The organism is Microbispora sp. CA-135349, from assembly GCF_050947365.1.
GTDB lineage: Bacteria > Actinomycetota > Actinomycetes > Streptosporangiales > Streptosporangiaceae > Microbispora.
Genome location: NZ_CP192001.1, coordinates 4,998,158 through 5,111,363, shown reverse-complemented (window position 1 = coordinate 5,111,363; position 113,206 = coordinate 4,998,158). Strand labels below are relative to the sequence as shown.

At 72.0% G+C, this 113,206-nt stretch carries 100 protein-coding genes (2 of these 100 cut by a window edge); 58 read left to right on the top strand and 42 right to left on the bottom strand.

Annotated elements, in window-relative coordinates:
- From ACQPZZ_RS23615 to ACQPZZ_RS23595, 5 genes are all read left to right on the top strand, one after another.
- Window positions 1-92: the 3' portion of a hypothetical protein gene (locus ACQPZZ_RS23615; protein WP_432922059.1), read on the top strand. Its footprint begins 58 nt before the window's first position; 92 of the gene's 150 nt are visible here — the last part of the coding sequence; the start codon falls outside the window, past its left edge; it ends in the stop codon at window positions 90-92.
- A 115-nt stretch (window positions 93-207) separates the two neighbouring features.
- Window positions 208-525 (top strand): Sec-independent protein translocase subunit TatA, encoded by a 318-nt coding sequence (gene tatA, locus ACQPZZ_RS23610; protein WP_432922056.1) that lies wholly within the window; start codon window positions 208-210, stop codon window positions 523-525.
- Between the two features lie 34 nt (window positions 526-559).
- Window positions 560-1,426, top strand: a complete 867-nt coding sequence (gene tatC / locus ACQPZZ_RS23605; RefSeq protein WP_432922053.1) for a twin-arginine translocase subunit TatC — start codon at window positions 560-562, stop codon at window positions 1,424-1,426.
- A gap of 48 nt (window positions 1,427-1,474) precedes the next feature.
- Window positions 1,475-2,368: a diacylglycerol/lipid kinase family protein gene (locus tag ACQPZZ_RS23600; protein WP_432922050.1), complete on the top strand. Its 894-nt coding sequence runs from the start codon at window positions 1,475-1,477 to the stop codon at window positions 2,366-2,368.
- Between the two features lie 79 nt (window positions 2,369-2,447).
- Window positions 2,448-5,165: a DEAD/DEAH box helicase gene (locus ACQPZZ_RS23595; protein WP_432922047.1), complete on the top strand. Its 2,718-nt coding sequence runs from the start codon at window positions 2,448-2,450 to the stop codon at window positions 5,163-5,165.
- A gap of 130 nt (window positions 5,166-5,295) precedes the next feature.
- Here the strand turns inward: ACQPZZ_RS23595 and ACQPZZ_RS23590 are convergent, their stop codons facing one another.
- On the bottom strand, window positions 5,296-6,723 hold the full coding sequence (locus tag ACQPZZ_RS23590) for an RNB domain-containing ribonuclease (protein WP_432922044.1): 1,428 nt from the start codon (window positions 6,721-6,723) through the stop codon (window positions 5,296-5,298).
- Between the two features lie 118 nt (window positions 6,724-6,841).
- On the opposite strand from ACQPZZ_RS23590, the gene ACQPZZ_RS23585 reads away from it, so the two are divergent.
- Window positions 6,842-7,696, top strand: a complete 855-nt coding sequence (locus tag ACQPZZ_RS23585; protein WP_432922041.1) for a helix-turn-helix transcriptional regulator — start codon at window positions 6,842-6,844, stop codon at window positions 7,694-7,696.
- Window positions 7,697-7,724: 28 nt separating this feature from the next.
- Here the strand turns inward: ACQPZZ_RS23585 and ACQPZZ_RS23580 are convergent, their stop codons facing one another.
- The gene (locus ACQPZZ_RS23580; protein WP_432934502.1) at window positions 7,725-8,630 is read right to left on the bottom strand and encodes a 5'-3' exonuclease; all 906 of its coding nucleotides are present in this window, start codon (window positions 8,628-8,630) and stop codon (window positions 7,725-7,727) included.
- Between the two features lie 25 nt (window positions 8,631-8,655).
- Window positions 8,656-9,552, bottom strand: a complete 897-nt coding sequence (locus ACQPZZ_RS23575; protein ID WP_432922039.1) for a PP2C family protein-serine/threonine phosphatase — start codon at window positions 9,550-9,552, stop codon at window positions 8,656-8,658.
- Window positions 9,553-9,769: 217 nt separating this feature from the next.
- Here ACQPZZ_RS23575 and ACQPZZ_RS23570 point away from each other — a divergent pair, with 217 nt between their 5' ends.
- From ACQPZZ_RS23570 to ACQPZZ_RS23540, 7 genes are all read left to right on the top strand, one after another.
- Complete coding sequence (locus ACQPZZ_RS23570; RefSeq protein WP_432934500.1) at window positions 9,770-10,888, top strand: M24 family metallopeptidase; 1,119 nt, start codon at window positions 9,770-9,772, stop codon at window positions 10,886-10,888.
- Window positions 10,889-10,954: 66 nt separating this feature from the next.
- Window positions 10,955-12,742: a tetratricopeptide repeat protein gene (locus tag ACQPZZ_RS23565; RefSeq protein ID WP_432922036.1), complete on the top strand. Its 1,788-nt coding sequence runs from the start codon at window positions 10,955-10,957 to the stop codon at window positions 12,740-12,742.
- Between the two features lie 64 nt (window positions 12,743-12,806).
- Entirely contained in the window at window positions 12,807-13,766 is a 960-nt protein-coding gene (locus ACQPZZ_RS23560) for an STM4015 family protein (RefSeq protein WP_432922033.1), read from the top strand.
- On the top strand, window positions 13,763-14,812 hold the full coding sequence (locus ACQPZZ_RS23555; protein WP_432922031.1) for an STM4014 family protein: 1,050 nt from the start codon (window positions 13,763-13,765) through the stop codon (window positions 14,810-14,812). The genes ACQPZZ_RS23560 and ACQPZZ_RS23555 overlap by 4 nt, the downstream gene beginning before the upstream one ends.
- Window positions 14,809-15,600 (top strand): STM4013/SEN3800 family hydrolase, encoded by a 792-nt coding sequence (locus ACQPZZ_RS23550; RefSeq protein ID WP_432934498.1) that lies wholly within the window; start codon window positions 14,809-14,811, stop codon window positions 15,598-15,600. The genes ACQPZZ_RS23555 and ACQPZZ_RS23550 overlap by 4 nt, the downstream gene beginning before the upstream one ends.
- Complete coding sequence (locus ACQPZZ_RS23545) at window positions 15,597-16,865, top strand: STM4012 family radical SAM protein (protein ID WP_432922029.1); 1,269 nt, start codon at window positions 15,597-15,599, stop codon at window positions 16,863-16,865. The genes ACQPZZ_RS23550 and ACQPZZ_RS23545 overlap by 4 nt, the downstream gene beginning before the upstream one ends.
- Window positions 16,859-17,710 carry an STM4011 family radical SAM protein gene (locus ACQPZZ_RS23540; protein ID WP_432922028.1) on the top strand — a complete coding sequence of 284 codons (852 nt, stop codon included), beginning with the start codon at window positions 16,859-16,861 and terminating at the stop codon, window positions 17,708-17,710. Before ACQPZZ_RS23545 ends, ACQPZZ_RS23540 begins: the two co-directional genes overlap by 7 nt.
- On the opposite strand, the gene ACQPZZ_RS23535 is transcribed toward ACQPZZ_RS23540, so the two are convergent.
- Together ACQPZZ_RS23535 and ACQPZZ_RS23530 are read right to left on the bottom strand one after the other, a co-directional pair.
- Window positions 17,686-18,735, bottom strand: coding sequence for a DUF6745 domain-containing protein (locus ACQPZZ_RS23535; protein WP_432922026.1), 1,050 nt, complete (start codon window positions 18,733-18,735; stop codon window positions 17,686-17,688). The genes ACQPZZ_RS23540 and ACQPZZ_RS23535 overlap by 25 nt on opposite strands.
- Window positions 18,735-19,031, bottom strand: coding sequence for a hypothetical protein (locus ACQPZZ_RS23530; protein WP_432922024.1), 297 nt, complete (start codon window positions 19,029-19,031; stop codon window positions 18,735-18,737). Before ACQPZZ_RS23530 ends, ACQPZZ_RS23535 begins: the two co-directional genes overlap by 1 nt.
- A 120-nt stretch (window positions 19,032-19,151) precedes the next feature.
- Between ACQPZZ_RS23530 and ACQPZZ_RS23525 the strand changes: the two genes are divergently transcribed.
- From ACQPZZ_RS23525 to ACQPZZ_RS23505, 5 genes are all read left to right on the top strand, one after another.
- On the top strand, window positions 19,152-19,625 hold the full coding sequence (locus ACQPZZ_RS23525; protein WP_363641408.1) for an Lrp/AsnC family transcriptional regulator: 474 nt from the start codon (window positions 19,152-19,154) through the stop codon (window positions 19,623-19,625).
- A 159-nt stretch (window positions 19,626-19,784) separates the two neighbouring features.
- Window positions 19,785-22,022, top strand: a complete 2,238-nt coding sequence (locus tag ACQPZZ_RS23520) for a HelD family protein (RefSeq protein WP_432922019.1) — start codon at window positions 19,785-19,787, stop codon at window positions 22,020-22,022.
- Window positions 22,023-22,488: 466 nt separating this feature from the next.
- Window positions 22,489-24,045, top strand: coding sequence for an apolipoprotein N-acyltransferase (gene lnt / locus ACQPZZ_RS23515; RefSeq protein ID WP_432922016.1), 1,557 nt, complete (start codon window positions 22,489-22,491; stop codon window positions 24,043-24,045).
- Entirely contained in the window at window positions 24,045-24,788 is a 744-nt protein-coding gene (locus ACQPZZ_RS23510; RefSeq protein WP_432922013.1) for a polyprenol monophosphomannose synthase, read from the top strand. The genes lnt and ACQPZZ_RS23510 overlap by 1 nt, the downstream gene beginning before the upstream one ends.
- Window positions 24,789-24,865: 77 nt before the next feature.
- Window positions 24,866-25,432: an FxsA family protein gene (locus tag ACQPZZ_RS23505; protein ID WP_432922010.1), complete on the top strand. Its 567-nt coding sequence runs from the start codon at window positions 24,866-24,868 to the stop codon at window positions 25,430-25,432.
- A 179-nt stretch (window positions 25,433-25,611) separates the two neighbouring features.
- Here the strand turns inward: ACQPZZ_RS23505 and ACQPZZ_RS23500 are convergent, their stop codons facing one another.
- Window positions 25,612-26,376: a PRC-barrel domain-containing protein gene (locus ACQPZZ_RS23500; protein WP_432922007.1), complete on the bottom strand. Its 765-nt coding sequence runs from the start codon at window positions 26,374-26,376 to the stop codon at window positions 25,612-25,614.
- 571 nt (window positions 26,377-26,947) lie between these two features.
- Here ACQPZZ_RS23500 and ACQPZZ_RS23495 point away from each other — a divergent pair.
- A complete protein-coding gene (locus tag ACQPZZ_RS23495; RefSeq protein ID WP_432922004.1) occupies window positions 26,948-29,968 on the top strand; it encodes a DUF222 domain-containing protein in 3,021 nt (1,006 codons plus the stop codon).
- Between the two features lie 75 nt (window positions 29,969-30,043).
- On the opposite strand, the gene ACQPZZ_RS23490 is transcribed toward ACQPZZ_RS23495, so the two are convergent.
- Window positions 30,044-30,745, bottom strand: a complete 702-nt coding sequence (locus tag ACQPZZ_RS23490; RefSeq protein WP_363648152.1) for a CBS domain-containing protein — start codon at window positions 30,743-30,745, stop codon at window positions 30,044-30,046.
- A 219-nt stretch (window positions 30,746-30,964) separates the two neighbouring features.
- Here ACQPZZ_RS23490 and ACQPZZ_RS23485 point away from each other — a divergent pair, with 219 nt between their 5' ends.
- The 3 genes from ACQPZZ_RS23485 to ACQPZZ_RS23475 all read left to right on the top strand — a co-directional run bounded on the left by ACQPZZ_RS23485 (window position 30,965) and on the right by ACQPZZ_RS23475 (window position 33,306).
- The gene (locus tag ACQPZZ_RS23485; protein ID WP_432922001.1) at window positions 30,965-31,624 is read left to right on the top strand and encodes a CBS domain-containing protein; all 660 of its coding nucleotides are present in this window, start codon (window positions 30,965-30,967) and stop codon (window positions 31,622-31,624) included.
- Between the two features lie 23 nt (window positions 31,625-31,647).
- Window positions 31,648-32,634: an Acg family FMN-binding oxidoreductase gene (locus ACQPZZ_RS23480; protein WP_432921998.1), complete on the top strand. Its 987-nt coding sequence runs from the start codon at window positions 31,648-31,650 to the stop codon at window positions 32,632-32,634.
- A gap of 75 nt (window positions 32,635-32,709) precedes the next feature.
- Window positions 32,710-33,306, top strand: a complete 597-nt coding sequence (locus ACQPZZ_RS23475) for an Rv1733c family protein (protein ID WP_432921995.1) — start codon at window positions 32,710-32,712, stop codon at window positions 33,304-33,306.
- Between the two features lie 22 nt (window positions 33,307-33,328).
- Here ACQPZZ_RS23475 and ACQPZZ_RS23470 read toward each other — a convergent pair whose 3' ends face one another.
- Both ACQPZZ_RS23470 and ACQPZZ_RS23465 read right to left on the bottom strand, forming a co-directional pair.
- Window positions 33,329-33,706: a hypothetical protein gene (locus tag ACQPZZ_RS23470; protein ID WP_432921992.1), complete on the bottom strand. Its 378-nt coding sequence runs from the start codon at window positions 33,704-33,706 to the stop codon at window positions 33,329-33,331.
- 223 nt (window positions 33,707-33,929) lie between these two features.
- Entirely contained in the window at window positions 33,930-34,571 is a 642-nt protein-coding gene (locus ACQPZZ_RS23465; RefSeq protein WP_432921989.1) for a response regulator transcription factor, read from the bottom strand.
- A 99-nt stretch (window positions 34,572-34,670) separates the two neighbouring features.
- On the opposite strand from ACQPZZ_RS23465, the gene ACQPZZ_RS23460 reads away from it, so the two are divergent.
- On the top strand, window positions 34,671-35,666 hold the full coding sequence (locus ACQPZZ_RS23460; RefSeq protein WP_432921986.1) for a lactonase family protein: 996 nt from the start codon (window positions 34,671-34,673) through the stop codon (window positions 35,664-35,666).
- Here ACQPZZ_RS23460 and ACQPZZ_RS23455 read toward each other — a convergent pair.
- The 3 genes from ACQPZZ_RS23455 to ACQPZZ_RS23445 form a co-directional block, all read right to left on the bottom strand.
- On the bottom strand, window positions 35,656-36,507 hold the full coding sequence (locus ACQPZZ_RS23455; RefSeq protein ID WP_432921983.1) for an SAM-dependent methyltransferase: 852 nt from the start codon (window positions 36,505-36,507) through the stop codon (window positions 35,656-35,658). The genes ACQPZZ_RS23460 and ACQPZZ_RS23455 overlap by 11 nt on opposite strands.
- Before the next feature lie 23 nt (window positions 36,508-36,530).
- Entirely contained in the window at window positions 36,531-37,346 is an 816-nt protein-coding gene (locus tag ACQPZZ_RS23450) for a DUF4253 domain-containing protein (protein WP_432921980.1), read from the bottom strand.
- 69 nt (window positions 37,347-37,415) lie between these two features.
- Window positions 37,416-38,387, bottom strand: coding sequence for a helix-turn-helix transcriptional regulator (locus ACQPZZ_RS23445; protein ID WP_363647384.1), 972 nt, complete (start codon window positions 38,385-38,387; stop codon window positions 37,416-37,418).
- A 136-nt stretch (window positions 38,388-38,523) separates the two neighbouring features.
- On the opposite strand from ACQPZZ_RS23445, the gene ACQPZZ_RS23440 reads away from it, so the two are divergent.
- From ACQPZZ_RS23440 to ACQPZZ_RS23425, 4 genes are all read left to right on the top strand, one after another.
- Window positions 38,524-40,128: a peptide ABC transporter substrate-binding protein gene (locus ACQPZZ_RS23440; RefSeq protein WP_432921976.1), complete on the top strand. Its 1,605-nt coding sequence runs from the start codon at window positions 38,524-38,526 to the stop codon at window positions 40,126-40,128.
- Between the two features lie 7 nt (window positions 40,129-40,135).
- A complete protein-coding gene (locus ACQPZZ_RS23435) occupies window positions 40,136-41,065 on the top strand; it encodes an ABC transporter permease (protein ID WP_432921973.1) in 930 nt (309 codons plus the stop codon).
- The gene (locus ACQPZZ_RS23430) at window positions 41,052-41,891 is read left to right on the top strand and encodes an ABC transporter permease (protein WP_363647390.1); all 840 of its coding nucleotides are present in this window, start codon (window positions 41,052-41,054) and stop codon (window positions 41,889-41,891) included. Before ACQPZZ_RS23435 ends, ACQPZZ_RS23430 begins: the two co-directional genes overlap by 14 nt.
- Window positions 41,892-41,952: 61 nt before the next feature.
- Complete coding sequence (locus ACQPZZ_RS23425; RefSeq protein WP_432921970.1) at window positions 41,953-43,218, top strand: hypothetical protein; 1,266 nt, start codon at window positions 41,953-41,955, stop codon at window positions 43,216-43,218.
- Window positions 43,219-43,241: 23 nt separating this feature from the next.
- On the opposite strand, the gene ACQPZZ_RS23420 is transcribed toward ACQPZZ_RS23425, so the two are convergent.
- The 4 genes from ACQPZZ_RS23420 to ACQPZZ_RS23405 form a co-directional block, all read right to left on the bottom strand.
- Window positions 43,242-44,519, bottom strand: coding sequence for a M20/M25/M40 family metallo-hydrolase (locus tag ACQPZZ_RS23420; protein WP_432921967.1), 1,278 nt, complete (start codon window positions 44,517-44,519; stop codon window positions 43,242-43,244).
- Entirely contained in the window at window positions 44,512-46,365 is a 1,854-nt protein-coding gene (locus ACQPZZ_RS23415; protein WP_432921960.1) for a S9 family peptidase, read from the bottom strand. The genes ACQPZZ_RS23420 and ACQPZZ_RS23415 overlap by 8 nt, the downstream gene beginning before the upstream one ends.
- Window positions 46,362-47,501, bottom strand: coding sequence for a C39 family peptidase (locus ACQPZZ_RS23410; RefSeq protein ID WP_432921957.1), 1,140 nt, complete (start codon window positions 47,499-47,501; stop codon window positions 46,362-46,364). Before ACQPZZ_RS23410 ends, ACQPZZ_RS23415 begins: the two co-directional genes overlap by 4 nt.
- Before the next feature lie 100 nt (window positions 47,502-47,601).
- The gene (locus tag ACQPZZ_RS23405) at window positions 47,602-48,732 is read right to left on the bottom strand and encodes a DUF5925 domain-containing protein (protein WP_432921954.1); all 1,131 of its coding nucleotides are present in this window, start codon (window positions 48,730-48,732) and stop codon (window positions 47,602-47,604) included.
- 157 nt (window positions 48,733-48,889) lie between these two features.
- Between ACQPZZ_RS23405 and ACQPZZ_RS23400 the strand changes: the two genes are divergently transcribed.
- The 5 genes from ACQPZZ_RS23400 to ACQPZZ_RS23380 all read left to right on the top strand — a co-directional run bounded on the left by ACQPZZ_RS23400 (window position 48,890) and on the right by ACQPZZ_RS23380 (window position 56,819).
- Window positions 48,890-49,657: a peptidoglycan recognition protein family protein gene (locus tag ACQPZZ_RS23400; protein ID WP_432921951.1), complete on the top strand. Its 768-nt coding sequence runs from the start codon at window positions 48,890-48,892 to the stop codon at window positions 49,655-49,657.
- A 76-nt stretch (window positions 49,658-49,733) separates the two neighbouring features.
- Window positions 49,734-51,581 (top strand): methylmalonyl-CoA mutase subunit beta, encoded by a 1,848-nt coding sequence (locus tag ACQPZZ_RS23395; protein ID WP_432921948.1) that lies wholly within the window; start codon window positions 49,734-49,736, stop codon window positions 51,579-51,581.
- Entirely contained in the window at window positions 51,578-53,719 is a 2,142-nt protein-coding gene (scpA, locus tag ACQPZZ_RS23390) for a methylmalonyl-CoA mutase (protein ID WP_432921945.1), read from the top strand. The genes ACQPZZ_RS23395 and scpA overlap by 4 nt, the downstream gene beginning before the upstream one ends.
- Window positions 53,719-54,708 carry a methylmalonyl Co-A mutase-associated GTPase MeaB gene (meaB, locus tag ACQPZZ_RS23385; RefSeq protein WP_432934496.1) on the top strand — a complete coding sequence of 330 codons (990 nt, stop codon included), beginning with the start codon at window positions 53,719-53,721 and terminating at the stop codon, window positions 54,706-54,708. The genes scpA and meaB overlap by 1 nt, the downstream gene beginning before the upstream one ends.
- A gap of 98 nt (window positions 54,709-54,806) precedes the next feature.
- Window positions 54,807-56,819: a CehA/McbA family metallohydrolase gene (locus ACQPZZ_RS23380; RefSeq protein WP_432921942.1), complete on the top strand. Its 2,013-nt coding sequence runs from the start codon at window positions 54,807-54,809 to the stop codon at window positions 56,817-56,819.
- Between the two features lie 14 nt (window positions 56,820-56,833).
- Here the strand turns inward: ACQPZZ_RS23380 and ACQPZZ_RS23375 are convergent, their stop codons facing one another.
- From ACQPZZ_RS23375 to efeU, 9 genes are all read right to left on the bottom strand, one after another.
- The gene (locus ACQPZZ_RS23375) at window positions 56,834-57,454 is read right to left on the bottom strand and encodes a hypothetical protein (RefSeq protein ID WP_432921939.1); all 621 of its coding nucleotides are present in this window, start codon (window positions 57,452-57,454) and stop codon (window positions 56,834-56,836) included.
- Complete coding sequence (locus ACQPZZ_RS23370) at window positions 57,441-59,012, bottom strand: VWA domain-containing protein (RefSeq protein WP_432921936.1); 1,572 nt, start codon at window positions 59,010-59,012, stop codon at window positions 57,441-57,443. The genes ACQPZZ_RS23375 and ACQPZZ_RS23370 overlap by 14 nt, the downstream gene beginning before the upstream one ends.
- Window positions 59,009-60,172: a toxic anion resistance protein gene (locus ACQPZZ_RS23365; RefSeq protein ID WP_432921933.1), complete on the bottom strand. Its 1,164-nt coding sequence runs from the start codon at window positions 60,170-60,172 to the stop codon at window positions 59,009-59,011. Before ACQPZZ_RS23365 ends, ACQPZZ_RS23370 begins: the two co-directional genes overlap by 4 nt.
- A gap of 68 nt (window positions 60,173-60,240) precedes the next feature.
- A complete protein-coding gene (locus ACQPZZ_RS23360; protein ID WP_432921930.1) occupies window positions 60,241-61,350 on the bottom strand; it encodes a hypothetical protein in 1,110 nt (369 codons plus the stop codon).
- 179 nt (window positions 61,351-61,529) lie between these two features.
- Complete coding sequence (locus ACQPZZ_RS23355) at window positions 61,530-62,729, bottom strand: MFS transporter (protein WP_432921927.1); 1,200 nt, start codon at window positions 62,727-62,729, stop codon at window positions 61,530-61,532.
- Between the two features lie 27 nt (window positions 62,730-62,756).
- On the bottom strand, window positions 62,757-63,233 hold the full coding sequence (locus ACQPZZ_RS23350) for an RrF2 family transcriptional regulator (RefSeq protein WP_363647430.1): 477 nt from the start codon (window positions 63,231-63,233) through the stop codon (window positions 62,757-62,759).
- Between the two features lie 44 nt (window positions 63,234-63,277).
- Window positions 63,278-64,549: an iron uptake transporter deferrochelatase/peroxidase subunit gene (gene efeB / locus ACQPZZ_RS23345; RefSeq protein ID WP_432921923.1), complete on the bottom strand. Its 1,272-nt coding sequence runs from the start codon at window positions 64,547-64,549 to the stop codon at window positions 63,278-63,280.
- Window positions 64,546-65,688, bottom strand: coding sequence for an iron uptake system protein EfeO (efeO, locus tag ACQPZZ_RS23340; protein ID WP_432921920.1), 1,143 nt, complete (start codon window positions 65,686-65,688; stop codon window positions 64,546-64,548). The genes efeB and efeO overlap by 4 nt, the downstream gene beginning before the upstream one ends.
- 17 nt (window positions 65,689-65,705) lie before the next feature.
- Complete coding sequence (efeU, locus tag ACQPZZ_RS23335; protein ID WP_432921917.1) at window positions 65,706-66,548, bottom strand: iron uptake transporter permease EfeU; 843 nt, start codon at window positions 66,546-66,548, stop codon at window positions 65,706-65,708.
- A gap of 411 nt (window positions 66,549-66,959) precedes the next feature.
- Between efeU and ACQPZZ_RS23330 the strand changes: the two genes are divergently transcribed.
- Window positions 66,960-68,543, top strand: coding sequence for an ABC-F family ATP-binding cassette domain-containing protein (locus ACQPZZ_RS23330; RefSeq protein ID WP_432921914.1), 1,584 nt, complete (start codon window positions 66,960-66,962; stop codon window positions 68,541-68,543).
- A gap of 52 nt (window positions 68,544-68,595) precedes the next feature.
- Here the strand turns inward: ACQPZZ_RS23330 and ACQPZZ_RS23325 are convergent, their stop codons facing one another.
- Complete coding sequence (locus ACQPZZ_RS23325) at window positions 68,596-68,856, bottom strand: zf-TFIIB domain-containing protein (protein ID WP_432921911.1); 261 nt, start codon at window positions 68,854-68,856, stop codon at window positions 68,596-68,598.
- 18 nt (window positions 68,857-68,874) lie between these two features.
- Window positions 68,875-69,720: a phosphotransferase family protein gene (locus tag ACQPZZ_RS23320; RefSeq protein WP_432921908.1), complete on the bottom strand. Its 846-nt coding sequence runs from the start codon at window positions 69,718-69,720 to the stop codon at window positions 68,875-68,877.
- A gap of 23 nt (window positions 69,721-69,743) precedes the next feature.
- Here ACQPZZ_RS23320 and ACQPZZ_RS23315 point away from each other — a divergent pair, with 23 nt between their 5' ends.
- On the top strand, window positions 69,744-70,637 hold the full coding sequence (locus ACQPZZ_RS23315) for a TIGR03619 family F420-dependent LLM class oxidoreductase (protein WP_432921905.1): 894 nt from the start codon (window positions 69,744-69,746) through the stop codon (window positions 70,635-70,637).
- 10 nt (window positions 70,638-70,647) lie between these two features.
- On the opposite strand, the gene ACQPZZ_RS23310 is transcribed toward ACQPZZ_RS23315, so the two are convergent.
- Window positions 70,648-71,094 carry a hemerythrin domain-containing protein gene (locus ACQPZZ_RS23310; protein WP_432921902.1) on the bottom strand — a complete coding sequence of 149 codons (447 nt, stop codon included), beginning with the start codon at window positions 71,092-71,094 and terminating at the stop codon, window positions 70,648-70,650.
- The gene (locus ACQPZZ_RS23305; protein WP_432921899.1) at window positions 71,091-72,443 is read right to left on the bottom strand and encodes an MFS transporter; all 1,353 of its coding nucleotides are present in this window, start codon (window positions 72,441-72,443) and stop codon (window positions 71,091-71,093) included. Before ACQPZZ_RS23305 ends, ACQPZZ_RS23310 begins: the two co-directional genes overlap by 4 nt.
- Window positions 72,444-72,465: 22 nt before the next feature.
- Here ACQPZZ_RS23305 and ACQPZZ_RS23300 point away from each other — a divergent pair, with 22 nt between their 5' ends.
- On the top strand, window positions 72,466-73,128 hold the full coding sequence (locus ACQPZZ_RS23300) for a TetR/AcrR family transcriptional regulator (RefSeq protein WP_432921896.1): 663 nt from the start codon (window positions 72,466-72,468) through the stop codon (window positions 73,126-73,128).
- Window positions 73,129-73,132: 4 nt separating this feature from the next.
- Here the strand turns inward: ACQPZZ_RS23300 and ACQPZZ_RS23295 are convergent, their stop codons facing one another.
- Window positions 73,133-74,179 (bottom strand): LLM class flavin-dependent oxidoreductase, encoded by a 1,047-nt coding sequence (locus tag ACQPZZ_RS23295; RefSeq protein ID WP_432921893.1) that lies wholly within the window; start codon window positions 74,177-74,179, stop codon window positions 73,133-73,135.
- 169 nt (window positions 74,180-74,348) lie between these two features.
- Here ACQPZZ_RS23295 and ACQPZZ_RS23290 point away from each other — a divergent pair, with 169 nt between their 5' ends.
- Together ACQPZZ_RS23290 and ACQPZZ_RS23285 are read left to right on the top strand one after the other, a co-directional pair.
- A complete protein-coding gene (locus ACQPZZ_RS23290) occupies window positions 74,349-75,128 on the top strand; it encodes an HAD-IIA family hydrolase (protein WP_363645284.1) in 780 nt (259 codons plus the stop codon).
- Between the two features lie 56 nt (window positions 75,129-75,184).
- Complete coding sequence (locus ACQPZZ_RS23285) at window positions 75,185-75,820, top strand: hypothetical protein (protein ID WP_432921890.1); 636 nt, start codon at window positions 75,185-75,187, stop codon at window positions 75,818-75,820.
- Here ACQPZZ_RS23285 and ACQPZZ_RS23280 read toward each other — a convergent pair.
- Window positions 75,817-77,028 carry a PucR family transcriptional regulator gene (locus tag ACQPZZ_RS23280; RefSeq protein WP_432921887.1) on the bottom strand — a complete coding sequence of 404 codons (1,212 nt, stop codon included), beginning with the start codon at window positions 77,026-77,028 and terminating at the stop codon, window positions 75,817-75,819. The genes ACQPZZ_RS23285 and ACQPZZ_RS23280 overlap by 4 nt on opposite strands.
- 121 nt (window positions 77,029-77,149) lie before the next feature.
- Here ACQPZZ_RS23280 and ACQPZZ_RS23275 point away from each other — a divergent pair, with 121 nt between their 5' ends.
- The 6 genes from ACQPZZ_RS23275 to ACQPZZ_RS23250 are packed head-to-tail and all read left to right on the top strand — an operon-like array spanning window position 77,150 to window position 83,055.
- Window positions 77,150-77,716: an urease subunit gamma gene (locus ACQPZZ_RS23275; protein WP_363645278.1), complete on the top strand. Its 567-nt coding sequence runs from the start codon at window positions 77,150-77,152 to the stop codon at window positions 77,714-77,716.
- A gap of 5 nt (window positions 77,717-77,721) precedes the next feature.
- Window positions 77,722-79,383, top strand: coding sequence for an urease subunit alpha (locus ACQPZZ_RS23270; RefSeq protein ID WP_432934494.1), 1,662 nt, complete (start codon window positions 77,722-77,724; stop codon window positions 79,381-79,383).
- 19 nt (window positions 79,384-79,402) lie between these two features.
- Window positions 79,403-80,692 (top strand): MFS transporter, encoded by a 1,290-nt coding sequence (locus ACQPZZ_RS23265; RefSeq protein WP_432921884.1) that lies wholly within the window; start codon window positions 79,403-79,405, stop codon window positions 80,690-80,692.
- 21 nt (window positions 80,693-80,713) lie between these two features.
- Window positions 80,714-82,348, top strand: coding sequence for an amidohydrolase (locus tag ACQPZZ_RS23260; RefSeq protein WP_432921881.1), 1,635 nt, complete (start codon window positions 80,714-80,716; stop codon window positions 82,346-82,348).
- 27 nt (window positions 82,349-82,375) lie between these two features.
- The gene (locus ACQPZZ_RS23255; RefSeq protein ID WP_432921878.1) at window positions 82,376-82,609 is read left to right on the top strand and encodes a hypothetical protein; all 234 of its coding nucleotides are present in this window, start codon (window positions 82,376-82,378) and stop codon (window positions 82,607-82,609) included.
- Window positions 82,606-83,055 (top strand): hypothetical protein, encoded by a 450-nt coding sequence (locus tag ACQPZZ_RS23250; RefSeq protein WP_432921875.1) that lies wholly within the window; start codon window positions 82,606-82,608, stop codon window positions 83,053-83,055. Before ACQPZZ_RS23255 ends, ACQPZZ_RS23250 begins: the two co-directional genes overlap by 4 nt.
- Before the next feature lies 1 nt (window position 83,056).
- Here the strand turns inward: ACQPZZ_RS23250 and arfB are convergent, their stop codons facing one another.
- Window positions 83,057-83,479 (bottom strand): alternative ribosome rescue aminoacyl-tRNA hydrolase ArfB, encoded by a 423-nt coding sequence (gene arfB / locus ACQPZZ_RS23245; RefSeq protein WP_432921872.1) that lies wholly within the window; start codon window positions 83,477-83,479, stop codon window positions 83,057-83,059.
- 155 nt (window positions 83,480-83,634) lie between these two features.
- On the opposite strand from arfB, the gene ACQPZZ_RS23240 reads away from it, so the two are divergent.
- Both ACQPZZ_RS23240 and ACQPZZ_RS23235 read left to right on the top strand, forming a co-directional pair.
- Window positions 83,635-84,468, top strand: a complete 834-nt coding sequence (locus ACQPZZ_RS23240; protein WP_432921869.1) for a hypothetical protein — start codon at window positions 83,635-83,637, stop codon at window positions 84,466-84,468.
- 30 nt (window positions 84,469-84,498) lie between these two features.
- A complete protein-coding gene (locus ACQPZZ_RS23235; RefSeq protein WP_432921866.1) occupies window positions 84,499-85,077 on the top strand; it encodes an HAD-IA family hydrolase in 579 nt (192 codons plus the stop codon).
- A 347-nt stretch (window positions 85,078-85,424) separates the two neighbouring features.
- Here the strand turns inward: ACQPZZ_RS23235 and ACQPZZ_RS23230 are convergent, their stop codons facing one another.
- On the bottom strand, window positions 85,425-86,888 hold the full coding sequence (locus ACQPZZ_RS23230; protein WP_432921863.1) for an MFS transporter: 1,464 nt from the start codon (window positions 86,886-86,888) through the stop codon (window positions 85,425-85,427).
- A 143-nt stretch (window positions 86,889-87,031) separates the two neighbouring features.
- On the opposite strand from ACQPZZ_RS23230, the gene lon reads away from it, so the two are divergent.
- From lon to ACQPZZ_RS23195, 7 genes are all read left to right on the top strand, one after another.
- Window positions 87,032-89,392 carry an endopeptidase La gene (gene lon / locus ACQPZZ_RS23225; protein WP_363645260.1) on the top strand — a complete coding sequence of 787 codons (2,361 nt, stop codon included), beginning with the start codon at window positions 87,032-87,034 and terminating at the stop codon, window positions 89,390-89,392.
- A gap of 262 nt (window positions 89,393-89,654) precedes the next feature.
- Window positions 89,655-90,599 (top strand): methionine ABC transporter ATP-binding protein, encoded by a 945-nt coding sequence (locus ACQPZZ_RS23220; protein ID WP_432921859.1) that lies wholly within the window; start codon window positions 89,655-89,657, stop codon window positions 90,597-90,599.
- Window positions 90,596-91,252 carry a methionine ABC transporter permease gene (locus tag ACQPZZ_RS23215; protein WP_363645256.1) on the top strand — a complete coding sequence of 219 codons (657 nt, stop codon included), beginning with the start codon at window positions 90,596-90,598 and terminating at the stop codon, window positions 91,250-91,252. Before ACQPZZ_RS23220 ends, ACQPZZ_RS23215 begins: the two co-directional genes overlap by 4 nt.
- A 22-nt stretch (window positions 91,253-91,274) precedes the next feature.
- Entirely contained in the window at window positions 91,275-92,108 is an 834-nt protein-coding gene (locus tag ACQPZZ_RS23210) for a MetQ/NlpA family ABC transporter substrate-binding protein (RefSeq protein ID WP_432921855.1), read from the top strand.
- Between the two features lie 76 nt (window positions 92,109-92,184).
- Window positions 92,185-93,324: a Fic family protein gene (locus tag ACQPZZ_RS23205; protein WP_432921852.1), complete on the top strand. Its 1,140-nt coding sequence runs from the start codon at window positions 92,185-92,187 to the stop codon at window positions 93,322-93,324.
- Between the two features lie 59 nt (window positions 93,325-93,383).
- Window positions 93,384-94,919: an acyl-CoA synthetase gene (locus ACQPZZ_RS23200; protein WP_432921849.1), complete on the top strand. Its 1,536-nt coding sequence runs from the start codon at window positions 93,384-93,386 to the stop codon at window positions 94,917-94,919.
- Between the two features lie 134 nt (window positions 94,920-95,053).
- Window positions 95,054-96,358, top strand: coding sequence for a S1C family serine protease (locus ACQPZZ_RS23195; protein WP_432921846.1), 1,305 nt, complete (start codon window positions 95,054-95,056; stop codon window positions 96,356-96,358).
- Between the two features lie 84 nt (window positions 96,359-96,442).
- Here ACQPZZ_RS23195 and cydC read toward each other — a convergent pair whose 3' ends face one another.
- Genes cydC through ACQPZZ_RS23175 form a run of 4 tightly spaced genes read right to left on the bottom strand, consistent with a single transcriptional unit; the run spans window position 96,443 to window position 101,824 of the window.
- Window positions 96,443-98,191 (bottom strand): thiol reductant ABC exporter subunit CydC, encoded by a 1,749-nt coding sequence (gene cydC, locus ACQPZZ_RS23190; protein WP_432921843.1) that lies wholly within the window; start codon window positions 98,189-98,191, stop codon window positions 96,443-96,445.
- Entirely contained in the window at window positions 98,188-99,867 is a 1,680-nt protein-coding gene (gene cydD, locus ACQPZZ_RS23185; protein WP_432921840.1) for a thiol reductant ABC exporter subunit CydD, read from the bottom strand. The genes cydC and cydD overlap by 4 nt, the downstream gene beginning before the upstream one ends.
- Window positions 99,868-99,877: 10 nt before the next feature.
- Complete coding sequence (locus ACQPZZ_RS23180) at window positions 99,878-100,624, bottom strand: cytochrome d ubiquinol oxidase subunit II (RefSeq protein ID WP_432921837.1); 747 nt, start codon at window positions 100,622-100,624, stop codon at window positions 99,878-99,880.
- A 12-nt stretch (window positions 100,625-100,636) separates the two neighbouring features.
- Entirely contained in the window at window positions 100,637-101,824 is a 1,188-nt protein-coding gene (locus tag ACQPZZ_RS23175; protein ID WP_432921834.1) for a cytochrome ubiquinol oxidase subunit I, read from the bottom strand.
- Window positions 101,825-101,908: 84 nt separating this feature from the next.
- On the opposite strand from ACQPZZ_RS23175, the gene ACQPZZ_RS23170 reads away from it, so the two are divergent.
- Window positions 101,909-102,232: a PadR family transcriptional regulator gene (locus ACQPZZ_RS23170; protein ID WP_363645238.1), complete on the top strand. Its 324-nt coding sequence runs from the start codon at window positions 101,909-101,911 to the stop codon at window positions 102,230-102,232.
- Here the strand turns inward: ACQPZZ_RS23170 and ACQPZZ_RS23165 are convergent.
- Window positions 102,192-102,923: a permease prefix domain 1-containing protein gene (locus ACQPZZ_RS23165; protein ID WP_432921831.1), complete on the bottom strand. Its 732-nt coding sequence runs from the start codon at window positions 102,921-102,923 to the stop codon at window positions 102,192-102,194. The two genes, ACQPZZ_RS23170 and ACQPZZ_RS23165, sit on opposite strands and share 41 nt — an antisense overlap.
- A 356-nt stretch (window positions 102,924-103,279) precedes the next feature.
- Here ACQPZZ_RS23165 and ACQPZZ_RS23160 point away from each other — a divergent pair, with 356 nt between their 5' ends.
- The 3 genes from ACQPZZ_RS23160 to ACQPZZ_RS23150 all read left to right on the top strand — a co-directional run bounded on the left by ACQPZZ_RS23160 (window position 103,280) and on the right by ACQPZZ_RS23150 (window position 107,311).
- Window positions 103,280-103,750: a universal stress protein gene (locus ACQPZZ_RS23160; RefSeq protein ID WP_432921828.1), complete on the top strand. Its 471-nt coding sequence runs from the start codon at window positions 103,280-103,282 to the stop codon at window positions 103,748-103,750.
- 81 nt (window positions 103,751-103,831) lie between these two features.
- Window positions 103,832-104,701, top strand: coding sequence for a universal stress protein (locus ACQPZZ_RS23155; RefSeq protein WP_432921825.1), 870 nt, complete (start codon window positions 103,832-103,834; stop codon window positions 104,699-104,701).
- Window positions 104,702-104,851: 150 nt separating this feature from the next.
- Window positions 104,852-107,311 (top strand): ExeM/NucH family extracellular endonuclease, encoded by a 2,460-nt coding sequence (locus tag ACQPZZ_RS23150; protein WP_432921822.1) that lies wholly within the window; start codon window positions 104,852-104,854, stop codon window positions 107,309-107,311.
- 49 nt (window positions 107,312-107,360) lie between these two features.
- Here the strand turns inward: ACQPZZ_RS23150 and ctaD are convergent, their stop codons facing one another.
- On the bottom strand, window positions 107,361-109,046 hold the full coding sequence (gene ctaD / locus ACQPZZ_RS23145) for an aa3-type cytochrome oxidase subunit I (RefSeq protein WP_432921819.1): 1,686 nt from the start codon (window positions 109,044-109,046) through the stop codon (window positions 107,361-107,363).
- A gap of 122 nt (window positions 109,047-109,168) precedes the next feature.
- Between ctaD and trxA the strand changes: the two genes are divergently transcribed.
- On the top strand, window positions 109,169-109,534 hold the full coding sequence (gene trxA / locus ACQPZZ_RS23140; RefSeq protein ID WP_363645226.1) for a thioredoxin: 366 nt from the start codon (window positions 109,169-109,171) through the stop codon (window positions 109,532-109,534).
- A gap of 214 nt (window positions 109,535-109,748) precedes the next feature.
- Here the strand turns inward: trxA and ACQPZZ_RS23135 are convergent, their stop codons facing one another.
- Together ACQPZZ_RS23135 and ACQPZZ_RS23130 are read right to left on the bottom strand one after the other, a co-directional pair.
- Window positions 109,749-111,098 (bottom strand): class II 3-deoxy-7-phosphoheptulonate synthase, encoded by a 1,350-nt coding sequence (locus ACQPZZ_RS23135; protein ID WP_432921816.1) that lies wholly within the window; start codon window positions 111,096-111,098, stop codon window positions 109,749-109,751.
- Between the two features lie 11 nt (window positions 111,099-111,109).
- Window positions 111,110-112,357 (bottom strand): FAD-dependent oxidoreductase, encoded by a 1,248-nt coding sequence (locus ACQPZZ_RS23130; RefSeq protein ID WP_432921813.1) that lies wholly within the window; start codon window positions 112,355-112,357, stop codon window positions 111,110-111,112.
- Window positions 112,358-112,476: 119 nt separating this feature from the next.
- Between ACQPZZ_RS23130 and ACQPZZ_RS23125 the strand changes: the two genes are divergently transcribed.
- Window positions 112,477-112,644, top strand: coding sequence for a hypothetical protein (locus tag ACQPZZ_RS23125; protein ID WP_363645220.1), 168 nt, complete (start codon window positions 112,477-112,479; stop codon window positions 112,642-112,644).
- Window positions 112,645-112,646: 2 nt separating this feature from the next.
- Here ACQPZZ_RS23125 and ACQPZZ_RS23120 read toward each other — a convergent pair whose 3' ends face one another.
- A protein-coding gene (locus ACQPZZ_RS23120) for a phosphotransferase family protein (RefSeq protein WP_432921809.1) crosses the window boundary here: on the bottom strand, window positions 112,647-113,206 show its 3' portion. It continues 445 nt past the right edge of the window; only the last 560 of its 1,005 coding nucleotides appear in the window; its start codon lies beyond the right edge, outside the window; its stop codon occupies window positions 112,647-112,649.

Sequence of the window (113,206 nt, the reverse complement as noted above, 5' to 3'; positions counted from 1 at the left end):
TCGCGTGGCCGGCCGCCCGGGTGCTCGCCGCGGCGCGGGACCTGCAGGCCGAGGTCGAGCGGGCCAGAGGACGGCTCAGGCTGCCCGAATAGAGGAACTTTGCCCCAAATTGATGCGATTTTGAAGCTCTCAGACAGGTGAACTTTGGCGTGAGGTGCGCGTACGATCGGGGGGTAGTACTCACGGCCCTCGCGGTAAGGACACGACATGCCCAACCTCGGACCCATGGAATGGATCCTGATCCTCCTGGTTCTGATCCTTCTCTTCGGCGCCAAGAAGCTCCCGGACACCGCGAGAGCGCTGGGGCAGTCGCTGCGCATGTTCAAGAAGGAAACCAGCAAGATGAGCGAGGAGGACGAGGCGCGGCAGACGGTCAAGGCCGAGCCCGTCGCTCCGCCGGCGGCGCAGATCCCGCCGGCCACCCCGTCCGTCGAGGAGCGGCTGCGTGCGCTGGAGGAGGAGAACCGGAAGCTGCGGGAGAGCCAGCAGCCGGTGAGCTCGCAGAACGAGCAGCGCTCCAACTAGGCGCCGCACCCCCACTGACTTCAGGACGAGCTAGATGGCCCTGCTGAAACGGTCGACCCCCGCCACGGCGGACGACGGGCGGATGACGCTCATGGAGCACATCCGCGAGCTGCGCAACCGGCTGATCAAGGCCATTTTGGCGGTGGTCGTCGGGACCGCCGTCGGGTTCATCTACTTCGAGCCCATCTGGAACTTCCTCAAGCAGCCGTACTGCCGGCTGCCGCAGGCGCACCAGATCAACAAGGATCAGTGCACGCTCGTCGTGAACGGAGTCTTCGACTCCTTCTTCGTGAACCTCAAGGTCGCCGTCATTTTCGGCGTGGTGGTCTCGGCCGTGTTCTGGATCTACCAGCTCTGGGCGTTCGTGACCCCGGGCCTGTACCAGAACGAGCGCCGCTACACCATGGCGTTCCTCGGGCTTTCGGTCCCGCTGTTCACCGCGGGCTCGGCCCTCGCCTACGTCACGATGGACAAGGGCCTGTCCCTGCTGCTCGGCTTCGCGCCCGAGGGCACGCTGACGCTGGTGAGCATCAACGAGTACCTCAGCTTCGCGCTCGCGATGCTGATCATCTTCGGTGTCTCCTTCCTGATGCCGTTGCTGCTCGTGTTCCTCAACGTCATCGGGGTGCTCCGGTTCAAGACGGTGTCCAAGCACACCCGCATGGTCGTGTTCCTGATGTTCGTCTTCGCGGCCGTCGCGACGCCGAGCCAGGACCCCATCACCATGCTGGCCCTGGCGCTTCCCATGGTCGCTCTGTTCTTTGTCGCGGAGGCGTTCATGTACTTCCACGACAAGAAGCGCGACGAAGCCGACGCGGCGCACGCGAAGGCCATCGAGGAGGAGCTCGACGGGCCGTCCGCCGCGGAGGGCACGGCGGACTCGCTCGACGCGAGGGACTGACCGAATCTCCCTCTGGTGTCGCCTCATGGGCGGCGGTAGGTTCCGCATGTGGCCGATGAGATCGTCGTCCTGGTGAACCCCGCCGCCCGCGGCGGCCGCACGCTGCGCCTGCTCGACCCGGTGCTCCGGCGGCTGCGGGCGGGCGGCCGTCCGGTTTCCGTGATCGTCGGGACCTCGGCGGCGGACGCCCTCGGCCGGGCCCGGGAGGCGGTCGCCGCCGGCCCCGCCGCGCTGGTCGCCTACGGCGGCGACGGCCTGGTGCACCTCGCCGTGCAGGCCGTGGCGGGAACGGCCGTGCCGCTCGGGATCGTGCCGGCCGGGACCGGCAACGACTTCGCCGGCGCCCTCGGCATCCCGCGCGCAGACCTCCTCGCCGCCGCGGACGTCGTCGCCGGCGGGGCGTCGCGGGTCGTGGACGCCGGCAGGATCGGGGCGGGCGGGGACAGGAAAGACGAATGGTTCGCCGGAGTCCTCGCCTGCGGGTTCGACTCCCGCGTCAACGAGCGGGCCAACGGCATGACCCGGCCGCCCGGAATGGGGAAGTATCTGGTCGCGCTCGTACGCGAGCTGAGCTCCTTCGCGCCGATCCCGTTCCGGATCACCCTCGACGGGGAGGCGGTGGAGCGCGAGGCGATGCTGGTGGCCGTGGCCAACACCCGGTCGTACGGCGCGGGGATGCGCATATGCCCGGACGCCCGGCCCGACGACGGCCTGTTCGACGTGCTCGTGCTCGGGGCGATGCCCATGGGCGAGTTCCTGCGCACGTTCCCCCGTGTCTACCGGGGCGGACACACCCGTCACCCGGCCGTGACCCTGCGGCGGGCCCGGCGGGTGGTGATCGAGGCCCCGGACGTGATCGCCTACGCCGACGGCGAGCGGGTCGGCCCGGTCCCGCTGACCTGCGCCGTCGAGCCGGGAGCGCTGCGGGTTCTGACGCCCTGATCTACGACGTAAAGGCGGTCGCGCTAAAGGATCACCGATGACGGACGCCCGGAATCCCGTTATCGGTAGGGTTGACGGTATGAGTACGCCAGCGGAACGCTATGCCGCCTTCCGTGAGGGGCAGTCCGGGACAGGACCCGCTCTCGCCTCGTTCCGCGAGCTTTACGACTTCGAGCTCGACGAGTTCCAGATCGACGCCTGTCAGGCGCTGGAAGCCGGGGACGGCGTGCTGGTGGCCGCGCCGACCGGGTCGGGCAAGACCGTGGTGGGGGAGTTCGCCGTCCACCTGGCCCTGCAGCAGGGCCGTAAGTGCTTCTACACCACGCCGATCAAGGCCTTGTCCAACCAGAAGTACAACGACCTGGTCAGGCGGTACGGCGCGGGCAAGGTCGGCCTCCTGACCGGCGACAACAGCGTCAACGGCGAGGCCCCGATCGTGGTCATGACCACCGAGGTCCTGCGCAACATGCTGTACGCCGGCTCGAACACGCTGACCGGCCTCGCGTACGTGGTGATGGACGAGGTCCACTACCTGGCCGACCGGTTCCGCGGCGCGGTCTGGGAAGAGGTCATCATCCACCTGCCGGAGTCGGTGCGGGTGGTGGCCCTCTCGGCCACGGTCAGCAACGCCGAGGAGTTCGGCGAGTGGCTGGGCGAGGTGCGCGGCGACACCACGGTCATCGTGGACGAGCACCGGCCGGTCCCGCTGTGGCAGCACATGCTGGTCGGCAACAGGATGTACGACCTGTTCGTCGACGAGGGCGACGACACCCTGCGGGTCAACCCGTCCCTCATGCGGATCGCCCGCGACGAGATGCGGCTGGCCCAGGCCCGGGGCAGGCGCGGCTACTCGCGGCCGGGCCGGGGCACGACGCCGAGCCGGTCGGACGTCATCGAGAAGCTCGACGCCGAGGGGCTGCTGCCCGCGATCACCTTCATCTTCTCCAGGAACGGCTGCGACGCCGCCGTCATGCAGTGCCTCTACTCGGGGCTGCGCCTCACCACCGAGGCCGAGAGCCACGAGATCCGCCAGATCGTGGACGAGCGGACCGCGCACCTGCCGGACGAGGACCTCGCGGTGCTCGGCTACCTCGAATGGCGCGACTGCCTCGAGCGCGGCCTGGCCGCCCACCACGCGGGCATGCTGCCGGCGTTCAAGGAGGTCGTGGAGGAGCTGTTCACCAAGGGCCTGGTGAAGGCGGTCTTCGCGACCGAGACGCTGGCGCTCGGCATCAACATGCCGGCCAGGTCCGTGGTGATCGAGAAGCTCGACAAGTGGAACGGCGAGACCCACGCCGACCTGACCCCGGGGGAGTACACCCAGCTCACCGGCCGGGCGGGGCGGCGCGGCATCGACGTCGAGGGCCACGCGGTGGTGGTCTGGCAGCCGGGGATGGATCCCCTGTCCGTCGCCGGTCTCGCCGGCACCCGCACCTATCCGCTGCGCTCCAGCTTCAAGCCGTCGTACAACATGGCGGTCAATCTCGTCGGGCAGGTCGGCAGGGAGCGGGCGCGGACCCTGCTGGAGGACTCCTTCGCCCAGTTCCAGGCCGACCGCGCCGTGGTCGGCCTGGCCCGCCAGCTGCGCAAGGCCGAGCAGGCCCTGGAGGGCTACGCCGAGGCCATGACGTGCCACCTCGGCGACTTCGAGGAGTACGCGGCGATGCGCAGGCGGCTGTCGGACCGCGAGGCCGAGCTGTCGCGCCAGCGGGGGGCGGCCCGACGCGCCCAGGCCGTGCAGTCCCTGGAGGTGCTCAAGCCCGGCGACGTCATCCGGGTGCCGGGCGGGCGTCGTGCCGGCATCGCGGTCGTGCTCGACCCGGGCGTGAACGGCCGGGGGCACGAGGGGCCCGCGCCGCTGGTGCTGACCATCGGTAAGCAGGTCAAGCGCCTGTCGGCGGCCGACTTCCCGGTGCCGGTCGAGCCGGTCGACACGATCAGGATTCCGAAGGGCTTCAACCCGCGCTCGCCGAAGGAACGGGCCAACCTCGTCTCGACCGTGCACGCGAAGCTGGGCGACCGCGACCTCGGCAAGCCGCCGCGGGCGCGCGACCACGCCGCGGAGGACGAGGAGATCACGCGCCTGCGGCGGGAGCTGCGCCAGCACCCCTGCCACGGCTGCGACGAGCGCGAGGACCACGCTCGCTGGGCCGAGCGTTACCACAAGCTGCTGCGGGAGACCGAGGGGCTGCGCCGCCGGGTCGAGGGGCGCTCCCACGTCATCGCCAGGACCTTCGACCGCGTCTGCGGGGTGCTCGACCAGCTCGGCTACCTGAACGGCGAGACGGTCACGGAACAGGGCCGCAGGCTGGCCTCGCTTTACACCGAGCTGGACCTGCTCACGGCCGAGTGCCTGCGCGCCGGTGTGTGGAACCGCCTCGACCCCGCCGAGCTGGCCGCGTGCGTGTCGTCGCTGGTGTACGAGTCGCGGCAGGCCGACGACGTCCGCAGCCCCAAGATCCCGGCCGGCGCCACGCGTGACGCGCTCGCGGAGATGGTGCGCCTGTGGGGCGAGCTGGAGGGCATCGAGGAGGACCACGGCCTGTCGTTCGTCCGCGAGCCCGACGTGGGCTTCGCCTGGGCGGCCTTCCGCTGGGCCAAGGGCCACAGCCTCGACGCCGTGCTGACCGACTGTGATCTCGCGGCGGGCGACTTCGTCCGCTGGGTCAAGCAGCTGCTCGACCTGCTCGGCCAGCTCAGGGACGCCGCACCGAAGGGGAGCAAGGTCGCCGAGAACGCCGCCAAGGCCGTCGACGCCATGCGCCGCGGGGTCGTCGCCTACTCCTCCGTCAGCTGAGATCCGGGAAGCGTGACCAGGCATCGCCGCCGCCCACGCGGCGGACATGACGGTCATCGACGTGTGGCCGCTCACCCGCCGGTAGCGGCTTGGGCGCCTGAGTCCGCCGCAGGGCCGCCGTGGCGGCCGGTCAGGCAGCGGTGAAGCGGACCTCGCGGGTCTGGGGGTCGGCGCGCGTGAGCCGTACGGGGATGCGTTCGCCGAGCGGCAGGCGGTCGCCGTCGCAGCGGGCGATCACGGCGGGCTCGGTGACCTGCACCTGCCCGCCCGGCTTGCCGTCGGCGACGTCGACGACCACCGCGTCGAAGACCTCGCCGATCCGGGGCCGCAGCACGGCCGCCTCGACCAGGTCCACGCAGGCCCGCTCCACCGCGCCCGCCCGCCTGCCGCCCGAGGCCATCTGCTCCGGCAGTTCGGGCAGCGCCCGCCTGACCTCCTCGGGGACCTGCTCGTCCGCGGACACGGCCAGGCAGACCTCGGTGCCGTACCGGTCGACCAGCCGCCGCAGCGGCGCGGTGACGTGCGCGTACGGCGCGGCCATGGCGGCGTGCAGCGCCTGGCCGGGAGCGGCACCGTCGAAGGCGACGTAGGCCGCGCCGCGCAGCAGCACCGTGGACTCGTGCAGGAAGGCGGCATGGCCGGGGATCTTGGGGTCGAGCCCGTGCACGACCTCGGCGTAGGACGCGCCGCCGGGCCAGGGCACCCCGAGCGCGGCGGCGACCCTGCGGACCTTGCCGACGTCCTCCGGGCCCGCTTCGGGGAGGACCCGCAGCACGCCCACGCCCGCCTCCAGCATCATCCGGGCCGCCGCCATCCCCGTGAGCAGGGAGATCTGTGCGTTCCAGGCCTCGCAGGGGTGGTCCGTGCGGAACTCCACCCGATAGCCGCCGTTCCCGTCGGGGACCACCTGCTGCTCCGGGGCCGGCAGCGACAGCCCGCCCCTGGCCCGCTCCCGCTCCAGCCGCAGCGGCCCCACCTCGGCGAGCAGCGCGATCGTCCCCTCCGCCCGGCCGGTGTCCACGGCCGCCTGGACGGTCTCGTAGTCGAGCCGCTCGCGGCTGCGCACCAGGGCCCTGCGCAGTTCCACCGCCTCGATCTCGCCGTCGGCAGCGAGATCGAGCCGCCACAGCGCCGCGGGGCGGGTCCGCCCGGGCAGCAGGCTGGCCGCGCCCTCCGACAGGACCGGCGGGTGCAGCGGCACCCGGCCGTCGGCCATGTAGACGGTCTCGGCGCGGATCCTCGCCTCGCCGTCGATCGCCCCGCCGGGCCGGACGAACGCCGCGACGTCGGCGATGGCGTACCAGACGCGGTAACCCGGCCCGCGCCGCTCGATGCACAGCGCCTGGTCGAGGTCCATCGAGCCGGGCGGGTCGATGGTCACCAGCGGGAGATCCGTCCGGTCCTCCGTGGGCAGCGCGGGGGCGGCCGCCGCGCGCTCCGCCTCCTCCTGCACAGGGGCGGGGAAGCCGTCCGGCAGGTCGAAGTCCTTGCGGATGCGGGCGAACCCGTCGCGGAGCCCGTCCGCGGTGTCCCGGAGGCGGATCGTCGTGTACGGCACGCGATCAACTTACCCGAGTCAGGATTTTTCGGACGTCCACCGGGATCTCCCTCTTGTCTAGGATCGGCTCTCCCGGCGTGCGCGAAGCAGGAAGGGGCCGGGGCGGAGGATGGGTGACATGACGATGGACCGCGCCAGGCTGGCGGACTTCCTCCGCCGTTCCCGCGAGCGTCTGCGGCCGCAGGAGGCAGGCCTGCCCGCAGGACCGCGGCGCCGCACGCCCGGCCTGCGCCGTGAGGAGCTGGCCCAGCTGGCCGGGGTGTCGGCCGACTACGTGATGCGGATCGAGCAGGCGCGCGGCTCCCAGCCGTCGGTCCAGTTGCTGAGCGCCCTCGCCCGGGCGCTGCGGTTGACCGAGGACGAGCGCGATCACCTCTACCTGCTGGCGGGCCACCGCCCGCCGGCGGGGACGCGAGCCGGAGACCACGTCAGGCCCGCCCTGCTCTATCTCCTCGACCGGCTGGGCGACACGCCGGCCCAGCTGCTCACCGACCTCGGCGACCTGCTCGCCCAGAACGCCCTGGCCGAGGCGCTGTTCGGGTGCGTGTGCACCGTCGAGGAACCGGACCGGAACATCGTGTGGCGCTGGTTCACCGACCCGTCCGTGCGCGAGCCGTACCCCGCCGAGGAACACGACCGCCTCAGCCGCATGCACGTCGCGGACCTGCGTGCCGCCGCGACAGGCCGCGGCTACGATCGGCCCTCGAGCGCCCTGATCGACCGGCTCGGGGCGGCGAGTGAGGAGTTCGCCGCCATCTGGGAGCGGCACGAGGTCGCGGTGCGCCGCGCCAGCCGGATGCGTGTCGCGCACCCGTCTGTCGGGCCTATCGAGTTCGACTACGAGACGCTGCAGACGCAGGCCGCGGACCAGCGTCTGCGTCTCTTCACGCCGCCGCCGGGATCCAGGAGCGCCGAGGCTCTCGAACTCCTCCGTGCCGTCGGCCCGCAGACCGCCCACCGCAGTCACCGCTGAGGACCTCCCGCACGGGGGAGGCCCGCGCTCAGGACAGCGCGGCGAGCAGGCGGTTCAGCGGGCTGTCGAGGCCGTACTTCTCCGACAGCGCGACCAGCCGCTCGGGGTCGCGCGGCGCGGCGGGCAGGGTGATGTCGACGTCCGGGACCGGGACGTCGCGGGCCACCCGGACCACGGCGGGGGCGACCTCCAGGTAGTCGCGGGCGGCGGCGAGCTTGTTGCGCGCGCCCGCGGGGAAGCCGTCGGCGCCGCCCCCGTCCACCGCACCGTCCAGCGCGGCCAGCAACGCGGCCAGGGACCCGAAGCGCGTGATGAGGGCCGCCGCCGTCTTGTCCCCGATGCCGGCGACGCCGGGCAGGCCGTCGCTCGGGTCGCCGCGCAGCGTCGCGAAGTCGGCGTACGCCCGGCCCGGAATGCCGTACTTCTCCCGGACAAACGCCTCGTCGATGACCTGAAGGTTACGAATGCCTCGTACTGTGTAAAGCGCCCGGCAGGGCTTCTCGTCGTCGACGAGCTGGAACAGGTCGCGGTCGCCCGTGACGATGTCCACGGCCGTGGCCGAGGCGGTCGCGTAGGTGCCGATCACGTCGTCGGCCTCGTACCCGGCGACGCCGACGCGGGCGATGCCGAGCGCGTCCAGGACCTCCTCGATGACCGGGACCTGCGGGGCCAGCGTGTCCGGCACCTCCTCCTCCTCGTCGCCGCTCGCCACCCGGTGCGCCTTGTAGGACGGGATCGCGGCCACCCGGAACGCCGGCCGCCAGTCGGCGTCCATGCAGGCCACCAGCTGGGCGGGCTGGTGCTGCCGGACCAGGGTGGCGATCATGTCGAGAAGGCCGCGCACCGCGTTGACCGGCATGCCGTCCGGCGAGGTCACCGACTCCGGGATCCCGTAGAAGGCGCGGAAGTACAGCGACGGGGTGTCGAGAAGCATCTGCACCCTGCCATTGTCATGCCTGTCAGGGGTGCCGCGGACCCTCTCCGGTGACCGCGACGGCCAGCAGGCACGTGTCGTCCTCGGGGTTGGGGCCGCCGATCGCCTCCAGCAGGCGGTCGAGGCCCGTGTCGAGGTCCGCGCCGCGCTCGCCGAGGCCGGTCGACACGGCCGCCTCCACGATGAGGGACACCCCCGCGCCGATGTCGCGGGAGCGGCGCTCGACCAGGCCGTCGGTGAACATCAGCAGCAGGTCGCCGGGCTCGAGCCGGACGTCGGCCACTCCGTACGGCAGGCCCGGCATCGCCCCGAGCACGACCCCCCGGGGCGCCCCGAGCTGGCGCGCGCCCCCGCGACGCACCAGGATCGGGGCGGGGTGGCCCGCCTGTGCCCACGTGAAAAGGCGGGTCACCGGGTCGAAGTGGCCGCATACGGCGGTCGCCGTGGTGTCGTCCAGCCGGGTGAGGACCAGAGAGTTCAGCCAGGTCAGCAGCATGCCGGGGGATGCCCCGGTCATGCTCAGGCCGAGCAGCGCGTGCCGCAGCTGCGCCATCTCGGCGATCGCGGGCAGGCCGTGCCCCGACACGTCGCCCACCGCGAGGAACATGCGCCCGTCGGGCAGCGGAGCCGCGTCGTACCAGTCGCCCCCGAGGCTCGACGCCCGGCCCGCAGGGACGTACCGGACCGCGATCCTGGCGTGGGGCAGCTCGATCGACGCGCCGGGTTCGGGAAGGATCGCCTCCCGCAACGCCAATGCGACGCGGCGCTCCTCGGCCGCCCGCTCGCGGCGCCCCGTCCACCGCCGTCCGCCGATGTTCTGCACAGTGAGGGTGCCGACGGGGGCGGCGCCGGGGGTCACGTCCGGGTCGCGGTCGTCCGCGGGGGGAAGGGCGGGCCTTGTGCCGCCCACTACGCCGGCCATCTGTCTCGCTCTCGATGCCGCTCTTGCATTGCCGTTCGGACGTTCTGTGATCGCCCTGACGCGGAGCGTAGCAGTCCTGCATCACTGGGGGGTCGGTTTTCTTCCTTCGCGTGGAATAAGCCAAAGCCCCACGAGGCTCGCCCGCGTGGCGCGTGTGGTAGAAGCCCTGCGTGTCTCGCCGGCGCCGCCGCTCGTTACATTAGGTCGCGTGACGACGATGTCCCCGGAGCCTTCCGACCTGTACCCGACGACCCGTCCCGCCGCCGTACGCGAGGCCATCGGCCGCGCCGGCCTCGACGCGCTGCTGCTGACGCCGGGCCCGGACCTGCGCTACGTGACCGGCTACGACGCCCTGCCTCTGGAACGCCTCACCTGTCTCGTCGTGCCGGCGTCCGGCGAGCCGTTCCTGATGGTGCCGCGCCTGGAACTGCCGGCGGCCGAGCACTCGCCCGCCTCCCGGCTCGGCATCGAGTTCGTCGCGTGGGACGAGACCGACGACCCGTTCGCCGAGGTGGCCCGCCGTCTGGGCCCGGTCGCCCGGGTCGGGCTCGCCGACCGGATGTGGGCGCTGCAGTCGCTGCGGTTCCGCGCGGTCATGCCCGGAGCCGAGCAGGTGCTGGCCGGGAGCGTCCTGCGCGAGCTGCGGATGCGCAAGTCGCCGGCCGAGGCCGCGGCGCTCGCGGAGGCGGGAGCGGCCATCGACGCGGTGCACAGTCTGGTGCCCCGGTTGCTCAAGGCCGGTCGTACCGAGCGCGAGGTCGGCAAGGACATCGCGGAGGCGATCCTCGACGCGGGGCACGCCCGGGTCGACTTCGTGATCGTCGGGTCCGGACCGAACGGCGCCAGCCCGCACGCCGAGCTGACCGACCGGGTGATCCGGCCCGGCGAGCCCGTCGTCGTGGACATCGGCGGCGTCATGCCGAGCGGCTACTGCTCGGACTCCACCCGGACGTACTGCGTGGGCGAGCCGCCGGCGGAGTTCACGGCCTACTACGAGGTGCTCAAGCGCGCCCAGGAGGCCGCCTGCGCCCACGTCAGGCCCGGTGTGAGCTGCGAGTCGGTGGACGCCGCCGCCCGCGAAGTGATCGCGGAGGCGGGGTACGGCGAGTACTTCGTCCACCGGACCGGACACGGCATCGGCCTGGAGACGCACGAGGAGCCGTACATCGTCGCGGGCAACACCGAGGAGATGGCGCCCGGGTTCGCCTTCTCCGTCGAGCCGGGCATCTACCTGCCCGGACGGCACGGCGCCCGGATCGAGGACATCGTCGTGTGCGGCGAGACCGCCGGAGAGCGGATGAACAACACCACCAGGGACCTGGTCGTGATCGGCTGATCCTCGCGACCGTGCTCTCCGCGGCCCTGGCAGAGTGATGATCACAACTGCCGTATCGGAGGACGTATGACGCACGAGGGCATGGGCGGAGACATCGGCGAGGGCATGGACGATCCCCGCGCCCAGGCCGAGGGCGAGGTCAGCATGGCGCGCCTGGCCCTGGCGGACGGGGAGACCGGGCACGCCGCCGCGCACGTCGCGGCGGCGCTGGCCTGCGATCCCGCCCTGCCCGAGGCCCACGAGACGCTGGCGCGGCTGCTGGCCGGGCCGGGCGGCGGGCCGGACCTGTTTCCCCTGGAGGAGCCGGTCTTCCTCGGCACCGCGCTGGCCCGCGCCCACGCACTGGCCGCGCGAGGCGAGCACGTGCCCGCGCTGCGCCTGCTGATCTCGGTGCAGCGGCACGAGCCGGGCGGACGCTGGGCCCACGTGCCGTGGGTGCTCGACCCCGAGCTGCCCGGGCGGATCCCGCCCGGCGAACTGGGCTCACTCGTCTCGCTGCTGGCCTCCGGGCTGCCCGGCACGGTGCCGGAGGACGGCCGCGAGGCGCTGCTGCCGTACGTCGCCCTGGTGCGGGGCGCGCTGCGCGCGCACCCGGACGTCGCGGCGCTGCTCTGGCCGGCCTCGCTCCTCCTGCGCCGGGTGGGGGACGCCGAGGAGGCGGTGGAGCTGGCCGCCCGCTCCTACGCGCTGGCGCCGTCCTTCCAGGCCGCCCTGGCCGAGGGATACGCGTACCGCGACCTGCGCCGGTGGCCCGAGGCCGAGCGGGCCATGGTGCGGGCGCTCGAGCACGACCCCGCGAACCTCGCGTTGTACACCGACATCGGCGAGATGCTGCACGACAGCGGCCGCCCGGAGGAGGGCCTGGAGTGGGTGGAGCGCGCGCTGCGGCGCGAGCCCCGGCACGCGAACGCCTATCCGACGGCCTGCGGAATGCGTTTCGAACGGGACGGGGACGTCCGGCACCTGGTGGAGCTGGCCGATCACCTGCGCGACGACCCCGGCAACGAGCACGGTGACGCGGTCCTCGGCGAGCACTGCGCGCTGCGTCTCTGGCTGGGACGCGTCCCCGGCCCGACGGAGTCGGTGATCGACGTGCTCTACCAGCTGGTGGAGCAGGAGGAGGTCCCGGCCGGCGGCGAGCTCACCGTCTCCGCCCCCGAACCGCCGAGCGCGCTGCTCGCCTTCTCCCTGGTCGTGCCCGGCTTCGAGGTGACCATCGACGGCGCGCCGGAGCCCGACGCGCGGCTGACCGTGCCGGAGGTGTACGGCCACGGCCCGGTGCGGAGCGTGGCACGCCGGGTGTGGCGCTACGAGGGCATGACGGCCGTGGCCGCCGTTCCGCCGCCGTCTCGCGAGGCGCTGGAGGCCGTCGCCGCCGTCGCGACGCTGCGCTGGCCGCACCTGCCGGCCGCCTACGACCACGCCGTACGCCTGTCGGGCCTGTCCCTCGGTGACCTGCTCGGCGTGCTCGTCCACCCGCCGCTGTCGCCGTACGGCGAGCCCGCGGCCGTGCCGCTGTGGATCAGGCAGGTCCAGGCGTGGGCCTGCCTCGGCATCGCCCACCACCGGGCCGGCCAGGCGTGGGCGGAGTCCGAGCGCAGGAGCGTGCTGGCCGACCTGGCGTACGGGCCGGAGGACTGGGTGACCGAGGCCGCCCTGCTGGGGATGATCGCCACTGCCTGGATGGACCCGGACGCCCGCGACGACGTGGCCGGACTGGTGGCCTGGCGCTACCTGGCCGCCGTGGAGGCGTCGAAGACGAGGCCCGTGACGATCCTCGGCTCACTCGCCGCCCTCGTGTCGGCGACTCCCGGCATGCACCCAGACGTACGGGCGCTGGCCGCGGAGGCGTGATCGCGGAATTGTCGCCGGGGTCTGGTAGGACGGACCCGCCGGTTCCCCCAGCCAAGGACATTCCATGATCCCGTACGACACCTACTTCGGCTACCAGCACCGCTACGAGGACAGCTACGCCGGGCTGCCGATCGTCGAAATCGCTCCGGAGGAGCAGGAGATCGCCGACCCGGCTTCGGTGGCGGTGCGGATCAGCTCGGGCTGGGACGACTACGAGATCGAGGAGGCGTTCGACGCGCTGCTGGCGCGTGTCGACACGGCCAAGGTCCCGGCACTGGTGATCGGGGGCTGGGGGAACTGCTACGAGACTTCGTCGGAGCAGATCGTCGGCCTGCTCGCGGACAACGCCGCCTGGTTTCCCGGGCTCCGTTCGCTCTTCGTCGGCGCGATCAGCTCCGACGAGGCGGAGATCTCCTGGATCCAGCAGTCGGACGTGACTTCGCTGCTGGAGGCGTTCCCGCGGCTGGAGCGGCTGGAGGTGCGTGGCGGCACTGGACTGGGGCTCCGTCCTGTGCGGCACGAGTCGCTGCGCATGCTGCGGTTCGAGACCGGCGGGCTGCCCGCGAAGGTCGTGCGTGCGATCGGAGCGTGCGACCTGCCCGCCCTGGAGCACCTGGACCTGTGGCTCGGGATCCAGGAATACGGCGGAGACGCCACGGTCGCCGACCTGGCGCCGATCCTGTCCGGGGATCGGCTGCCGACGTTGCGCCACCTCGGCCTGCAGGACAGCGAGATCCAGGACGAGATCGCGGCGGCCGTGGCCTCCGCGCCGGTCGTCGCCCGGCTGGAGTCCCTCGCCCTGTCGATGGGCATGCTCACCGACGCCGGAGCCGAGGCCCTGCTCGGCGGGCAGCCGCTGACCCACCTGAACAGGCTCGACCTGCACCACCACTTCCTCACCGACGCGATGGTCGCCCGGGTGACCGAGGCGCTGCCGGGCGTCGAGGTCGACCTGTCGGAACAGGAGAAGGCCAGGGACCATGGGGACGGGGACGTCTGGCGCTACGTGGCGGTAGGCGAGTGACGCCCCATCTGGCCGTCGTCGGGGTGCCCGGCGACCGGCGGGTCACGATGTTCCGCGACGCCGTCGTCGCCCGGGGGCTGCCGGAACCGCTGGTGGTCCCGTGGCGTGACGTGCTGACCGGCGGCGAGATCGGCCTGCCGCCGGGGACGCTCGTGCGGATCGACTCGCCGGGCGAGGACGCCGAGATCGACGCGCTGCTGCGCGGAACGGGGGACCCAACCCGGGTCGGCGGGGGCGCGGCCTGGTACGCCGCCTTCACGGCGGGGCTGCGGAGGATCGCCGCACTCCCCGGTGTCCGCCTGCTGGGGGACGCCGAGGAGATCGCGGTGATGTTCGACAAACGCCGCTGTCACGCCCGGCTGTCCGCGGCCGGGGTGCCGGTGCCGCCCGCCTTCGCGGCCGGCTCGTACGGCGAGCTGCGCGAGCGGATGGCGGAGCGGGGCTGGGCCCGCGTGTTCGTCAAGCCCGCCCACGGCTCGTCGGCCTCCGGGGTGGTCGCCTTCCAGGCCCACGCGGGCCGGGTCAAGGCGGTCACCTCGGCGGCGTGGATCGGCGGCACGCTGTGCAACTCGCTGCGGGTCCGCACCTATGAGGACGAGGCCGACGTGAAGGCGCTGGTCGAGACGCTCGCCCCCGACGGGCTGCATGTGGAGCGGTGGTTTCCGAAGGCGTCGGCGGGCGGCAGGACGTTCGACCTGCGCGTCGTGACCGTGGCCGGGATCCCGGCCCACGCGGTGATGCGCACGAGCACGACGCCGATCACCAACCTGCATCTCGGCGGCCTGCGGGGCGACCTCGGCGTGGTCAGGGCCCGGCCCGGCCTGTGGGAGCGGGTGCTCGACGTGGCCGCCCGGACCGCCGCGTGCTTCCCGGGAAGCCTGACCGCCGGCGTCGACCTCATGGTCGGGGCCGACCGGCGGTCGGTGGCCGTGGCGGAGGTCAACGCGTTCGGCGACCTCCTGCCCGGCCTGGGCGACCTGGCGGGCAACGGCAGGGACACCTACGCCGAGCAGGTGGAGGCGATCCTGGACCGGCCGTGGACATGAACGAGGTCGTGGGGACCCACGACATCCTCCTGGTCACGCTCGACACGCTCCGCTACGACGTCGCGGCCGAGCTGGCCGACGCCGGGCGGCTGCCCCACCTGCTGCCCGGCGGCCGGAGGTGGGAGCGGCGGCACAGCCCCGGCAGCTTCACCTACGCCGCGCACGCCGCGATCTTCGCGGGGTTCCTGCCCACGCCGGTCACACCGGGGCCGCACCCGCGCCCGTTCGCCGCGACCTTCCCCGGCAGCGAGACGACCGGGGCGGGCACCTGGGTGTTCGACGCGCCCGACCTGCCCACCGGGCTCGCCCGCGCCGGCTACCACACGGTGTGCATCGGCGGAGTGGGGTTCTTCAACAAGCTGACTCCGCTGGGCTCGGCGCTGCCCGGGCTGTTCGCGGAGAGCCACTGGGAGCCGGAGTTCGGGGTGACCGGCCCTCATTCGCTGGAACGGCAGATCGACCGCGCAGAGGAGGTGCTGGCCCGGCGGGACCGGCCGGTCTTCCTGTTCGTCAACGTGTCGGCGCTGCACCAGCCCAACCACTTCTACCTGCCCGGCGCCACCGGGGACGGCCCGGACACCCATGCCGCCGCGCTCGAATACGTCGACCGGCACATCGGCAGGCTGTACGCGCTGATGCGCCGGCCCTGCCTCGTCATCGTCTGCTCCGACCACGGCACGGCGTACGGCGAGGACGGGCACGTCGGGCACCGCGTCGGCCACGAGGTCGTCTGGACGGTGCCCTACGCCGAGTTCATCCTGGCAAATCCCGATGGGGAGCACGATTGACGCCTTACGAGGGCTACGTCTACGCCTACCCGCACAAGACCGCCTACCGGCCGCTCGATCCGCGCCCGGCCCTGAGCGAGGTCTGGGCGGGGGAACGGGCGGGCGCGCTGTACGTCCACATCCCGTTCTGCGAGATGCGGTGCGGGTTCTGCAACCTGTTCACCCGCACCGGCGCTCCGGAGGGCCTCATCGGCGCCTACCTGGACGCCCTGGAACGGCAGGCGCGAGCCGTGCGGGCCGCCCTGGACGAGCCGCGCTTCACGACGGCCGCCTTCGGCGGCGGCACGCCCACCTATCTGGACGCCCGGGAGCTGACCCGCCTGTTCGACCTCACCGAGCAGGCGATGGGCGTCGACCTGCGGGAGATCCCGCTGTCGGTGGAGACCTCCCCGGCCACCGCCACGCCCGACCGGCTGGCCGTGCTGGCCGAGCGGGGCGCGAGCCGGATCTCGATCGGCGTGCAGAGCTTCGTGGACGCCGAGGCCCGCGCGGCCGTACGGCCGCAGAAGCGCGCGGAGGTGGACGCCGCGCTCGACGCGATCCGCGCGTCGGGCAGCGCGGCCCTCAACATCGACCTGATCTACGGCATCGACGGGCAGACGCCGGACTCCTGGCACTACTCGCTGGACGCCGCGCTGACGTGGAAGCCGGAGGAGCTGTACCTCTACCCGCTGTACGTCCGGCCGCTCACCGGGCTCGGAAAGCAGGGCCGTGCCTGGGACGACCAGCGGATGGAGCTGTACCGCCAGGGCCGCGACCACCTGCTCGACGCGGGGTACGAACAGGTGTCCATGCGGATGTTCCGGCTGCCCGGCCCGGACGCCGCCACGGACTACTGCTGCCAGACCGACGGCATGGCCGGCCTCGGCTGCGGAGCCAGGTCCTACACGAGCACGCTGCACCACTCCTTCGAGTACGCGGTCGGGGCCCGGCACGTGCGGGCGATCATCGACGACTACGTGCGGCGCGACGACTTCGGCGTGGCCAACGTGGGGTTCGCGCTGGACGAGGAGGAGCGCAGGAGACGGCACCTCATCCAGTCGCTGCTGCGGACCGAGGGACTGTCGCGGGACCTCTACCGGTCCAGGTTCGGCACCGACGTGCTCGACGACTTCCCCCTGCTCGACCGGTTCCCGGGCTGGCTGACGGCGGACGCGTCCGCCGTGCGCCCGACCCCCGACGGGCTCGCCCACTCCGACGCCATCGGCCCCGCGCTGTTCTCGCCGCGGGTGAGGGCGCTCATGGAGGGATACGCCGCGTGCTGACCATCCTCTATCGGGGACCGCTGGCGAGCTGCGACTACGACTGCGGCTACTGCCCGTTCGCCAAGCGCAGGGACACCCCGCAGCAGCTGCGCGCCGACCGGGCCGCCCTGGAGCGGTTCACGGCGTGGGTGGCGGCCCAGGACGCCGAGATCTCGGTGCTGTTCACCCCGTGGGGTGAGGGGCTGGTGCGGTCCTGGTACCGCGAGGCGCTGGTGCGGCTGTCCTGGCTGGACAACGTGCGGCGGGTGGCGATCCAGACGAACCTGAGCTGCCGCACCGGCTGGCTGGCGGAGGCGTCGGACCGGGCGGCGCTGTGGGTGACCTACCACCCCACGCAGGTGCCCTACGAGCGGTTCCTGCCCAAGGTCCGCTCGCTGCCCGTACGGCACAGCGTCGGGATCGTCGGCGATCCCGCGCATCTGGCCGACGCCCGCAGGCTCCGGGCGGACCTGCCGCCCGAGACCTACCTGTGGGTCAACGCGCAGGAGGGCCGGGTCTACAGCGACGCCGAGGCCGCGGACTGGACGGCCGTCGACCCGTTGTTCGGCCACAGCAGGCACGCGCACCGCAGCCTGGGCCTGCCGTGCCGCACCGGGGACAGCGTGATCTCGGTGGACGGCGACGGGACGGTCAGGCGCTGCCACTTCGTGCCGGAGGTGCTGGGCAACCTCTACGACGGCTCGTACCGGCCCGCCCTGCGGCCCCGCGCGTGCCCGCTGCCCGTCTGCGACTGCCACATCGGGTACGTCCACCTGGAGCCACTCGGCCTCTACGACGTCTTCCTCGGCGGGGTCCTGGAACGCATCCCGGCCGCGTGGGGTCAGGTCTCCCGCTCGGGGTGGTAGTCCTCCTCACGCACGCCGAAGGTCCACGCCACCCCCTGGCGTGCCCTGGTCACCCACGGCGGGACCCGCAGGAAGTAGGTGCGCCGGGTGCCGTCCGGCTCGGGCGTCGAGTTGACCACCTCGACCATCACCACCGGCTCGTCGCCCGGCAGGTCGATCCGCCACAGGACGCCGGTCTCGTCCGAGTGCCGCGGCCGGGCGCCCGACTCGGCGAGGTAGCGGTCGAGGCCGAAGTGCTCCAGCATGACCCGGCGCAGCTCGGCGTTCTCCTCCGCGCGGATGCGCTCGGGGGTGAGCGCGGCCATGGTCGCGCCGAACCCCGCGGGGACCGGCATCCCGTGCCAGGCGTTCAGCGTGAAGCCGTCGGCGTACGACAGGGCCGGGCCTTCGGCCCTGTGCAGCCGCCCCGCGTCGTCCAGGTGCAGCTCCACCGGACGGTCGGTGACGATCGCGACCCGCTCGTACGGCCACCACCAGCCCGCGTGCCGCGCGACCCGCTTCAGCCCCTCCATGCACTCGAAGGCCGACAGCCAGGGCGCGTCGTGCTGGCCGAGCACCGCGTCGAGCGTCGCCTGGCGCAGCACGTCTCCGCCGAGGTCGCCGATGGCCCTGCGGATCTCGGTGACCAGCCGGTCGACGCGCGGCCACAGCAGCCCGCCCGTCTCCTCCCACAACCGGGCCCAGCCGGCGGGCCCGGCCTCGGCGCTCGCCTCAGCCCTGGCGCTCTCCCAGGGCACGGTGCGGACCTCGTACCGCACCGAGACCCCGGGGTCGATGCCGTCGAGGGCCCGCAGCCGCCCGAAGCCGACCTCCTCCATCGCCGCCCGGACCTCGTCGGTGCCGAGCAGCCACACCGCCGCGATCGCCCCGGCGGCGGGGGAGGCCAGCCGTACGATCACCTCCGGCTCGCGCAGGCCCGCCTCGCGGTAGGCCAGCCGCACCCCCGCCTGCGCCTCGTCGTGGTCTCCCACACCGGTCCCGAAGGCCACCTGCTCCCAGGCCAGGGTCTCCATCAGCCGGCCCATCAGTCGGCCACCGTCCGGAACGAGCCGGGCACGTACTCCCGCTGGCGGATCACCCGGAACCAGCCCTTCGGCAGCGGGATCGGGTCGTGCTCCTCGTGGACGAGGCGTCCTCCCGAGGGCAGGTGCAGGAACCCCGGATACAGCGTTCCCGGGCCCGGGATCGCGTGGCAGTGCCCGGTCGCCTCGCCCTCCGCCAGCACCAGCCTCCCGCGCGGGTCGCGCGGCACCGGCCGCAGCCCGCGCGGCACCGACTCCTCCGTCACGGGCACGATCAACACGTCTCCCTGTCGATACATCAGTCGACCTCCGGTCTCGGCGATGGTCGCAAGCTAGCCAGGCCCACTGACATTCCTGCGAAGTCGGCAATTCGGTGGCTTCGGGACGAGACACTCTCCGGCGGCGCTACCGTTGCTGGCGTGGAGGAGATCGATCGCCGAATCGTCACCCTGCTGGCGACTGACGGCCGGATGAGCTTCACCGATCTGGCCAAGGAGACCGGGCTGTCGGTCTCCGCCGTGCACCAGCGGGTACGCAGGCTGGAAAAGCGCGGTGTCATCCGCGGATACGCCGCTCTCGTGGACTACGACGAGATCGGTCTTCCGATGACGGCGTTCGTCTCGATCAAGCCGATCGACCCCTCCGCGCCCGACGACGCGCCGGAACGGCTCAGTCATCTGACCGCCATCGAGGCGTGCCACAGCGTCGCCGGTGATGAAAGTTACATCCTCAAGGTCCGCGTCGCCTCCCCGCTCGCACTGGAGGAGCTCCTCCAGCAGATCCGCGCCTCGGCCAACGTCAGCACGCGCACGACCGTCGTTCTCAGCACGCCCTACGACTACCGCTCCCCAGTGATCGAGAAGGAGCCGGAAGCGGACGCCGCCGAGGGCTGAGCACCACCTGACGCCGAGCCGGGCGAGCCGCTGCGCGGCGGCCGGCTTGGACAGGCCGGGCCCCGAGATCCATCTGTGACCGCACCTGTGACCACATGGGTGATCGGGCGGCGCCCGATGCGGGACAAGAGCCCGACGGCACGTAGAATCTGGCGGCCTATGCCAGAGTCTTCGCCGGGTGAGCTGGCCCGGGAGCAGAAGTACGTCGCCGCGCTGTACGAGCGCCTCGACGTGCTGCGGAAGCGCACGCGCGGGCAGCTCGACGCCGTGCTGGCCCAGGGGGCCTCGGGAACCCATCAGAACCGCTCGGAGCGCGACTCCTTCGCCGGCATGTACGCCCAGCGCCTGGCCCGCCTGTGGGCCGTGGAGAACGGCCTGTGCTTCGGCCGGCTCGATCACGCCGAGGGCGAGCGGCTGTACATCGGCCGCATCGGCCTGTCGGACGATGACCAGCAACGGCTTCTGATCGACTGGCGGGCCCCGGTGGCGCAGCCGTTCTACCGGGCCACCCCGGCCGCCCCGATGGGCGTCACCCGGCGGCGCCACCTGCACACGCGGGGCCGCAGGGTCACCGCGATCGACGACGACCTGCTCGACTTCGACAGCCTCACCGACGCCGACCGGGCCTCACTCAACGGCGAGGCGGCCCTGCTGGCGGCGCTCGGCGAGAAGCGCACCGGTCGCATGCGCGACATCGTGGCGACCATCCAGGCCGAGCAGGACAAGATCATCCGAAGCGACCTGAACGGCGTGCTCGTCGTCCAGGGCGGTCCGGGCACGGGTAAGACCGTGGTGGCCCTGCATCGCGCGGCCTACCTCCTCTACACCTACCGTGAGCGGCTGGAACGCAGGGGCGTGCTGATCCTCGGGCCCAACCCCACCTTCCTGCGCTATATCGAGCAGGTGCTGCCGTCGCTCGGCGAGACCGACGTGCTGCTGTCCACCGTGGGCGAGCTGTACCCGGGCGTCACCGCGTCGCGGGAGGATCCGCCGGAGGCCGCCGCGGTCAAGGGCCGGATCGCGATGGCCGACGTGATCGCGCGGGCCGTACGCGACCGCCAGCGGATGCCGCGCACGCCCGTGGAGATCAAGCTCGACAAGTTCACGCTGAAGCTCGACCGGCAGACGCTGGAGGCGGCCCGGTCGAAGGCCGGCCGCTCGCGCCGTCCGCACAACCAGGCCAGGGCCGTCTTCATCCGGCACCTGCTGACCGTGCTCACCCGGCAGGCGGCCCGCCACCTGGGCCGCGGCGCGCTGGACGACGCCGACTTCGCCGACCTGCGTGAGGACCTGCGCACCGAGGAGCCGGTGCGGGTGGCGCTCAACCGGCTGTGGCCGTACCTGACGCCGCAGCAGCTGCTGATCGGCCTGTTCACGGATCACGATCGGATGGCCGCGGCGGGGCTGGGCGAACGGGAGCGCGGCGTGCTGCTGCGCGAGCCGCCCAGAGCGGGGGAGAACTGGTGGAGCGTGGCCGACGTGCCGCTGCTCGACGAGGCCGCCGACCTGCTGGGCGACATCGACGAGGGCGTGCTGCGGGCGGCGCGCCGGGCCGAGCAGGAACGCGAGGAGCGCATCGCCTACGCCCGGGAGGTGCTGGAACTGACCGGCCTCGCCGACATCATGGACGCCGAGCGCTTCGCCGAACGGCAGCAGGCCGAGGAGACCTATCTCACCACGGCCGAGCGGGCCGCCAGGGACCGCACGTGGGCCTTCGGGCACGTGATCGTGGACGAGGCCCAGGAGCTGTCCGAGATGGCCTGGCGGATGGTCATGCGGCGCATCCCGGGCCGATCCATGACGATCGTCGGCGACATCGCGCAGACGGGTTCCGCCGCGGGGGCGGCGAGCTGGGCGCGTGTCCTCGATCCGTACGTCGCGGGCCGCTGGCGTGAGGAGCACCTCAGCGTCAACTACCGCACCCCGGCGGAGCTGATGGAGATCGCCGCCCGCGTGCTCGAACTGGTCGGCCCCGGCCTGAAGGCACCGGAGTCGGTGCGGGAGACCGGTGAGCGGCCGTGGGCCCTGCGGGTCGCCTCCGTCGCGGAGGCGGGCCCGGTGGTCGCTTCGGAAGTCGTGGAGGAGGGCCGCCTCGTGGTCATCGCCCCGGCGGGGACGATCGAAGAGATCGGGGAGATCGTCGGGGCCGCCGTGCCCGGCGCGGCCACCGGGCCGGGCCCTGCCGCCCTGGACGCGCCGGTGGCGGTGCTGTCGGTGACCGAGGCCAAGGGGCTGGAGTTCGACTCGGTGATCGTGGTCGAGCCGGGCAGGATCCTCCGTGAGTCGCCGCGGGGGCCGAGCGACCTCTACGTCGCCCTCACCCGGGCCACCAGCCGCCTCGGCGTCGTCCACACGGAGGAGCTGCCCGACGTCTTGAACGGCCTGAAACGGCGCTGAACGGGCTACCGCTCCCACCTGCGGAAACGTGGTATTTCCGCTGATCGGGACGCGGTTGACATCTGCGCTGAGGTCGGTAGTTTGCTGCGCAGTCCAGCACGGGACTGACCGGTTGGCCGCTCTATGGCGCCGCCGACCTCTGCGTCGATGACGGAGCGTGACACCGTCAGCACACCAGGCGCAGGGCGGCGTCCCGCCGAGGCGGGGCACCCCAGCCGGCCGGGGGGTTGGACCCAGGAGGGGCCCGGGCACCCAGTAGACAACGGAGCTCCGCGCCCGCCGCCGACGGGACGGAACCGGTCCGAAGGGCCGCCCGGGCCCCCTTCCCTTCTCACCCGCGTGATCGCCTTTGCGCGCCACCCGTAGAGTGGCGGAGACGGTTTGGCGGCTTGCGCCGCTGTCTGCGACTCTCACCTGTGATGATGTCGTGCGTCAGAACCAGCGATACGCGAGGAGAAACTGTCCCGTGGCATTGAAGACGGCACAGGACGCGGAGCCGGCCGCCGTCGCGGCGCCCGGGCCGCGGGTGCCGGGCGCGCTGATCCGCCTCGTCGCCTCCGTCGCGGGGGGCCTGGTGCTCTACCTCGCCTTCCCGCCCCTCGGCTGGTGGTTCTGCGCCCCGGTGGGCCTGTCGCTGCTCGCCCTCGCGATCCGCGGCACCCGGGTGCGGCGGGCCGCCTGGCTCGGGTACGCCGGTGGGCTGGCGTTCCTCCTGCCGACGCTGGCCTGGGTCCGCCCGATCGGGGACGACGCCTGGCTGGCCCTGGCAGGCGTCGAGAGCCTGTTCTGGGCGGCGCTGGCCTGTGTCGCCGTCCTCGTCATGCGGCTGCGCCTGTGGCCGCTCTGGGTGGCCTGCCTGTGGGTGGTGCAGGAATGGGCCCGGGGACTGTTCCCCGTCGGGGGCTTCCCCTGGGCGCGGCTGGCCTTCAGCCAGGGGGAGTCGCCGTACACCGGCTTCGCCGCGCTGGGCGGCGCCCCGCTTGTAAGTTTCACGGTCGCGCTCACGGGGATGCTGCTCGCCGCGCTGGTCACCCGGCGTCCGCCGAGATGGCGGGCCGACCGGGTGGTTGCCGGAACGCTCCTCGCCGCGATAGCCGTACCGGTGCTGGGGCTGGTCGTGCCCCGGCCCGGCGACGAGGGCAGGACAGTGCGGATCGGTGTCATCCAGGGGAACGTCCCTGGGCGGGGAATGTACTTCCTCGGCGACGAGCCCGCCGTCGTGCTGCGCAACCACGCCGACGAGACGCACCGGATGGCCGAGGCCGTGCGCGCCGGGAAGCTCCAGCGGCCCGACATCGTGGTGTGGCCGGAGAACTCGACCGACATCGACCCCTACAGCAGCGCGTTCGCCCGCCAGACGATCGACTCCGCCGTGAAGGACATCGGCGTGCCCGTCCTCGTCGGCGCGGTGGTCAAGATCGGCACCGATAAGCGGGCCACCCGCGGTGTGGTCTGGGACCCGGTCACCGGCCCCGGCGCGTACTACGACAAGCGGCGGCTCGTGCCCTTCGGCGAGTACACGCCCATGAAGGATCTGTTCCTCGCGCTGTCGTCGCGGGCCAACCTGGTCGGCCGCCAGTCGGTCGCGGGCAACAAGCCGGGAGCGCTGCGGATGGGGCCGGTGACGATCGGCACCGTCGAGTGCTACGAGGTGGCGTTCGACAGCACGGTGCGCGAGACCGTGCTGGCGGGCGGCACCCCGCTGGTCGTGCAGACCAACAACGCGAGCTACGCGCTCACCAACCTGCCGCCGCAGCAGCTCGCGATGTCGCAGCTGCGGGCGGTGGAGTTCAACCGGGCGGTCGTCACCGCGGCGACCACGGGCATCTCGGCGTACGTCGCGCCGGACGGCCGGGTCGGCTGGCACACCGGCGAGCTGGTGGCGGGGATGAACGTCGTGGATGTCCCGGTCAGGACGAAGAACACGGTGGCGGCCGAGGTAGGTGCGCTGCCGGAGTGGGTTTTGATACTCATGGGAGCCGGAGCGACGGTGGCGGCCATCTCTGGGCGGAGGAAGAGCTGATGGAGCAGACCCCGGGACGGGTGCTGGTGATCGTTCCGACGTACAACGAGCGCGAGAACCTGCCGATGATCACGCGCAGGCTTCGGGAGGCGTTGCCCGACGTCCACCTGCTCGTCGCCGACGACAACAGCCCCGACGGCACCGGCAGGATCGCCGACGAGCTGGCCGAGGCGGACGACCACGTCCACGTCCTCCACCGGACGAGCAAGCAGGGGCTGGGCGCGGCCTACATCGCCGGGTTCCGCTGGGGCCTGGCCGAGGGCTACGACGTGCTGGTGGAGATGGACGCCGACGGCTCCCACCAGCCGGAGGAGCTGCACAAGCTGCTCGACGCGGTGGGCCACGGCGCCGATCTGGCCATCGGCTCCCGCTGGATCCCCGGCGGCAAGACCGTCAACTGGCCGTTCTCGCGTGAGCTGCTCTCGCGGGGCGCCAACACCTACGTCCGCCTGGTGCTCGGCATCCCGGTGTCCGACGCCACGGCGGGCTTCCGGGCCTACCGCGCGGCCACCCTGGAGAAGATCGGGCTGGACGACGTCGAGTCGCAGGGCTACTGCTTCCAGGTGGACCTCACGCTCCGCACGGTGCGGCAGGGCCTGCGGGTGGTCGAGAAGCCGATCACCTTCGTCGAGCGCACCGTGGGCACCAGCAAGATGAGCCGGAAGATCATCCTTGAGGCCTTCTGGCGCGTGGCCGTCTGGGGCGTCACCGGGTACGCCGACCGGTTTCGCCCAAGGCGATAGGCGCGATCCACAGGAACCCCAGCGACCGCGTGAGCGTTGACGCAGACGTACGACTGCCGGGGTGAGTGGGGCAAGACATGGTGCGGATCGGGCTGTTCCTCGGGTTCCTCCTGGTTCCCGTCCTGGAGATCTGGTTTCTGATCCGGGTCGGGTCCGTGATCGGCGGGTGGGAGACGGTCGCCCTGCTCATCGCCGACAGCGTCCTCGGTGCCTGGCTGGTGCGCCGCGAAGGGCGGCGGGCATGGGCGGCGCTGCGCACGGCCATCGAGTCGGGGCGCATGCCCGACAAGGAACTCATCGACGGGGCCATGATCGTCGCCGGCGGTGCTCTTCTGCTGACCCCCGGCTTCCTGAGCGACGTGTTCGGATTCTTCGCGATCCTGCCGTTCACCCGGCCGATCGCCCGGCGCTGGCTGTCGTGGTTCCTCGGCCGCCGCGTGCGCTCACTGGCCGCCCGCTCGCCGTACGCGCCGCTCTTCGACCGTACGGCAGGGTTCGGGGGGGCAGGGTTCGGCGGGGCAGGGTTCGGCGGGGCAGGGTTCGGCGGAGCGGGCGTCGACGGCGTGGACGGCGTCGGCGGGACCTCCGGTGCGGGCCGCGGCCGCGTGGTGCACGGCGAGGTCATCGACGACGACAAGCACTGAGCCGCCGTCTCGTTCTCGTTCTCCTTCGCCTTCCGGGTCGCCTTATGCGGCCGCCTTCCGGGTTCGCCTTCCGGGTTCGCCTTCCGGGTTCCGTCGTGCGTCCGTCTGCCGGGCACGCCGTTGCCCCGGCGGCGGAGGCACACCGGGGCAACGGGGCTGGTGACGAGCGGTGCCCCGAGTTACAGCCGCTCGTCCGGGTCGGGCACGTCCCGGCGGCGGACGCCCTGATCACGCGCCTCCGGATCGGTCACGAACCGGTCGCCTGACCGCGTCACCGGGTGGCCCGTGCCGAACCGTTCCTGCGACCGGGCCGCCGGATCCTCGGTTCCGTATCGCTCGCTCGACGAAACCGAGGGGTCTCCCCGGCCGAACAGCTCCCCGGACCGTGTCTCCGGGTCCCGCGGCGCCAGAGGCTCGCCCGGGCGCGTACCGGGGATGTCGGCGTCCAGCCGATCCATGGAACTGAGCGCGGGGTCGTCGGTGCCGTACCGCTCCCCGCCGCGGGTCACGGCGTAGTCGGCAGGATCGCCGATCCCGGTCTCCAGGCGTTCGCGTTCGTGCCGGCCACCGCTGGCGGCCCACCCGGTGAGGCTGTCGGGCTGGTTGGCACGCTCCCAGGCGGCGTCCCAGCCCATGTCGTAGTGACGGTACAGCTCACGCTCCTGTTCGGCGGACAGGTGTCCGTCGGCGTCCAGGTCCACGTCAGGCGCGTTCTTGACGTGCTCCTTGGCGTACGGGACCTCGACATGACCGGCCGTCAGGTTCGCGTCGTGGAGCGGGACGAAGGTCTCCTTGGTGTGGAGAAGTCCAGTCTTGACGCAGAGCCACTTCGGCCGTCCTGTCGCATCGTCCAGGAATACCTGCGCGACCTCGCCGATCTTGTCGCCGTTGAGGTCGTGGACCGGGTTGTCGAGCACCATGGGGATCTGCTCGTGAGTGATCACGTGCTTCTCCTTGTCTCTCGCTTGGTCGGTCTCTTACTTCGCTACCGCCGACGGGAGAGCGGAAACCACCTTTTCCGGAAATCACCCCTGCCGTGCCGATGTGGCTGGGCCGGTCGCCTCGGCATCGTCGCAGGTGATAGCTCGCATCGCGGCGTTCGCCACCCGCAGCGAAAATTTTGTGATCCGGCCCGGCCGGGGTCCTCCGGTCCGTTCGGCGGAGGCGAGTGGCGAACGCCGCCAGGCTCGGAGGGCTGGACAAGTGAGACCTCCTGCGGGAGCGCCGTGCCTTCTCGGCATGCGCGAAGTCGGTGAGCTCTCGAGGTCCGTCGCGCCGCCGGGTCGTCGGCCCCCGGACTGTCGGGCCGGTGGGCCGCCGGGTCGTGCGACGGCCTGCCGGCCCCGCCGACGACCCGGGGTGCGGAAGCCGCCGAGTGAACGCGGTGAATTGAAGGCTTATAGCACTAATTGCGTTTCCGCCTGTGACTCCATGTAATTCGGCTCCGCGCTTGAGTGGGGCGATTGGTGCGTGGGAGAATTCATACAGGCGTTCGAATGAATGTGAGGGGGTGTCATGGAGTCGCCGATTCTCGATCCTGGCCGCCCTCGTCGTTCGGATAGAGCCGACGGCGACTGGTGGGACCGCTTGACCGCCGATTCCCCTTTGTGTTCGTCCGAAGGCTCCCTTGCCCGCGACGACTCCCTTGGCGGCTGGTTTCCTATTGTCGAACCGGGAATACGGCGGTCCGGCAGCACATTCGACGGCCCGCCCGATGACGCCCCAGCCGACGACAGCGCGGCCGATGTGGCGAACAACCCGGCCGGTGACCGCGCCCCCGGTAGCGGTTTGAACGGTGCCGCCACCGTAAGCGCCTCCGTAAGTGCCGCTACGGACGTCGCTGGCAGGGGCAGCGGCACGGATACCGGCGGGCTGGATGCTGTCCGGGCCGGTGCGGCGGGTGCGGCGGGTGCGGCCGGTGCGGCTGGTGGGGCTGGCGCTGCTGAGGATGGCGGCTGTGTTGTTGATGGCGGGCCTGCGGCCACTGTCGTTGGTGCCCCTGGCGCGGGTGGTGCCAGTTCCGGTGCCGGAAGTGCTGGTGCCGCCGGTCCTGCCAGGGCTGGCGCGGCAGATGCCGCCGGTCCTGTTGGCGACGATTCCGGGGCCGCTTCCGCGGCTGGTTTCAGTGGTGCCGCGGGTCCCGATGGCGCTGGTGCCGCCGGTAGCGGTGGTGCCGGGGTTGGTTCGGCTGGTTCGGCTGGTGCCGGGTCTGCCGGGTCTGTCGGGGATGTCGGTGGTGGTGCGGGTCGGGGCCGGGGCCGGTCGTCGGGGGTCCGGTCGTCGTGGGTGTTGGTGGCCTCGTTGCGGGAGTCGGCGCAGGCGTTGGCGCTGGCTCCGGTTGCGGACGATGCCGGCGTCTGCCTGGCCGAGGCAGAGGACCTGTTGTTCGTGCGGGATCGGATCACGTCGGCGTTGGCGGATCGGGTGGGGCGGGTGCATCGGGCGGGGCAGGCTAGGCAGCATGGGCATGCCTCGACCCGCAGTTGGTTGCGTACCGCGGGTGGGTTGAGTGTGGCGGGGGCGGGCCGGCTGCTGACGTTGGGCGTGCAGTTGGCGCGGTTGCCGCGGGTGCGGGAGGCGTTTGCGGGCGGGGGGTTGTCGGCGGGGGTGGTGGAGGCCATCTGTATGGCTACCGAGCATCTGACCGGTGAGCAGGTGGGGCTGGCTGAGCCGATTTTGTTGGAGTTGGCGGGCCGGGCGGGGCCGGCGGAGGTGGCCAGGGCGGGCCGGTATCTGCGGGCGGTGCTGGACCCTGATGGGGACGAGCGTGATGAGCGGGCCGATTACGGGCGGCGGTTTCTGCGGGTTCGTCCGGGTAAGGGGGGTGGGCTGGAGGGGGAGTTTTATCTGCCTCGTGAGGCGGCCGCCCGGTTGCGGGCGTTGCTGGATGCCTATGCCCGGCCCCGGGCGGAGGGTGATGACCGGCCGCTGCGGGTACGTCAGGCCGATGCGTTGATCGCGTTGCTGGAGCAGAAGATCGTCGCTGAGCTTCTGGTACTGGTCAACGCCGAGTCCCTCCCCGCCGACCCGGTCACCGACACCGCCACCGACACCGCCACCGACCCCGCAGCCCCCGCCCCGGTCCCCGACCAGAGCGACCAGGGCGACCAGGGCGACCAGGACGACCAGCCCGAGGACGCTGGCGCCAGCAACACCGAGGATCTCGGCAGCCGCCCGGACACTCAGGACGCCGAAGACACCGCAGACGCCGACAACGTCCTGGGCCCCGAGGGCGGCCGGAACGCGGAGAAGGCCGGGGAGACCGGCAGCGTGGACGACGCCGCTGACGCGGATGACGCGAGTGGCGCGGATGACGCCGGTGGCGTTGACGTCGTTGACGCTGCCGGCCGGGGTGATGACCTTTGCGATCGCACGGAGACTACCGAGCCCGCCGCCCCCGAGCTTGCAGAGCCCGAGCCTGCCGCCCCTGAGTCGGCCGCCCCTGAGTCGGCCGCTTTCGAGCTCATCAAGCCAGTCGAGTCCGTGGGACCCGCCGGGCTCATCGAGCCCGCCGAGGAGGCGGTGTGCTCTGCCTCCGGCGAGGCCGAAGGAACGGACGCGGTCGCTCCGGGTGCCGGTGCCGCTGGACTCGGTGACGCGGCCGAATACGCGCAGTCGGAGGGCAACGAGCCGGAAAGCAAGCAGCAGGAAGGGACACAGCCCGAGGGGACGCAGTCGGAGGAGGCTCGGCCGGAGAAGGCGCGGTCGAGCGAGCCCCAGCAGAGCAAGCCACGACAGCGCGAGTCACAGCAGAGCGAGTCACAGCAGAGCGAGTCACGACAGCGTGAGTCACAGCAGAGCGAGTCACGGTCGGGTAGGTCGCGCTGGGATGAGTGGCAACCGCCGGATCCTCCTGCGTGGGGCGCTTCTGCCCGTCACGCCCACGCCGGGCCTCGGCCCGCGGGGGGATCCCGGCATGGGCTGGGCACACCCGACGCCCACGGCGACGTGCGCGGCGGGCAGCACTCCCATGACCCGGGCTCCCATGACCCGGGCCCTCATAAGCCGGGCCCTCATAAGCCGGGCGCAGGGCCGGTGCCAGGGCCGGGGGCAGACTCGGAGCAAGGGCCGGCGACAGGGCTGGGTCCGGGGGCAAAAACATGGCCGGGGGCGTTGCTGGGCAGGGCGCCGGGGTTGCTGCTGGCCACGGGGCAGGTGCTGCCGGTCTCCGGCGTGCACCGCCTGGCCCGCACCTCCACCCTGGTACGCCTGGTCATGGACGCCGACGGGCAGGTCCTCGACATGGGCCGAAAAGTCAGGCTGGCCACCCCGGCCCAGCGGCGGGCGGTCTTCGCCCGCTACGCCACCTGCTGGATCGACGGCTGCCCCCTGCCCGCGACCATGTGCCAGATCGACCACGCCGACAACTGGAGCACCGGCGGGCTCACGGACCTGAAGCTGCTCGGCCCGGCCTGCCAGTTCCACAACCGCGACCGCTACCAGCACCCCGAGCGCTACACCCGCCGCACAACCGGCAAAGACCGCTGGGCCTTCACCTACCACCACCCCACCAAAACGCGGTGGTCACGGGCATGAGCCCGGACGTGAGCCGCCGCAGGCTGGGGAGCGGCCCGGCGGCACATCGGAGCGCCCCGGCCGTTCTTGGGGCGATCAGGCCTCTTCCCAGGGGCCGACGTCGTCCTCCTTCCACTCCAGACGGTCAACGACGCCGATCACGCCGTTGGTCCGCTCGACCATCCGCGTGAGCACCCGCGACTGCGAGCGGCGCTCCAGGGCGCCGGTGAGCGTCACGACGCCTTCCGACACCGACACCTCGACGCCCGACAGATCGGCCCACAGGCAGTTGCCGATGATGTCCTCGCGTACCTCACGGGCGATGTCGGCGTCCGCGCGGGCGAGGACCTTGAGCAGGTCGTGGCGGCTGATGATGCCCACGAGCACGCCCTCGTCGTCCACGACGGGCAGGCGTTTGACCCCGTGCCGATTCATCAGGCGCGCGGCGCTGACCACGCTCGTGTACGGACGGGTGGTGACCGCGGGGGCGGACATGAGTTCGGCGGCGGTCACCCCACGCGCTCGCTCCTGGCTCCTGCCGGCGCCGTGTCCCACGGCCTCGCGCAGGCGGGCGCGGAGCGGCGGCCGGTAGCCCTCGCGGTAGAACTGCTCGCGGAACTCCTCCTTGCGCAGCAGGTCGGCCTCGGAGACCACGCCGACGACGTGGCCCTCGCCGTCGACGACGGGCACCGCGCTGACCTCGTGTGCGATGAGCACCTCGGCCACGTCCCTGAACGGCGTGCTGCCGTTGACGGAGGCGACCTCGCTGGTCATGACGTCCCGCACCTTCATGTGCATGATCCGCTCCTTCCGGGCCGTCTTCCGTTCCCCCTTCCATCGCATCGCCGTACGGAGCGGTTGCGAAGGGACGGACGTCCCTGCCGGCGGGGCCCTTGGCCCTGCCCTGTCCGGACGGCGCGACGGGTGGCCGAAAGTCCCGGGTGGTCAGGACCTTCACCGCTGACCTGGAAAGACGCCGCGAGGCACGCTGGCAGTGAGGAGATGGGAGGCGTCGTCATGACGGCGAAGGTGAAGGATGTCATGGGCAGGGTCGCCATCGCGGTGCCGATGGACGCGTCGTTCGCCGACCTTGTCACCACCATGCAGCGGTTCAAGGTGGGCGCGGTCACGGTGGTCGACGCCGACCGGCGCCCGGTCGGGGTGGTGTCGGAGGACGACATCCTCCTGAAGGAGATCGACCCGGGCGAGGGCGCCTTCGACGGCCCCCACAGGCGTGAGGAGCGCCGCAAGGCGTCGGGCACGAAGGCCGGTCAGATCATGACGCGTCCCGCGATCACGGTCACCGGCGGCACATCCGTACGGGACGCGGCCCGGCTGATGCACCGCAACCGCATCAAGCAGCTGCCTGTGATCGACACCATGACCGGCCGGATCGTGGGGACGGTTCATCAGGGCGACCTGCTGCGCGTGTTCGTCCGTCCGGCGGAGGACATCCTGGCCGACATCGAGGAGATCACCGCTCGGCTGAACTCAGGCCCCGACGACCTTCAATTCACCGTCTCGGGCGGCGTGGTGACGATCAAGGGACAGGTGCCCCGCAGGTCGGACATCAAGCCGCTGCTGCACGCCGTACGCCGGGTCGAGGGCGTCGTCGAGGTGGACGCCGATGTCGCCTTCCTCGTGGACGACCTGCTCATCGCCCCGCCGTTGCTGTGACCGAGCACCCTGGGGAGAAGATCGTGAAGACTCGGACGGAAGAGATCGCGCAGGCGGCGAAGGCCGCGGTGGAGGCGGCGCTGTGGGCCCCCTCGATCCACAACACCCAGCCCTGGTCGTTCGGTGTCTCCGGCGACGAGATCTCCCTGCGCGCCGACCCCGACAGGAAGCTGCGGGTTTCCGACCCCACGGGCCGACAGCTGATGATCAGTTGTGGCGCCGCGCTGTTCAACGTGCGGATCACGCTGCTCGCGCTCGGCTACGAACCCGAGGTGCGGCGCATCCCCGACCCGGAGCGGCCGCTGTTGCTCGCCACCGTACGCGTGCGGCCGGGGCAGGAGCCGGGCGAGCACGTTCGGCTGCTGCACGGCGAGATCGAACGCCGCCGGACCCACCGGTCCGGGTTCACGGCTCTGCCGGTGCCGGACCGCCTGATCGACGCGCTCGTGGCTGAGGCGACGGCCGAGGGCGGCCATATGACGCCGATCAGGTCGGACGCCTCCGCGCGGGTGCTCGCCGCGCTGACCGGCGCCGCCCAGGACGTGCAGTCGCAGAACCGGTTGTTCGTCCTCGAACTCATGCGCTGGGCCCGGCCGCCCGGCAGCTCACGCCGCGACGGGGTGCCCGCGGCGGGCTATCCGACCGATCCCCGGCGTACCTACCCCCAGCACTTCGCCCAGCGGGACTACGCCCGGGGGCACGAGTGGGGGATGGCGCCGGACGAGCGGGTGTCCGCCTCAACGGGCCTCGTGGCCCTGCTCAGCACCGCCGGCGACTCCCGGGAGGACTGGCTGCGCGCGGGCGAGGCGCTGCAGCGGATGCTGCTCCACGCCTCCGCGTACGGGCTGAGCGTCGCCTTCCACACCCAGGCATTGGAGATGCCGGAGCTGCGGGAGTTCATCCGCAGGCACCTGTGCTCGGACGAGCCCCCACAGATGATCATGCGGCTGGGGTTCGTCATCGACGAGAGCGAGAGCGTCCGCCGTGCCCCCTCCGAGGTCCTCGAATAAGGGTGCTCGAGTGAGAGGGCGTGGGCGGGCGCGCCGGGGGAAGTGGGACCTCCTGTGGCCGACAGGAGGTGCGTCATGAGATCGATCGCCCGCTGGGTCGTGTCGCGGTTACGCCGCTACCGGCCCGACCGCAACCCACTGCGGCGCCGCACCGACCGGGTCGAGGCGGCGCTCGCCGCGGCGGCGGTGGCCGCCGTCCTGCTCGCCGTGTGGCCCGCGGCGCTGGCCGCCCGAACGGTGTACGACGGCGGCCTGGCGGCCGAACGGGTCGGGCCGGGGGCGCGGCAGCTGGTCGAGGCCACACTGATCCAGGAGGTGTCCGTCGGCTCGGCCGGCGGCCGCGGCATGCTGGGGGCGAGTCTGGCGCGGTGGACGCTGCCGGGCGGCGAGGTCCGGGAGGGCGTGGTCCCGGCGGCCCTTCTCCTGCGGAACGGCCAGGCGAACGCGCGGCTGTGGGTGGACGCCGCGGGCAGTCCGGCCGCGCCGCCGCCGCGGCGGGCCGAGACGGTGACCCGGGCGGGACTGGCCGCCTTCGGCGTCATGGCGGCGGCCGCGGCTCTGGCCGGGGCCTGCTTCGTGCTCACGCGCCACGGGCTCGACCGCAGGCGCTACCGCGAATGGGACGCCGCCTGGGCTGCGGCCGACCAGAGGTGGCGGCGCCACCACATCTGAGCGCCGGTCACCTCATATGCGGTCACCTCATGTTCTGCGAGATGTCGCACGAGCGGCTGCCGGGGGCGCAGTACGCGCCCTGACTGGTGATGCGCCCGGCGGACGTCACCGCGGTCGACTGCGGGCCGCTCAGTAGCGAGGGCGTGTTGACACCGTTGAGGTTCTGGATGTTGCTGCCGGAGCCCGACTTGTACTGCGTGGCGCCGCTCCGCGAGCCCTCGACCGCCTGATAACCGCGCGGGCCGGGGCGGGGCCTGGCCCGCGCCTTCGCCTTCGCCTTGGCCTTGTTGGCTTTCGCGGCGGCCCCGGCCGCGTGCGGTTTGCGGCGCAGCGGTGCGGAGGCCGCGTCCGCCGCCTCAGCGACGGCGAGACCCGCCAGCGAGACGACGAGGGCGGCCACCGCAAGCCGCCGCGCCGCCGAGACGAGATCTGTCCTGAAAACGTCCGCGCAGTGACGAGACACCTGGCAACCACCTGCCCGCTCTGGCATCGATACGCCATGGACATAAGCGACATAAGGCATATGCCCGTATTGCTGGGGCTGGGCCGGTGTCCTGGGACATTCCGGCACCGATGATTACCCGGCTGATTACCTGGGCCTGCTGATTACCTGTGCCGCCCGCTCAGTCCTGGCGACCGGCCTTGAGACGGGCGGCGAGCGCGGCGGCCTGGGTGCGGCGCTGCATGTCGAGCTTGCTCAGCAGGTTGGACACGTAGTTCTTGACCGTCTTCTCGGCGAGGAACATCCGCTCGCCGATCTGCCGGTTGGTCAGGCCCTCGCCGATCAGCTCCAGGATCTGCCGCTCCTGGTCCGACAGCGCCGCCAGCGGGTCCTTCTTCGCGGCCTGGTCGCGCAGCCGGTGCAGCATGGCGGCCGTGGTCTGCGGGTCCAGCAGCGACTGCCCGGCCGCCACCGTCCGCACCGCGCCGACCAGGTCAGAGCCGTGGATCTGCTTGAGCACGTATCCCGCGGCCCCGGCCATGACCGCGTTGAACAGCGCCTCGTCGTCGGCGTAGGAGGTCAGCATCAGGCAGGCCAGGCCCGGCAGCTTCGAGCGGACCTCGCGGCAGACGTCCACCCCGTCGCCGTCGGGCAGGCGCACGTCGAGCACCGCCACATCCGGCTTCAGCGCGGGAATGCGCGCCACAGCCGACTCGGCCGTCCCGGCCTCGCCGACGACCTCGATGTCGTCCTCCGCCTCCAGCAACGCCGCCACACCACGCCGTACGACCTCATGGTCGTCCACCAGGAACACCCGAATCATGTCTCCAAGCTAAGCCGCGAGCGGCCCGAAGGTCCCGCAGGCCGGTGGCGACGACCGATACCATGCGGTATCCCCGACGATCTGATCTTTGGAGTGGAGATGTCCCGACCCGGTCTGGTGATCGGCGGATACACCCCCGACACGGAGGGGTCGGGTCCCGGTCTGACGGTGGCCCGCACGCACGCGGACGGGCGTCTGGAGACGGTGGCCGAGACCGGCGCGTCCGGGCCGTCGTTCGTCGTCGCGCACCCACGGCTGCCGCTGCTGTACGCCGTGCTCGAACGCGACGGGGACGGCGGCGTCGCGGTGTTCGCCGACGAGCCCGGCGAGCCCGCTCCCCGGCTGCTGGCCGAGCATTCCAGCGGCGGCTCGCTGCCGTGTCACCTGGCGCTCGATCCGGAGGGCCGGTGGCTGGCCGTCGCCAACTACGGCGACGGGACCGTCACGGCCTACCGGCTGGGTGGGGACGGGATGCCAGAGCCGGGACCGCTGACGTTCCCGCACGAGGGCGGCGGCCCCCACCCGGGCCGTCAGGAGGGCCCGCACGCGCACCAGGCGGTTTTCGGGCCCGACGGCGTGTTGTACGTGACCGACCTCGGCACCGACGAGGTGCGCCGCTTCCTGCCCGGCATGCGCCCGCACCCCGGCGGCCCCGTACGGCTGGCCTCCGGCAGCGGCCCCCGGCACTTCCTGCACCACGAGGGCCACTGGTACGTCACCGGCGAGCTCGACGGCACGGTGCGCGTCTACGACGGCGAATGGCGGGAGGCGGGCGCGGTGCGGGCGAGCGGCGCGGAAGGGGAGAATCTGCCCTCCCACATCGCGCTGTCCGCCGACGGACGGCACCTGTACGTCGCCAACCGGGGGCCGGACACCCTCGCCGTCTTCGCGGTGGACGGGCCCGGGCTCACGATGCTGGCCGAGGTGCCGGCGGGCGGACACTGGCCGCGGCACTTCGCGATCGACGGCGACCGCCTCTACGTCGCCAACCAGCGGTCGGACACGGTCGCGATGCTGGCGCTCAAGGACGGGCTGCCCGAGCCGACCGGCGTGGCGCTGGCGGTGGGCACCCCCTCGTGCGTACTCATCCGGTGATCAGGCCGACGCCCCCGACGATCCACACCCGCTGGGCCTGGCCGGTGCTCTGCGGGACGTCCGGCCGCCACTGGCGGATGTAGACGAGGCCGGGATCCACGAGTTCGGTGCCGTCGAAAAAGCGCAGCACCTTCTCCCGGTCCCGCCGAGCGCCGTCGGCCTCCGGCACGATCTGCCGGAACAGCTCGACGATCGGCGCGGCCAGCTCGGGACGGCTGTCGAAGACGGCGTGACCGACGGCGAGGTAGCTTCCGGGCGCGAGGTGATCGCGCACGTGGGCCACGCACTTGTACGGCTCGGCGGCGTCGGGGAGATACTGCAGCCGGGCCGGGATCAGCACCCCGACCGGCTGCTCGAAGTCGATGAGCCGGAGCATCTCGGGGTCGGCCAGCATCTCCGCCGGGCGCAGGATGGAGCCGTCGACCACCCCGGTGCCGGGATTGCGGGCGAGCATGGCCCGCGCGTGGGTGAGCACCACCGGGTCGTCGTCGACGTACACCACGCGGGAGCCGGGCGCGAGCTCCTGGGCGACCTCGTGGGTGTTGCGCCGGGTCGGCAGCCCGGACGCCACGTTGAGGAACTGCCGCACGCCCTGATCGATGAGGAAGCGCACCACCCGCTCCAGGAACTCGCGGGTGTCCACGGCCATCGTCTTGACCTCGGGCGCGATGGTCGTCAGCCGCTCGGCGAACCTCCGGTCGGCGGCGAAGTTGTCCTTGCCTCCGAGCAGGTAGTCGCTCATCCGGGCGATGTTCGCGGTGCCGGTCTTGATGCCCGCCGCCTTGGCGGGCCGCTCGCCCCCGCCCAGCTCCGTGCCGCCCAAACCGCCTCCCTTGCTCACGATCTAGATTGGTAATTATCGCTCTAATCCCACCAGAACGACCAGGCGTTCTGGCCGACGATCTGCTCGGCGTAGTCGGCCAGCGTGCCCGGGCCCTGCAGGATGCTGTCGGGGCAGAACGTCCAGTGCTCGGCCGCCACGCGCAGCGCGTGCGCGGGGGTGGCGGGCGGCGCGGCGATGCTGAGCTCCAGCGTGTTGAACCCCATGCCGACCACCCGCGCCCCGAACCGCTCCTCCCAGCTGCGTACGACGGCCGCCAGAGGCACGGTCCACTCGTTGTGGTGCAGCGCCCCCTGCCAGCCCATGGCGACCATCGCGTCGGCGCCGCGGCCGACCGCGGCGAGCCCCAGCGGCGTCATCCGCTCGGCCACCACGTCCGCGTACCAGTCGGCGACCACGTCGGGGTCGGCCACCAGCGTGGCCGGCGGCGCGATCCCCGGGCACTCGGCGCCGAACGGCGCGAGATACGCCTCGTGGCCGAGCAGCAGGTCCTGCCACGCCTCGGCCATGAACCCCGCCGCGCTGTAATAGTCGATGTGGCCGGGCGAGTCCGGCGCGATCTGCCCGGCCGACCAGGGTTGCACGCCGTCCTCCAGCAGCACCGGCCACAGGCCCGACCGGGGGTGCTCGGCGCGGAGCCGGGCCCACAGCCCGGCCGGCACCGGTTCGTCGCTCAGCCAGAACGAGGGGCGGTGATGGGTGCGCAGCTTGTCGTAGTCGGGGTCCGGCCACACGAGGGACCCGGACGGCAGGTCCACGGACAGCACCCGCCCGTCGCCGCCGTCTCCGAACAGCAGCTCCAGGCCCGTGGGGAGCCGCCGACGCTCGTGAACCGACATGGGCCAATAATGTCGGACCCGGCCTCGGCGCGTCCCGCGAGGGCGATCATTACGGGATGTCGAGCCGGCTCAGGGAATGTCCAGCCGGCACAGCCCTTCGGCGAGAACCTTCGTGGTCAGGCGGGTCCGGCTGTCGCAGCCCAGCTTGGCGAAGATGTGCTCCAGGTGGGTGGTCACGGTGCGCACGCTCAGCACGAGCGCGGCGGCGATCTGCGGGTTGGAGTCGCCCCGCGCGACCCGGGTGAGCACCTCGATCTCCCGCGAGGTCAGGTCGTACGGCAGGGCGCAGGGGCGCTCGGCGATGACCGTGCCCTGGATGGAGCCGTGGAAGCCCACGCCGGCCCGGTGGAGGCGCAGCTCCCGCCACTGGCCGGTGCCGTCCAGCCACAGCCCCCGGCGCGACAGCTCGCGCGAGTCGATGAACGCCCTGGCCAGCTCGGTCATCGCCGGTTCGGCCGCGAGCGCCTCCGACGGAGGCCACCCGGCCACGTCCCTGCGCCGTCCGCCCCGTTCGTACGCCACGGCGTGGAAGCCGGGCGGCAGGCCGAGGGGGTCGATGACGCAGCGGGTCACGTCGGTGAGATGCGCGAGAGCGGGGGAGACCGCGCTGATCACCGCGGGCGCCTCCGGCGGCAGGTCCGTGCGGGAGCCGACGTGCAGTAGCCCGGTGTAGCGCCCGCCGGTCAGGAACAGCGGCGTCGTGATCCCCGCGTGCCAGCCGTACGGCTCGAGGTGGCGGCGGAAGTAGCGTTCGGTGCCGGGAGAGCCCATGACGACCGGGGTGCGCAGGGACATGGCCCGCCGGTAGGCGTCGAGCCGGGCGTACTCCTCCGCGGCGTCGTCGTCCACCCGCGTGTACCCCGACGACACCAGCGAGCGGTGCCGGCCGGTCGCCGGGTCGAACGCGACGAACTCGTAGGCCTCGACGGGGATGACCTCGCCCAGCGCGGTCATCGCCCCGTGCGCCCCCTGCCGGGCCACCTGGAAGCCCAGTTCGGCGACGGCGTGCAGGCTCCGCGCGCTGAGGCTGATTGCATCCATGGATCCTCCATGCTCAGCCTGCCGGGTAAAGGTTGCGCAAGGAATAGGTTGCACGAGGAATACGTAAAGTCTCCGATGCAGACGGCGGCCCCGTTTCCTACCCTCACCCGCAACACGACGAAGAGGCGGAGGACCAGTGAGGGTCACGAGAAGCCGGGCGGCCGCCCTCGCTGTGGCCGCCATCATGCTGAGCGGCGGGTGCGGGGGAGGCGGGGGAGGATCGTCCCCGGCGGGCGGCGGCAAGGGGGCGAACGCGTTCTCGGTCGCGCTGACCGAGCCCGACCACCTCACCCCCGGCAACACCTCCAGCGACTACTCGATCACGGTGCTGGACACGCTGTTCGAGACTCCGGTCTCCATCGACGCCGCCGGCGGCAAGCCCGTGATGCGGGCGGCGGAGTCGGTGAGCAGCACCGACCAGAAGGTCTGGACGATCAAGTTCAAGCCGGGGCAGAAGTTCAGCAACGGCGAGCCGGTCACCGCGCAGAGCTTCGCCGACTCCTGGAACGCCACGGCCTACGGCCCCAACGGCTGGACCAACAACTACTACTTCGCCAACATCGAGGGCTACGACAAGCTCAACCCCGAGAAGGGCGACCCGTCCACGGACAAGATGAGCGGCCTGAAGGTGGTGGACGACACCACGCTCGAGGTGACGCTCACCGCGCCGTTCAGCCAGTTTCCGATCACGCTCGCCTACATCGCGTTCGCGCCGATGCCGAAGGCGGCGTTCAGCGACCTCAAGGCGTTCGACCAGGCCCCGGTCGGCAACGGGCCGTTCGTGCTCGACGGCGCGTGGGAGCACAACAAGCAGATCACGATCAAGCGGTCTCCCTCGTACGCGGGCGAGCGCAAGCCCAAGGCGGACGGCGTCACCTTCAAGATCTACGCCAGCCGCGACACGGCGTGGACCGACCTGCGGGCCGGGCGGGTGGACCTGATGACGACGGTGCCGCCCGCCAGCACGTCCGAGGCGAAGCGGCTGCTCGGCGCCCGCTTCGTGCAGACCCCCGACGGCACCATGGACTACCTGGGCTTCCCGACCTTCGACAAACGGTTCGCCAACGCCGACCTGCGCAAGGCGTTCTCCATGGCCATCGACAGGCAGGCCATCGTGGACGCGGTCTACGACGGCGCGTTCAAGCCGATGGCGTCGCTGCTGGCGCCGCTGGTGCCCGGTTACCGGGAGAACGCCTGCGGCGAGGCGTGCACGTACGACCCGGCCAAGGCCAAGGCGCTGTTCGACCAGGCCGGCGGCTTCAGCGGCACGCTGAACCTGTGGTTCTCCAACGCCGACCCGAGCTACGAGCAGTGGATGACCGCGGTCGCCAACCAGCTGAAGCAGAACCTCGGCATCTCCGACATCACGTTCCGCAAGATCCCGGCCGCCGACTACCTGTCGACCCTGCGGCAGCGCAAGGAGGACGGTCCGTACCGCAACAACTGGGTCATGGACTACCCGAGCCCCCAGGACTACCTCGAGTACATGTGGGGCGCGGGCAACCGGATGGGCTGGGAGAACAAGGAGTTCGACGACCTGATCAAGCAGGCGAACTCGGCGCCGAGCCTCGACGCGAGCCTGCCGCTCTACCAGAAGGCCGAGGACGTCGCGCTGGCCGAGATGCCGATGATCCCGCTGTGGAACTGGCAGAACCAGATCGGCTTCACCAGCCGGCTCAGCGGTGTGAACGTGACCCCGTACAGCAAGAACATCTACACGATCAGCGCGAAGCAGGGGTGACACGGGGGTGAGGTACGCCGCGCAGCGCCTGGCCCAGGCGATCCCGGTGTTCTTCGCGACCACCTTCCTGATCTACACGATGGTGTTCGCGCTGCCGGGCGACCCGATCCTGGCGCTCGCGGGCGACAAGCCGGTGCCCGAGCAGGTGCTCGCGGTGATGCGGGCGCGCTACCACCTGGACGAGCCGCTGCTCGTGCAGTACGGCCGCTACATGCTCGGGGTGTTCCACGGCGACCTGGGGGAGACCTTCACCGGCCAGCCGGTGAGCGAGCTCCTCCAGGACCGGTGGGCGATCACCGCGCAGCTCGCGCTGACCGCCTGGGTCTTCGAGCTCGTCGTCGGTGTCGGGCTCGGCGTGCTGGCCGGGCTGCGCCGGGGCGGGGCCGCCGACACGGCGGTCCTCGCCGGCACCACGTTCGTCATCGCGGTCCCGGTGTTCGTCGTCGGGTACACGGCCCAGATCGTGCTCGGGCTCAATCTGGGGCTGTTCCCGACCGCCGGGCCCGACGAGGGCTGGCCGGGCAGCTACCTGCTGCCCGGCATGGTCCTCGGCTCGTTCGGCCTGGCGTACGTCGCCAGGCTCACCCGCACCTCGCTCGTGGAGAACCTGCGCGCCGACTACGTCCGCACGGCGACCGCCAAGGGCCTCGCCCGGCGGCGGGTGGTGGGGCTGCACGCGCTGCGCAACTCGCTCATCCCGGTCGTGACCTACCTCGGCGTCGACTTCGGCAACCTGATGGCCGGGGCGGTCGTCACCGAGGGCATCTTCAACCTGCCCGGCATCGGCCAGCAGGTGTTCCAGTCCATCCAGCTCCAGGAGGGTCCCGTCGTCGTCGGCGTCGTCACCCTGCTCGTCATGATCTTCATTCTCGCCAACCTGGCCGTCGACCTGCTGTACGGCGTGCTCGACCCGAGGATCCGCCGTGCTCGCGCGTGACGCCTGGGCGGAGCTGCGCGGCCGGGTGATCTTCTGGTTCTCCACGGCCGTCCTGCTGGTGGCCATGGCGATGGCGGCCTTCCCCGGGCTGTTCGCCCGCCTCGGCCCCAACGAGTCCTGCGACCTGCGCATGTCCAAGCGCGGCCCGGCCGACGGCGCGCTGTTCGGGTACGACCTGCAGGGCTGCGACTACTGGTCGCAGGTCGTGCACGGCACCCGGGCGTCCATCGTGGTCGGTGTCGCGGTCACCGTCTTCGCCCTGCTGATCTCCATCGTGCTCGGGCTGGTCGGCGGCTACTACGGAGGCGTCGCCGACGCGGTGATCGCCCGGGTCACCGACGTGTTCTTCGGCATCCCGTTCGTGCTGGGCGCGACCGTCGTGCTGGTCGCCTTCCCCGACCACGGGATATGGGCGATGACGCTGGTCCTCGTGCTGCTGGGGTGGACGACCATGACCCGGCTGATGCGCGGACAGGTCATCGCCGTCAAGGACATGGACTTCGTCGCCGCCGCCCGCATGCTGGGCGCGAGCGACCGCAGGCTGATGTTCCGGCACATCCTGCCCAACGCGATCGCGCCGGTCATCGTGGTGGCGATGCTGAACGTCGGGAACGTCATCGCGGGCGAGGCCACCCTCGACTATCTCGGCGTCGGCCTGCAGTATCCCGACGTGTCGTGGGGCCTGCAGCTGAACATCGCCCAGACGTTCTTCGCCGAGCACCCGCACCTGCTGGTCTTCCCCGCGTTGTTCCTCACCGCGACCGTGCTGAGCTTCCTGATGCTCGGCGACGTGGTGCGCGACGCCCTCGACCCGCGCCTGCGCTGAGACCCCAGCTTTGTCGCTCAAAGCGACCGGACGGTAGCGATGGGTGAGCTAGCGTGCGCCCGTGTCTACCGATCTCCCCGCCCGGCACGACCCGGGCGCCTTCGACCTCGCGCGGGACGCGGCCCCGGGCCTGCCGCTGACGCTGGTGGAGCAGTGGCGGGCGAGCGGCCGCACCGCCGCCGACGCCCGGCGCCTGCTCGGCGCGCACGTCACGACCGGATACAGCGTGGTGTCCGACTCCGCCGGCCTCACCAGACTGAGCCGGAGCCTCGGCCTGCTGGAGGTGCTGGCGCTCATCGACGGCCCGAAGCGCGTCCTGCACGCGTACGGAACGGCGGCGGGCGGCCGGGCCGTGGGCGTCTGGGCGGCGGACAACGCGCAGATGTTCCATCCCGCCTCGACCGACGCGGGGACGCTGCTGTCGGCGCTGCTGGGGGCGCAGGACGAGATCGCCCGCACCTGCGGCGTCCGCATCGGCATCGGCGTCCACCACGGCGACTACTACGACCTGGACGGCGGCCTGTACGGCGCCGAGGCCGACGCGATCGAGCACCTCGCGGAGAACGACACCGAGGGCGGCGAGATCGCGATCACGGAGGCGGTGGCCGGGAGGCTGCCCGCGGACCACGGCTTCGTCCTGCGCCGCAAGGCCGGGCAGCACGGGCAGGCCGGGGCTCTGGGCGCCGTCTACCGGGTGCTCGACGGCCCGCGCGACGCCGGCACGGCACCCGCCGCCGACGGGTGGTACCCCATCCCCTACTCCGCCGCCTTCTACGAGGATCTGCTGCGCCTGGATCCGCAGGACGCCGGGCTCGCCGCGGCCCTCGCCGGCAAGCACCTGCGTGAGCGGACGGTGGTGCTGGTCGAGCGCGGAGAAGAAGCCCGGCAGGACACGGCCGAGGTCGCCCTTCTGCGGGGGCTGGACCTGTCGGCCCACATGCGGGAGGCGGGCCTGCGCCTCCTGCCCGCGGAGGGAGCCGCCGAGATCAAGGTCGCCGGTCCGCTGGCCATCTACCTGTTCGACGATCCCGGCCCCGCCGTGCCGTTCGCCCTGGAGTTGCGCACCGCCCTGGCCGATGCCGGCATGACCTGCCGCATCGGGGTGGACAGCGGGCCGGTGTTGTCGGGGCGGACGCCGGGCGGCGGCCGCGACGTGGCCGGCGCGCCGGTGAACCAGGCGTCCAAGATGGCGCAGGACCTCGCCGCACCGGGGCGGGTGTGCCTGAGCGAGGCGGTCGCCGCACACGCCGACGCCGGGCCGGGCGGCGGGTTCACCCTTGTCCGGCACACCGTCTCCGGCGTCGACATGGCCTTCTACCAGGGCTGAGCGTTCCTACGGCTTCTACGGTTTCACGCCGTGACGAGCAGCCGGTCGAGGACACGGACACCGAACTCCAGGCCCTCGACCGGCACCCGCTCGTCCAGGCCGTGGAACATGCCGAAGTAGTCGAGGTCCGGCGGCAGGAGCAGCGGCGCGAAGCCGTAGCCCCTGATGCCGATCCTGGCGAACCACTTGGCGTCGGTGCCGCCGGTCATGACGTACGGCACGGGCCTGCCCGTGGGGTCCTCGGCGAGCAGGGCGGCGGTGAGCTCGTCGAACAGCCCTTCGGCGGGAGAGGAGACGGCCTCCTCGAAGTTGACGAACTCGCGGGTGACCTTCGGGCCGAGCAGCCGGTCGACGGTCTCCAGGAACTCCTCGCGCTGCCCCGGCAGGAACCGGCCGTCCACGTGGGCCTCGGCCGTGCCGGGGATGACGTTGACCTTGTATCCCGCGTCGAGCATGGTCGGGTTGGCCGAGTTGCGCAGCACGCCCTTGAACAGCGCGGCCGCGCGCGGGATCCGCTCGATCTCCTCCTCCAGCCGGCCGGCGTCGATCGGCCGGCCGAGCGCCCGCGACAGCTCCTCGATCAGCCGGGCCACCTCCGGCGTCAGCCGTACGGGCCAGGTATGGTCGGCGAGGCGGGCGAGGGCCCTGGCGAGCTCCGCGACGGGGTTGTCCACGGCGGGCTTGGACCCGTGGCCGGGCACGCCGCGGGCGGTCAGGCGCATCCAGGCGGTGCCGCGCTCCCCGACGGCCACCGGGTAGATGCGGACGTCGCCCTCATACCAGGAGAAGCCGCCGGACTCGCTGATCGCCTCCGTGCAGCCCTCGAACAGGTCGCGGTGCCGCTCGACCGCGTGGCCCGCGCCGTACTCGCCGGTGGACTCCTCGTCGGCGAGGAACGCCAGCACGAGGTCGCGCCGGGGGCGCACGCCCCTGCGCGCGTTCTCGCGGGCCCAGGCGAGGGTCATGGCGAGCGTGCCCTTCATGTCGACCGCGCCCCGGCCGTGCACGCAGCCGTTCTCGATCTCCCCGGAGAACGGGTGGGTACGCCATTCGGCGGGGTCGGCGGGCACGACGTCGAGGTGCCCGTGCAGGAGCAGCGCGTCGGAACTGTCGCCGGGGATGCGGGCCACCACGCTGGTGCGCCGCGGGGCCGACTCGAACACCACCGGCTCGATCCCGACCTCGGCGAGCAGGGACGCCACGTATTCGGCGGCCCGCCGCTCGCCCGGCCCGTCGCCGGACCCGTCGTTGGTGGTGTCGATCCGCAGCAGTTCCGAGCAGATCGCCGCGACCTCACTCATTCCCGTCCCCGTCCTGCAGCGTCAGCGGTGGAACCTCGGGCGTCGGGAAGCCGAAGACGATCCCGTAGAAGGCCAGCTCGGCCTCCAGGGCCCGGACGATGGTCTCCTCACGCCGCCAGCCGTGCTGTTCCCCCTCGAACGTGAGATACGCCCACCGGTGCCCGTGACGGGCCAGCGCGGCGGCGAAGCGCTCCGACTGCGCGGGATCGACCACCTTGTCCTCCAGGCCGTGCAGGAGCAGGGCCGGGCCGGACGCGCGTTCCGCATGCAGTTCTGGCGACCTGTCCACGTAGCGCTGCCGGGTCTCAGGCAGCGGGCCGATCAGCCCGTCGAGGTAGCGCGACTCGAAGTCGTGCGTCTCGGCCGCCCAGCGCTCGGGGTCGGAGATGCCGTAGTGGGACACCGCGCCGCAGAAGACGTCGCTGTGGACGAGCGCGGCCATCGACGTCCAGCCGCCGGCGCTGCCGCCCCTGATCGCCACCTTCTCCGCCCGCCCGGTGTCCAGTAGCCACCGCGCCACCGTCTCGCAGTCACGCACGTCCACCACGCCCCAGCTGTGCCGCAACCGCTCACGGTAGGCACGGCCGTAGCCGGTGGAGCCGCCGTAGTTGACCTCGGCGACGCCGATCCCCCTGCTGGTGAAGTACGCGATCTCCAGGTCGAGCACCGGTGCGGCCGAACTCGTCGGCCCGCCGTGCACGAACACCACGTACGGCGCGGGCCCGCCGTCTGACAGGGCCGCCGGGGCGTACAGGTGTGCGTGCACTCCCTCGACGACCACGGCCTCGGGGGTGGGCAGCTCGGCGTCCCCGGGTACCGGCTTGCCCGGGGACAGCACCTCGTGCGCCCCGGTGCCCAGGTCGACCCGCACCACCTCGTACGGCCGGTGTGGCGAGGCCGCCACGCCCACGACGTGGGAGCCCCGGGCCGACAGGGCGGGGGCCCAGTAGGTGTAGCCGCCGCCCACGTCCCGGACGGAATTCGCTCCGGCGGGGTCGTCGACGACCCCGAGCCGCCGCTCGTCAGCTGTGCCGTAGACGGCGGCGATACGCCCGTCCGCGACGGCGAAGAACGCGCCGCCGATCTTCCAGGTGGCGTCGCCGAACTCCAGCGGGACCGGGGTCAGGTCGCGCGCCGCGCCGTCCAGGCCGACGAGGTGGATGTTCCACCAGCCGGTGGGATCGGTGACGGCGTACAGGCTCTCGTCGTCGCGCCACTCGGCCTGGCAGGTGGACGCGCCGGACAGCAGGACGCGGTGGGGACCGCCCTCCACAGAGCCGTTCACAGGGCCGACGCAGAGCTCGGTGGCGTCCCAGGGCATGTCGGGGTGGTTCCAGCCGATCCACGCGAGCGTCCGCCCGTCCGGTGAGACGCGCGGATTCATCAGGAAGTGATGGGTTTTCACCACGCTGCGCAGGGGCGAGCCGTCGAGCGGCACCGCGACGATGTCACGCGCGCCGCTGCGGGCGTCGCCCCGCTCGCGCACGCACCACACCTCGCCGCCGTGGACGACCAGGTCGGCGTAGCGGGCTGAGTCCTCGGGGGTGAGCGGGACCGGCTCCCCGCCGGGGGAGCACAGGTAGATCCGGCCGTCCGCCCAGTTGGTGAACACCAGACGGCCCTCGTGCGCCCGCCAGGACCGTCCGCCGTACTCCATGACCCGGTTCCTGGCGTTCCAGCCCTGCGGAAGCACGTCCTCGACCACGCCGTCGGCCCTGCGCCGCACCACGCAGCGCCGGCCGCCCTCCCGCGGGCGCGGCTCGTCCCACCAGACCTCGTCGCCCGAGATCTCCACCCACAGGGGGCGGTCGTCCACCCGCGCGACGTCCACGGCCCGAATCGTCACCAGTTCCCCCCGGAGTCTGGAAGCGGAGTGCCGGGGGGATGGACGATGTGCGCGATCCCCCCGCTGCTCGTGGCGCGCAGCCAGACGCTCTCGAACGCGGCGCGCGGGTACACCCGCCGCACGCCGTGGTCGTCCGGCGCGGCCGGATCGTTGGCGATCACATCGCCCTCCCGGGTGAACCCGGTCACGACCATGATGTGCCCCCCGGTGGAGTATCCGGCACCGGGCAGCTCGTGATCGCGGAACGCCTGAGAGGTGATCACCGGGATCCCGGCTTCGACGAACCGCTCCAGCTCTCCCAGTGAGCGCAGCCGCGTGACGAAGCCGTCCAGCCCGTACCGCCCGGCGTACGCGACGCCGAAGGGCCAGTTGCCGGTCCCCTGGTAGCTGTGGTCGTACATGTCCCGCGCGGCGTGGTCGACCGCCGGGCACGGGTCGCCGGGGGAGACCCAGGCGAGCTCCGCCGGGGCGGGTCCCCGCCCCCAGTAGTCGAGCACCATCGTGAACGACGCGGGGCTGCACCAGGACTCGCCGCCGCCGTCCCACTGCGGGTAGTGCCCCGCGTGCACCTTCTGCGACCGGCGCGGCACGTCGAGCTCGATCGCCCGCGGCCCCGGCGCGCCGCCTCCGCCCGCCTGCCCGCCTCTGCCCGTGTGCTCCACCGCCGAGGCCATCACGGTGAGCGACCGCACGCCGCCGCCGCTGCCGTACACGGTGGTGCGCACCCGGTAGGACGTGACGGGGCGGGCGGCGACGAACGTGTCGACGGCGACGTCACCGTCGGCGTCCCCCTGGCCGGGTAGCGACGTGCGGTGGATGTCGGCGTCGGTCTCGGCCCACCGGCCCATGACGAACCACTTGGTCAGGGCGCCGGTGACGGTCCGCGCCTGGACCTCGATCTCCAGCCAGGCGCCGGGCGGAGCGGTGGCCGTCCACGAGGGAACCAGTTCGGTCGCCGCGAAGCCGATCTCCCGTTCGGGGGACGTCCAGCGCGTGCAGGGCCACTCCCGCTCGCCGCCGGGCGCGAACGGATCCAGATATTTCGCCGTCCCCGTCTCCCCGGCCCCGACGGACCACCGGTGGAGGACCACGGGGCTCACCTGGGGGCTCGGTCCGGCCGACAGCAGGGTGACCACCTCGCCGATTGTTGTTACCGCCCCGACCTGGCACATCGGATGGTTTACGTATCCGACACAGGGACGCTACGCCATCGGCGGCGGTGCTCGGTGCGGCACTTCAGAGATAGAGGCCGATGGGCGGAGCGGCCTCGCCGGCGGTGCCCGGGCGGCCGTCCCGCAGGGCGAACAGCTCGGCCAGCGTCATCCCGCCGGGGCTCACGCCGTCCGTCCGGCCCAGCCACCCGGCCGCCTGGTCCGGCTCGAAGCGGCCGACCTCGATCTGCGCCAGGCATCGTCCGGGCCGTACGACCGCCGGGTGGAGCCTGCTGAGGTCCTCGTTGGTCGTGATGGCCACGAGCACGTCCCTGCCCTGGCCGAGCAGCCCGTCCGTCAGGTTGAGCAGGCGCGACAGGCCCTGGCCCGTCGACTGCTTGGCCTCGGCGCGGATCAGCTCGTCGCAGTCCTCCAGCACCAGCAGCCGCCAGCGCGGCTCGTCGTCCTCGTCCGGGCCGTCCCAGCCGACGGCGACGTCCATGAGATAGCCGGGGTCGTTGAACAGCAGTTCGGGATCGAGCACGCAGTCGACCTGGCACCAGGGCGCCCACTCGCGCGCGAGCGTGCGCAGCAGCGTGGTCTTGCCGGTGCCGGGCGGGCCGTGCAGGAGGACCAGCCGGCCCGTCACATCGGCCGCGGTGGTCGCCATGAGGGCGTCCAGGCGGCGGGAGGCGGCCGTGGGGTAGTTCCGCCTGACCTCCTGCCAGGAGGAGGTCGTGATGGGCTTGGCGGAGCGGTGCGGGCCGTGGCTCGACCGCCACCAGAAGCCCATCCGGACGTGGTCGGCGTCGGGCGCGGCCTCCGCCGCGTTCCTGGTCGCCTGTTCCAGAACGGAGCCGGCCAGTTCCTCGCTCACGGCCGTGGCGGTGAGCGTGGCCGACCTGTTCATGTTGCGGACCACGCGCAGGGTCCACCCCTCGCCCGCGATCAGCCGGGTCTCGTACCCGTCGGTGTGCTGGGCGACGCGCAGCAGCCGGCCGCCCTCGGCGGTCAGCGGGGCGTCGGCGCGCACCCGGGTGAGGCTGGTGGTGCGGGACCAGGGCTGCTCTCCGTTCGCGAACGGAGACAGCGCCAGGGCGTCGATCACGTCGGCGGGGCTGTCGGCGTCGTCGAGCCAGATCCGCATGGGTACGGGCGGCCGCGGGGACGGGGGCGTGGAGTGAGGAGAAAAGTCGACCCCCTTGATAACGGACATATGGCCATGATCTCGGCGTTTGTGTCGCGCTGTCGATTGGATTTATGGCCCTATTCAGTTTGCTTGCCGTTTAAGCGGTTTGATCTGGGCAAAAAGCAGTACGTGCTGGGGCGTTACCGCTACGCTCGGTATCCAGTCGTCGTCAACGGAGAGCACTGTGGCCATCGATCTCGTGTCCCGCGCTGAATGGGGCGCGCGTCCTCCCAGGGGCTCGTACTCGTCGCTGACCTCCACCCGGGGGGTGAAGGTCCACTACACCGGCGGCCGGGTGGATCCCGGCATCGTCGACGACCACGCCAAGTGCGTGGCCATGGTGAAGTCGATCCAGAGCTTCCACATCGACGGCAACGGCTGGATCGATATCGGCTACTCCATGGTGGCGTGTCCGCATCGGAGGGTTTTCGTCGGGCGCGGGCCGGGACACCTGCCGGCCGCCAACGGCCCGGGCCTGAACTCCGGCCACTACGCCGTGCTCGGTCTCGTCGGCAACGCCGGGCTGGTCCAGCCGACCGACGGCATCCTGCACGCGATCCTGGACGCGGTGGAGTACCTGCGCGCCAAGGGGGGTGCGGGCAAGGAGATCAAGGGCCACCGCGACGGCTACTCGACCGACTGCCCCGGCGACCCGTTGTACGCCTGGATCAAGAGGGGTGCGCCGCGTCCCGGGACCACCCAGCCGGAGCCCGGGCCGGAGCCGTCGCAGGAGTGGCCCGGCCGTCTGCTCAAGTATCCGCCGGTGATGCGCGGCGACGACGTGCGCGCCTGGCAGGCCCGGATGAAGGAACTCGGCTACGACATCGTCGTCGACGGTGCGTACGGGCCGGACTCCCAGGAGGTGTGCCGCAGGTTCCAGAAGGACAGGCGCCTCGAGGTGGACGGCGTCGTCGGTCCCGACACCTGGAACGCCGCCTTCGCGGGGAAGTAGCCCCTCGGGCGGCGTTGTCCACAGACCGGGACCCCGGGGCTCCCGGAACCGGGCCGATGCCCTTAGCATCCGGTTCATGACGGTGCCGCCTGTTGAACAGGACGATCTCGCTGATCCCGCGGCGGAGTTTCCGCAGGCCACGCGGAAACAGTGGCGTGCGCTCGCGGCCGAGGTGCTGCGCAGATCCGGCTGGGACGGTTCGCCGGACGAGGCCGAGGCCGCCCTGACCACCACGACCTACGACGGTGTGACGGTCGCCTCGCTGTACGACGCCGGCGACCTGCCCGGCGCGTCGCCCGCGGTTCGTACGGTGCGCGGTCCGGGCCCGTGGGACCTGCGCCAGCGGCACGCCGACCCCGATCCGGCCGTGACCAGGGAGGCGATCCACGCCGACCTGGAGAACGGCGTCACGTCCCTGTGGCTCGATTTGAACGCGATCGAACCGGCCGCGCTGCCGGTCGTGCTGGACGGCGTGCTGCTCGATCTCGCCCCGGTCGTCCTCGACGCCGGCCCGCGTACGGCCGAGGCGGCGGAGGCGTTCCTGCGCCTGGCCGGCACGACGGCCGGGGGTGCGGCGCTGCCCGGGGGCAACCTGGGCGCCGACCCGATCGGGCTGGCCGCCCGCACCGGCGCGACCGTGGACACCGGCGCCGCCGGTCTGGATGGGGCCGTGGCGCTCGCCCGCCGCTGCGCCGCGGATCACCCCGGGCTGAGGGCGATCACCGTCGACGCGCTGCCGTACCACGACGCGGGCGGCGCCGACGCCGAGGAGCTCGGCTGCTCGGTGGCGACCGGTGTCGCCTACCTGCGGGCGCTGACCGGCGCGGGCCTGACGCTCGAGCAGGCGTTCGGGCAGCTCGAGTTCCGGTACGCCGCGACCGCCGACCAGTTCCTCACCATCGCCAAGCTGCGGGCCGCCCGGCGGCTGTGGACGCGGGTCGCCGAGGTCACGGGCGTCGCGGACGGGGCCGGCAGGCAGCTCCAGCACGCGGTCACCTCCTCGGCGATGATGACGGTCCGGGACCCCTGGGTGAACATGCTGCGCACGACCGTGGCCTGCTTCGCGGCCGGGGTGGGCGGGGCGGACGCGGTGACCGTCCAGCCGTTCGACGCCTGCCTCGGGCTGCCCGACGCGTTCGCCCGGCGCATCGCCCGCAACACGCAGTCGCTGCTGGTGGAGGAGGCCGACGTCGCCCGTGTCGCCGACCCGGCCGGCGGCTCGTGGTACGTGGAACGGCTCACCGACGACCTCGCCGGCCGGGCGTGGGAGTGGTTCCGGGAGATCGAGCGGGCCGGTGGCATGGCGGCCGCGCTGGAACGGCTGGTCCCCGAGCGGCTGGCGGCGACCAGGGCCAGGCGCGCGGACAACCTCGCGCACCGGCGCGACCCCATCACCGGGGTGAGCGAGTTCCCCGACCCGCAGGAGAGGCCGCTGTCCCGGCGGCCCGGCCCCGGGCTCGCGGTGACATCGGGAGGTGTGCCCGGCGGGGGGCTGCCGGTGATGCGCTACGCCGAGGAGTTCGAGGCGCTGCGCGACCTCGCCGACGCCCAGCCGAGCAGGCCCACGGTGTTCCTCGCCACGATCGGGCCGGTCGCCGCGCACACCGCGCGGGCGGCGTTCGCCGCCAACCTGTTCGCGGCGGGCGGCGTCGCGACCGTCACCAGCGGCCCGGGCACCGACCCGGCCGCGATCGCCCAGGCCTTCCGCGACTGCGGCACCCCCGTCGCCTGCCTGTGCTCCTCCGACCGGTTGTACGGCGAGCACGCGGCGGCGGTCGCCGCGGCGCTGCGGGAGGCCGGGGCGCGCAGGGTCTGGCTGGCCGGAAAGGGGGAGTATGAGGGGGTGGACGCCACTCTTTACGCCGGTTGCGACGCGCTCGGTGTGCTCCGCACGACGTTCGATGAGCTGGGAGTGAGCCGATGATTCCCGATTTCTCCGAAATCGACCTGGGGTCGGGAGCCGCGGCGGCGGGCACTCCCGGCGGTCCGGTCGGGGAGACTCCTGTGTGGGAGACGCCGGAGGGCATCGCGGTCAAGCCGTTCTACACGGCGGCCGACCTGGAGGACGTCCCGTCCCCGCAGACGTACCCCGGCATCGCGCCCTTCCTGCGCGGGCCGTACCCGACGATGTACGTCACCCGGCCGTGGACCATCCGGCAGTACGCCGGGTTCTCCACGGCGGAGGAGTCCAACGCGTTCTACCGGCGGAACCTGGCGGCGGGGCAGAAGGGCCTGTCGGTCGCCTTCGACCTCGCGACCCACCGGGGCTACGACTCCGACCATCCCCGGGTCGCCGGCGACGTGGGCATGGCGGGCGTGGCGATCGACTCGATCTACGACATGCGGCAGCTGTTCGACGGGATCCCTCTCGACCGGATGAGCGTGTCGATGACCATGAACGGCGCGGTGCTGCCGATCCTGGCGCTCTACATCGTCGCGGCCGAGGAACAGGGGGTCACGCCGGACAAGCTGGCGGGGACCATCCAGAACGACATCCTCAAGGAGTTCATGGTCCGCAACACCTACATCTATCCGCCGGGTCCCTCGATGCGGATCATCTCCGACATCTTCGCGTACACCTCGGCGAGGATGCCGAAGTTCAACTCCATCTCGATCTCCGGCTATCACATCCAGGAGGCCGGGGCGACCTGCGACCTGGAGCTGGCGTACACGCTGGCCGACGGGCTGGAGTACCTGCGGGCCGGGGTCGGGGCCGGGCTCGGCATCGACGCGTTCGCGCCGCGCCTGTCGTTCTTCTGGTGCATCGGCATGAACTTCTTCATGGAGGTCGCCAAGCTCCGCGCCGCCCGGCTGTTGTGGGCCCGCCTCGTGAAGGGCTTCGGTCCGGAGAACCCCAAGTCGCTGTCGCTGCGCACGCACAGTCAGACCTCGGGATGGTCGCTGACCGCGCAGGACGTGTTCAACAACGTCGTACGGACCTGCGTGGAGGCGATGGCGGCCACCCAGGGGCACACGCAGTCGCTGCACACCAACGCCCTGGACGAGGCGCTCGCGCTGCCGACCGACTTCTCGGCGCGGATCGCCCGCAACACGCAGCTGCTGCTCCAGCAGGAGTCGGGCACCTGCCGGGTGATCGACCCGTGGGGCGGCTCCTACTACGTCGAGCGGCTGACCCGGGAGCTGGCACGGGCGGCCTGGGGGCACATCCAGGAGGTCGAGCGGGCCGGCGGCATGGCTCAGGCCATCGACCAGGGGCTGCCCAAGATGCGCATCGAGGAGGCCGCGGCCCGCACCCAGGCCCGCATCGACTCCGGCAGGCAGCCGGTGATCGGCGTCAACAAGTACCGCCCCGAGGCCGACGAGCCGATCGAGGTGCTCAAGGTCGACAACACGGCCGTGCGCAACCGGCAGATCGACAAGCTCCGCAGGCTGCGCGAGGAGCGCTCGGCCGACGCCGTGGCCGGGGCGCTGGAGGCGCTGACCAAGGGCGCCGCGGCAGACGACAACCTGCTGGAGCTCGCGGTGAAGGCGGCCAGGGCCAAGGCGACGGTCGGGGAGATCTCCGACGCGCTGGAGAAGGTCTTCGGACGGCACGCCGCGCAGATCCGTACGATATCGGGGGTGTACCGCGCGGAGGTGGGCGACGCCGCCGACCGGGTCCGGGAGGCGTGCGCGCAGTTCGAGAAGGCCGAGGGCCGCCGGCCCAGGATCCTCGTCGCGAAGATGGGCCAGGACGGCCACGACCGGGGTCAGAAGGTGATCGCGAGCGGGTTCGCCGACCTCGGTTTCGACGTCGACGTCGGCCCGCTGTTCCAGACGCCCGAGGAGGTCGCCCGGCAGGCCGTCGAGGCCGACGTGCACGTCGTCGGGGTCTCCTCGCTCGCGGCCGGGCACCTGACGCTGGTGCCCGCGCTGCGGCGGGCGCTCGCCGGCCTCGGCGCGGAGGACATCATGATCGTGGTCGGCGGCGTGATCCCGCCGGGAGACGCCGAGGAGTTGCGGGCCGCGGGCGCCTCGGCGATCTTCCTGCCCGGCACGGTGATCGCCGACGCCGCCCTGGAACTGCTGCGCGAGCTGTCCGGCCGGCTGGGTCATCAGTGATCGCGTCGACGCTCGAGGACTACGTCAAGGGCGTGCTGTCGGGCGACCGGCGGTGGACCGCACGGGCGATCACCCTGGTGGAGTCGACCAGGGCGGATCACCGGGAGACGGCGCAGCGGCTGCTGGTCGAGCTCACCCCGCACGCCGGCAGGGCGCGCAGGGTGGGCGTGTCCGGGGTGCCGGGAGTCGGCAAGTCCACCTTCATCGAGGCGCTCGGCACCCATCTCACCGGCGAGGGGCACCGGGTGGCCGTGCTGGCGGTCGACCCCTCGTCGCGGCGCTCCGGCGGCAGCATCCTCGGGGACAAGACCCGGATGGCCCGGCTGTCGGCCGACCCGAACGCCTTCATCCGGCCGTCTCCCACGGCCGGGACGCTCGGCGGCGTGGCGAAGGCCACCCGCGAGGCCGTCGTCGTGGTGGAGGCGGCGGGATACGACATCGTCCTCGTCGAGACGGTCGGGGTCGGCCAGTCGGAGACCGCGGTCGCCGACATGGTCGACACGTTCCTCCTGCTCACCCTCGCCCGTACGGGAGACCAGCTCCAGGGGATCAAGAAAGGCGTGCTGGAGCTGGCCGACGTCATCGCGGTCAACAAGGCCGACGGCGAGTACGAGACGGCCGCGCGCAAGGCGGCGCGCGAGCTGTCCGGGGCGCTGCGGCTGCTGCGCGCGGCCACGCCGGTGCTGACCTGCAGCGGCCTGACCGGCGCCGGCCTGGAGGAGCTGTGGCGTCACATCGTGCGCCATCAGGAGGGCGCCGATCTCGCCGCCAGGCGCAGCCGCCAGCAGGTCGAGTGGACGTGGGCGCTGGTGCGGGACCGGCTGCTGGCCATGCTCCGCGACACGACGTCGGGTATCGCCCCCGAGATCGAACGGCAGGTCCTCGACGGCACCCTCACTCCGTCGCTGGCCGCCGACCGCATCCTGGCGGCCTTCCTGCCCACCGGCGGCAAGCATGACACGCGGGAGATCACCTTTCCTCCCGGGTGAGAAAGATCGCTACCCCTGTGACCGGGAATGCACTGTTGCACGTTTTCCCGGGCCGGAACCGTGCCACGATGTGGCCGCTTCGATTACGGGGAGGTGCGATGAACCACGATCCGATGATGCCGCCGCAGGTGGAGCGTGCTCTGCGGGAGTACCGCGCGTTGCTGTCGGCCCACGGAATGACCTGGGGGGAGCCGCCGCTGGGATACGTCCGGATGATGCCCTTCCTCCGGTTTCCCGAGGAGGCCGACCGGATGAGCGTCGGGCCCGACCTCGACGCGGAGTTCCGTGACACGCTGGACGGCGAGCTCCCCCGGGGCCTGGCCGCGCTGCGGCTGACCGCGGGCGGTCACAGCCTGGAACACCGTCTGGAACACCGTCTGGAACACCGTCTGGAACACCGTCTGGAACACCGTCTGGAACACGGCCAGGCCCGGCCGCTGCTGTCGCCGGGGCCGGTGCCCGTCATCCTGCTGGTCGACTCCGCGCTGCCGCATCCGGTGGAGGTGACGGCCGACGGCGTGCCGTACGGGATCGCGGCGGGCGGGGCCAAGCTCCTCGACGTGACGACCGCGACCGTCCTCACGGTGGACGGCGAGGTGGTCGACCTGTCCGGGCTGACCCGGCCCGCGCCGGCCGCGTGGCTGCGGTTGCGCGCGGGCTTTCCGTGCCGGTGGAGCGTCAGGTCGCGGGACGGCCAGGGGTGGTATCCGGAGGGCGTGCCCGAGCGGCGCGACAACGACGACATGCCGTTCTTCCACGGCGACGACATCGTGCTCGCCGTGCCCGCCGAGCCGGTCACGATCCGGGTCACGCGCGGCATGGAGTACGACGTCGTGGAGACGACGGTCGTCCCCAGGACGGGGGAGGAGACGCTGGTCGGGATCGCGCCGCAGCGGTTGTACGACGCCGCCGCCCGGGGCTGGTACGGCGCCGACCTGCACGTCCACATGAACTGGGCGGGCGACCTGGTCGCCGTCCCCGCGGAGGCGGCCGCCGCGCAGCTCGGCGAGGACCTGCACGTGCTCAACCTCGTCGCGGGAAACGTCGCGGGAGACCGGGTCTACGACCGGGAGGCGCTCCAGCACTGGGCCGGGCGCGACCTGCCGTGGTCGGACGCCGGGCACGTGGCCCGGATGGGCGTGGAGTATCGCAACGACCTGTTCGGGCACGTCCACGTCTTCGGGGTGGCCGCGCCGCCCGCCGTCTATCACACGGGTTTCGGCGCCGACGCCGACTGGCCGCCCAACGCGGCGGTCTGCGGCGACCTGCGGGAGCCGCGTGCGGTGCTCGGGTACGCCCATCCCTTCCACGGCCCGGTCGCGACTCCCGAGGACGTCGTCGGCGGCGGGACCAGGAACTGCACCGGCCGCGCCCTGGTCGTGGACGCCGCGCTCGGGCTGGTCGACGGGGTGGAGGTCCTGCACTTCAGCGACCTGTCGCCCGCCCCGGGGACCGCCGAGGTCTACCGGAGGCTGGTCGGCGCCGGCAACCGGCTCGCCGCGCTCGCCGGAACCGACACCATGCTGTCGTTCACCCGCCAGGACACGGTCTCCAGCCCGCCGGGCTGGGAGCGCGTCTACGCCCGCGTGGACGGGCCGCTCAGCGCGGAGTCGTTCGCCGGGGCTGTACGGCGGGGCCGCACGTTCGCCACCACCGGCCCCTGGCTGGAGCTCACGGTGAACGGCCTGGAGCCGGGGGCCACGCTCGGCCTGGACGGCGGTGAGACGGTCGAGATCCGGGCGCGGGCCGTCGGGCCCGAGGTGGAGCACATCGAGATCAGGACCGCGGCGGGTGTGCTGGCCGAGGGACCGGGCCACGAGATCGCCGCGTCCCTTCGGGTGGCGGACGCCACCTACGTGGTCGCCGTGGCCCGCGGCGGCGCCCATCCGCGCTCCCCGCGCGGGCGGGCGTACGCCCACACCAGCCCGGTCTACCTGGACGTGCGGGGACGGCGCGTGGCCAGGGAGGAGGATCTCCGCTGGTGCCTGCGATGGCTCGACCTGCTCGACGAGGTGGTCAGGGCCAGGGCGCGCCTGCGGACCCGGGCCCAGTTGCGTGACCACCTCGACCTGATCGAGAAGGCCAGGGCGGTGTACGAGTCGCGCCTGTGACCGCAGATCTGTGACTACAGGTCGAGCGACGACCCGCCGAAGCGGTCCCGCAGGAACCGGCCCTGGTCCCTGAGCGCCTGCTCGTCCCCCTGATAGACGGCCTCCGCGATCGCCGACAACCCCGCCTCCAGCAGGCCGAGCTGGGCCATCAGCTCCTCGTGCGCGCTGCGCTCGCGCGGCCCCCGGCGGGTCAGCGCGTACGACCTCGGCAGGTTGGCGTACGCCTCCAGGCTGGTCGGCAGGTAGTCGCGGACGGCCTGGGAGACGACGTGCAGGTGGTCGGGGGCGGAGGTGAGCGCCTCCGCCCTGGCCAGCACGTCGCGCAGGATCGCGGCGAGGTCGCCGACCTTGGCCACGACGTCCTCGGGGAAGCGGGGTGGCGACACCTCGGCCACGAGAGTGTCGAGGTCGTCCCGCAGCGCCCGCGCCTCGACCTCGGCGTGCGAGATCGTCAGCCGCACCCGGGTGGGCGGGGTGAGCAGCGCCCCCACGCCGTACAGCCCGGCGACGACCACCGGCCAGAACGACCCGGCGAGGCCGAGGAAGTGCAGCCCGAGGCCGCCGAGCGCGAGAGCGGAGCCGACGATGTTCCGCGTCGAGCCGAGGTAGGCGAGGATCCGCTCACTGGTAGCCACGGATCTCCTTGAACGCCGAGGCGAGCGACGCCTGCCGGGCGTCGAACACCGCGCCGCCGGTGAGCGTGGCGACCTGGCGCATCTCGGCCACGTCGCTGTCGCCGAACAGCACCACGAATGTGGGGACCCGGGTGCCCAGGGTCCGGTAGAAGCCGGCGAAGTCCTCGTAGGAGGAGCCGTCGGTGTTCTCGCCGTCCGTCATGAGCACGATCGAGGTGAAGTCCTCCTCGCCGCCCTGGCCGCTGCGGACCGTCTCGTAGGCGCCGCGCAGGCCGTCGTAGATCGCGGTGCCGCCGTACGCCGTCAGGCCGTCGCCGTACGCCCGGATCTGGCGGAGGACCGCGGCGGGGTCGCGTTCCGGCACCGTGAACGTGCTCGCCTGCCCGGCCGTGGTGCTGAACGGCAGCAGCGTGACCGTCTCCCTGTTGCGGAACCGGGAGAACTGGCCGGAGGCCGAGGCGTCGGCGCCGGTCAGCGCGGTGAGTGCCTGTTTGAGCGCGTCGATGCGGTCGCCCTCCATAGAGCCGGAGGTGTCCAGGACGAACACCGTGCGCGACGGGCGCCGCACCTGGTTGAGGTACGCGTCGATCAGCGCGTCGGCGGCGCTGCGCCGGTTGGGGAAGGGCAGCTCCAGCAGCGGGGCGGTGCCGAACCTGGCGTCGGGCGGCACCTCGGGCACGATGGGCCGCCGCGCCGTGGTCGTCATGATCTCGCGCTGCACTCCGGGTGCGCGCAGCCAGGCCGCCAGCTTGCCGTACAAGGCCTTCTTGGGGGAGGAGGCGAGCAGTGTGAGCGGGTAGTCGGCGGTGACTACGCCGTCGCCGGGATAGACCAGCGTGAGCGGCTCCCCCGAGGCGGTGCGCAGGCCGAGCAGCACGGACTCGTAGTTGATCAGCCCGTCCACGTCGGTCCGTCGCCGGAAGGCGTCGGCGAGCCAGCCGGAGGAGCCCGCGGTGAGGGTCTGCGCGGAGAAGAACCCGATCAGCTGGGGAGTGACGGCCGTGATCTGGGCCTGGCCGAGCGCCTCGCCCGCGTCCGACAGTGCCGCCGCCACGCCGACCAGGGCGGAAAAGCCCGAGTTCGACGACGCGGGGTTCGTCATGCCGAAGGTGAAGCGGTGTTTCTGTGCGGCCTCGGCGATGTCCGTCCAGGTCGCCCGGCCGGTGTCCCAGCCGAGCTCGCGTGCCTTGGCGTGGCTGAGGCCGAGCACCACGGGTGAGACCATGATCTTGGTCTGGGTGGACAGGCGCGCGCTCGCCCCGTCGATCAGGGACAGATAGCGGTTGGAGGAGAACCAGACCGCGTCGTAGCGGCCGTCCGCGCCGCCGTTCGCCACCTGCTCGGCGCCGTCCAGGGTGCCGGTGTAGGAGAGCGACACCTTCACGCCCGCCGCGCCGGCCGCCTTGGCGAGCAACGGCTCCAGATCCTTGATCTCGCTTCCCGCGAGGACGCGCAGCACGTCCGGCCCGTCTTCCGGAGGGGCGTCTCCGCCCGGGCTCGAGCAGGCGGCCGTGAGGGCGAGTAGCAGGGCCGCGGCGGCGGTGATCGCTCTTCTCACGACCCCGCCTCGTCGGCGCGGCGGGAGCGCTCCAGATAGGCGCGGGCGTGGTCGAGCTCCACGGTCAGGGTGTCGACGGTGACGGCCATGCTCTCCACGGCCTTGGCCCTGAAGCCGTCGATCATGTCCATCGTCGAGTAGATGTTGTCGAACGCCCTGCTCAGCGCCTCCATGCTCACCGTCGTGGCGGCGGCCTGGGTCTGGATGTCTCCCGCCTGGGTGCGCAACATCTCGCTGGTCGCGAGGATCAGGTCGGAGGTGGTGGTGTTCAGCGCCGTGATCTGGTCGAGCACCAGCTTCTGGTTGGCGAGGGCCTGGGCCACCGTGACGGCCGTGCGCAGCGCCGCGATCGTCGTGGTGGTGGCCCGCTCCACCCCCTTGATCAACTCCAGGTTGTTCTTGCGCACCAGGTCCAGCGCGAGGTAGCCCTGGGCCGACACGGCGAGCTGGGTCAGCAGGTCCTGGTGCTTCTGGCGGACGCCGAACAGCGCGTCCGAGCGCAGGGCGTTCGCCTTCCCGGGGTCCGTGAGCTCGATCTGGTCGATCCGTCCCTGCAGCTCCGCGTCGAGCGCCGCCGCCAGTACGGCGTACTCCTGGAGCTTCGTCATCGACTCCCAGAGGTTCGCCTTCTCGCCCTCGATGGCGGCGTTGTCCTTGCGCAGCTCGTCCTGCCCGGACTTGAGCGCCCGGATGATGTCGTCGATGTGCTTTTGCGCGCTTCGGTACTTGGCGAAGTAGTCGCGCAGCCGGTCGCCGAACGGGATGATCCCGAGCAGCCGCCGGGTGCCGGCGGTCGCCTGTTCGGGATCGAGATCGACGATCGTGCGGCGCAACGCGACGAGCTGACCGGCGACCCGCGCCTGGCCGTCGGCGCCCTCGCCCTTGGCCGAGGCCAGCGCCGCGACCGGGCGCTTGAGCATCCGGTTGGCCACCTGGGAGGAGGCGCGGATCTCCGAGTCGCCCATCGAGGTGATGTCGTGCACCTTCCTGGTGAACTCCGGCGACCGGTGGTCGAGGGTGGTGAGCTCCTCGGCGAAGCCGGACGCCTTGCGGGCGAGTTCGGCGCCGCGCTCGCCGGGGAGCGGCAGCATGCCGGCCGCCTTCTCGACCGGCACCGCCGCCACCGGGGCGGGCGGAGTCAGCACCAGATCTTCGGACACGGGTGTCCTCTCTTCCTGGACGCTTCCTGGAACTGTGTTCCTGGGACTGTGTTCCTGGACAACGGGGGTCAGGACGACGGCTTCGCGCCGGCCAGGTAGCTGCGCTCGATGGTCGCGACGAGGTCTTCCAGCCGGTCGTAGGCGGGAGGCTCGACGACGTCGACCAGGCTCGCGGGCACCGGCACCCTGGTCGTGGCCACCAGGTCCGCGAAGACCTTGGGGTCCGCGGTGCGGAAGCCGTATCTCACGGCGAGACGGGCGAACTCGGGATCCTCCTGCAGCAGTCGCCCGACCTCCGCCGCCCGGTCCGTGAGCGGGACGAGGGTGTGCTTGCTGAGCACGGTCGGCGCGGGGTAGATCAGGCGCATGTCGGGCCGGATCGCCCCGCCGCCCGCGAACAGCCGCGCGGCGTACTGCGCCTCGTAGATCACCACCATCGGCGTCTTGCCGATCCCCAGCGCGAGGTAGTCCTCGAACGGCGCCTCGGTGGAGGACTCCGAGTAGCCCTGGTCGAGGAACAGCGGGGCGACCGTCCGCGCCACCTCGGCGACCTGCGCCCGCGAGGTCACGACGTCGTCGCCGTTGGCGACGTAGCTGGTCGCCGCGAGGTACATGGCGGCCGAGTTCGACGTACGGACGTCCGTGGTCGTGAGCAGGATCCGCTTGCGGGCGCGGTAGGAGGCATTGCCCGGCAGCGCGTCCCAGCGGGTGCCCTTCGCGACGAGGTCGAGGAACCCGCGCAGGTCGAGGACCTGGTAACCCGCGCCCGAGTCGTGGACCACGCCCGCCTTCGCGAGCACGTCCAGGATCGGCTGGAACGTCGCGACCGCCATCGGCGAGTAGAACGGCGAGTACGTACGCGTGATCTTGTGCGCCTGCCTGATCTTCTCCGCGGCCGGAACGCTGGAGGGAAAGGCGAAGTCGTACGGGTGCAGGTCCACCGTGGTCGCGATTTCGCGGGATCCCGCGGTGTCGACCTCGACCCGTAGTCCGTGCCTGGCGAACGCCGTCCTGACCGCGGGATCGTCGAAGAAGGGCTTCTTCTCCGAACCGATCACACCTCGGACCGTGGTGAGCGTCCGCTGCTCACCGCCGCCTCCGCCGTTGCCCAGCACCAGGGCGAGGATGACGGCGACGCCCAGCACCAGGGCCAGCCCGACCCCGATCCAACGCTTCATTCATGCTTTCCTTCGCCCCGTGGTTCTGATCCCCGTATTCCGGATTATGGGAGATATGAGGAATGTGCGAGCGAGAGGAGAAAGGTGCGGCCGAGAATTCAGAGAATGTTCATTGTGAAGTAATAAACGGGATTTGATGCCAAGAATGCCGATATATCACCTTTTGGTGATGGACCGCATCAGCGGTACCGCCGGGTGGCGCCCAGGTAGGGCAGGCACAGCAGGGCCAGTCCCGCGGAGACGGCGAGCGCCACGGACGGGCCGACCGGGAGCAGGACGCCGCCCAGCGCCGTGCCGAGGCCGATCCCGGCGTACAGGGCCGAGGCGTTCAGGCCGACGACCACGGCGGTCTCCCGGGGCGCCGCGTTGATCAGCCGGACCTGCTGCGCCGGGGTCTGGAACCAGGTCCCCGCGCCCCAGGCGATCATCAGCGTGGCCGTCAGCGGCAGCCAGTGCGTGCCCGCCCCGGCCGCCCAGGCGGCGACGGCCAGTGTCACGGTCAGCACGGCGAACCCGGCGGCCTGCACGGGGACGGGCCCGTGCCGGTCCACCATGGCGCCCGCCACGAGGTTGCCCGCTACCGCGCCGGCGCCGTACAGGAACAGCAGCCAGGTCTCCGCCGACGCTCCGGCCCCGAGCGCACGCATCACGGGAACGGCGAAGGCGTAGAGCCCGTAGCCGGCGGCAAGCCCGAGCACGGTCAGCGGCAGCACCGCGACCACCCCCGGCCGCCGCAGGGCCGCCAGCCGTTCCCCCAGTGGGATGCGCGGGCCGCCCGGCAGGGCCGGCATCGCGGCGCGCACTCCTGCCGCGCAGACCGCGCACAGCACCGCGACCAGACCGAGCGTCGCCCGCCAGTCGAGGATCTTCCCGGCCAGGTTGCCCAGGGGCACACCGAGGGCGGTGGCGACGGTCAGGCCGCCGACCACAACGGCCAGCGCCCGGGCGCGCTGCGCGGGCGCGACCAGCGACGCGGCCACCGCGCCCGCGTTCGGGGTGAACGCGGCGGCGCCGGACGCGGCCAGCACGCGCGTGATCATCAGCACGGTGAAGTCCGGCGCCAGGGCCGAGGCGAGGTTGGCCAGGGCGAGCACGGTCAGGGCGCCGACCAGCAGGGTGCGGCGGGGCATCCGGGCCAGCGTGGTGGCCAGGACGGGCGACAGCACGGCGTAGGCGATCGCGAACGCCGTCGCGGACTGCCCCGCGGTGCCCTCCGGCACGCGCAGCGAGTGGGCCATCGCGGGCAGGAACCCGGCCACCACGTACGCGTCGGTCCCGACCGCGAACGTTCCGAGGCCCAGAACGAGGGTCGACCCCAGGCCCCGCGGCGCGGCCTCGCGCCGGATAACCGGGATATCAGACGTCCCTGTTTTGTCCATGACAATGCTCCATGCCGAGGTGGGGGATCAGTCGGTCATGCGGCTGTAGTTGCGGCGGGTGCGGGCCGCGCCCGCGGGGGCCTGCTCCATCAGGTCGGCGATCGTACGGCCGGCCAGTTCGCGCCGCCACGCGAGCTCCGCCCGGCGCATGAGGCTGGAGATGCCGCAGGGCCGGTCGAATTCGGGCCCGGCGTCACGCCCGCTCACTCCGCGCTTGCGGATCTCGGCGCAGCGGAACGCGTCGAGCGGCCCCTCGACGGCGGTGACGACGTCCATCACAGTGATCCGCTCGGGTGGGCGGGCGAGCGACCAGCCGCCCCGGACGCCCGGGCTGGAGGTGAGGATTCCGGCGCGGGCGAGCGGTTGCAGCCGCTTCTTCAGGTACTCCTGCGGCAGGTCGAACCACACGGCCAGTCGGCGGATCGACACCGGGGCCTGGTCGTCGAGCCAGCCCAGGGTCACGCAGCAGTGCAGGCCCCACTCGACACCCTCGCCCATCCGCATAACCGGGACTATACACATCCCGGTTAGTGCGCGGGCGGGCGGGATCAGGCGAACAGCGTGCGGCCCCAGTAGTCGCCGCCGTCCACCACGCCGGGCGGGCAGGCGAACAGGCCGCTGGAGATGTGCTTGATGTACTCGTTCAGAGCGTCCTTCTCCGACAGCATCCGCTGGATGGGGACGAACTGCTTGCGGGGGTCGCGCTGGTAGGCCATGAAGAACAGGCCGGCGTCGAGCCGCCCGAGGCCGTCGGAACCGTCGACGTAGTTGTAGCCGCGCCGCAGCAGCCGCGCGCCGCCGTGGGCGTCGGGGTGCGCGAGCCGTACGTGCGCGTTGCCGGCGATCAGCGGCTGCCCGTCCGGGCCCTTCTTGGCGAAGTCCGGCGCGTCGAACTCCGCGCTGCCCGTGAGCGGCGCGCCCTTGCCCTTGTCGCGGCCGAAGATGGACTCCTGCTCCGACAGCGGGGCGCGGTCCCAGGTCTCGATGTGCATCCGGATCTTGCGGGTGACCAGATAGGTGCCGCCGTCCATCCAGGCCGGGCCGTCGCCGGGCGCGACCCACAGGTGGTCGCGCAGCATGGAGGTGTCCTCGAGCTTGAGGTTGTTGGTGCCGTCCTTGAACCCCATGAGGTTGCGCGGCGTGGCCTGCGCCCGGGAGGTGGAGGAGGTGCGCCCGAAACCGAGCTGGGAGTAGCGGATGGAGACCTTGCCGAAGCCGATCCGGGCGAGGTTGCGGATGGCGTGCACCGCCACCTGCGGGTCGTGCGCGCACGCCTGCACGCAGATGTCCCCGCCGGAGATCTCGGGCTTCAGGTCCTCACCGGGGAAGGCCGGCAGGTCGGCCAGGGCGGGCGGCCTGCGGTCGGCGAGGCCGAACCGCTCGTCGAACAGCGACGGGCCGAATCCGATGGTCAGCGTCAGGCCGGAGGCGGGCAGGCCGAGTGCCTCACCGGTGTCGTCCGGCGGCGCCTCGGGCGCCCCGCCCACTGCGCCGAACGTGCCGGCGTCCTTGCCCTGGGTCATCCGGGCCGCGGCGGCGGTCCACTCCTGGAGCAGCTCCACCAGCTCGGCCTTCTTCTTCGTGACGACGTCGAACGCCACGAAGTGCAGCCGGTCCTGGGCGGGGGTGGTGACGCCCGCCTGGCGGGGGCCGTAGAACGGAACGGGGTCGGAGGCGGACGCCGCGTGGGCGGCCGGCTCCTCCAGCAGGGACCGGGTGGCGACCGCCCCGGCCCCGACCGCGGCCACGCCGGCCGCGCCGAGGCCGAACAGCCGTCTGCGGCTGATCCCCGCGCCGCTCCCTGTGCTTTTCCGGGTCACCGGGCCACCACCGACGCGACCTTGCTGATCGGCTCGGCCAGCGCGTTGATCGCGTCGGACAGGGCCTTCAGATCGTCCTTGGACAGCTCGGTGTGCAGCTTCCACCCGTCGCCGTCGCGGTGCGCGGCGAGCGCGGCCTCGGCGTCGGCGAACTTCGCGTCGAGCGTCTTGGCCAGCTCGGCGTCGCGCTCCTCCAGCACCGGCCGCAGCGCCTGGACGGCGGCCTTCGAGCCCTGCAGGTTGGCGTCGAAGTCCCACAGGTCGGTGTGCGAGTAGCGGTCCTCCTCGCCGGTGATCTTGCCGGTGGCGACCTCGTCCAGCAGGCCCTTCGCGCCGTTCGCGAGCTGCACGGGGGACAGCTCCAGCGCAGTGGACTTCGTCACGATCGTGGTCACGTCGGTCATGAGCTTGTCGGCGATCTCACCGTCGCCGCCGACGTCCTTCTTGACCCACAGGTCCTTCTCGATGCGGTGGAAGCCGGTCCACTCCTCGCCGTCCGCCACGTCGTTCTCCCGGGCGTCGATGGCGGGGTCGAGGTCGCCGAAGACCTCGGCCACCGGCTCGATGCGCTCCCAGTACGTGCGGGCGACCGGGTAGAGCTCCTTGGCCTTGGCGACGTCGCCGGCCTTGACCGCCTCGGTGAACTCCTTGGTCTTGCCGAGCAGCGTGTCCGACTGGCTCTTGATGTAGCGCTTGTAGCTGGCCACGGCCTCGGCGAGCTTCGCGTCACTGGTCAGGGGCTTGCTCTCGCCGCTGACCTTGAGGGGGCCCCGGATGCCCTTGCCGGTCATGCCGGGCTTGCAGGCGGTCTCGTACATGCCCGCCGGCAGCTCCATCACGACGTCGCGGGTGAGCCCGGGGACGATGTTCTCGACCTCGCCCATGATCCGGTCACCCGCCGCGTACACGTAGAACTCCGTCACCTTCGCGCCGTTGTTCGTGATCGAGAAGGTCGAGGTGCCGGCGGCCAGTTCGGACTTCGCCACCTTGCACTCGGTGTCGGTGGCGGCCACGGCGATCTTCGCGTCGCCGGCGGCGCCCGCCCCGGCCTGTGAGCCGGAGCCGGAGTCCGTGGAGGAGCAGGCGGTGAGGCCGGCGAGTGCCAGCGCCGCGGCGGCCAGAACGGTGGGGGTGCGCATCGGTACGTCGACTCCGGTCAGGAAGCGGTCTGGGGGGACTTGGGGGCGGGGCTCGCCGGCGTCCTGGCCGCGGGCCGCAGGAAGAGGACCAGGACGGGAACCAGGTAGACGACCCATGCGACGGTCTCCAGCACGCTGGGCTGCGGGGTGATGTTGAACATCCCGCTGAGCAGCGTCGAGTACCAGGCACTGGGGTCGAGCACGCCGCTGATGTCGAAGGCGTGGGTGTTCAGGCCGGGGACCAGCCCCGACTCCTGCAGGTCGTGGACGCCGTACTTGAAGATGCCGGCGGCGACCAGGATCAGCAGCAGGCCCGTCCAGGTGAAGAACTTGGTGAGGTTGATCCGCAGGGCGCTGCGGTACAGCCCCCAGCCCATCGCGACCGCGGTGAGCAGTCCGAGCGTGATGCCGATCAGCGGGCTCGCGCTGCTGGTCGCGCCCTGAACGGCGGCGAACCACAGCAGCGCCGTCTCCAGCCCCTCGCGGGCGACCGCGAGGAACGCCACCACGACCACGGCGGTGGTCCCGAGTTCCAGGGCGGCGCCCATCTTCTGCCGCAGCTCTCCCGACATCTTGCGGGCCGCCGTGCGCATCCAGAAGACCATGAAGGTGACGAAGACGGTCGCGGCCAGAGACGTGACGGCGTCGAACATCTCCTGCTGCCGGGCGGCGAGGTGGGCCGCGGTGAAGGTCAGCAGCGCCCCGAACCCGACGGCGAGGACGACGGCGGCGCCGACGCCCACCCACACCAGGGGCAGCCGCTCCCGGCGGCCGCTCTTGACGAGAAAGGCCACCAGGATGGAGACGACGAGGGTCGCCTCCAGGCCCTCTCGAAGGCCGATGAGATAACTTGCGAACACATCGCCCTCCGGGCGGACGGTAAGCCTTACCTAAGTTAGGACAGGTTCACCTTACCGACAAGAGCCGCGACGCATGGAGCGGGGTAGGCCCTTTGTCACCTTCGGGGACGCCTGAGACTACGGCCCGGCCGGGCCGGTAAGAGGACCTCCGGGTGGCGGCCTCGTGACCGGCGGATTAATTCGATGGCATCCGTCCTCGCTTCCGGTTATCGTGACGAACGTCCTGCCGCCGCGCCCTGGAGGGGTCACTTGGAGCTCTGAGGTCCCGACACCGCGCCCTCGGCCGCCATCGGTGGTCCGGCGCAGCGACCTCAGGCAGACCCTCGCCCAGACCTCGCCTCGCGGCCCGTGCCCGCGGTGTCCCATACGCAGCGTTCGTCATTTCGCCCTTGGGATACCCGGAGCCGCCTTATGTCTTATTCCATTGTCTGTACGGATTTGTCGTTCTCCTGGTCCGACGGGACGCCGGTCTTCGACGAGCTCGACTTCGCGTTCGGCGCCGGCAGGACCGGGCTCATCGGTGTCAACGGCAGCGGCAAGTCGACCCTGCTCAGGCTGATCGCCGGAGAACTGACCCCGGCGGGCGGTTCGGTGTCGGTCACCGGGCGTCTGGGCTACCTGCCGCAGAACCTCCCGCTCGGCGCGAGCCGTACGGTGTCGGACCTGCTGGGGATCACGCCCGCGCGGGAGGCGCTGCACGCCATCGAGTGGGGCGACCTGAGCGAGGCGAACTACGACGCGGTGATCTGGGACGTCGAGGAACGCGCCCGGGCCGAGCTCGACCGCCTCGGGCTCACCGGCGTGGACCTCGATCGGACGGTCGCGACGCTCTCGGGCGGCGAGACCGTGATGGTCGGGCTCGCCGCGCGGTTCCTCGCCGAGCCCGACGTGCTGCTGCTCGACGAGCCGACCAACAACCTCGACATCGACGCGCGGCGGCGCCTGTACGACGCCGTCTCCTCGTGGACGAGGACGCTGGTCGTCGTCAGCCACGACCGCACGCTGCTGGACCTGGTGGACCAGATCGCCGACCTGCCCGCCCGCCGTACCTTCGGCGGCACGCTCAGCGAGTACGAGGAGGTGCTCACGGTCGAGCGGGAGGCCGCCGAGCGGATGGTCCGCACGGCCGAGGGCGACCTGCGCCGTCAGCGGCGTGAACTGGCCGAGGCGCAGACCAAGCTGGCCCGGCGGGTGCGCTACGGCAACAAGATGTACGAGCAGAAGCGCGAACCGAAGATCATCATGCAGGAGCGCAAGCGCCAGGCCCAGGTGTCGGCGGGCAAGCACCGGCTCATGCACGAGGACAGGGTGGCCGCGGCGCGTGAGCGGCTGGCGGAGGCGGAGGAGGCGGTGCGCGACGACGCCGAGATCCGGGTGGAGCTGCCCGCGACCGAGGTGCCGGCCGGGCGCACCGTGCTCGAACTGGACGGCCTGCGCACGGCCGCCGGGCCGATCGGCGACCTGGTCGTGCGCGGCCCGGAACGTATCGCCCTGCTGGGGGCGAACGGCTCGGGCAAGACGACGCTGCTGCGCACGATCCTGGGGGACATCCCGGCGGACGAGGGCTCGGTCCGGCTGAACGCCGCGGTGAGGTACCTGCCGCAGCGGCTCGACGTGCTCGACGACGAGCGCAGTCTGGTCGACAACGTGCGGGCGGTCGCGCCGGAGGCCTCGGTCAACGCCGTCAGGGCCGGGCTCGCCCGGTTCCTGTTCCGGGGCGCACGGGCCGAACGGCCGGCCGGCACGCTCTCGGGAGGTGAGCGGTTCCGCGCCGTGCTGGCCTCGCTGCTGCTGGCCGAGCCCGCGCCGCGGCTCCTGCTGCTGGACGAGCCGACCAACAACCTCGACCTGGCCAGCGTGCGCCAGCTCGCGCAGGCGCTGTCGGCCTACCGGGGGGCGCTCGTGGTGGTCTCCCACGACCTGCCGTTCCTGGAGTCGATCGGGATCACCCGGTGGCTCCGGGTGGGACCGGAGGGCCTGGAGCCGGCGCGCTGAGCACGCGGGAGGCCGCGGCCCCACTCGGGCCGCGGCCTCCGCGGAAGGGCTTTCAGCTGGAGAACAGCATGCCGACCCAGCTGTTGCGACGGTGGCCGTAGTGGCCGCCGTGGTGACCGCCGCCCCAGGTGGGGCCCCCGTGCGCGGGCGGCGGGGGAGCGTAGTTCTGCTGGGCCCACTGCGACTCCATGCGGGTCAGCGTCTCCAGCTCGCCGTAGTCGAGGAAGATGCCGCGGCAGTTGTCGCACTGCTCGATGTGAACGCCGTTGCGGTCGAACGTCCGCATGTTGCCACGGCACTTGGGGCACTGCATCCGACAACTCTCCCTAAGTCAGGTCTCGGCCTCGGTGGCCGCGACGATCCTCCCGCAGGCGGACACCAGGGCCTCGGCGGCGTTGTCGGGCCGTTCGCCCGATTTCGCCGCCGTGGCCACCGCCGTCGCGGCCAGTTGGACGGTCAACGCCCGGGCGGGCGCGTCGAGTTCCCGCCACGGATCGTCCGCCGACACGGCGGTCCCGCCGGCCGCGAGGTAGGCCGTCAGGAAGCGCTCCCAGTCCGACGGGTCGAGCAGGCCGGCGGCGTACCACGCGGCCGGGCGGGCCAGGTCCCATGCGGGGTCGCCCGCGCCCAGGTCGTCGGGGTCGATGAGCAGCCACGCGCCGTCGTGCCTGACGATCTGGCCGAGATGCCAGTCGCCGTGCGTCAGCGCGCCGCCCTCCCGCACCGGCGGCAGCGTCGCGTACGCCGCCCGGATGGGTGCGGCGACATGGTCCGGGACGCCGGCGGCCGCCAGGTCGGCCATGGCCCGCGGCAGCCGCGACGGTCCTCCCGCGGGAGGCAGGTCCGCGGGGGCCCGGCGGGCGTGTAGCAGGGCGAGCAGCCGGCCGCCCTCCTCCCAGGGGGTGGCCCCCGCGTCGACGTCGTCCATGGTGAGGGGCTCACCGGCGGGCCAGATCGTGACCAGCCTGCCGTCCAGCCGTTCGAGGCCGAGAGGGGCCAGCATGACGCCGGGCAGGTTCGCGGCGGCGTCGAGACGGGCCCGCAGGGCGCGTTCGTCGGTGCCGGGGGGATGGGCCTTGACGACGACGTCCCCCGCCCTGACCACGAGCACGCGGGTCTGCTTGAGCACCGTCACGGGCCCGTCGCGGCGCGCCAGCCGCGCCAGTTCCTCGATCACGGGGGACACCCTAGGGTGTCGCCATGAAGGTTGGTTTCGGTGTGCCGGTGTCGGGCTCGTGGGCGACGCCGGAGAACATGAGGCGGATCGCGCGCCGCGCGGACGAGCTGGGCTATCACGGGGTGTGGACGTTCCAGCGCCTGCTCTACCCCGTGGGCAACCCGATGGGGCCGGTCTACCGGAGCGTGCACGACCCCGTGGTCGCGCTCGCGTATCTGGCGGGCGTCACCGAGCGGGTGCGGCTCGGGGTGGCCGTGCTCAACCTGCCCTTCGTCTCCCCGGTCCTGATGGCCAAGCAGCTCGCCTCCCTGCAGGAGGTGTCCGGCGGCAGGCTCGACGTGGGGCTGGGACTCGGCTGGCTGCCCGAGGAGTTCGCCGCCTCCGGCGTGCCCATGGAACGCCGGGGCAGGCGCGGGGAGGAGTACGTCGGCCTGCTGCGGCGGCTGTGGACCGAGGACGTCGTCGAGCACAAGGGCGAGTTCTACGAGGTGCCGCGCTCGCACCAGGACCCCGGGCCGGCCACGCCGCCGCCCGTCCTGCTGGGGGGCACGGCCCAGGTGGCGCTGGAGCGGGCCGGGCGGATCGCCGACGGCTGGATCAGCTCCAGCCGCGCCGACCTGAGCACGATCGACCGGCAGATCGCCATCGTGAAGGAGGCGGCCCGGCGGGCGGGCCGCGACCCGGACGCGCTGCGGTTCGTCGTCCGCGGTGTCACCCGGGTCCGTGCGGCGGACGAGGGCCCGCTGACCGGGTCGTACGACAAGATCCGGCGGGACGTCGAGGCGCTGGCGGCCAGGGGCGTGACCGAGGTCTTCCACGACCTCAACTTCGACCCGGAGATCGGCAACCCCGAGGCCGACCCCCGCGACTCCATGCGCCGCGCGGAAGAGGCCCTGGAGGCCCTCGCTCCCCGGTGAGCCTCACGGCCTAGAGTCCCTCGGGAACTTCGATTATCTGGTTGAGCAGGGGCACGAGCCGCTCCTCCTCGTAGTCGAGATGGGCCTCCAGCTCTCCGGCGAGACGGTCGAGTTCGGCGGCGATCTCCGGGTCGCCGCCGTCCTGTGCGTCGCCGTCGATCAGGGCGCGGATCCGCGCCAGGATCAGCCCCACGACCCGGTGTTCGCGGCGGAGCCGGGCCAGCACGTCGGCGAGCTCGGGATGCAGGCCGTCCAGGTATGGGAAGAGCACCTCGTCTTCGCCGGTGTGATGGGCGTGCAGAGCCTCGCAGAAGGTCAGGCAGTGCTCCCGTAGATCGGGTTTCGCGCCGGGCGTCCGAAGTTCCGCGAGCCCGCGGCGGAATCCGTCGTGCAGCTTCACCAGCTCGTCTCCCAGTGCGATCACCCGCGGGTCGGTGGCGTTCTCCTTCCGGGTCATGCCGGCTCCTCCACGGACAGGCGCGGGATCCGGATGACGGCGGCGTGCCCGAAGCCGGAGACCGCCGAGGCCGCCGCCGCGAGCGCGGCTGCGCCGAAGCTCCAGCCGGCCCCCGCGCCGGACATCACGGCCGCGGTCACGGCTCCGGCCAGGCTGCTGCCGACGATCCTGACCAGCGCGTTCACGCCTCCGGCCGCCGACGTCTTGGCGGGCTCGACGTGCTGCACCGCCATCGTGCCGAGGGCCGCGTAACTGAGGCCGATCCCGACGCCCAGCACGACGCCGGCGCCGTAAAGGGCCGCCGGGCTGTCGTGGCTGACAGCCAGCCACAACGCGGCCACGGCGACCAGGGAGGACCCGGCGCCGACCAGGGACGACGCCGCGAACCGGCGCATCAGGGGACCGGCGAGCAGCGAGACCGCGAGCATCAGCAGCGCCGTCGGGAGCAGATACAGACCGACCTGGAGCACCGAGGCGCCGAGCGAGGCCTGGGCCACCGACGAGAGCGTCGTAATGGTGCCGAACAACGCGAATCCCAGGAGCAGCGAGGCCACTGTCGCGCCCACCGTCCTGCGGTCCAGCAGCATGGGGATCTCGATCAGGGGCGACGCGGTGCGGCGGGCCGTCAGCACCCAGACGGCGCACAGGCCCACGGCCGCCGCCGCCAGTCCCAGAGTCGGCGGCGAGGTCCATCCCCACGCGGAACCCTTGCTGACGGCCAGCAGCAGGCAGACCAGCCAGGAGGCCACCAGCGCCGCGCCCGCGACGTCGGGGCGGCCACCCGTCCGGCGCCGGACCGGCTCGCGGACGACGAGGACGACCAGGAGGAGACCCGCCGCGCCGAGCCCGGTGAGGATCCAGAACAACATCCGAGGGCCGCCGCCGACGAGGCCGGCCAGGATCATTCCGCCGCCGCTGCCGACTCCGATCATGGCGCTCAGCGCGCCCATGGCCGTCGGCAGGCTCTCCCGCGTGACCTGCTGCCTCGCGATGCCCATGGCCAGGGGTAACAGGGCCGCCGCCGTGCCCTGGAGGACCCGGCCGGCGATGACCGGGGCGAGCGTGGTCGCCGCCGCCGACAGCACCGATCCGGCGACCAGCAGGCCGAGCGCGGCCGTGATCACCGGCCGCCTGCCGTACAGGTCGCCGAGACGCGCCAGCAGGGGAGTGGACACCGCTCCGGAGAGCAGCGAGGCGGTGAGGATCCAGGAGGCGGAGGTGAGCGGGACGGCGAGCTGCCGTTGCAGCACGGGAAGCAGCGGCACGACCGCGGTCATCTGCAGCGTGCCCACGGCCACGGCGAACGCGAGCACGCCGACGGCCGCCCAGGGGCGAGACTTTGTATACATGTAAACAAAGTAACATGACGGAATGCCGACGCGCACGGGGCGGCCCCCCAAGATCTCCAGAGCGGACATCGTGGCCGCGGCCCACCGGATCATGCGGGATGAGGGCACGCAGGGCCTGACCATGCGGAAGCTGGCCGGCGAGGTGGGCACCACCGCGATGGCCCTCTACCGCCACGTGCGCGACAAGGACGAGTTGATGCAGTTGCTGCTGGACGACTACGCCGCGAAGGTGGCGAGGCCCGAGCTTTCCGGCGACCTCGATCCCGGTGAGCGTGTGGTGGCCGCGGCCGTCGCCATGCGGGACGCCTTGATCGGCGTGCCGTGGATCGTCGAGGTGCTGAGAGCCGACGACATGATGTCCGTCCACGCACTGTGGTATCCGGAGACGATCATCGACGCGGCGGTGCGGTCGGGGATGCCGAGGGAGGCCGCCGTGGACATGTACCGGATCATCTGGCACTACACGGCGGGTGAGATCACCGCGCGGGCGGCCGCGGCGCGCCGGCGGGAGGACGAAAGGCCGACCTATCGCGCCGCGGTGTTCGCGAACCTCGATCCGGCGGAACTGCCGAATCTGGCGGCGCTGGGCGAGCGCTGGGAGGAGCTGACCGCCCGCGACACCTACGAGACGGGCGTGCGGGCGATCGTGCGCGGCCTGCTGGCCGCGCACTCCACCGCGATGTGAGAAATCAAGGGATCATGCCGTACGCCTGGGCGATCAGCTCGTAGGAGCGCAGGCGTGCCGCGCCGCCGTGGACCTGTGTTGTGATCATCAGCTCGTCGGCCCCGGTGCGCTTGCGGAGCTCCTCCAGCCCGTCGCGCACGGTCTGCGGGTCGCCGTGGACCACCGTCGACAGCCGTTCGCGGACGAACTCCCGCTCCATCGGGGTGTACGGATACGCCGCCGCCTCCTCCGGAGTGGGCGTCCGGCCGGGCCGCCCCTGCCGCAGGCGCAGCCACGACAGCGCGCCCGGCATGGTCTGACGCAACGCCTCCTCCTCGGTGCCGGCCGCGACGGCCGCCACCCCGATCAGCGCGTACGGCCGGTCGAGCACCTCCGACGGCCGGAACGAGGAGCGGTAGAGGTCGAGCGCGGGCTCGGTGTTGGCGGCGCTGAAGTGGTGGGCGAAGGCGAACGGCAGCCCGAGCAGCCCTGCCAGCCTGGCGCTGAACCCGCTGGAGCCGAGCAGCCAGATCGGCGGGCGGCCGTCGCCGCGCGGCACCGCCTGGATCTTCTGGTACGGATGGCCGGACGGGAATGCGCCGTCGAGGAAGCCGGTCAGCTCGGCCACCTGCTGGGGGAACTCGTCGGGGTCCACCTCGGCCGAGCGGCGCAGGGCGTTCGCCGTGGCCATGTCGGTGCCGGGGGCGCGGCCGAGGCCGAGGTCGATGCGGCCGGGGTGCAGCGCGTGCAGAGTGCCGAACTGCTCGGCGATCACCAGCGGGGCGTGGTTGGGCAGCATCACGCCGCCGGAGCCGATCCGGATCGACCGGGTCGCCGCCGCGAGATGCGCGATGAGTACGGCCGGGGAGGAGCTGGCCACCCCGGGCATCCCGTGGTGCTCGGCGACCCAGATGCGGTGATAGCCCCACTCCTCGGCCCGCCGCGCCAGTTCGGTGGCGTCGCGCAGCGCCTCGGTGGGCGTGGAGCCCTCGCCGACGGTCGCGAGCTCCAGGATCGACAGTGGCACCTCGGCCGTCCCGCCCGGCACCCCGCGGATGTTGTCCTTGCTCATGCCACCCCCTCGCCTGCCGTCTCGGGGTTGCATGCGCAAGTCGCCCTGTGTCTATTGATTCGCTCACTTCGCTCGCTCATGTTGGGCCCAACCTGAGGTCGCATCAGCATATTTCCGGACACGGTGAGAGATGTGTTGCGTACCTCCGCCACCTGCCATGCTTGGACACATGAGCGAGCGAAAGCCCATTGAGTCGTGGTTGTCCGATATGGACGGGGTGCTGGTCCACGAGGGCCAGCCGGTGCCGGGTGCCGACGAGTTCATCAGACGGCTGAAGGAGTCGGGGAAGCGGTTCCTCGTCCTCACCAACAACTCGATCTACACCGCCCGGGACCTGTCCGTACGGCTGCGCGCGGCCGGGCTGGACGTGCCCCCGGAGTCGATCTGGACCTCCGCGCTGGCGACGGCCAAGTTCCTCGCCGACCAGCGGCCCGAGGGCTCGGCGTACGTCATCGGCGAGGCGGGCCTGACCACGGCCCTGCACGAGGTCGGCTACGTGCTGACCGACCTCGACCCCGACTACGTGGTGCTGGGTGAGACGCGCACCTACAGCTTCACGTCGATAACGCGGGCGATCCGGCTGATCGACAACGGCGCCCGCTTCATCGCCACCAACCCCGACCCCATCGGCCCCTCGACGGAGGGCTCGCTGCCGGCCTGCGGCGCGGTGGCCGCGATGATCACCAAGGCGACCGGGGTGGAGCCGTACTTCGTCGGCAAGCCGAACCCGATGATGATGCGCAGCGCGCTCAACCAGATCGACGCGCACAGCGAGACCACGGCCATGATCGGCGACCGCATGGACACCGACGTGGTCTGCGGCATCGAGGCCGGCCTGCACACGATCCTCGTGCTCACCGGCGTCACCCAGAAAGACCAGATCGACCGGTATCCGTTCCGGCCCACCCAGGTGGTCAACTCCGTGGCCGACCTGATCGACCTGATCTGAACCTGCCTGATCCGTACCTGACGGAGCCTGTCAGGTACGGCTGCGATGCTGACCGAATGAACCACCGCGTCTATCTGGAAATCGGCCCCAAGAAGGTCTTCGCCTGCTCGATCGACTGGCCGGGCTGGTGCCGCATCGGCAGGACGGAGGAGGCCGCGCTCGGCACCCTCGTGGACTACACGCCGCGCTACCGGGTGATCGCCGAGCGGGCGGGGCTGGAGTTCGCGCCGGGGGACCCGGCGGTCGTCGAGCGGGTCAAGGGCGACAGCACGACGGACTTCGGCGCGATCTCCGCCATTCCGGACTTCGACCGGGAGCCGGTGGACGCGCCGGAGGCCGCGCGTACGGCCGCCCTCGCCCGCGCGGCCTGGGCGGTGTTCGCCGAGGTGGCCGCCGCGTCTCCCGAGGAACTGCGCAAGGGCCCCCGCGGCGGCGGCCGCGACCGGGACAAGATGGTCCGCCACGTCGTGGAGGCCGAGCGCTCGTACGCGCGGCAGATCGGCGTGCGGCACAAGCCCTTCACGGACGAGGCCGGCCTGGCCGCCCTGCGCGCGGACATCGAGCGGGTGCTCTCCCGGCCGTCCGGCGGGCTCCCTCAGGGCGAGACCGGCTGGCCTGTCCGGTACGCCGCCCGCCGCATCGTCTGGCACGTCGTCGACCACATCTGGGAGATGGAAGACCGGCGCGTCTAAGCGAGGGTCTCGGCGGCGCGCAGCGCGAGGGCGACCACGGCGGCGTCCTCGGGGACGCGCACGTCCCGGCCGGTGAGCTCGCGGAAGCGTGCGAAGCGGTGCTGCACGGTGTTGCGGTGGCAGTAGAGGGCCGCGGCCGTGTCGGCGACGGAGCCCGACCCGGCCAGGTGGGTCCGCACGGTCTCCAGCAGCCGCTCGCCCTCCGCCCCGCCCAGGGCGGACAGGGGACCGATCACCTGGTGCGCGAGCTCGGCCGCCAGCTCCCGGCTGCCGCAGACGAAGACCTCCAGCCAGACGTCCTCAAGCCGCCTCGGCCCCGTACCGGCCCGCGACGCCCCCGCGGCCGCCGAGGCCAGCCGTACGGCGCGGGAGACCTCCGACAGGCTGGCGACGACGGGGGAGACGCCGCAGCGCACCCCCGCGAGCGCGGAGAGGACCGGCCGTGGCGGGTCGGCGGCCCGGGCCGGCGGCTGCACGATCAGCACGTCGCCGGTCGGCGACTCGTGCCGGTAGCAGTGCACCCCACTCCCGGCCGTGCCCCCGGCCGTGCCCCCACCCCCGGCCATGCTCGCGGTCATCGCCGCCTCCGCCGCGCGCAGCGCCGCTCCCTCCCCGGGATGGGCGACCACGGCGAGGAGGGGCTGCGACGGGTCGAACCCGAGGACCCGGCCGGCGTCGCGGACCACGTCGGGGTTGCGGCCCTGGTTGTCCATGAGCCGGGTGAACCAGGCCCTGCGCTGGTCCTCCCGCTGCCGTCCCATTTCCAGCACCGCCCGCTGATAGCCCGTCATCAGCCCGGTCACGTGCTGCTCCACCGCCTCCCACACGAGGTGGGCCCCGGCGATCAGGCCGGGCAGGGCGTCCGGCGTCGCACGGGCGTTCATGGCCTGCCAGAGCACCCGGGCGTCGCGCCGCGCGGCGGCCAGCAGCGACTCCAGCGGCACCCCCTGACCGGCCCTGCGCTCCCCGACGCGCTCGGAGTAACCGGCCATGCCGGGGGCGACCGATCCCGTGGCGATGTGCCGCAGCAGCATGTCCAGCCCGTTCAGCGCCGTGCCCCGCAGCTCGTCCCGGGAGACGGGCGGGTCGGGTGAGCCGTACGGCTCGACGAGCTCGACCTGGGCCAGCCACTCCTCGACGATCGCGTCCAGGTCGTCGAGACAGCGCAGCGCGAGCTCGGTCACCGAGGCCGGAGGAGGAGTGTTCACCTGCACAATGTAGCCGCCGATTTCCGCGACGGAATGCCGTTGGGCAGGCCCCTGGCCTGCACCTACGGTTGATTCGCCCGCAAAGACGGGCCTCAAGCGGAGACGAAAGCGAGGGCGGACTGTGCACCTGACGCCTCGCGAGCAGGAGCGCCTCACCCTTTTCACGGTCGCGGAACTGGCGCGCCGGCGCCGGGCCCGGGGCCGGCGGCTCAACGCCCCCGAGGCCATCGCCCTGCTCTGCGACGAGATACTCGAACGCGCCTGGGACGGCGCGTCCCTGGACGAGGTCGTGGCGGCGGCGCGGTCGCTGCTCACCGCCGACGACGTCATGGAGGGCGTGCCCGACCTGGTGCCACAGGTGCAGGTCGAGGCGCTGTTTCCCAACGGCACGGCCCTGGTCTGCGTCGACACCCCCTTCGGCGCGGCGGACGGGCGCGGCCCCGGCGCGGTGGAGACCGCCGACGGGGAGCTGTGCCTCAACGAGGGGCGCGACCGGGGGCGGATCACCGTACGCAACGAGGGCGAGCAGACCGTCTACGTCTCCTCGCACTTCCCCCTCGACCAGGTCAACCCGGCCCTGTCCTTCGACAGGACGCAGGCGGAGGGCATGCGACTGGACATCCCGGCGGGCACGGCGCTCGCCTTCTCCCCGGGTGAGGAGCGACTGGTGGAGGTGGTGAAGGCGTGACGACCATGCCGAGGGAGACCTACGCGAAGATCTACGGCCCGACCACGGGCGACCGCGTACGGCTCGGCGACACCTGCCTGTGGGTCGAGATCGAGCACGACGACACGCCGTACGGCGACGAGTTGCTCGGCGGCTGCGGCAAGACGCTGCGGGACGGCCTGCTGGCCTCCCCGCGCGCCGACCGCGAGTCGGCGCTCGATCTGGTCGTGACCAACGTCGTGCTGCTCGACGCGGTGCTCGGCGTGCGCAAGACGGCCATCGGCGTCAAGGACGGCCGGGTCGTCGGCATCGGCGCCGCGAACACCGGCAGCGGGGACTTCGCGATCGACTCCCATACGGCGATCGTCACCGGCGAGGGCCTCATCGCCACGCCGGGCGTCATCGACTCGCACGTGCACCTGTCCTCGCCCGAGATCGCCCCGGCGGCGCTCGCCTCCGGCGTGACGACCGTCGTCGGCATGGGCCTCGGCGGCGTCTGGGACGTGGGCTGCAACCCCGCGCACAACCTGCACACGCTGATGAGCGCCTGGCGGGGCACCCCGATGAACGTCGCCTTCCTCGCCCGCGGTTCCTCGAGCTCCCCAAGGCTCCTGGAGGAGGCCGTGCTCGCCGGCGCCGGCGGTTTCAAAATCCATGAGGACTTCGGCGCGACGCCCCGGATCGTGGACACCTGCCTCGGGGTCGCCGAGCAGGCGGACCTGCCGGTCGCGCTGCACACCGACTCGATGAACGAATCGGGTTACCTGGCCGACACGATCGCCGCCACCCGGGGCCGCACGGTTCACGCCTACCACGTCGAGGGCGGCGGCGGTCATCCCGACCTGCTCAAGATCCTCTCCGAGCCGAACATCCTGCCGTCGTCGACGACGCCGACCATCCCCTACACCACCAACACGGTCGGCGAGCTGTTCCCGATGACGATGACCGTCCACCGGCAGAACCACCACATCGACAGCGACGTCGAGGTGACCCGCACCCGGATCAGGGCGCACGCCATCGCGGCCGAGAACGCGCTGCACGACCTCGGCGCCATCAGCATCGTCAACTCCGACTCGATGGGCATGGGCCGGGTCGCCGAGACGATCCGCAGGACCTGGCAGCTCGCGCACCTCCAGGCGCTGCGCGCGGGGGCCGGTCACCGACCGGACAACGCCCGGGTGCTGCGTTATCTGGCCAAGCTCACCCTGAACCCCGCCGTCGCCCACGGGATCGCGCACGAGGTCGGCACGCTCCAGCCGGGGCGCCTGGCCGACATCGTGCTGTGGAACCCGGCGTGGTTCGGCACCAAGCCCGAGCTCGTGATCAAAGCCGGTTTCGTCGCCTGGGGCGTGTCCGGCAGCGGCTCGGGCTCGACCCGGCTGACCCAGCCCCGGGTCTACCGCCCCTACTTCGGCGGGCTCGGCGACGCGCCGGCCCGCCTGTCGCGGATCTTCGTCGCCCACGAGGCGCTGGACTCCGCGGACGCCCGTGACGCGCTGCCCGCGGGCCTGCGCTACGCGGCAATCCGCCGCTCACGCGGCCTGACCAGGGCCGACATGTGCCGCAACACGGCGACCCCGCGGGTCGAGGTGTCCCGGGAGCCCGGTCCCGTCCTGGTGGACGGGACCGAGGTCCACGTGGACCCGGCCACCGAGGTGCCACTGTCCCGACTGCATCACTTCGCCTAGTCCCCCTGGTGATACGCAATTGAGTACGAGCAAGGCCCGCGGCGCGGGCATCGCGTCCTTCGTCGGCACCTCCATCGAGTGGTACGACTTCTACATCTACGGAACCGCCTCGGCGCTGGTGTTCGGCAAGCTGTTCTTCCCCGAGGCCAGCCCCACCGCGGGTGTGATGGCGTCCTTCGCCACGTTCTGGGTCGGGTTCCTGGCCCGTCCGCTCGGCGGTGTGGTCTTCGGCCACCTCGGCGACCGGATCGGCCGCAAGGGCACGCTCATCACCACGCTGCTCCTCATGGGCGGCGCGACGACCCTGGTGGGCGTGCTGCCCACGTACGCGTCCGTCGGCATGGCCGCGCCCGCGCTGCTGGCCGTGCTGCGCCTGGTGCAGGGCATCGCGGTGGGCGGCGAGTGGGGCGGCGCGGTGCTGATCGCCGCCGAGCACGCCGGGCCCAAGCGCATCTTCTACGCGGCGTTCGCCCAGCAGGGCTCGCCCGCGGGCTCGATCCTGGCCACCGGCATGTTCGCCCTGGTCAACCTGCTGCCGGACGACGCGTTCCTGTCGTACGGCTGGCGCATCCCGTTCCTCGCCTCCGCCGTCCTGCTCGTGATCGGGCTCGTCATCCGGCTGAGGGTCGAGGAGTCGCCGGAGTTCGTGCGGATGCGCGAGCAGCGTGAGGTCGCCAGGCTCCCCGTCGCCGAGGTCCTGCGCACGGCGTGGCCGCTGGTGCTGCTCGGCATCGGCGCGAGCGGCGTCGGCATCGCGTCGGCCTACTTCACCAACACCTTCATCCTGTCGTGGGCCACCACCGACCTCGGCATCACGAAGGGCACGATGCTGAACGTACTGCTCGTCGTGTCGGTCGTGCAGTTCGTCACGCAGCCCGTGGGCGCGGTGCTCGGCCAGCGCTGGGGAGCCGCGAAGTACATGCTGGCGGCGTTCACCGTGCTGATCGTCATGACGCCGGTGACGTTCCTGCTCGTCGGCACCGGTTCCGCGCCGCTCGCCACGCTGGGCCTCGCCCTGAGCATCGTGTTCGGCGGCGGGTCGTACGCGGCGCTGGCGGGCTTCCTCGCCGAGGTGTTCCCCGCCAGGGTGCGCTACACCGGCATCTCGCTGTCCTACCAGCTGTGCGGCGCACTGATCGGCGGTACCACCCCGCTCATCGCGCAGGCGCTGCTGACCTGGTCGGGATCGATCTGGCTCGTCGTGGCGCAGTACATCGTGATCATCCTGCTGACGATGGCGTGCGTCGCCGGTCTCCGGCACCGCTCCGCCGTCGCGGCGAAGGCCCGGCCCGTCGCCACGGCCGCCTGAGCACCCTCGAGGGGAAGCACCATGCGTCTGGACGTCCTGTTCGTCAACGGCCGGTTCACCACCCTGGACCCCGACCGGCCCGTCGCGACCCGGCTCGGCGTGTTCGCCGGCCGGATCGCCGGGCTGGACGAGGACCTGGACGGGCTCACCGCCGAGGTCGTCGTCGACCTCGGCGGGGCGCCGGTGGTGCCGGGGTTCAACGACGCCCACCACCACCTGAGCATGCGGGGCCAGCGGCTGCGCGAGCTGAACCTGCGCGACGGCCAGGTGCGGACGCTCGACGAGCTGTACGCGAAGGTCGCCGAGCGCGCCGCGGGCCTGCCGCGGGACGCGTGGGTCAAGGGAGCGGGCTACGACCAGAACAAGCTGGGCGGGCTGCACCCGAGCCGCGAGGCGCTCGACCGGGCGGCCGGCGGCCGTCCCGTCTGGCTCCAGCACGTCTCCGGCCACATGGGCGTCGCGAACACGGCGGCCTTCGCCCGCATGGGCTTCGAACGCGTCGAGGACGTGCCGGACGTCGCCGGCGGCACGGTCGGGCGGGACGCCGACGGGCGGCCCGACGGACTGCTGGCCGAGCAGGCCCAGGGCCTGGCCGACGCCGTGCTGCGCCCGGTGCCGTTCGAGGACTTCGTCGAGGGCATCGCGCTGGCCGGCCGGGTGGCGGCGAGCGAGGGCCTGACCAGCTTCACCGAGCCGGGCGTCGGGCGCGGGCTGGCCGGCAACGGCCCCTGGGACCTCGCGGCGTTCCAGGAGGCGGTGCGCCGGGGCGTGCTGCCGCAGCGGGCCACGCTGATGCCCGGCTCGCCCAACCTGCACGACATCGGCGACGGCTGGTTCGGGCTCGACCTCGGGTTCCGCACCGGCATCGGCGACGAGCGGCTGCGGATAGGGCCGGTGAAGCTCTTCTCCGACGGCTCGCTCATCGGCCGCACCGCCGCGATGTGCTGCGACTACGAGGGGGAGCCGGGCAACCGGGGACTGCTGCAGGAGGACGCCGGGGCGCTGCGGGCCTTCATCCTGCGGGCGCACGCGGCGGGCTGGCAGATCGCCACCCACGCCATCGGCGACCACGCGGTCGACGTGGTCCTCGACGCGTATGAGGAGGCGCAGGCGCGCGATCCCCGGGCCGACACCCGCCACCGCATCGAGCACTGCGCGGTGACCAGCGACGCCCAGGTGGCCCGGATCGCGAGGCTCGGCGTGATCCCGGTGCCCCAGGGCCGGTTCGTCTCCGAGCTCGGTGACGGGATGCTCGCCGCCCTCGGGCCCGAGCGGTCGCTCGGCTGCTACCGCCAGAGGTCGTTCCTGGAGGCCGGCATCGTGATCCCGGGCAGCTCCGACTGCCCGGTGGCCGACGGCGCCCCGCTGCTCGGCATCCACGACCTGGTCAACCGCCGTACGGCGAGCGGCGTGCCGTTCACCCCGGCCGAGGCCCTCACGGTGGAGCAGGCGCTGCGCGCCTACACGGTCGGCTCGGCGTACGCCGCGGGGGAGGAGCGGGACAAGGGCACGCTGTCGCGCGGCAAGCTCGCCGATTTCGTCGTCCTGGGCGACGACCTGTTCACGGTCGCCCCCGAGCGCATCAGGGACGTCGCCGTGCTCGCCACGGTCGTCGGCGGCGCCGTCGTCTTCGACGAGGCCGGCCTGTCCGCCTAATGGATGTACATTGTTACCATGGTAACAGTGCAACGGACGCAGACCGGCCTTCGCATCGAGCGCAACACGCTGAAGGTGCTCAAGGGCCTGGCCGAATACCTGGACATGTCCCTCGGCGACCTCGTGGAGGGAATCGTCTTGCACGCCTTCGAGGGCAAGGCGCCGTTCGGGCCGGAGACCCTCGCCAAGATCGAGCAGCTGAAGGACGTCTACGGCCTGACGCTCACGGCCGGCGACGCGCATCGGCTGGAGGAGAGGTGAGCGCCGGGCTGCGGCGCCGCCTCGCCGGCAGGCTCAGGGTCGCGCTCCCGCCCGCCGAGGCGTTCCGGCTGTTCACCCCGTACGGCGAGCGGGACTGGGTGGAGGGATGGGAGCCGCGGTTCCCCGAGCGGGTCACGGACGACACGGAGCCCGGCACGGTCTTCCAGGCCCGTGCGGACGGCGCGGCCACCACGTGGATCGTCCTGCACCGCGAGCCCGGCCGGTCGGTCTCCTACGCCCGGCTGCGCGAGGGGGTCCACGCCGGCACCGTCGGCGTCACGCTCGCTGCGGCGGAGCGCGGGCACAGCGATGTGACGGTCACCTACGACCTCACCGCGCTGACCGCCGAGGCCGAGGCCGACCTGGCCGCCTTCGCCGCCGGCTATCCGGCGTTCCTGCGCTCCTGGGAGGACGCCATCGCCGCTCACCTGGGCGAGGCGCCGTAGCTCAGTCCTCCGTACGGCGCAGGCGCTTGAGGTCGGAACGCTGTTTCTTGGCCGCCAGGCGCCGCTCGACCGAGCCCTTGGACGGCTTGGTGGGGCGGCGCCGCTTCGGCGGCGGCGCGATCGCGTCGCGCAGCAGGGCGGCGAGCCGTTCCCGCGCCGCCTCCCGGTTGCGCAGCTGCGAGCGGTGCTCCGAGGCCGTCACCGTGACCACGCCGTCCACCAGGCGGGCGGCGAGCCGTTCGGCCGCACGGGCCTTCAGAGCGGCGCCGAGGGCGGTCGTGTGCGCGAGATCGAAGCTCAGCTCGACCCGGCTGTCGGTGGTGTTGACGCCCTGGCCGCCGGGGCCGGACGAGCGGGAGAAGCGCCAGGCGAGCTCCGCCTCGGGCACGACGACCGAGCCGCGCACGTGCAACGGGCCTTGCATGACGCTCCTTCCTCGAACCGCGGGGACCATCAACCTATCCGGGTGAGTATCGCCACCGCTCTTCATTTATCACCGTAAACGCGGCGTGCGGTTGTCTCGGTCCATCACGTCGTGCACAGTGACCCCCGGTATTCCGGCGAAGGGATGGCGGGAGCATGACCTCGATCGTGGGCGTCCACGGCATCGGCAAGTACCACTACTTCGAGGAGGCCGGCGGGTCGGCGGCCGGCGCGGCCGGTGCGATGCGCGCCAAGTGGAACGCCTACCTGCACGAGGGCCTCGCCGGCCGGGCCGCAGGCGCCGGCGACTACTTCGCCGAGATCGCCTACTACGCCCACCACCTGCACAGCGGGCCGCCGACGCCGCCGCGGCAGATGGGGGCGCCGGCCAAGCTGGTCCTCGCCGACTGGGCGGCCCAGCTCGGCGGCCCGTTCCGCGACGTGGCGGGGGAGTCGCTCACCGGTCTCGCGCACCGGCTGGCCGAGTGGCTGCTGACGAGGATGGGCCCGGAGGCGGTGCGCTTCGCGCAGGACTTCTGCCCGGAGGTGGCCGCCTATCTGGGTGGCGGCGATCCGCGGGTGCGGGCGCGCGACGCGGTGGCCGAGGTCGTCCGCAGGCGGCGACCCCGGGTGGTCGTCGCCCACTCCCTCGGCAGCGTCGTGGCCTACGAGGCGCTGTGGGCGCATCCCGATCTCTCCGTCGACCTGCTCGTGACCCTGGGCAGCCCCCTCGGCATGCGCGACGTGGTCTTCGAGCGGCTCGCGCCGCTTCCGGTGCGGGGCCGGGGGGCACGCCCGCCGGGAGTGCGCCACTGGGTCAACATCGCCGACAAGGACGACATCGCCGCCATCCCGGCCGTGCTGTCGTCGTGCTTCGACGGCGTCGACCGGGACGTCTCCTGTGACATCGACTGGCTCGACTTCCACACCGTGCGCAACTACCTGCGCTGCCCGAGCGCCGGGGAGTATCTCAAGCCCTATGTGACGTGAGTTCCGAACACCGTTTATGATCGTACGACCATGAAGACTGTGCTTTTCGACTACGGCAACGTCGTGTCGCTTCCCCAGGCCCCCGAAGACGTCGCACGGATGGCGGGAGGTGATCCGGGGTTCGAGGAGCGGTACTGGGAGGTGCGGCTCGACTTCGACCGGGGCTCGCTCGACCCGGCCGCGTACTGGTCCCACGTGTACGGCAGGCCGGTGGGCGGCCCGGAACTCGACCGCGTGGTCGCCCTCGACGTGGCGAGCTGGTCGCGGCCCAACGAGGAGACCGTGGCGATCGTCGACGAGCTGGCCGGAGTCGGGGTGCCCATGGCGCTGCTGTCGAACATGCCGGTCTGCGTCGCCGAGGGCATCGACGCGCTGCCGTTCATGCGCCCGATCGGCCCGCGGTTCTACAGCGGCCGGATGGGCCTGGTGAAGCCCGAGCCGGAGATCTTCCACGAGACCGTGGCCTGGCTCGGGGTGGCCCCCGGCGACCTCGTCTTCGTGGACGACCGGCTGGAGAACGTCGCGGCGGCCGAGCAGGCGGGGCTCGCCGCCGTCCACTTCCGCGACGCCGCCGCCCTGCGGGAGGACCTCAAGGCGCTGCTGGGCTGAGCCCGCCGGCACTGTTCATCGGCGGTTGGCGAGTGGGCGGCCCGCGTATATGCCGCGGTGCCGCTCACGGCGCCTGGTTCTGGAACTGGAACTGGACCCGCACCGAATCGTCGATCGGAATCAGCAACGTCGAGTTGCTCGCCGACCATGTCTCGGGTACCAGGAACATCCGGCCGCCCCCGACGATGAGCAGCCGGAGGCGCCGGTAGCGGAAGTGGAACGTCTGGCCCTTGATGACGACGGCAGGATGGTCTCCTCAAGCCCGGGCGGCCCGGCGCACGAACTGCTTTTGTGCATATCGCTGTCCCGGCAAGGTGCGGCGCTCAGGGGAGCGTGAACCTCCCGCGTCAGATGCCGGAACTCGCCGGAGGGCGGGGGTCGAGGGGCGGCGTGTCGAGCGGTCCGCCGGGGGCGGGGGGTTCGGCCGCGGCCGCGAGGACGTTCGTCCTGATCGTGACGAACGTGATGACCGCCGCGACGGCCATCATGGCCGCGCCGGCCAGCATCGACGTGTGGAACCCCTCGGTGAACGCCGCGGGGGAGTCGTAGGCGTCCCCGGTCAACCCCACCAGCGGCGGGACGGCGGCGACGGCCAGGAGGCCGCCGGTCCTGGCCAGGGCGTTGTTGATCCCGCTGGCGACGCCCGCGTACCGCTCCTCCGCCGTGGTGAGCACGGTCGCGGTGAGCGGGGCGACGGCGGCGGACAGGCCAAGCCCGAACACGACCGCCGCGGGCATCACGTCGGCGAGATAGGACGAATCCGGGGCGATGCGGCTCATGAGCAGCAACCCGGCCGCGCACAGGAGGATGCCTCCCGTCATGGGCAGGCGCGGGCCCACCCGCCTCGCCAGTTCGCCGGCCCGGGGCGACAGCAGCAGCATGAGGACCGTGACCGGGAGCATCGCCGACCCTGCGGCGATGGGCGAGAACCCGGCCGACACCTGGAGCTGGACGACCAGCAGGAAGAACACCAGGCCCATCGCCGCGTACATGACCAGCGTGACGACGTTGACCGCGGTGAACTCCCGCGAGGCGAAGACCCCCACCGGAACGAGGGACCGGGGGGAGCGCCGGACCTCCACCACAACGAAGCAGGCGGTCAGGACGAGCCCGGCGGCCAGCGGCACCAGGCCGTCGCCCGCGAGGATCAGGCCGTAGGTCAGCCCGGCCAGCGCCGGGGCGGCGAGTACGGTCCCGAGCACGTCGAACCGGCCGTGCGGCCCGGCGTCCCGGGTCTCGGGCACGTGCCGGGCGGCGACGCCGATCACGACGGCGGCCAGCGGCAGGTTGAGCAGGAACACCCACCGCCAGCCGGCCGCCTCCACGAGCCAGCCGCCGAGCAGCGGCCCGAGGGCGGCGGCCACACCGCCCAGCCCCGACCAGGCGCCGACGGCGCGGGGCCGGTCGTCCGGCACGTAGCTCGCCTGGATGATCGCCAGGGACCCGGGGATCAGCAGGGCCCCGCCGATGCCCTGGAGCGCACGGGCGAGCACGAGCACGGGCGTGTTCGGCGCGGCCCCGCAGAGGGCGGAGGCCAGGGCGAACCAGGCCACCCCGGCGACGAAGACCTTCCGCCTGCCGAGCCGGTCGCCGAGCGACCCGCCCAGCAGGATCAGCGCGGCCATGGTGAGCGTGTAGGCGTTCACGGTCCATTGGAGGCCGGACATCCCGGTGCGCAGGTCGCGCCCGAGAGCGGGAAGGGCCACGTTGACCACGGTGCCGTCGAGCGTCGCCATGCCCGACCCGAGGACGGTGGTCAGCAGTACCCACCGGCCTGGCACCGAGCGAAGCCGGATATGTCCGGATGTCATGGACGCCATCATGCGCCACGCCGGGAGTGGACGGGTACGCCGATTACACAATTACGATCGCTCACAGCGAACTGACGCAAAACTGGGAACAGGGACGGACTCCTGATAGTTGAGCCGACATAACTCAACCCATTGGAGTGCTGATGTCCCAGATCCTTCCCGTCCTCCCGCTCGACGACGAGGTCGTCCTGCCCGGCATGGTCGTGCCCCTCGATCTGTCGGACTCCGAGGTCCGCGCGGCCATCGACGCCGCCCGCGCCAGTGGCGAGAGCACGGTCCTGCTGGTGCCCCGCATAGACGGCCGCTACGGCCCGGTGGGGGTGAGCGCGGTCGTGGAACAGGTCGGCCGGCTGCCGGGCGGGGAGCCCGCGGCCGTCGTCCGCGGCGTCGACCGCATGCGGGTCGGCACCGGCACCACCGGCCCCGGCGCGGCGCTGTGGGTCGAGGCGACGGTGCTGGAGCCGGTCGCCGGTGGGCCGAGGGCTGAGGAGCTCGCCAAGGAATACAAGGCCCTGACCACCACGATCCTGCAGAAGCGGGGCGCGTGGCAGGTCGTCGACGCGGTCAACCAGATCAAGGACCCGGCGGTCCTCGCCGACAGCTCCGGGTACGCGCCCTGGCTGACCATCCAGCAGAAGCTGCTGCTGCTGGAGATCACCGACCCGGCCGAGCGACTCGACAAGCTCGTCGGGTGGGCCCGCGACCACCTCGCGGAGGTGGACGTCGCCGAGACGATCCGCAAGGACGTCCAGGAGGGCATGGAGAAGCAGCAGCGCGAGTTCCTGCTGCGCCAGCAGCTCGCGGCCGTGCGCAAGGAGCTGTCCGAGCTCAACGGCGACCCCTCCGACGAGGAGGAGGACTACCGCGCCCGCATCGAGGCCGCCGACCTGCCGGAGAAGGTCAGGGAGGCCGCGCTCAAGGAGGTCGGCAAGCTGGAGCGGGCCTCCGACCAGTCGCCGGAGGGCGGCTGGATCCGCACCTGGCTCGACACCGTGCTCGACATCCCGTGGAACGCCCACACGACCGACGAGTACGACATCGCCGGGGCCCGCGCGGTGCTCGACGCCGACCACACCGGGCTGGACGACGTGAAGGACCGCATCGTGGAGTACCTCGCGGTGCGCAAGCGCAGGGCCGACATGGGCCTCGGCGTGGTCGGCGGGCGCCGCAGCGGCGCCGTCCTCGCGCTGGCCGGGCCTCCCGGAGTCGGCAAGACCTCGCTCGGCGAGTCGGTCGCCCGCGCCATGGGCCGTAAGTTCGTCCGCGTCGCCCTCGGCGGCGTCCGCGACGAGGCGGAGATCCGCGGCCACCGGCGCACATACGTGGGGGCGCTGCCCGGCCGCATCGTCCGGGCGATCCGCGAGGCGGGCTCGATGAACCCGGTGGTGCTGCTCGACGAGATCGACAAGGTCGGCGCGGACTACCGGGGCGACCCGACGGCGGCGCTGCTCGAGGTGCTCGACCCGGCGCAGAACCACACCTTCCGCGACCACTACCTGGAGGTCGAGCTCGACCTGAGCGACGTGCTGTTCCTCGCCACGGCCAACGTGCTGGAGCAGGTGCCCGGGCCGCTGCTGGACCGCATGGAGATCGTCACGCTCGACGGCTACACGGAGGACGAGAAGGTCGCCATCGCCCGTGACCACCTGCTCCCGCGCAACCTGGAGAAGGCCGGCCTCACCGCCGACGACGTGACGGTGGAGGAGGCGGCGCTGCGCCGCCTGGCGGGCGAGTACACCCGCGAGGCCGGCGTCCGCTCGCTGGAGCGCTCGATCGCCCGGGTCCTGCGCAAGGTGACGGCGAAGGTCGCCCTCGGCGAGGCCGGGCTGCCGGTGACGGTCACGGCCGACGACCTGGTCTCCTACCTGGGCCGGCCGCGCCACGTGCCCGAGTCGTCCCTGCCCGAGGCCCGGCAGCGTACGGCGGTGCCGGGTGTGGCGACCGGCCTCGCGGTGACCGGCGCGGGCGGCGACGTCCTCTACGTCGAGGCGTCGCTGGCCGACCCGGAGACCGGGGCGACCGGCGTGACCTTGACCGGTCAGCTCGGTGACGTGATGAAGGAGTCGGCGCAGATCGCGCTGTCCTACCTGCGGTCGCGGGGCGCGGAGCTGGAGCTGCCGGTCGGGTCGCTCAAGGACAGGTCGGTGCACATCCACGTGCCCGCGGGCGCGGTGCCGAAGGACGGCCCGTCGGCCGGCGTCACGATGACCACGGCCCTGGCCTCGCTGCTGTCGGGCCGGCCGGTGCGCTCCGACGTGGCGATGACCGGCGAGGTGTCCCTGACCGGGCGCGTGCTGCCGATCGGCGGGGTCAAGCAGAAGCTGCTGGCTGCTCACCGCGCGGGGATCACGACGGTGCTCATCCCGGCGCGCAACGAGCCCGACCTGGACGACGTCCCGGCCGAGGTGCTGGCCGACCTCACCGTCCACGCGGTGAGCGACGTCCGCGAGGCGCTCGCCCTGGCCCTCACCCCGGCGACGGTCGCTCAGCAGGCGGCCGCCTGATCTTCCCCGCACAACGGCCCGTGTCTCCGTCCGGAGGCGCGGGCCGTTGTGATTAAGGACACATTCCCGATATGGAATAAGGGATAGCTCGCGCCTGTTTGAGCCGGTCGTGAGCGTATCGAACCTGGTGAGCCCGCCCGAGCGAGGGTGTCGCGTGGCCTGAAGCCCGTCCTCCCACCCCTCCCACGAAGGCATCAACGATGACGCTCTCCCCGCTGCCCGATCTGATCCTGCGCCGGATCACGTCTTCGAAGGACAGCAAGTGATCACGGTTTCCGGCCTGCGCAAGGCTTATGGCGACGTCGTCGCGCTCGACGGCGTCGACCTCCACGTCGGCAAGGGCGAGGTCTTCGGCGTGCTCGGGCGCAGCGGCGCCGGCAAGAGCACCCTGCTGCGCTGCGTCAACCTGCTCGAGCGCCCCGACGAGGGCGTGGTGACCGTCGACGGGCGCGAGCTGACCGATCTCGGCGCGGCCGACCTGCGCCGCGCCCGCCAGCGGATCGGCATGATCCATCAGCACTTCGCGCTGCTGTCGTCGCGCACGGTGGCGGGCAACGTGGCCTTCCCGCTGGAGGTCATGGGCGTCGGCCGGGCCGCCCGGGCCCGGCGCGTCGCGGAGATGCTCGACCTCGTGGGGCTCGCCGACCGGGCCGGGGCCTATCCCGCGCAGTTGTCCGGAGGCCAGAAGCAGCGCGTCGGCATCGCCAGGGCGCTCGCGGCCGAGCCGTCGGTGCTGCTGTCGGACGAGGCCACCTCCGCGCTCGACCCCGCCACGACCCAGTCGATCCTGGCCCTGCTCCGGCGGCTCAACCGGGAGCTGGGGCTGACCATCCTGCTCATCACCCACGAAATGGACGTCATCAAGGCCGTCTGCGACTCGGCGGCGATCATGAGCGACGGCCGGATCGCCGAGGCGGGCCGCATCCCCGACCTGCTCGCCACGCCCGGGTCGCGCCTGGCGGCCGAGCTGTTCCCGCTGCCGCCCGCCGAGCCCGGCACCGTGACGGTCGCCCTCGCCGCGGACCAGGCACTGCTGTCCCGGCTCGCGCGTGCGCACGACGTGGACGTCGCCATCGCCGCGGGCGCGGTCGAGCAGGTCGCCGGGGTCCCGGCGGGCCGGCTGCGGCTGCGGATCACCGGAACCGGTACGGCGGCCGCCCTCGCCGACCTGCGCGAGCGCGGCCTGCTGGTGGAGGAGGACGCATGACCTGGTCGGAGATGAGCCCGCTGTTGTGGGAGGCCACCGGGCAGACCGCCGTGATGGTGGGCTGGTCCACGCTGTTCACGGTGCTCTTCGGGCTGCCGCTCGGCGTCTGCCTCGCCGGCACGGACCGGGGCGGGCTGTTCCCCGCGCCCGCCGTGCGGCGCGTGCTCGGCCTGGTCGTCAACGTGGGGCGGTCGGTGCCCTTCATCGTCCTCATGATCGCGGTCATTCCGGTGACCCGCGTGCTCACCGGCACCACGATCGGGACCGCCGCCGCGGTGGTCCCCCTCACGATCGGCGCGGTGCCCTTCTTCGCCCGGCTGGTCGAGACCGCGCTGCGCGAGGTGGGCCGCGACGTCGTGCAGGCGGCCGAGGCGATGGGGGCGGGCCGCGTGACGATCGTGACCCGCGTCCTGCTGGCCGAGGCGCTGCCCGGCCTGGTCGCCGGGCTCACCGTCACCGTGGTCACCCTCATCTCCTACTCGGCGATGGCCGGGGTGATCGGCGGTGGCGGACTCGGCGACCTCGCCGTCCGCTACGGATACCAGCGGTTCGAGACCACGCTCATGGTCGTCACCGTGGTCGTCCTGGTCGTCGTGGTGCAGCTCGCGCAGACCCTCGGCGACGCCGTCGCCCGCCGGCTTTCCCACCGTTAACGAACACAAGGAGTTCTGTCCCATGCGTAGAACGCTCGGCCTCGTCATCGCCGCCGTGGTCGCGCTCGTGTTGTCCGCCTGCGGGTCGTCGTCTTCGGACACCGCGACCGCCTCCGGCACGGCGGCGGCGGACGCCCCGCTCAAGATCGGCGTGAGCCCGGTGCCGCACGCGCAGATCATGAAGTACGTGGCCGACAACCTGGCCGCCGCCAAGGGGCTGAAGCTGGAGATCGTCGAGTTCAGCGACTACGTCCAGCCCAACCTGCAGCTCCAGGACGGCCAGCTCGACGCCAACTACTTCCAGCACAAGCCGTACCTGGACGACTTCAACGCATCCAAGGGCACGAAGCTGAGCTTCGTCGCCCCGGTGCACCTGGAGCCGCTCGGCCTGTACTCGAGGAAGGTCAAGGACATCGCCGCGCTGCCGCAGGGCGGCACGGTCGCGGTGCCCAACGACGCCACCAACCTCGGCCGGGCGCTCAAGCTGCTGGCCGACAACGGCGTGGTCACGCTCAAGGACGGCGTGGGCACCGCCGCGACCGAGCGCGACGTGACCGGCAACCCGAAGAACCTGACCTTCCGCCCGCTGGAGGCCGCGCAGCTCCCGCGCTCGCTCGACGACGTGGACGCCGCCGTGATCAACGGCAACTACGCGCTGGAGGCGAACCTCAACCCGTCGTCCGACGCGCTGGTGCTGGAGAAGGCCGAGGGCAACCCGTACGCCAACGGCCTGGTGGTCGCGCAGGGGCACGAGAGCGACCCGCGGGTGAAGACGCTGGTCGGGCTGCTGACCGGCCCCGAAGTGAAGAAGTACATCGAAGACACGTTCAAGGGCTCGGTCATCCCCGCCTCCTGACGCGCCTCCTGACGCACAAAATGGACGAATCATCCGGTCGCTTGACCGGATGATTCGTTCGTGCTTTGGTGGCCCCATGTTGTACGGCACCCCGGCGCTGGAGGCCGCGGACGAGAAGGTGCTCGCCGAGATCGAGGAGATGCGGCGCGACCTGAAATACCGGCTGGCCGAGGCGCACCGCTGGGACGGCCTGCTGCGGCGCCAGCTGCAGGCCAGGGCCATCCAGGGATCGAACTCGATCGAGGGCTACCACGCCAGCGTGGAGGACATCGAGTCGATCATGTCCGGGGAGGACCCCCTGGAGACGTCGGCGACCGTGGCGCGCGAGATCGCCGGCTACCGGCAGGCGCTCACCTACATCGGCATCCTCTCGCGGGCGTGGGCCTTCCGTTACGACGCGGGCCTGCTGCACGGGCTCAACTTCATGATGATCGGCCACCATGCGAACAAGACGCCGGGCACGGTGCGGCCCGGCGCGATCTACGTCCGCAACTCCGCCACGGGCGAGGTGGTCTACGAGGGCCCGGACCACGAGCACGTTCCCGGCCTGCTGGCGGAGCTGGCCGAGTGGCTCAACGAGGGCGACCTCGACGCGCCGAGCTACGTCCGCGCCGCCATGGCCCACCTCAACCTCGTCAAGATCCACCCGTGGCGGGACGGCAACGGGCGCATGTCGCGGGCGCTGCAGACGCTCGTGCTCGGCCGCGACCAGATCACCACGCCGGAGTTCTCCTCGATCGAGGAGTGGCTGGGCGAGGGCCGCACCACCTACGACTACTACGACGTGCTGGGCGAGGTGGGACGCCGCCGGTGGAGCCCGCACGGTGACACCCTCTCGTGGGTGCGGTTCGTCCTGCGCTGCCACCACATGCAGGCGCAGCGGGTGGGGCGCCGGCTAGCGGAGGCCGGCGAGGTGTGGGTCCTGCTGGAGGAGCGGACCGGGGAGCAGGGCCTGCACCCGCGCACGGTCTCGGCGCTCTACCAGGTGTTCGTCTCCCGGCGGCTGCGGCGGGGCATGTACCAGGCCGACGAGGGGCTGAGCCAGGGACAGGCCGCCCGCGACCTGCGCGAGCTCGCGGCCACCGGATGGCTCCAGCCGTACGGCGAGACGAAGGGCCGCTTCTACGCGCCGGGGCCGAAGATGACGGAGATCAAGGCCGCGTTCGCCGAGCGGGCCGCGCCGCTGCGCGACCCCTATCGGACGCTGGAGGGCTGATCGGGCGCATCGGGAATTCGCGCCTACCGCACGAAAAGCAAACCGAGTAACGTTCGGTTATGCATCCTGGCGCGATCGCGGCGGTGACGCCGGACAAGCCTGCGGTGGTCATGGCGAGCTCCGGCCGCGTGATCACCTTTCGCGAACTCGACGAGGAATCCAACCGGCTGGCCCATCTGCTGCGGGCCGCCGGCCTGAAGCCCGGCGATCACATCGCCTTCATGCTGGAGAACCATCCCCTCTTTCTCGTGATCGCCTGGGCCGCGCACCGCTCCGGGCTCTACTACACCGCGATCAGCTCCCGTCTCCAGCCGGACGAGTTGTCGTACATCGTGGACAACTGCGGCGCGCGGGTCTTCATCTCCTCGGCGAAGCTCGCCGGCGTCGCGAGCGCCGTCACCGAGGCCACGCCCGGGGTCGAGCTGCGGCTCATGGCCGACGGCGTCGCCCCAGGCTTCGCCTCGTACGAGGAGGCCGTGGCGGGGCAGCCGGCGACGCCGCTCGACGACGAGTGCCAGGGCGCCGACATGCTCTACTCGTCGGGAACCACGGGACGTCCCAAGGGCGTGAAGCCACCGCTCAGCCGGGCGCCGCTGGAGGCCCCCGGAGCCCTGGTGCGGCTCATCCAGTCCCTGTTCGCGCCCTCGGCCGACAGCGTGTACCTGTCGCCCGCGCCGCTCTATCACGCCGCTCCGCTGCGTTACAGCATGTCCTTCCAGCGTCTCGGCGCGACCGTCGTGGTGATGGAGAGGTTCGACCCCGAGGAGGCGCTGGCGCTCGTCGAGCGCCACGGGGTCACCCACGCGCAGTGGGTCCCCACGATGTTCGTCAAGATGCTCAAACTGCCCGAGGAGGTACGCCGGCGCTACGACCTGTCGTCGCTGCGCTGCGCCATCCACGCCTCCGCACCCTGCCCGGTCGAGGTCAAGGAGCGGATGATGGCGTGGTGGGGGCCGATCATCCACGAGTACTACGCCGGCACGGAGGGAAACTGCTTCCTCTACGCGGGCCCGGAGGACTGGCTCGCCCACAAGGGCACGGTGGGAAGGCCGTTGCTGGGGGTGGCCCACGTCTGCGACGAGGACGGCGACGAGCTGCCGCCCGGCGAGCACGGCACGGTCTACTTCTCCGACGGGCCGAGGTTCGAGTATCACGGCGACCCCGCCAAGACCGCGTCGGTCCAGGACCCCAAGGGCCGCGGCTGGACCACGCTGGGGGACATCGGCTACCTGGACGAGGACGGGTTCCTCTACCTCACCGACCGGCGCTCCTACATGATCATCTCGGGCGGGGTGAACATCTACCCGCAGGAGGCCGAGAACGTGCTGGCGATGCATCCGAAGGTGACCGACGTGGCCGTCTTCGGGGTGCCGGACGCCGAGATGGGCGAGCAGGTCAAGGCCGTCGTGCAGCCGGCCGACCCGGCCGGCGCCGGTCCCGCGCTGGAGGCCGAGCTGATCGCCTACTGCCGGGAACGCCTGGCCCACTACAAGTGCCCCAAGTCGGTGGACTTCCGCGACGAGCTGCCCCGCCACCCCACCGGCAAGCTGTACAAGCGCCTGCTCAGGGACGAGTACTGGCCTCGTACGAGCTGACATAAAGTACGCGTAGGGCGCTCGGGGATCCCCACCGCTGATCGCTTAGCGTGACCTTATCGCCGATGCGTCATCGTATTACCTGTACCGGCGGAGAGCCGGGATCACCGGCGAATCCATTGAGGGGGATGGCGATGAGCTCACCTGAGCACGTTCCCGGCAACGAGAACACCGAGGTACTCCCCGGTCACGGCTGGAGCCAGTTCGGCAGCACTCCGCCGCAGCACGGGCAGTACACCGGGGCGTACCAGTCATATGGCGCCTACGGGAACAGTCCTTATGACACGGCGCAGTTTCCGCCGCCTCCGGCGCGGAAGGGCACGTTGACCGCTCGCCAGAAGGCGGGCGCGGGCCTCGCCCTCGTGGCCGTGGCGCTCGGCGGCGGGGTCACCGGGGCCCTCGTCGCGAACAGCGTGAACGGCGGGCAGACGGTGATCGCGAGCCCTGTGGTCAAGGGGGTGTCGAACTCCTCGGGCACCACGATCGCCGCCGTGGCCAAGGCGATCATGCCGTCGGTGGTGTCGATCGAGGTGAAGAGCGCCACGGCCGGCGGCGAGGGGTCCGGTGTCATCCTGTCGGCCGACGGTCTGATCCTGACGAACAACCACGTGGTGAGCATGGGCGGCGGGGGCGCGGGCACGGTCACCGTGAAGTTCAGCGACGGCAAGACCGCCAGCGCCGTCATCAAGGGCACCGACCCTCTCACCGACCTCGCGGTCATCCAGGCGCAGGGCGTGTCCGGCCTGACCCCCGCCTCCCTCGGCGACAGCGACAAGCTTCAGGTCGGCGACGCCGTCCTCGCGATCGGCAGCCCGCTCGGCCTGGAGGGGTCGGTCACCTCCGGCATCGTGAGCGCCCTCGACCGCACGCTGACCGAGGCCCCCGAAGAGCAGCAGCAGCCGCAGTTCCCCTGGGGGATGGGACAGCAGCAGCAGCCGCAGAGCCAGGGCACCACGATCGGCGGCATGATCCAGACCGACGCCGCGATCAACCCCGGCAACTCCGGCGGCGCGCTGGTCAACTCCTCCGGGCAGGTCGTCGGCGTCAACACGGCGATCGCCACCTCGGGCTCCAGCTCCGGCAACATCGGAGTCGGCTTCGCGATCCCCATCAACACCGCGAAGCTGGTCTCCGACCAGCTCATCCAGACGGGCAAGGCGACCCACGCGTTCCTCGGCGTGAGCGTGGCCGACGCGGTCGGCGGCGCGTCCGGCGCGGTGGTCAGCTCGATCACGGCCGGCAGCCCGGCGGAGAAGGCCGGCCTCAAGGAGGGCGACCTGATCACCAAGATCAACGACAAGCTGGTGGACAGCGCGGAGGCGGTGCTCGGCACCATCCGCAGCTCCCGCCCCGGCGACAGGGTGACCGTCACCTTCACCCGCGACGGCAAGGAGACCACCATCACCGCCACGCTCGCGGAGAAGTCCCCCACGAGCTGACGGTCCACGATCGTCGCCGGCGGGCCTCCGGGGGGACGGCCCGCCGGCGATCGGCGTTTCGGGCGCGGCGTTCAGATGCGGCGTTCAGGTGGCGCGGCGGGTGAGCGCCTCGGACTCCCACAGATCGCGGTAGTAACCGGGGACGGCGACGAGGTCGGCGTGCGTGCCGCGCTGGGTGACCCTGCCGCCCTCCAGGACGACGATCTCGTCGACCTGTTCCAGGCCGCGCAGCCGGTGGGTGACCAGCAGCGTCGTGCGGCCCCTGGTGGCGTCCAGCAGGTCGGCCATCAGCAGGCCGGCCGTCTCCTCGTCCAGGGCCTCGGCCGGCTCGTCGAGCAGCAGCACCGGCGGGTCGTACAGCAGGGCCCGGGCCAGCGCCAGCCGCTGGAGCTGGCCGCCCGACACCGTCCGGCCGTCCTCGCCGAGCACGGTGTCCCAGCCGGTGCGCTCGGTCCACGCGTCCAGGCGAGCCCGCCGTACGGCCGCCTCGATGTCCTCGGCGGACGCCTGCGGCCCGGCCAGGCGCAGGTTGTCCCTGACCGTGGCCTGGAAGACGTACGGGTCCTGGGTGAGGCCCGTGATGAGCGCCCGCACGTCGTCGGAGGACAGGCGCCGCACGTCGGCGCCGTTCAGCCGGACCGCGCCGGACTCGAGTTCCACGGTCCGCATCAGCGCCGACAGCAGCGTGCTCTTCCCGGCGCCGCTCGGGCCCACCACCGCGACCCGCCTGCCCGGCGTCAGCGTCAGGCTCACGCCGTTCAGCGCGGGCTCGCGCCCGCCGTGGCGCACCACGAGGTCCTCCACCTCCACCGTCAGCGGCGGTCCGGGCGCGGGCGCCGGGTCCGCGGGCTCGCGCACCGCCGGGGGAGTGCCGGCGGTCTCCCTGAGCCTGCGCAGCGCCGCGAGCACCCCCGCGAACCGTTCGCCCGCGGCCGCCAGCGGCAGCACGGGCTCGAAGGCGACCAGCGAGGTCAGGGCGGTCACGGCCGTCGCGACCCGGCCGAGACCGGCGGACTGTGCCGTCAGGACCACCGCGACGACGGTCAGCCCCTGCGTCAGCATGCCGACGCCGAGCGCGGCGGCGTTGATCCGGGCCTGCCCGCGCTCCAGCAGGGACAGCCGCCCGTCGGCGTCCATGGCCGCCGACAACGCCCTGTCGCGCGCGCCGTACGCCGCGAGGTCGGCCGCGCCGTGGACCAGATCGGCCACCCGGGCGGCCAGATCGGCGCGGGCCGGGGCGATCCGCGCCGACCAGCGCCGCGCGGCGGCGGCCGTGCCCGCGGGAAGCAGCACCCCGGCGACGAGCAGGCCGGCGGCGAGCACGAACGCGGCGGCGGGCAGCAGGAAGCCCGCGATGACGACGGCGGCGACGCCGGTGACGAGGGCGGCCGCGGCCGGCAGCAGGCAGCGGACGAGCAGGTCCTGCACGGCGTCGGTGTCGTCCACCATCCGGCTGAGCAGGTCGGCTTCGCGCTGCGGCAGCGGCCCGGCCGGGATCAGCGCGCGGTAGAGCCGCTCGCGGGTGCCCGCCTGGGCGCGCAGCGCGACGTCGTGCCCGGCCAGGCGCTCGCCGTACCGGAACACGCCGCGGGTGGTGGCGAACGCCCGCACCGCCACGATCGCGACCGACAGCGCGGCCAGCGGCGGCTGCTCGGCGGCCCGGGTGATCAGCCAGGCGGCCGACGCGATGAGCGCGACCCCGGCGAGGTCGGCCGCCGCCCCGGCGAGCGCGGCGAGCACGAGCCGCCGGCCCATCCCGGCGATCACGGACAGGGGTGCGGCCGCTGCCGCCGTCCCCATGGTCGTCCCAGTGATCGTCTTCGCGTGGCTCATCGGGTCTCCCCGCCTCGCGCCGTGACCGCGGGGACGAGGGCGCCGCCGTCGAGGCGGACGACCCGGTCGGCCAGGTCGATCATCGCCGGGCGGTGCGCCACGATGATCGCCGTACGGCCTTCGGCCAGCCTGCGCGTTGCCGCCACGATCGTCGCCTCGCTCCTGCCGTCGAGCCGTGCCGTGGGCTCGTCCAGCAGCAGCACTTGGGCGGCGGGGCGGCAGAAGGCCCTGGCCAGGGCGACCCGCTGACGCTGGCCCGCCGACAGGTTCGCGCCGCGCTCGCCCAGCGGGGTGTCGTATCCCTGCGGCAGTGCGTCGGCGAACTCCGCCACCTGTGCGGCCTCGGCGGCGGCGCGGATCTCCTCCGGTGTGGCCGCCGAGCCGAGCGCGATGTTGTCGGCCACCGAGGTCGCGAACAGGTGCGGGCGCTGCGGCACGAAGGCGAGCCGCCGCCGCCACTCGTCGAGGTCGAGCTCGGCCAGAGCGGCCCCGTCCGCCAGCACCCGCCCCTCCGACGGGGTCACGAACCCGAGCAGCAGGTGCAGCAACGTGCTTTTCCCCGCGCCGCTCGGGCCGACGATCGCCACCCGCTCGCCCGGCTCGATGACCAGCGAGACGCGGTCGAGCGCGGCCTCCTCCCGGCCCGGGTAGCGCACGGTGACGTTCTCCAGCCGGATCCGCGGCGGCCCGCCGGCCGGAGCGGGCCGGGCGGCCCGGCCGCGCTCCCGGGGCTCCCGCCCGGGCTCCTGGGGCTCCCGCGCGGGCGTGATGACCGCGAAGGCCTCGTCGGCCGCGGCGACGCCCTCCATCGCCGCGTGGAAGCGGGTGCCCATCGCGCGCAGCGGCAGGTACGCCTCCGGGGCCAGCAGCAGCACGAGCAGCGCCGTGCCCAGATCGAGCGAGCCCGACAGCAGCCGCAGCCCCACGGGAACGGCCACCAGCGCAAGCGACAGCGACGCCACGAGTTCGAGCACCAGCGACGACAGGAAGGCCACCCGCAGCGTGCGCATGGTCGCGGCGCGATGAGCCTCGGCCACCTCGCGGATCACCGACGCCTGGTAGCGGGCTCTGCCGAAGGCCCGCAGCGTCGGCAGGCCGCGCACGACGTCGAGGAAGTGCCCGCCGAGGCGCGCCAGCGCGCGCCACTGCCGCTCGGTCACCGCCTTGGTGGTCCACCCGACCAGCGCCCCGAAGATCGGAATCAGCGGCAGCGTGAGCACCACGATCACGGCGGTGGGCAGGTCGGCCACGAAGAGCCGGACCACGACCGCGAGCGGCACGACCCCGGCCACGGCGACCGACGGCAGATAACCGGTCAGATAGGGATCGAGCGCGTCGAGCCCCCGGCCCGCGAGCGTCACCATCTCACCCGACCGGTACGCCGGCCCGAGATCCTCGGCCCGCCCGAGGAGCAGCCGCCGCAGGGCCGACTTCAGCGCGGTGGCCGCGCGACCGGCGAGCACTCCCTGCGCCCAGCCGAGCAGGCCGCGCGAGGCGACGACGAGCGCCAGCGGCAACAGCGCGGCGACCGCGAAGCGGCCGGAAAGCACCCCGGCCAGCAGCTCCGCCTGCACGAGCACGAGCAGCCCGGCCACCACCGCCGCCGCCAGGCAGCAGGCGAGATGGATGCGGACGCTCCGCTCCGCGCGGGCCAGCCGGAGGAGATCCTTGTGCAACGGTCCCCAATCAGAAGAACGTCGGCAGCGCGCCCCTGGAGAAGGTGCGCCACACCCATACTTGCGCGCCCACGAGGATCGGGGCGATCGGGACCACCATGACACTGAGCACAGTCAGTGTCCGATCCGGGGCGGCGTTGCCGAGCATGTGGGCGGCCGCGGCCGCCATGACCAGGACCGCGGGCGCGGCGGCGGCGCAGGCCGACAGCAGCAGCGCGCGCCCGCTCCCGCGCGCGCCGTCCCGCAGGCGCCAGGCCGCGAAGGTGCGGCCGTGCCAGGCGAGCAGCGCGAGCAGCGCCACACCTCCCGCCGCCGCCGGTACGCCGAGGGGCGAGGCGGGCAGGCCGCGCGCGACGGCCACCAGGATCGCGCCCCAGGCAAGCGCCAGCCCCGCCGAGCCCGCCCACAGCGCGCCGTCCCACGCCAGCCGCCAGGCGGCGCCGCCGGCCCTGCGGCGGAACCACAGCCCAGCGTCGCGCACGATCCAGGCCAGCAGCAGGGCGACGACGAGGGGATACAGGCGGCTCAGCGCCATGCCCTCCAGCACCGGGAACGCGCCGAACAGCACCCCGGCGAGCGCGACCAGCCACACCTCGTTGGCGAGCACGAACGGCGCCATCGCGCCGACGAGACGGTCCCGGGCGGCGGGGGAGCGGCCCAGCACGGGCAGCAGCACGCCGAGCCCGATGTCGAAGCCCTCCAGGGCGAAGTAGCCGGCCAGCAGAACGGCGAACGTCAGGAACCAGAAGATGTCCACGGGAAGCGTCCTCTACAGCGAGTGGGCGGGGACGGGCTCCGCGGCGAGGGGAAGGTCCGCGGCGCCGAGGGCGACCTGTCCCGGGCCGCGCCGTACGGCACGGGCGATGAGGACGTAGTCGACGACGGCGAGCAGCCCGAGCACGCCCGCGAAACCCACGAAGGAGGCGGTGATGTCCGCCTGGGTCAGGCCGGGGGTGAGGGCGTCGGCCACCGAGAGCTTGCCGTACACCAGCCAGGGCTGGCGGCCGACCTCGCGGACGATCCAGCCGGCGATCGCCGCGACGAACGGCAGCGGGGTCATGATCATGAGGAGCGGATGCAGCCAGCGCCAGCGGGCCAGCAGGTCGCGGACGAGCAGGGGCGTCAGCACGAACATCACGGCGAACTGGACGAGTTGCCCGATAAAGATCATCACTCCGAGCGCGACGCCGGGGGCCGCCCCGTGGAACTTGTCCGGCTGCACGTCGCTGACCGGCCCGAACTGGGCGTACCCGAAGCCGACCGTGAACAGCGACCCGATGAAGGCGGTCAGCACGCCGATGCGCAGGGAGCGGGTGAAGAACTCCCGCTCGGGGGTGCGCCGGAACAGGTGGTAGGCGCTGGCGCCCATCACGACGAACCCGCCGGTCCACAGCCCGGCGCTCAGCACGTGGGGGAGCGCGAAGACGAGGGTCGGGTTGGTGAGCAGCGCCCCGAAGTCGCGCAGCACGAGCCGCCCGCCCACCTCGGCCGAGCCCGCCGGGTTCTGCAGGAAGGAGTTGGCGACCATGATGAACAGCGCCGAGGCGTACGCCGTCAGCGTCACCAGCCAGATGCAGGCCACGTGGAGCCCGCGCGGCAGCCGGTGCCAGCCGAAGATCCACAGGCCCAGGAACGTGGACTCCAGGAAGAAGGCCAGCAGCGTCTCCATGGCCAGCGGGGCGCCGAACACGTCGCCCGCGTAGTGCGAAAGCCCGCTCCAGCTCAGCCCGAACTGGAACTCCATCACGAGCCCGGTGACGATGCCGAGCGCGTAGTTGATCACGTAGATCTGTCCCCAGAAGCGGGTCATCCGCTCGTGCAGGGGGTTCCCGCCGATGGCATACCGGGTGTGCATGATCGCCACCAGTGGGGCCAGTCCCAGCGTGAGCACGACGAACAGGAAGTGGAGGCTTCCGGTCACGGCGAACTGCAGCCGGGCGAGGCCGACGATGTCCATTGAATTCTCCATGCGTAGACAGCCTACATATAGACAGCCTACATATAGACTGGGCCGCATGAGGAACCGGGATAGGCTGCGGGCGTGAACGCCGACGCGCTCCGGGGCCATATGGACGCCCTGCTGCTCTCCGTGCTGGAACGGGAGCCGCTGCACGGCTACGCGATCATCGAGGCGCTGCGCGCACGCAGCGGCGGCGCCCTGGACGTGCCGACGGGCACGGTCTACCCCGCGCTGCGACGGCTGGAGAGGGCCGGGCTGCTCGCCGGCGAGTGGGCCTCGGACGGCGGGCGCAAACGGCGGACCTACCGCCTCACCGACGCCGGGCGCGAGGCGCTGGCGGGGGAGCGGTCGGCGTGGCGGTCGTTCACCACCGCGATAGGGAGCGTTCTGGATCCGCTGCGCTGAGATTGGCCGAGCTGAGCGCGGATACCGCCCTCGTGCAGCGCAGGCAGTGCGCCGCGCTGTACAGCTGCCACGCGGAAAGCAGGTCGCTGACCAGGGCCACGGCCAGCCCGGGCAGGTAGCCGCTGAACCCCTCCGGGCCGTGCGCCGCCGCGGCCAGCACCAGGCCCATCGCCCCGGTCAGCGGCGTCTGGATCCAGACGAACAACGCCAGCCACCGGGTGAGCCGCGCGGGACGGCGGACGCGCCGCGCTCCGCGGCCGAACGCGAGGAGCGCGAGGCCGCCTATCACGCCCACGCTGAGCTGCAGCAGGTCCGTCGTCCTGGCCAGCAGCCCGAACCACGCCGGTTTGATCTCGTCGACATGCGGGCTCCCGGGGAAGACCCGCCAGATCACCGCCCACATGAACGCGATGAACGGCACGCTGAGGAACAGCAGCGCGGCCGTGCGGCGGCCCTGGCTCACCGTCAGCTCCCCCTGGAAGCCCGGCGCGACCTCGGGCACGGTGCCGAAGTCGGCGACCGCCAGCCGTTCGGCCTCGGCCCGGGGAAGACCCTCGCACTGGTACGCCTCGGCCGCGTCGAGCAGGCTGTCGCGCGCCTCGGTCAGCAGGTCGCGCTTGGCGCTGCCCGGACCCCGCAGCGCACGCCGCATCGACGCGACGTACTCGTCGATCGGACCCGCGTTCCCCATCGTCCCTCCCCGGTCTGCCGACAGCGTACGGCCGGGCGCCCGGAGTCGCATCAGGGTGATCCCTGACCCGGCACCGAGGGCCCGGCCGGGATGTCCTCGTGGTGGGCAACGAAAGGGCCCGTGGTCGTCCCCGAATCGGCAAAGCCGCGTACCGGCACTGCCGAGGTTCGCGGATACCCTGTTCTCAGGTGCGACCCGACCCCCCAAAACATGGGCCTGTCCCTTTTGGGACGGGAGGTACAGGCGGTTTTTGTGGGTACAGGGATGCTCGTGGGCGGTGTCTTCTGACCGTTTCGCCGCGGCAACACCCTGTTAACCCTGGTCGGCGAGACTGAGAGCGGAGAGCGAGGCGGAACGTGAACCAGCCGAAGATCGTGGTGGGCATCAACGGGTCGATGGCGTCGCAGGCCGCACTGCGGTGGGCCGCCGCCGAGGGTTCGTTGCGCGGTGCGCGGGTCGAAGCGGTGTACGCGTGGGAGTGGACGGGCGGGCTGCACGCCCACTACGCCCCCATCGCGAGCCGCACCTCGCGCGAGGACGAGCACAGGACCGCCCTCGACATGGCCGCCCAGGCCGTCGCGGAGCTCGGCGAGCGGCACGTCGAGCCGGTTGTCGTCGAGGGGTCACCGGCCCAGGTGCTGCTGCGCGCGACCGATGGCGCGGATCTGCTGGTGCTGGGCGCGCACGAGGCCGAGTCCGAGCCCTACCCCGTGCTCAACCCGGTCGTCTCCGCCTGCCTGCTGCGGGCCAGGTGCCCGGTCGTCGTCGTGCTGCCCGGCATGGAGCACGACCGCCGTCCCGGGGTGCTCGCCGGCAGCAGATCCTGATCCCCCCGGGGCCGGACGTCCCGCCGGTCTCGGGACTTTCCGCCCTGCCGGGGTGTACGGCTCCCGGCGGAGCATGAGGACATGGAACCCAACAGCCCAAGTGGCCGCCGGGGCATCGTCGTCGGGTACGACGGTTCCGACTTCGCCATGCAGGCGCTCGACTGGGCGATGGACGAGGCCGAGTTCCGGGACGCGCCCATCACCGTCTGCCACGCCTGGCAGTCGCCGTACGGCGCCGGGGACGAGGAGGCGCGCAAGTCGCTGCACCACGCGGCCGAGCACGTGCTGTGGCACGGCGCCGAGTGTGCCCGGCAGTGCACGAGCGGCGTCCGCGTGCGGGAGGACCTGTTCGAAGGGCCGGCCTCCGACCGGCTCGTCGCGCTCTCCGAGACGGCCGATCTCGTCGTCGTGGGATCGCGCGGCCTGAGCGGTGCGGCCCGGCGGGTGATGGGCTCGGTGGCCGGGCACGTGGCGGCGCAGGCGCTCTGTCCGGTGATCGTGGTGCGGGGCACGGGGTCGCTGCCGCACCGCAGGCACCCCGGCCCGATCGTCATGGGCGTCGGCGGCGGCGACGACCACGTCCTCGCCTTCGCCTACCGCGAGGCGGCCCTGCGCGGGCTGCCGCTGATCGCGGTGCACGCGTGGCGCTATCCGGCCGCCGCCTGGAGCGCGGGCATGGCGCCCATGGTGATGTCCGACGTCCCCGGCAGGGAGGCCGTCGAGGCGCTGGAAGCCGCGGTGGACCCCTGGCGCGAGCGATACCCGGACGTGCGCACCCTGCTCCAACCCGTCGAGGGGCCCGTGCTCGACGTGCTGGCCGACACCTCTCCCGGTGCGACCATGCTGGTCGTCGGCGCGACCCGCGCCCGTGGGGTGCTCGGCAGGCTCGGCTCTGTCACCCGGCCGCTGATCGACGCGGTCACCTGTCCGGTGGCCGTCGTCCATCCCTGACCGGAAGGGACCGATCCATCCCGGGCCGCGACGCGCAACGGCAGCACGCATACGGTTGCGATCCCGCGTGATCGGCAAAATCCTCCAAATTCTCGCTAAAGACACCTTTTGGTCCTGGTGTCGCCGTGGTCTCGCCCTAAAGTCCGGGACATGCGTGCTCTCTCCCGGGCCTGTCCCGATGACCACCCCGGCGGCCGCGACACGAGACGCGACACGGGACGCGGCGTGAGACGTGGCGCCCGCGCGGGCGTCGTGCTCGCGGCCGCCGCCCTCCTGGCCGCCGGCGTCACGGTCGTGTCGACGTCGCCCGCCTCGGCCGAGCCCGGCGACGTGGTGATCAGCCAGGTGTACGGAGGCGGCGGCAACTCCGGCGCCCCCTACACCAACGACTACGTCGAACTGTTCAACCGCGGCACCGCCACGATCTCGCTGGACGGCTGGTCCCTCCAGTACGCGAGCGCCGCCGGGACCGGCCCGTTCGGCTCTCAGAAGCAGGACCTGTCGGGCTCGCTCGCCCCCGGCCGGTATCACCTGGTCCAGCTCTCCGCCGGATCGACGCCGAGCGGTGCGCTGCCGGCCCCCGACACCGTCGGCGGCCTCAGCCTGAGCGCCACGGCGGGCAAGGTCGCCCTGGTCCGCTCGGCCACGGGCCTGGCCTGCAACGGCGGCTCCTCGCCCTGCACACCGGAGCAGACCGCGCAGATCGCCGACCTCGTCGGGTACGGCACGGCCAACTACTTCGAGGGCACGGCGGCGGCCCCGGGCCTGAGCAACTCCACCGCCGCGGTGCGCGCCGGCGGCGGCTGCACGGACACCGACGACAACGCCGCCGATTTCGCCGCGGGCACGCCGGCGCCGCGCAACACGGCGACGTCTCCGGCTCCCTGCGGCGCCGCCTCGCCGTCGCCGCAGGCATCCCCCTCCGCCTCTCCCTCCGCACCGCCCTCGCCGTCGCCTTCCCCGAGCTCCGGCACGGCGCCGTGCGAGGTGCCCGCCGACCGGCAGATCGCCGAGGTCCAGGGCAGCGGCGACGCCTCCCCTCTCGTGGGGCGGACCGTCCGGGTCGAGGGCGTGGTGACCGGCGACTTCCAGGCCACGAACCAGCTCAGCGGGTTCTACTTCCAGGACCCGACGCCCGACGCCGACCCCGCGACGTCCGACGGCCTGTTCGCGTTCGCGCGGGCGTCGTTCAAGGACGTCAAGGTGGGTGACCGCGTGCTCGTCACCGGCCGGGTCACCGAGTTCAACGGGCTCACCGAGCTGTCCCCGGTCACGGCGGTGGACGTGTGCGGCACCGGGACGATCAAGCCCAAGGCCTACGACCTGCCCAGGGCCGAGGGCACGAGCTTCGAGCCGTACGAGAACGTGCTCGTGACGTTCCCCGAGCCGCTGATCGTGACCGATCACTACAACCTCGGCCGGTACGGCGAGGTGACGGTCTCCGCGGGCGGCAGGCTCTTCCAGCCGACCGACCGGCGCGGCGTGAACCCCGCGCTCGACGCCCGCAGGTCGCTGCTGATCGACGACGGCTCCAGCGCCGAGAACCCCGCCACCATCCCCTACACGGCGCCGCAGGTCGTCCGGCTGGGCGACACCGCCGTGGGAGTGACCGGCGTGCTGACCTACGGCTTCGGGCAGTATCTGCTGGAGCCCACCAAGCAGATCGCCTTCCTGCGGACCAACCCGAGGCTTCCCGCGCCCCTGCCGGTGGGCGGGAACGTCCGCGTCGCGAGCCTCAACACGCTCAACTGGTTCACGACGCTCGACTCGCGCGGAGCCGACACCGCGGAGGAGCAGCAGCGGCAGCTCAAGAAGATCGTCGCCACGCTCAAGGGCCTGAACGCCGACGTCGTCGGCCTCATGGAGGTGGAGAACAACGGCCAGACCGCCGTCAAGGCGCTGGTCGACGCCCTGAACGCCGAGGTGGGGGCGGGAACCTACGCCGCCCTGACCCATCCCTACCCGGGCTCCGACGCCATCCACGTCGCCGCGATCTACAAGCCGGCGAAGCTGACCCCTGTGGGGGAGACGCGGTCGTCCACCGATCCCGTCTTCCGGCGGCCGCCGCTGATCCAGACCTTCCGCCGGGCGGGCGGCGGGCAGCCGTTCACGCTGCTCGTCAACCACTTCAAGTCGAAGGGCTGTGACGAGGAGGCCACCGGCGGCGACGCCGACCAGGGCGACGGCCAGAGCTGCTACAACGCCGAGCGCGTACGGCAGGCCAAGGCCGTGCTCGGCCTCATCGACTCGATGGACCTGCCGAACCCGCTGGTGATCGGCGATCTCAACGCGTACGGCGAGGAGGACCCGATCCACACGCTGGAGAACGGCGGCCTGAGCAGCCTGTCCAAGCGGTTCGTCCCCGCGGCCCAGCGCTACAGCTACCTGTTCAACGGGCTGTCGGGCGAGCTCGACCACGCGATGGCCGGCAAGCAGCTCGTCAAGCGAGTGACCGGGGCGACCATCTGGCACGTCAACGCCGACGAGCCGCGCATCCTCGACTACAACCTGGAGTTCAACCCGCCGAGCCTGTACCGGCCCGACGCGTTCCGCTCCTCCGACCACGACCCTCTGCTGATCGGGCTGGACCTGCCCGGCGGCAAGCACTGACGACCCGCACGCGAAGGGGCCCCCGCGACGGGGGCCCCTTGTTCGCCGGTCAGGCGTTGGGATCGACGAAGTCCCGCTTGGTCTCCGGCGGCTCGCCCGGCTTGCCGCCCAGACGCGGATAGCGCAGGTCGAAAGCGGGCCGCTCGGAGCGGATCGGCGGGATCGACACGAAGTTGTGGCGCGGCGGCGGGCAGGAGGTCGTCCACTCCAGCGAGTTGGAGTGCCCCCAGGGGTCGTTCACCGTCACCTTCTCCCCGTGCCGTATGGTCCACCAGACGTTGTAGAGGAACGGCAGGGTGGACAGCCCGAGCAGGAACGCCCCCACGCTCGACACCTGGTGCATCCAGGTGAAGCCGTCGTTGGGCGAGTAGTCGCCGTACCGCCGCGGCATGCCCTGCGCGCCGAGCCAGTGCTGGATGAGGAACGTCGTGTGGAAGCCGATGAACAGCATCCAGAAGTGGATCTTCCCCAGCCGCTCGTTCAGCATGCGCCCGGTGAACTTCGGCCACCAGAAGTAGAAGCCCGAGAACATCGCGAACACGACAGTGCCGAACACCACGTAGTGGAAATGGGCGACCACGAAGTAGGTGTCGGTCACGTGGAAGTCCAGCGGCGGCGACGCCAGGATCACCCCGGTGAGGCCGCCGAGCAGGAACGTCACGAGGAACCCCACCGCCCACAGCATCGGCGTCTCGAACGTGAGATGGCCCCGCCACATGGTGCCCGTCCAGTTGAAGAACTTCACGCCGGTGGGCACGGCGATCAGGAACGTCATCAGCGAGAAGAACGGCAGCAGCACCCGGCCGGTGGCGAACATGTGGTGCGCCCAGACGGTGACGGACAGCGCGGTGATCGCGATCGTGGCGCCCACCATGCCGACGTACCCGAACAGCGGTTTGCGGCTGAAGACCGGGATGACCTCGGTGATGATGCCGAAGAACGGGATCGCGATGATGTACACCTCTGGATGGCCGAAGAACCAGAACAGGTGCTGCCACAGGAGAGGCCCGCCGGTCTGGGGGTCGTAGATGTGCGCGCCCAGCTTGCGGTCGATCCCCAGCGCCAGCAGCGCGGCGGCGAGCACGGGGAAGGCCAGCAGCACGAGGATCGAGGTGAAGAACACGTTCCACGTGAAGATCGGCATCCGGAACATCGTCATGCCCGGAGCGCGCATGCACATGATCGTCGTGATGAAGTTGACAGAGCCGAGGATCGTCCCGAGACCGGACAGCGCCAGGCCCATCACCCACAGGTCCCCGCCGAGCTGCGGGGTGAACGCCGCGTGTGACAGCGGCGTGTAGGCCGTCCAGCCGAACGTCGGCGCCCCGCCCGTCAGCGACGATCCGAGGACCATGAGGCCGCCGAAGAGGAACAGCCAGTAGCTCGCCATGTTGAGCCGGGGAAACGCCACGTCGGGGGCGCCGATCTGCAGCGGCATGACCGCGTTGGCGAACCCGGCGAACAACGGCGTCGCGAAGAACAGCAGCATGTTCGTGCCGTGCAGCGTGAACATCATGTTGTACTGCTGCAAGGTCACGAACTGCATGCCGGGCTCGAAGAGCTCCGCCCGGATGACCATGGCCTGCAGGCCGCCGACCAGGAAGAAGAAGAACGCGGTGATCATGTAGAGGTTGCCGATCACCTTGTGATCCGTGCTCGACAGCCACGAGGCGAGCCGGGCGCCGGGGCCCTTCGGGGCCGTCAAGTCGGTTGGCCGTACGGCGTGAGTCGTCATCCGGTCGCTCCTTCTACGTCAAAAAGGTCTCCTGCCCGACCACGCGAGGCTCATCGCGAAATGGAATGCTGGGATTGTCCGGCTGGTTATGCCCGCTGAAGAACGAGCGAAAGGAGTCGCCCATGGCGACCATCGAGGTAACCGAGAAGAACTTCAACGACATCGCCGACAACGGCATCGTACTGCTCGATTTCTGGGCCTCCTGGTGCGGCCCCTGCCGATCCTTCGCCCCGATCTTCGAGAAGGCGTCCGAGGAGCACAAGGACATCACCTTCGGCAAGATCGACACCGAGGCGCAGCCCGCCCTGTCCGAGGGCTTCGAGATCACCGCGATTCCCACGATCATGGCGATCCGAGACGGCATCGTGGTGTTCGCCCAGCCGGGCGCGCTGCCCCAGCCGGCGCTCGAGGACCTGATCAGGCAGTTGCGCGCGCTCGACATGGACGCCATCCGCGCCCAGATCGAGGCGGAGGCCAAGAACAGCTGAGACTCCGGGCCGCGCCGGGCCCGCTCCTGTGCGGACCCGCGGTGGTGCACGCGGCCTGCGTGCGCCACTGTGCGGTGCGGACCGCCTTTCGTTCGGCTGCGAAGACGAAAGCGCCGTCGCCCCGTCCGGATGATCGGGAGGGCGACGGCAGGATTCGGCGGGCCAGGATGCGATGGGTGCGGTCTGGCGGGCGGACTCGGATGGGCGGTGCCGCTCAGCTCGAGCGGTACAGCTCCGCGACGCGGAAGGCGAGGTCGAGCGACTGACCGCGGTTGAGGCGGGGGTCGCAGGCGGTCTCGTACCGCAGCGCCAGGTCCTCCTCCACGATGGCGTGCCCGCCGCCGACGCACTCGGTGACGTCGTCGCCGGTGAACTCGATGTGGATGCCGCCCGGGTGGGTGCCGAGCGCGTGGTGGACCTCGAAGAAGCCCGCGACCTCGTCCAGCACGTCGTCGAGACGGCGGGTCTTGTGCCCGCTCGGCGCCTCGAAGGTGTTGCCGTGCATCGGGTCGCACACCCACGCCACGGTCGCGCCGCTCGCGTTGACCTTCTCCACCAGCATCGGGAGCGCGTCGCGGACCTTGTCCGCGCCCATGCGGGTGATGAAGGTGAGCCGCCCGGGCTCGTTGTCCGGGTTGAGCTTGTCGATCAGCGCGATGGCCTCTTCCGGCGTGGTCGTCGGGCCGAGCTTCACGCCGATCGGGTTGCGGATGCGGCTGAAGAACTCGACGTGCGCCCCGTCGAGCTGCCGGGTGCGCTCGCCGATCCACACCATGTGCGCCGACACGTCGTACGGCTGACCCGTGCGCGAGTCGATCCGGGTGAGCGCCCGGTCGTAGTCGAGGATCAGGGACTCGTGGGAGGAGTAGAACTCGACGGTGTGGAACTCCTCGGGGTCGGCCCCGCAGGCCCGCATGAACGCCAGCGCCTGGTCGATCTCCCGCGCCAGCTGCTCGTAGCGCTGACCCGCCGGGGACTCCGCGACGAAGTCCTGGTTCCAGGCGTGGACCTGGCGCAGGTCGGCGTAGCCGCCCTTGGTGAAGGCCCGCGCGAGGTTGAGCGTGCTCGCCGAGGAGTGGTAGGCGCGCAGGAGCCGGTTGGGGTCGGGACGGCGGGCCTCGGGAGTGAAGTCGAACCCGTTGACCATGTCGCCCCGGTAGGCCGGAAGCTCGACGCCGTCGCGGACCTCCATGGGCTTGGACCGCGGCTTGGCGAACTGCCCGGCGAGCCGGCCGATCTTGACGACCGGGACGCGGCCCGCGTAGGTCAGCACGATCGCCATCTGCAGCAGCGTCTTGAGCTTGTTGCGCACGTTCTCGGCCGTCGCGCCCGCGAAGGTCTCGGCGCAGTCGCCGCCCTGCAGGACGAACGCCTCACCGCGAGCCACGGCCGCCATGCCGGCCTTGAGCTGGTCGCACTCGCCGGCGAACACCAGCGGGGGCAGGGATGCCAGCTCCGCGACGACCTTGTCCAGTTCGCCACGGTCGGGCCAGTCCGGCTGCTGGGCCGCGGGCAGGTCACGCCAAGTGTCCAGGGCACTGGTCTCTGGGTTCGTTGCGCTCACGGAAACCAAGGTTATTGCACCACGTCCCGTGGGGCCTCATCCCTGTCCATTTGCTGAGATCTCTTTTCTCGCTCCGGAAGACGCACGTGCTCGGGAAGCACTCCGAGCCCGATGAACCGGGGCAGCAGCGAGCGCACCACCGGCACGCGGGTGAGGGCGGGAACGCGCCCCACGGGCCCGGAAAGGGCCGGCCGGATGAGCCGTTCCTGCACGACCCGCTGCGCGGTCTGCACGACGGCCGTGGGCAGCTTCCTGCGTCGCGCCACCCTGGCGAGCAGCGCCACGGGAGCCCGGCCGCGCAGCAGGGCGGGCCCGACGATGTTGGCGGCCGCGACCGCGTCCTGCACCGCGAGGTTGATCCCGACGCCGAAGACCGGCGACATCGCGTGGGCCGCGTCGCCGATCAGCAGCAGCCCGGGCAGGTGCCAGCGCGTGAGCCGGTTCAGCTCGACGCTGAGCACGCCGGTCTCGTCGAAGCCGTGCAGCTCCGAGGTCCGGCCGCTGAGGAAGGGCAGCAGCCGTTCCACATCGCGGCGCAGAGCGTCGACGCCCTTCGCCTCGAGCGCGGCGAAGCCGCCCTTGGGGATGACGTAGGCGAGCTGCCAGTAGGTCTCCCTGTTGATGGCGACCATGAGCCGTCCTGCCGACGCCCGCAGGAACGGCTGCTCGGGATCGTCCTGCGCCCGCGGCAGCCGGAACCAGACGACGTCCATCGGCGCGCCGAACCGCCTGGGCGCCAGCCCGGCCGCCCGCCGCACGTCGGAGCGCCGGCCGTCGGCGGCGACCGTGAGCACGGCCCTGATCTCGTGCTCCTCGCCCCGTTCGTCGCGGTAGCGCACCCCGCGGATCGCCCCGTCCCGCCGTACGAGATCGACGACCGTGGCGTTCATCAGGAGGTGGAAGTTGGGATAGGCGCTCGCCTCGCGAGTGAGGAGGTCGAGGAAGTCCCACTGCGGGACGAAGGCGATGTACTGGTACTTGCCCGGCAGGCGCCGCAGGTCGGCGATGGGCACCTGGCCGTCGTCGGTTTGGATGGACATCGAGTACGCCTTACGATGCGGCAGCCGATGGAAGGCCTCGGCCAGGCCGATCTCGTCCAGCACCCGAAGGGTCGAGGGGTGGATCGTGTCACCGCGGAAGTCGCGCAGGAAGTCCCCGTGCTTCTCCAGCAAAGTGACGTCGACGCCCGCGCGGGCCAGAAGCAGCCCGAGCATGACACCCGCGGGCCCGCCGCCCGCGATCACGCATGTAGTCTCCATAATTCATCACCCGCTGAAATCATCTCACGCGGAGGACGACGAGGCCAGGAGTGGGCCTACCGGAGCGCGGGCCGTACCGCTATTTTGTGATCAACAGAGTCGGTCTTGTGGGAGTCGTCATGAGTGCTCGTGTCAGCCGCCTGCCGCGCGTCGCGGCCGGGGCCATGGTCCTGTCCCTCGTGGCGTCGCTGACCGTCGGAGCCCCCGCGGCCCTCGCCGGGACCGGCGACTCCGAGCCGCACACCGGCAACGGGTGCGGCTCGCAGTCCCTCACGCTGGAGGCGTGACCTCAGACGTGCGCGTGGTTCCGGGACCCCGCGCGCAGCAGGTCCAGGCTGGCGGCCAGTGACCGCGTGGTGATGTCCCTGGTGCGGGCGTAGGCCTCCTCCGGGTACTGCCGCGGGCCGTCCTCCACCAGCATGATCAGGTAGAGGTAGACCCGGTAGAGGGCGATCCGGACGCGGGCGGCGTGGTCCAGCGTCAGCGGGCCGGCCTCCTGCCGGTAGCCCGCGAGGAGCGGATCGTCCTCGCGCAGCTCGCCGAAGATGGTGGGGGTGACGAAGTCGGCGAGCGGGTCGCCCCAGAACGCCCTCTCATGGTCGATGAGCGCCTGGACGCGCCCGTCGTCGTTGAGGAACACGTTGCCCGGCCAGATGTCGAAGTGCACCAGCGACGGGGTGGTGACCTGGTCGAGGACGTGCGCGTTCATGTGGACGAGCCCGACGATCTCCACGATCGTCGCGGGGAGCGGGGTGTTGTAGTAGACGGCGTCGTCGAGCAGGGCGCCGATCATGACGAGGAACGCCTCCCGCCACGTCCGCCCGGTCAGCCCGGCGTACTGGTAGCCGA

Excerpts from the sequence above, each read along its gene's own strand:
- ACQPZZ_RS23420 (WP_432921967.1), bottom strand. The coding sequence starts at position 44,519 with ATGAGTGAGGTCGCGGCGATCTGCTCGGAACTGCTGCGGATCGACACC.
- ACQPZZ_RS23290 (WP_363645284.1), top strand. The coding sequence starts at position 74,349 with ATGAGCGAGCGAAAGCCCATTGAGTCGTGGTTGTCCGATATGGACGGG.
- ACQPZZ_RS23155 (WP_432921825.1), top strand. The coding sequence starts at position 103,832 with ATGGAACCCAACAGCCCAAGTGGCCGCCGGGGCATCGTCGTCGGGTAC.
- ACQPZZ_RS23295 (WP_432921893.1), bottom strand. The coding sequence starts at position 74,179 with ATGAGCAAGGACAACATCCGCGGGGTGCCGGGCGGGACGGCCGAGGTG.
- ACQPZZ_RS23490 (WP_363648152.1), bottom strand. The coding sequence starts at position 30,745 with ATGCACATGAAGGTGCGGGACGTCATGACCAGCGAGGTCGCCTCCGTC.
- ACQPZZ_RS23205 (WP_432921852.1), top strand. The coding sequence starts at position 92,185 with ATGTTGTACGGCACCCCGGCGCTGGAGGCCGCGGACGAGAAGGTGCTC.
- tatC (WP_432922053.1), top strand. The coding sequence starts at position 560 with ATGGCCCTGCTGAAACGGTCGACCCCCGCCACGGCGGACGACGGGCGG.
- ACQPZZ_RS23405 (WP_432921954.1), bottom strand. The coding sequence starts at position 48,732 with ATGTCCGTTATCAAGGGGGTCGACTTTTCTCCTCACTCCACGCCCCCG.
- ACQPZZ_RS23460 (WP_432921986.1), top strand. The coding sequence starts at position 34,671 with ATGTCCCGACCCGGTCTGGTGATCGGCGGATACACCCCCGACACGGAG.
- ACQPZZ_RS23575 (WP_432922039.1), bottom strand. The coding sequence starts at position 9,552 with ATGGCCGGCGTAGTGGGCGGCACAAGGCCCGCCCTTCCCCCCGCGGAC.
- ACQPZZ_RS23450 (WP_432921980.1), bottom strand. The coding sequence starts at position 37,346 with ATGTCGGTTCACGAGCGTCGGCGGCTCCCCACGGGCCTGGAGCTGCTG.
- ACQPZZ_RS23125 (WP_363645220.1), top strand. The coding sequence starts at position 112,477 with ATGAGTGCTCGTGTCAGCCGCCTGCCGCGCGTCGCGGCCGGGGCCATG.
- ACQPZZ_RS23325 (WP_432921911.1), bottom strand. The coding sequence starts at position 68,856 with ATGCAGTGCCCCAAGTGCCGTGGCAACATGCGGACGTTCGACCGCAAC.
- ACQPZZ_RS23580 (WP_432934502.1), bottom strand. The coding sequence starts at position 8,630 with ATGCTTCTCGACACCCCGTCGCTGTACTTCCGCGCCTTCTACGGGATC.
- ACQPZZ_RS23505 (WP_432922010.1), top strand. The coding sequence starts at position 24,866 with ATGGTGCGGATCGGGCTGTTCCTCGGGTTCCTCCTGGTTCCCGTCCTG.
- ACQPZZ_RS23355 (WP_432921927.1), bottom strand. The coding sequence starts at position 62,729 with ATGGACAAAACAGGGACGTCTGATATCCCGGTTATCCGGCGCGAGGCC.
- ACQPZZ_RS23285 (WP_432921890.1), top strand. The coding sequence starts at position 75,185 with ATGAACCACCGCGTCTATCTGGAAATCGGCCCCAAGAAGGTCTTCGCC.
- ACQPZZ_RS23560 (WP_432922033.1), top strand. The coding sequence starts at position 12,807 with ATGATCCCGTACGACACCTACTTCGGCTACCAGCACCGCTACGAGGAC.
- ACQPZZ_RS23465 (WP_432921989.1), bottom strand. The coding sequence starts at position 34,571 with ATGATTCGGGTGTTCCTGGTGGACGACCATGAGGTCGTACGGCGTGGT.
- ACQPZZ_RS23210 (WP_432921855.1), top strand. The coding sequence starts at position 91,275 with ATGCGTAGAACGCTCGGCCTCGTCATCGCCGCCGTGGTCGCGCTCGTG.
- ACQPZZ_RS23485 (WP_432922001.1), top strand. The coding sequence starts at position 30,965 with ATGACGGCGAAGGTGAAGGATGTCATGGGCAGGGTCGCCATCGCGGTG.
- ACQPZZ_RS23175 (WP_432921834.1), bottom strand. The coding sequence starts at position 101,824 with ATGGACATCGTCGGCCTCGCCCGGCTGCAGTTCGCCGTGACCGGAAGC.
- ACQPZZ_RS23585 (WP_432922041.1), top strand. The coding sequence starts at position 6,842 with ATGACGATGGACCGCGCCAGGCTGGCGGACTTCCTCCGCCGTTCCCGC.
- ACQPZZ_RS23565 (WP_432922036.1), top strand. The coding sequence starts at position 10,955 with ATGACGCACGAGGGCATGGGCGGAGACATCGGCGAGGGCATGGACGAT.
- ctaD (WP_432921819.1), bottom strand. The coding sequence starts at position 109,046 with ATGACGACTCACGCCGTACGGCCAACCGACTTGACGGCCCCGAAGGGC.
- ACQPZZ_RS23380 (WP_432921942.1), top strand. The coding sequence starts at position 54,807 with ATGAACCACGATCCGATGATGCCGCCGCAGGTGGAGCGTGCTCTGCGG.
- ACQPZZ_RS23570 (WP_432934500.1), top strand. The coding sequence starts at position 9,770 with ATGTCCCCGGAGCCTTCCGACCTGTACCCGACGACCCGTCCCGCCGCC.
- ACQPZZ_RS23360 (WP_432921930.1), bottom strand. The coding sequence starts at position 61,350 with ATGAAGCGTTGGATCGGGGTCGGGCTGGCCCTGGTGCTGGGCGTCGCC.
- scpA (WP_432921945.1), top strand. The coding sequence starts at position 51,578 with ATGATTCCCGATTTCTCCGAAATCGACCTGGGGTCGGGAGCCGCGGCG.
- ACQPZZ_RS23520 (WP_432922019.1), top strand. The coding sequence starts at position 19,785 with ATGCCAGAGTCTTCGCCGGGTGAGCTGGCCCGGGAGCAGAAGTACGTC.
- ACQPZZ_RS23530 (WP_432922024.1), bottom strand. The coding sequence starts at position 19,031 with ATGTATCGACAGGGAGACGTGTTGATCGTGCCCGTGACGGAGGAGTCG.
- ACQPZZ_RS23595 (WP_432922047.1), top strand. The coding sequence starts at position 2,448 with ATGAGTACGCCAGCGGAACGCTATGCCGCCTTCCGTGAGGGGCAGTCC.
- ACQPZZ_RS23550 (WP_432934498.1), top strand. The coding sequence starts at position 14,809 with ATGAACGAGGTCGTGGGGACCCACGACATCCTCCTGGTCACGCTCGAC.
- ACQPZZ_RS23215 (WP_363645256.1), top strand. The coding sequence starts at position 90,596 with ATGACCTGGTCGGAGATGAGCCCGCTGTTGTGGGAGGCCACCGGGCAG.
- cydC (WP_432921843.1), bottom strand. The coding sequence starts at position 98,191 with ATGAGCCACGCGAAGACGATCACTGGGACGACCATGGGGACGGCGGCA.
- ACQPZZ_RS23330 (WP_432921914.1), top strand. The coding sequence starts at position 66,960 with ATGTCTTATTCCATTGTCTGTACGGATTTGTCGTTCTCCTGGTCCGAC.
- efeO (WP_432921920.1), bottom strand. The coding sequence starts at position 65,688 with ATGCGCACCCCCACCGTTCTGGCCGCCGCGGCGCTGGCACTCGCCGGC.
- ACQPZZ_RS23260 (WP_432921881.1), top strand. The coding sequence starts at position 80,714 with ATGCGTCTGGACGTCCTGTTCGTCAACGGCCGGTTCACCACCCTGGAC.
- ACQPZZ_RS23305 (WP_432921899.1), bottom strand. The coding sequence starts at position 72,443 with ATGTATACAAAGTCTCGCCCCTGGGCGGCCGTCGGCGTGCTCGCGTTC.
- ACQPZZ_RS23475 (WP_432921995.1), top strand. The coding sequence starts at position 32,710 with ATGAGATCGATCGCCCGCTGGGTCGTGTCGCGGTTACGCCGCTACCGG.
- ACQPZZ_RS23200 (WP_432921849.1), top strand. The coding sequence starts at position 93,384 with ATGCATCCTGGCGCGATCGCGGCGGTGACGCCGGACAAGCCTGCGGTG.
- ACQPZZ_RS23230 (WP_432921863.1), bottom strand. The coding sequence starts at position 86,888 with ATGACATCCGGACATATCCGGCTTCGCTCGGTGCCAGGCCGGTGGGTA.
- arfB (WP_432921872.1), bottom strand. The coding sequence starts at position 83,479 with ATGCAAGGCCCGTTGCACGTGCGCGGCTCGGTCGTCGTGCCCGAGGCG.
- ACQPZZ_RS23535 (WP_432922026.1), bottom strand. The coding sequence starts at position 18,735 with ATGGGCCGGCTGATGGAGACCCTGGCCTGGGAGCAGGTGGCCTTCGGG.
- ACQPZZ_RS23240 (WP_432921869.1), top strand. The coding sequence starts at position 83,635 with ATGACCTCGATCGTGGGCGTCCACGGCATCGGCAAGTACCACTACTTC.
- ACQPZZ_RS23310 (WP_432921902.1), bottom strand. The coding sequence starts at position 71,094 with ATGACCCGGAAGGAGAACGCCACCGACCCGCGGGTGATCGCACTGGGA.
- ACQPZZ_RS23150 (WP_432921822.1), top strand. The coding sequence starts at position 104,852 with ATGCGTGCTCTCTCCCGGGCCTGTCCCGATGACCACCCCGGCGGCCGC.
- trxA (WP_363645226.1), top strand. The coding sequence starts at position 109,169 with ATGGCGACCATCGAGGTAACCGAGAAGAACTTCAACGACATCGCCGAC.
- ACQPZZ_RS23445 (WP_363647384.1), bottom strand. The coding sequence starts at position 38,387 with ATGGATGCAATCAGCCTCAGCGCGCGGAGCCTGCACGCCGTCGCCGAA.
- ACQPZZ_RS23350 (WP_363647430.1), bottom strand. The coding sequence starts at position 63,233 with ATGCGGATGGGCGAGGGTGTCGAGTGGGGCCTGCACTGCTGCGTGACC.
- tatA (WP_432922056.1), top strand. The coding sequence starts at position 208 with ATGCCCAACCTCGGACCCATGGAATGGATCCTGATCCTCCTGGTTCTG.
- ACQPZZ_RS23235 (WP_432921866.1), top strand. The coding sequence starts at position 84,499 with ATGAAGACTGTGCTTTTCGACTACGGCAACGTCGTGTCGCTTCCCCAG.
- ACQPZZ_RS23270 (WP_432934494.1), top strand. The coding sequence starts at position 77,722 with ATGCCGAGGGAGACCTACGCGAAGATCTACGGCCCGACCACGGGCGAC.
- ACQPZZ_RS23495 (WP_432922004.1), top strand. The coding sequence starts at position 26,948 with ATGGAGTCGCCGATTCTCGATCCTGGCCGCCCTCGTCGTTCGGATAGA.
- lon (WP_363645260.1), top strand. The coding sequence starts at position 87,032 with ATGTCCCAGATCCTTCCCGTCCTCCCGCTCGACGACGAGGTCGTCCTG.
- ACQPZZ_RS23165 (WP_432921831.1), bottom strand. The coding sequence starts at position 102,923 with ATGGGGAACGCGGGTCCGATCGACGAGTACGTCGCGTCGATGCGGCGT.
- ACQPZZ_RS23315 (WP_432921905.1), top strand. The coding sequence starts at position 69,744 with ATGAAGGTTGGTTTCGGTGTGCCGGTGTCGGGCTCGTGGGCGACGCCG.
- ACQPZZ_RS23300 (WP_432921896.1), top strand. The coding sequence starts at position 72,466 with ATGCCGACGCGCACGGGGCGGCCCCCCAAGATCTCCAGAGCGGACATC.
- ACQPZZ_RS23510 (WP_432922013.1), top strand. The coding sequence starts at position 24,045 with ATGGAGCAGACCCCGGGACGGGTGCTGGTGATCGTTCCGACGTACAAC.
- ACQPZZ_RS23130 (WP_432921813.1), bottom strand. The coding sequence starts at position 112,357 with ATGGAGACTACATGCGTGATCGCGGGCGGCGGGCCCGCGGGTGTCATG.
- ACQPZZ_RS23195 (WP_432921846.1), top strand. The coding sequence starts at position 95,054 with ATGAGCTCACCTGAGCACGTTCCCGGCAACGAGAACACCGAGGTACTC.
- ACQPZZ_RS23395 (WP_432921948.1), top strand. The coding sequence starts at position 49,734 with ATGACGGTGCCGCCTGTTGAACAGGACGATCTCGCTGATCCCGCGGCG.